The sequence below is a fragment of the Prosthecobacter sp. genome (assembly GCF_044236155.1).
Lineage (GTDB): Bacteria > Verrucomicrobiota > Verrucomicrobiia > Verrucomicrobiales > Verrucomicrobiaceae > Prosthecobacter.
Genome location: NZ_JBIIHA010000004.1, coordinates 1 through 115,343, shown reverse-complemented (window position 1 = coordinate 115,343; position 115,343 = coordinate 1). Strand labels below are relative to the sequence as shown.

Genomic DNA, 115,343 nt, shown 5'->3' with positions numbered 1-115,343 from the left:
GGCGCTCTACATCCTCGCGCTTCAGATGGACTCGGCCTGGGGCATGGCCATCGCCTTCGGCGCGGTCACCTTTTTCGCCGATCTCGGCCTGCCCGCGATGTGGACCTTCATGCAGGACATCAGCGGCAAATGCCAGGCGCAGCTCTTCGGCTGGGGCAACATGTGGGGCAACTTCGGTGCTGCGATCATGCCGATGCTCTTCAGCGCCGTTTTGAAGTCCTTCGACACGAACCACGACTTCCACGAGGGCGTGTGGCTCTGCGCGGGCGCGTTTGTGCTCGCCGGAGCGTTCGCGCTCTTTGTGAATGCAGAAAAACCCGTGATGCAGGAAGGCTCGTGAGCCTTGAACCACATCACGGGTTGAGAAACTGACTTTGCAGTGAAGCGGGGGCTTACCAGCCGCCGCCTTCGTCGCCGCCATCACGGCCGCCACGGTTGCCACGGTCAAAGCGCTTGCCGCCGCCGCCACCACCGCCGCCGTAGCCACCACGGCCACCGCCGCCGCCACCACCGTAGCCGCCGCCGCCACCACCGTAGCCGCCACGGCCACCGCCACCGCCGCCACCACCGTAGCCGCCACGACCACCACCGCCGCCGCCAAAACCACCCGGGCGTTCCTCACGCGGACGGGCTTCATTGATGGCGAGCTTGCGGCCCAGGAACTCCTGGCCGTTCTGTGCGTTGATCGCGGCATTCATGGCCTCGGGAGAGTCCATCGTCACGAAGGCAAAACCGCGCGGGCGGCCGCTCTCGCGGTCCATCGGCAGGAAGACTTCGGTGACGCCACCGTATTGAGAGAACAGCTCGCGGACATCTTGTTCCTGAGCGGCGAAGGGCAGATTGCCCACATACATCTTGGTATTCATATCGTTGTTGAGTGCGGCTGCCGTCTTCGCGCCAAAACTCATGAACACCAACGCTTGTATCACCTGATGAACGACTGAGCCTGACCCTTAACAGGTGACCTGATTGGCTCTATCGCCCGAAACGTGCCAAAGGCAAACGAATCTTTTTTACGAGTTAAGCCGGGCTTGCGCGGCCAAAACGCAACGGGGATGCCATGCGGTCATTTCTTCACCTTACCCTCCGCGTAGGTGAGAATGCGGCCTACTTTTTCCGCATCCTGGGCGGCCTTGGCCTCTTCAAAGGCTTCCTTGGCCTGAATCATCTCCCGCAGCAGCGGCAGGTTGATGATCTCCTGCCCCGCGACTTGCAGGGCCTCAAAACGCTGGCGCAGCGTCTCCACATCCGTGTTGCCCGGCTCGAACTTGGAGAAGTCCACCTTGTCTGCCTCGGCCTCCAGCTCCTTGAAGTGCGAATCCTCGATCAACTTGTCCAGCGCGGCATCCGCCTCGGCGAACTGGCCGCTTTTGATGAGCTGCTCGATCTCGCCACCGCGTGCCTTCATCGCCTCCGTGGGCGGAATGCCCAGCGCTTCGACAGCGGCCCTCAGCTTGCCCGCTTTTTCTTTCATCTTTGACTCCAGATCACCCCCGCGCGCCGCCGCCGCCATTTTCGGCGGGCCGAGCTTCTGCGCCTTTTGCAATTGCTCCGGTGTCAAAACATCGCGGATGCTGATGAGGGTGCGCAGTTGCAGTTGCTTCACCGCCGCCTCGGCCTCGATCAATTTAGCAAGCTGCGCGGACGCGGCGTCAGCCGTGGTGCCGGCATCACGCAGGAGATGGTTGAGCGCTTTTTGCTGCTCCTTGACCGCCTGTTCGAGCGGTTCGGCCTGTTTCCGGGTCTCGCCGAGCTGCGCGTTCAGCTTTGTCTGCTGCTCTTCGCTCAACGCGAGCTCATCTCGCACGGAAGCAATGAGGTCGGGATGCAGCAGGCCGCTTTTCAGCCAATCTTCGACATTCGCGGCCTTTGAGGCGGCCGCCGTGAACAGGAGCAGGGAGCAGACGATGTTTTTCATGAGGGTCAGCGGTTGATGTGGTCGGGAAGCAGGAAATCAGAGGGTGACTCGAAAGCCAGCAGCGGCGGCGTGACTTCAGCGAACAGTTCCGCAGGCGGCGCGTCGAACAGCGGCGGCAGTTCGCTCAGTTTCGGCTCCAGCCGCGGTGAATGAGCGAAAAAGACGGCGGCGAAGACGATGCAGGCGGTGGCGAGAGCCACGGGAATCCATCCGCGCAACACACGCTGACACTGTGCAGGTGCGCGCAACCATTCATCGCGCCATGCGGGAGCGTCCTCACGATCGCAGCGGCGTTGAAGCGCGAAGATCGCGCGAAGATCGTCATCAGGAGGCAGTTTCATGGGAGGATTCGGGTTGCAGCAGCGCGCGCAGGCGCGCCTTGCCGCGTTCGTAATGCTGGCGTGCGGAACCGATGCCCACGCGCATCACATCCGCCGCCTCGCTGATGGTGAGATCCTGGTAAAACACGAGATGCAGCACCTCTGCCTGCCGCGCGGGCAACTGCGCCAGACAGCGCCGCAATTCGGCGGCGCGTTCGTCCATCTCCAGCTTTCGCACAGGCGAGGGACGCGGATCGTGCGCGTCGCCCGTGAGCTGAGCCAGCAGCTTGCCCACGAGTGACTCGCGATAGCGCAGCCGGCGGAACTCCTCGTGTGCCGTGAAGCGGATCACGCCGAACCACCAGGTTTTGAAGCTGGAGGTGCCGTCGTGTTGCGCACGCCCCCGCGCGAGTTTGAGGTAGGCGTTTTGCAGCACGTCTTCCGCGCGGGCATGATCGCCGCAGCAGCAGTGCAGCGCCCACCCGAACGAGTCGGGATGCAAAGCTTCGAGCTGGCCGGCGATGGCGCTTTCCATTCATTTTCCGCTGGGTGACGCGGGTGACGCTCCTGTATGACACGAATGTGACGGGAAATCCATGTCACACCCGTGATACGAAGTTTTACTCGCCATCGGCTTGCTATTTGCGCTAGCCTTCGCTGAATTTTCTTCTTCAAGCGCCATGAGTTCATCTCCCTCCGGCTCCAAACCCACCACCGGCTGGCAGCCGCCCACGCTGGAGGAGATGCAGGCCATGCTGCCGCAGTATCAGTTCGAGTGCCTGCTCGGCCGCGGCGGCATGGGCGCGGTGTACAAGGCCCTGCAAGTCTCCCTGGACCGCCTGGTGGCCATCAAGGTCCTCCCCAGCGATCTGATCGACAACGAAGACGCGAATTTCCTTGAACGCTTCAAGAACGAGGCGCGCACCATGGCGCGGCTCAACCACCCGAGCATCGTCAACGTGTATGACTTCGGCGAGACGGAGAGCGGCCTGCTCTATTTCGTCATGGAGTTCATCAACGGCACCGATGTCTCCCAGATGATCGCCTCCCAGGGCAAACTGCCGGAGGACTACGCGCTCTCCATCACCGCGCACGTCTGCGACGCGCTGAACTACGCGCACAAAAACGGTGTCATCCATCGCGACATCAAACCGGCGAACATCCTCATCAACATGGACGGCGCGGTGAAAGTGGCCGACTTCGGCCTCGCCAAGCAGAGCGACGCGGGCCAGAGCGGCCTGACGAAGACAAACATGGCGATGGGCACGCCCGACTTCGTCGCGCCCGAGGCATTGATTCCCGGCGTTCCGCTGGATGGCCGCGCGGACTTGTATGCCATCGGCGTGATGCTTTACCAGATGCTCACCGGCGAAATCCCGCGCGGCATCTGGACGCTGCCGGGCCAGCGCATGGGCACCGATCCGCGCTTCGACGCCATCATCACCAAGGCGATGCAGACAGATCGCGACGTGCGCTACCAGACCGCCGCCGAACTTCGCCGTGATCTCGACACGATCCTGACTTTGCCCCGCTCCGCGCTCATCGCCCAGCAGCAGGCCGCCGCAGAAGCTGCCGCAAAAGCCACGCGGGCACAAAAGCAGCAGGAGGCGGCTCCGAACGAGCCCCAAGCGGCTGCTAAGAAGAAAATCACTTCCAGCCTCGGCCCCATTCTGGGCCTCGCCGCCAGCATCTTCCTCGTCGCGGGCCTGTATGTCATGTTCACGGGTGGAGAGAAAAAACCGCAAAGTGGCAGCGCGGCACCCACCTCGTCTCCAGCGGCTGGCCCTGCCACTCCCCAGGTCGCAAAAGACGCCCCCGCGCCGATTGAGCCCCCGGACATGCCTGCGGCACCCGCCCCCGTCACCACGAGCACTGGAGAAGTCAGTTCCCCGCCTGCACCACTTGAGGAAGGCTTCACGCCGCTCTTTAAATCGGAGAATGATTATTCTGGTTGGACGGGCCCGGATGGGACACCGCCGAATCCGACATGGTCATTTTTGGGCGGTGGCATCGCCTGCAACGTACCATCGTCGGGCCTGTGGTCCCCCGAGGAATATGGCGACTTCGAGCTGCGGCTGGAGTGGAAACCGGCCCCCAGGGGCAATGGTGCCATCGCCTACCACAGCGGACCCGTGGAATACCAGGACGCGCTGCGCATGCGCCTGTGCTCACCCGCCTTGAGGCCTGAACGCTGCGGGGAGCTCATGAACCTGGACCTGCCAATGGCGGCCGCGTCGGTGAAGATCGAGGAATGGAACACCGTGCGCCTCATCGTGCGTGGCAGCCTCCGCGAACATTGGGTCAATGACGTGAAGGTGTTGGAGTATGACGTGAGTTCCCCGTCCTTTCAGGAGCGCCTGCAAGCCGACTCCGCGCGCAATCCAAATGTCCGCCCTGGCAAGGCCGGTGCCAGCGGTCGCATCGTTCTGGTGAACAACATGGGCATGAGTTACTTCCGCAACCTGCGCATCCGAAAGCTGGAACCTGCACCGCCCGGTGCTCCGCCAGCACCGCCCCAGCCTGCCACCGTGGCCAGCAGCACACCCGCGATGCCCGCAGCCGTTCCTGCGACACCTTCGCCAGCGTCGCCCACTGTGGCTGCCATGGGGCCTGCGGCCGACTTCAAATCAGGAGCCGTCCACACCTACGGCGGCCACCGCTATCAATTCATCAACGAAGAACTCCTCTGGGAAGAAGCGAAAGCCAAAGCAGAATCCATGGGCGGGCATTTGGCCACCATCACCAGCAAGCAGGAACGGGATTGGCTGCATCAGTCACTATCACCGCTGAAGGGCACTTGCACCCATGTCTTCCTCGGCGGCTACCGAGCGCCGGAAGGTGGCCCGTGGTCGTGGATTACCGGGGAACCTTTCGACATGGCTCTATGGCCGGGAAATCCCCCGAAGACGACCACGGATAATCATCTGGCTTACTATGTGGGTCCCAGTGGTTGGGATGACGCTCCTCCCCGCCTGAAAGTTCCTTTTCTTGTTGAATGGGACTGGGCGGAGTTTCTTGCCGCCCATCCTCAGCTCGGCAAGCTCGAGACGGTCTTCCGCAGCCGCCATGACACCGACGCGCAGCAGCCTTTCCTCGCCGCGCTTGCCGCATTGAATCAAAGCTACGTTGCCAACGGCATCGCCCGCGCCCGGGCCGCCGCGCAGGCCAAAGGCAGCCTCTTTGAAGTGACCATGCTTGATGCGGAAAAGGCGCTCATCGAAAAAGGCGAGCCTGTTCCTGCCGAGGATGCGCCCGAAACCACTCCCGCCCTCAAGGCCCTCCGCGCCACCTATCGCGGTGCTTTTGCCAAAATCATCGCCGAGCGCAATGCGAAGGCCGCGCCGCTTTATGACCTCTACCTCAGAGCCATCGACGCCTACATCGCGGAGCTGACCAAGGCGGGCAAAACAGCCGACGCGGTCAATGTCCAGTCCTTGCGCGCCGAGATCGCCGCGCAGAAGCCTGCGGTAGCTGCCGCAGTGGCCGCCACAGCCGCCACGCCCAAAACCACGCTCACACCCGCTCCCAAGGCACCGCCCGGCGGCAGTTCCTGGCGTGTCGCGGCCGAGTATCTCGTGAACAACGGCGGCTACTTCATCGCTTTCAAAAACGGCATCACCACCCCGCCCGTATCGAAGCCCGCGGAAATCCCCACCGGCAAGTTCGACATCCTCGAACTCATCTTCGACCGCCTCAATTCTGTGCTCCCGCCCGCGCAGGATGCCGACTTTGCCGCCCTCAACGGCCTGCGTGACCTGCGCCGCGCCCATTTCCGCCCGATGCAAAACGGTTTGAGCGACGCGGCGTTCGCCTTCCTCGCCAACAACGACGAGCTGGCCTTCCTGAACTTTGAAGGCGTGAACGGGCTCACGGATCGTGTGCTTGTCCACATCGCCCCGCTCAAAAAGCTCGACTACCTCGCCATCCAGTATGCGGAGAACCTCACCGGCCGGGGTTTTGACAAGATCGCCGGTGCCGCCTCCATCACGAATCTCGAACTTCTCGGCAGCGGCATCACTGACGAGGGCTTGAAGGCCATCAGCAGCTTCAAAAAACTCCAGGCGCTCCGCATCAGCTCCCAAAAGCTGACCGCCGCTGGCTATGCCAGCTTTTCCAACCTCAAAACTCTCGTCACTTTGAATGTCTCCGGTTCCTCTTTCGACGACGAGTCCGCAGGAATCCTCGCGACGATGCCAAATCTGGCGAGCCTCGACTTTAGCACCACGAAGTTCAGCGACGCGGGCCTGATGAAACTCAAATCGCTCAAAAAGCTCTCCAGCCTCAACCTCGCCGGCACCGCCGTCACTGCCCAGGCCGCCGCCGAGTTTCAGAAAGTCATGCCGCAGTGCCGTGTGAGCCGCTGAAGTCGTTTCAGCCTGGAAAGATCTCCCGCACCGCTTTTTCACGAAACGCGAAGATTTTTGCAAGCTGCGGCTTCACCAGCATCGCATGCGCCAGATCACCCAGCGGTGCGAACGGAAGCACATACGTCGCCCGGTCCTTCATCTCGACGCGTCCATCGCCGAGGTCGTGAAACGCATGCTCATGATGCCACACGGCATAAGGTCCGACACGCTGCTCGTCGATGAACCGCACGCCTTCCTCCACCAGCGTGATTTCTGACAGCCACGTCATCGGCAGGCCAAACAATGGCCGCACGCGATACGCGATCATCATCCCCGCATAAATCCGCTCCGGCAGGTCCGGTGTCAGCACTTCAAAACCCATCTCAGGCGGCGTGATCTTTGCCAGATTGCGCGGGTTCGAGAAAAATGACCATGCCTCCGCCACGCTTGCCCGGATGATCTGCTTCGTCTGCAAGGTGTTAACCGCCATGCCTCAAATTACGCTCGGCGGAGACAAAAAGCGGCCCGGAATTGCTTCCGGGCCGCGTGAGGGTTTTGGGTTTTTGAATCGCGAGGCGGGTTGGGTCGCCTCGCGATCAAAGTGGCATTACATCATGCCGCCGTGGTCGTGGCTGTGACCGGCGTCTGCCTTCTCCTCTTTCGGGATGTCGGCGATGAGGCACTCGGTGGTCAGAAGCAGACCGGAGATGGAGGCGGCGTGCTGAAGCGCGCTGCGGGTCACCTTGGCAGGGTCAACGACGCCAGCCTTGATGAGGTCTTCATACTTGCCGGTGGCAACGTTGTAGCCTTCGTTGCCTTTGCCGCGCTTCACCTGCTCAACCACGAGGGCGCCTTCGACGCCAGCGTTGGCAGCAAGCTGACGAAGCGGGGCTTCGATCGCACGAGCGACGATGTCAGCACCGGTCTTCTCGTCACCGCTGAGCTTGAGGTCGCCGAGGGCGGCCTGAGCGCGAATGAGAGCGACACCGCCGCCAGGGACGATGCCTTCTTCGACGGCCGCACGGGTGGCGTGCAGGGCGTCTTCGACGCGGGCTTTCTTTTCCTTCATCTCCGTTTCGGTGGCAGCACCGACGTTGATGACGGCCACGCCGCCGGCGAGCTTGGCGAGACGCTCCTGGAGCTTCTCACGGTCGTAGTCGCTGGTGGTTTCGGCGATCTGGTTCTTGATCTGGGAAACGCGTCCGGCGATGGCGTCGGAAGAGCCTTCGCCCTCGACGATGACGGTGTTTTCCTTGCCGATGGTGATGCGCTTCGCACGGCCGAGGTCGGTGAGCTCGATGTTCTCGAGCTTGATGCCGAGGTCTTCGGTGATGCAGCGGCCGCCAGTAAGGATGGCGATGTCTTCGAGCATGGCCTTGCGGCGGTCGCCGAAGCCAGGAGCCTTCACGGCAACGATGTTGAGGGTGCCGCGCAGCTTGTTCACGACGAGCGTGGCAAGGGCTTCACCTTCGACGTCTTCCGCGATGATGAGGAGGGGCTTGCCGGAGCGAGCGACCTTCTCAAGCAGAGGCAGCATGTCCTTGAGGTTGCTGACCTTCTTCTCGTTGATGAGGATGTAGGCGTTCTCGAGGTTGCACTCCATCGTCTCCGGATTGGTGACGAAGTAAGGGGAGAGGTAGCCTTTGTCGAACTGCATGCCTTCGACGACTTCGAGAGTCGTTTCGATGCTCTTGGCTTCTTCGACGGTGATGGTGCCTTCCTTGCCGACCTTGTCCATGGCTTCGGCGATGATGTTGCCGATGCTGGCGTCCCAGTTGGCGGACACGGTCGCGACCTGGGCCACTTCCTTGCTGTCCTTCACGGGGGTGGAGATTTCCTTCAGCTTGGCAACGATGGCCTCAGTGGCCTTCAGGATGCCGCGTTGAAGCGAGGTTGGGTTCGCACCAGCGGTGACGTTGCGAAGGCCTTCGGAGTAGATGGCCTCGGCAAGCACGGTTGCGGTGGTGGTACCGTCGCCAGCGATGTCGGAGGTCTTGGAGGAGACTTCCTTGATGAGCTGGGCGCCCATGTTTTCATAGGGATCAGGAAGTTCGATTTCCTTGGCCACGGTGACACCGTCCTTGGTGATCGTGGGGGAGCCGAATTTCTTCTCGAGGATGACGTTGCGGCCGGCAGGGCCGAGCGTGGCCTTCACGGCCTTGGCGAGCTTGGTGACGCCGCGCAGGAGGGCCTGGCGGGCGGTTTCGTCGAAGTTGAGTTGTTTAGCCATAAGTGGATGTGTGTTGGGTCAGGGGGTTGAGTGGTGGGGATTAAGCAATGATGCCGAGGATGTCGGTTTCGTTGATGATGAGGACGTCGTCGCCGTTGAGCTTCACTTCGGTGCCGCCGTACTTGGAGATGAGGACCTTGTCACCCTTCTTCACGGTGAAGAGCTTGGTGACATCGTTGCCTTCGTCGTCCTTGCCGGTGCCGAGCGCGAGCACTTCAGCTTCCTGGGGTTTTTCCTTGGCGGTGTCGGGGAGGAAGATGCCGCCGGCGGTCTTTTCTTCGCTGGAGGAACGCTTCACGAGGACGCGACGGCCGAGCGGGGTGATGGAGGTAGCCATAGTTGGTCTGCTTTTTGCTTTTGAGGGTTGTGGTTTCTGGTTTGGTTTCGGGTTGTCTGCCCGGCCTGCTGTCACACAAGGTTGGGTGTGGCGGCTGGCCGGGCGGAAAGGGGTTCAATCAGGCTGATCGGGAGTTTTTGGAGTGCCGGCCGGGAGTTGGGCCGCAGGATTGGGGACGATGGATACACCGTTCGGCGCGCGCTCCATGCCGCCGAAGCTCAAATCCGGCGCGGCCTCGCCAATCTCGCCGACGAGGAAGGCCACGAGCTGCTGCGGGTCTTCGGAGAGCGCTGCCTGGAGCATGCGGCTGGTGCGGGCCTTGTCGTAGCCCTTGATGTCGAGATCGAGCTTCGCAGCGCCTTCGAGACCTTTGATCTGAGCAGCGAGATCGACGCTGCCGTTGATGCGCTGCTGCAAGGCCTTGTCCTGGGCGAGTTTGCCGAGCAGGTTGCGCAGCTTCGTGTTCACCTCGGACACGTTGAGGAGATCAGCGGCCGTTTTGCCGGGATACTTCTCGATGATGCTCTCGGCCTCGCGCTGGAGGTCACCGGCGCTCGGCACCGCAGGCGCAGTGCCACTGAGCGCGTTGGTAATCTCACTTTCGATGCGAGTGTCGGAAACAGCCGCTGCTTTTGCGGTGGCCGGCTTTTCGGCCGTTTTCGCGGGTTCTTCGGTTTTTTTGCCGCAGGAGGCGAGGGCCGTCGCCGCGACGATGAGTAGAAGGAGCGTCTTCATGCGGCGCGGGGGGCGATGGCGGCGTTTGAGATTTCTCGCAGGGCGGTGCGCACCGCCTGGTCGAAGGTTTGGAAGGATTCGAACTGCGGCTGCGCTCCGACCATGGTGAGATTGTCTCCCATGGTTTCCAGGCGGCCGATGACATACCACTGGTCGTTGCTCTGGTTTTCGATGAGCGACTTCAGGTACTGGATCTCCAGCCTCTTGTTCGTGATCTGGTCATTCGTGTCGGAGCTTTGATTGGTGAACTCCACCAATGGCTGGCGGCAAAGCAGGATGCCATAGGCACGATTCGCGGCCAGGGAGCAGGTGATGACATACTTCGCCTGCGCCTCGACGAGGATATGGGAAGGATCGGTGCCGCTGATGGCCAGCTCCGTATCAGATAATCGCGCGCTGACTCCCATGGGATCGCGTTTGATGCGGAAACCCTCGGCTTCCGTGAGCCCGGCGAAGCACTCCACAATCTGCGAGAGATAACGGCGGCGGCGGTCCAGCAGCAACTGGTCGTATCGATGCAGAAGGCTTTTCGCCTCCGCATCGAGAGCAGACAGTTCCTTGAGGGCTTCCAGACTCATCGCGATTAAGACAGCAACAGTAAAAATGTGGAGTGAACAGGGGAGCGCCGACGGCGTTATCGGCGCTCCTTGGGATAGGTTGGATTACTTGTCCTTGTCCACGACTTCGAAGTCGGCATCGACGACCTTGCCTTTGTCTTGGGACTTCGGCTCGGCGGCGGCGACATCGGGGCCTGCGCCACCCATGTCGGGCATGCCACCGGGAGCACCGGCGCCTGCGGCGGCAGCGGCTTGGTAGGCGGCGGCGAAGAGTTTTTCGATCTCCTCGGTCTTGGCCTTCATCGCGTCGGTGTCGTTGGCTTCGATGGAGCTCTTCAGGGAGGCGAGTTTTTCGGTGATGGGGGCGAGTTGCTCGGCGGGGACCTTGCCCTCCCACTCCTTCATCGTCTTCTCGATCTCGTAGCTGAGGCTGTCGGCCTTGTTCTTCACTTCGACGCCTTCCTTGCGCTTGCGGTCTTCCTCGGCGTGCTCCTCGGCATCGCGCTTGGCCTTCTCGATCTCCTCATTGCTGAGGCCGGAGCTGCCCTGGATGGAGATTTTCTGCTCTTTGCCGGTGGTCTTTTCCTTCGCGGAGACGTGGAGGATGCCATTCGCGTCGATGTCAAAGGTGACCTCGATCTGCGGCACGCCGCGCGGCATCGGCGGGATGCCGTCGAGCTTGAAGGTGCCGAGCGTTTTGTTGTCGCGGGACATCGGGCGCTCGCCCTGAAGGACGACGATTTCGACGCCAGGCTGCTGGTCGGCGTAGGTGGAGAAGATTTGGCTGTGCTTCTTCGGGATCGTCGTGTTGCGGGCGATCATCGGCGTGGCGACGCCGCCGGCGGTCTCGATGGCGAGCGTGAGCGGGGTCACATCGAGCAGGAGCACGTCCTTCACATCGCCCTTCAAAACGCCGCCCTGAATGGCTGCGCCGATGGCGACGACTTCGTCCGGATTCACGCCCTGATGCGGATCTTTGCCAGCGAGCTTCTTTGCGGTCTCGACGACCTTTGGCATGCGGGTCATGCCACCGACGAGCACGAGTTCGTCGATCTTGGAGGCATCAAGCTTGGCCGCAGCAAGGCAATCACGCACGGGCTTCATGGTGCGCTCAAACAGGCTGTCGCAGAGCTGCTCCATCTTGGCGCGGGTGAGCGTCTTCATGATGTGCTTCGGCCCGGTGGCGTCGGCGGTGATGAAGGGCAGGTTCAAATCGTAGCTCTGGCTGGAGCTGAGGGCGATCTTCGCCTTCTCAGCCTCTTCCTTGATGCGCTGGAGCGCGTCCGGCTGGCCGCTGAGGTCGATGCCGCTGTCACTTTTGAACTCGTTCACGATCCAAGTGATGAGCGTGTTGTCCCAGTCGTCGCCGCCGAGGTGAGTGTCGCCATCGGTAGCGAGCACTTCGAAGACGCCGTCGCCAATTTCGAGCACGCTGATGTCGAAGGTGCCGCCGCCAAGGTCATACACGGCGATCTTTTCGTCGCTCTTCGACTCAAGGCCGTAGGCCAACGAAGCCGCGGTGGGCTCATTGATGATGCGGCGCACATTCAGTCCCGCGATCTCGCCGGCGGCCTTGGTGGCATTGCGCTGGCTGTCGTTGAAGTAAGCCGGCACGGTGATGACGGCCTCGGTGATCGTTTCACCCAGCTTCGCCTCGGCATCGGCCTTCAGCTTCGAAAGGATCATCGCGCTGACTTCCTGCGGCGAGTAGGTTTTGGTCTCGCCGCCGACTTCAACCTGCACATGCGCGTCGCCATTGCTGGCGGGGACGATCTTGTAAGGCATGCGCTTGTCCGCCTCGGTAAGTTCCGCGAACTTGCGGCCCATGAGGCGCTTCACGGAGAAGACGGTGTTGCGCGGGTTCGTGACGGCCTGGCGCTTCGCGGCCTGACCCACGACGCGTTCGCCGCTCTTCGTGAAAGCGACGACGGAAGGCGTGGTGCGGGCGCCTTCGCTGTTTTCGAGGACCACGGCCTTGCCGCCTTCGAGGACGGCCATGCAGGAATTCGTGGTGCCGAGGTCAATGCCGAGGATTTTGCTCATGATATATCGGTTGGGGGAAAAGGTGGAACTGGAGGTTTTGGTGCCTTTTCCTTGGCTAGAGCCGTGCCAAGTGGCCTTCACGGCGCTGGAAGCCTTGATTTGCAAGGCATGCAGCATTTTGACTCAAAGTGCCACCCACTTGGAAACACCGCCTAAGTGCCAGAAAATGGCACAATTGGGCTGTCACTTGGCACTTTGGCGATCTCGGTGTACACGGGGCCTTGTGTCCTTTTCTCCGCTTGGCGGAAACGCCAGCGCTCAGATCACGCCAGCGCACTTCTTAATGACCGAATCAGCAGACGAAGCAGCCGGCGTTCTCTAGAGCAGATGTCGAAGATGACTCTCGAGGCCTTTGAGCTTCTCCAATCCCCCCTTTGTGAAAAGATTCACAATCTGTTTGCCGCTCCTTCCCACGGCGCGTAATTCTCGACGCCCCAATATACTCTGACACCTATGGTCGCCCCCGCAGACGCCACGCTCGCAGCCTACGACTCGAAGGTCGAGGGCAATGTCATTTTCACGAAGCTCGACGCCGCCATCAACTGGATGCGCAAGAACTCCATGTGGCCGATGCCGATGGGCCTCGCGTGCTGCGCCATCGAAATGATGGCCGCTGCGTGCAGCCGCTACGATTTGAGCCGCTTCGGCATGGAGGTCATGCGTTTTTCCCCCCGTCAGGCCGACGTGATGATCGTGGCCGGCACCGTGACCTACAAAATGGCTCTCGCCGTGAAGCGCATCTGGGATCAGATGCCGGAGCCAAAGTGGTGCATCGCCATGGGTGCCTGCGCCAGCAGTGGCGGCATGTATCGCAGCTACGCCGTGCTTCAGGGCGTGGATCAAATCATCCCGGTGGACGTTTACATCTCCGGCTGCCCTCCCCGCCCTGAGGCGCTCCTCGAAGGCCTCATGCGCCTCCAGCACAAGATCGAGACCGAGCATTCCTTTGTGGAGCAGAAGAAGGAGTTGATCGCCGAACTCACCGCCTGATTTTCCTGCCATGAACGCCGCCCAGATGGTTGAAGCCCTCAAACAGAAATTCGGCTCGGCCGTGCTCGAAACGAAGGAGTTCCGCGGCGAGCACACGCTTGTCGTCACGCTCGAAGGCGCCAAGCCGCTGCTGAAATACTGCCGCGACGAGCTGGCCTTCGATTACCTCGTTGATGTCTCCAGCCTCGATTACATGGGCAAAGAGCCACGTTTTGAGATGGTGTATGAGCTTTACGGCTACGGACACCACCAGCACCTCCGCGTGCGGGCCGCTGTGGCCGAGGATGTCGAAGTTCCCACCGTCAGCGACATCTGGCCGACCGCCAATTGGCACGAGCGCGAGGTTTACGACATGATGGGCATCAAATTCAGCGGTCACCCCGACCTGCGCCGCATCCTGATGTGGGAAGGCTATCCCTTCTTCCCCCTGCGGAAGGATTTCCCGCTCGAAGGCAAGCCCAGCGACATGCCCGATGTCGGCTTCACCAAAACCGCCCCGATGGCCGATGGTCCCTTCGTCACCAGCGCTGGCTGCGGCGATACCGTAACGCGTGAACCGCGCTCGCGTCGTCCGGTCGAATAAACGTCAAAACGCAGCATTTGGAAGACCGCGGAGGATTTGGCTAAAAATGACCTTCCCTGCGGTCTTCTTGTATCTGCGCTGCAAAACCACTGTTTTCACCCCCGTTCACCCGCACATCATTTTCTTATCATGACACGCACCCACCTCACCACCGCACTCGGTCTGGCGCTCGCCACGGCCGCTTTCTCCGCTGACACCACCGACTGGGCCAAATTCCGCGGCCCTTCTGGCAACGGCATCGTCCCCGCCCTCACAGGCGCGAAATGGAGCCTCAAGGAAGTCTGGAAATCGCCCACCAACCTCGGCTTCAGCAGCTTCGCCGTCGCAGGTGGCAAGGCTTACACGCTGGTCACAGGCGAAACAGATGGCAACACGGGAGAATTGCTCGTCTGCCTTGATGAGAAGACCGGCAAACAGCTTTGGAGCAAGCCCCTCTCTGTGATCGCCAAATACGACGGCGGCGGCGACGCCGGCACGCCTGACAACAAAGGCGGCGACGGCTCCCGCAGCACTCCGGTGATCGATGGCGGCAAAGTGTATGTCATTGACTCGATGCTCGGCGTGTTCTGCTTCGACGCGGCCACCGGCAAGGAGGTTTGGAAGCACGACGTGATGAAGGACAACGCCGGCGTGCAGATCAAATGGCACAACGCCGCGTCTCCTCTCATCGACGGAGACATCCTCATGCTCGCAGGCGGAGGCGCGGGCGAGGCGCTGCTCGGCCTCGACAAAAACACCGGCAATGTCGTGTGGAAGGGCGAGGACGACAAAATGACCCACGCAACGCCGGTCCTCGCGGACATCCTCGGTGTGCATCAGGCCATCTTCTTCACGCAGAAAGGCCTCGTCGGCGTGAAACCGCAGAGCGGCGAAGTGCTCTGGCGCGCCGACTTCCCCTACAAAGTCAGCACCGCCGCTTCTCCGGTCGTGTTTGGCGACATCGTTTATTGCTCCGCAGGCTACGGCGTGGGCGCCGGTGCGTTCAAGCTTGCCAAAAACGGCGGCAAGCTTGAAGCCACGCAGATCTGGCGTCGTGAAAATCAGTGCTTCAACCACTGGAGCACACCGGTCGTCAAAGACGGTTACCTTTACGGCATGTTCAGCTTCAAGGAATACGGCGCCGGTCCGCTGGCCTGCGTGGACATCCGCACCGGCGAGGACAAGTGGGCGGAAAAGGGCTTCGGTCCCGGCCAGGTCATTCTTGCCGGCGACAAAATCATCGCCACCAGCGACAAAGGCGAGATCGTCGTCGTCGAGGCCAATCCCGAGAAGTATAAGGAAGTCGCCCGCAAGGACGTGCTCGAAGGCAAGGTTTGGAGCTATCCGATCCTCGCCAACGGCAAAATCTTCGCCCGCAGCACCGTCGAGGGCGTCTGCCTCGACGTGAACTGATCGGACAATCAACCAGTGTTCTCGTAGGAAGCCCGGAGCATGCAGCTCCGGGCTTCTTTTTGCCGTGAGGGCCGCGCAGCCTTGACGCCTCTGATGCTCTGGCCGACTCTCGCCGCTCCCCCGGCATGAAGCAGCGGCTGCAACAATTGATCCAAGCCTGGCAAAAGGCGCGAGACCTCCCCTATGTGGGGCGCAGCTTGTTTGGCCTCGCCATTGTGTTTCTGGTGGTGGCGATTGCGATGGGCTGGCACCGCACTCACCCTGATGATGTGGCTGGCGAGGCCATCCTGCAGGCGCGCCAGGCCCAGATCACGCTGCCAAAGGCCGTGCTCGTGCTCTCCAGCATACTGCCCTACCTGAACCTATGGGTTTCCATCGGTGTGCCGCTGCTGCTCATCGTCATCTGGCGGCGCTGGGGGAATTTGACGCGCCTCATGGCGCCGGTCAGCATCGCTTCGGGCTCCATCGCCTTGTGGGCCATCGCGAGCGAACTGGTGGACTACATCGCGCACGCCAACATGACGGAGATGGGTGAGCCTCCCGCGCCGGTGGCGTTTGCATTCAAGCTGGTGTTCATCGCGCTGGCGGTCGGCTCCATGCCCTTCGCGCTGCAATACTACCGCAAGACATCCATCCTGGAACGCTACACGCTGCGCACCTTCCTTCATCCGCTGCTGTTTTGCTTCGTCTCCTTCTGTTCGCTCTGGATCATCATGGATCTGCTCGACAACCTGAAGGACTTCCAGCAGGCAAAGTCCAGCTTCGGGGATGTGCTGGGCTTTTATCTTGGCCTGCTGCCCTACATTTACGTCACGGTGATGCCTGTGGCGCTGCTGCTCGCGGTATTGTATGCGCTGACCCGCATGTCACGTGCCAACGAGCTGATATCCATGCTCGGAGTTGGCCAAAGCCTGGCGCAGGTGCTACGACCAGTTTTCCTCTGTACCGCCTACTCTTCGGTCTTGAGCCTCGCGGCGAATTACTACTGGGCTCCGCGTGCGGAAGGCAACCGCAAGGCCGTGGTTCGCGCCTTGGTGGAAAAAGGCGCGGATTCCATCATGGCCTCCGCCATCATGTTCCGCAACGAGCAGACGCGTCGCACCTGGTTCGCGGCCTCCTTCCCCTTCTCCCTGCGCAGCGGACGCGAGCGCATGCGCGGTGTGCAGGTGCGCGAGGAAAACGCCGACGGCACGCCCGCACGCACCATCATCGCCCCGGCCGCGGCGTGGACTCCAGCGGGCGGCTGGCGCTTCTTTGACGGACGCGAGATGATCTACCGAAACGGCAGCGTGAGCGAGATCCGCCCCTTCCCCGCCCGCAAAGACGGCCAGCATGTGCTTGAGGAGCCCGGCATCAATGAAACCCCGTGGAGCATCGTCAGCTATGCCTTGCGCGCTGACTTCATGAGCGTGCCGGAGATCATCTCCTACCTCCAGGCCTATCCCAAGGCGGCGGATGACAAGCTCGCCCCCTTCCGCACGCACTTCTGGCATCGCTTTGCCCTGCCATGGCAGGCGTTCGCGCTCGTGCTCGTGGCGGCGCCATTAGGCGTGGCCTACTCGCGCCGCGGCTCGGTCGGCGGCATCGCCGCCAGTGTCTTCATCTTTTTCATCTTCATGTTCGTGAACAATCTCTTCCTCAACCTCGGCAAAGGCGGCCACCTCCCCTCCTGGCTGACCGTCTGGATGCCCCACCTGCTCTTTGGTGCGCTGGGCTGGGTGCTCTTCCAGTATCGTTCGCAGAACCGTGATCTCCCCTCGTTCAAGTCTCTGCTCAAACAGGCGCGCCCCAGGGTCATGCGCCCGCGCAACCGAGCCGCCGGCACTCCCGCCACTTGAGGCTTGAAACCTGAATCCGCAGACTCATAGAAAGATTTCATGCAGCAAAACTGGTCCATCCGCAGCCGCGCCCATGAATGCGCCCTCACCGGCCGTCCCTTCGAGGACGGTGAGAGCTTCCACACCGCCATCTATTTTGATCCGCAGGAAAACGGCTACATCCGCCGCGATGTGTGCAACGAGGCATGGAAGCAGGAAATCGAGGAGCGCAAGCCCGTCGCCTCCTGGAAGACGATTTACCAAAAGGTGATCGTCGAGGCAAAACCTGAGATCGCGCCCAAGGAAAGCGCGCAGGATCTCCTGCAGCGCTTCATCGAGGAAGGCGATCCCATGACCGAAAACGCCCGCTACATCCTCGCGCTCATGCTCGAGCGTAAGCGTCAGATCGTGCAGACCGCCGAAAAGGAGGTCGATGGCGCGAAGATGCTCTTCTACGAAAACAAAAAGACCGGCGAAATCTTCATCGTGCGCGATCCCGAGCTCAAACTCGACGAAGTCGCGCAGATCCAGGAGGAAGTCGCCACCATCCTCGCCTTCGGCGGCCCAGCCGTGGAAGCCGCGAAAGCCGTCGGCGTCACCTTGACCGTCGAGGGCGTCGTACCGGCGGAAGAACCCAAACCGGAAGGCGAAACCGCCACGGAAGCCGCCGCCTGACACTCATCCATCAATCCACCACTCCAATCATCCGCCGCACCATGTCCCTCCAGCAAGACCGCGAAGAACTCCGCCAGATTTTGAAGTCCAAGTCCGTCAAGACCGGCAAATTCACCCTCGCCTCCGGCAAGGAGAGCGATCTCTATGTCGATTGCCGCGTCACCACGCTCGATTCACGCGGTGCGGTGCTCGTCGGTCGCGTGCTGCATGACCTCTTGCGCAAAGAAGAGGCCAAACGCGGCCTCAGCATCGGCTCGCTCGGCGGTTTGACCATGGGCGCGGACCCGATCACGCTCGCCGTGGCGATGAGTTCCAGCATGGCGGGCGATGCAAAGCCCGTGCAAGCCTTCGTCGTGCGCAAGGAGCCCAAAGGCCATGGACGCGGCAAACGCATCGAGGGCAACTTCATCACCGACCAGCCCGTCGTCGTCGTCGATGACGTCATCACCACTGGCGGCTCCACGTTGAAAGCCATCGAGGCCATCGAGCAGGAAGGCGGCAAGGTCGCCTTCGCCCTCATCCTCGTCGATCGCGACGAAGGTGGCCGCGAAGCCATTGAAAGCGCCGGCTACCCCGTCGTCGCCGCGTTCACGCGGGCAGATTTGGTGTGAATTCGACTGGCAGTCGCGTCGGGGCAAAAAAGCCTCGGTTACCCACCGAGGCTGCTTCATCGGCACGGCCTTGATGTCATCCGTCGTGGTGAAGAGCGGCTTGAATTCTGCCCAAGCGGTGAGCACAGAACAAACTACGAAAAGAAAGAAGCATGCGCGTATCATGGGCGCGCTGAAACGCGGATCACGGGCTGAATTGCACCGGTGTGCTCACCATCGCGCCGCGTTCATCCGTGACGTTAATGAACCAGGTATTCGCGTCAGCGGGCGGTTTCGGGGCGGTGATGTGGTAAGTGATGGACATGTTCGGCCCGCTCCCATTCCATCCGGTTTCAACAAATCTGGCCTCGATCGTCTGCCAGGCTCTCTTGGAGCGCAGGCCGATGTCACTCGTATAGATCAATTCGGCTTTTTTCAGCTTCCCATTCATCAATGAGGATACCACCTCGATCGCATCGCCATTGATCTTCGGTGCGCCGATCTCTGGCAGAGATCTTTGGATCATCACACGGTCTTTGGAACCGACGACGGGCTCCAGACGACCGCATTTCTCGTCAATGAACATGCCGATCTCCTGCGGTGCCCATCCGGGTGGATGGCCATGCGGCATCTTCACCTGGATGCGGAGGTGCTTTTCGCCGGGCACGACGTTGTAGCTCTTCATGTAGCTGTCGAGCACGTAATGGACGTCGTTCGTGCCGTTCACGAAGAAGATCGGAACACGGCAACGCGGCAGCAGGCTGCCGGGGTCGTATTCCTTCACCCACAAAGCGCGATGCTCAGGGTCGAGCTTGTCGATGCTGGGCTTCTGCACGGATTCGCCTTCGTGGAGGAAGCCGCAACCGTAAACCGGAACGGCGGCTTTGAAGCGATCATCGAGCGACGCAACGAGGCAGGTCGTGTAGCCACCCCAACTGATGCCCGTGACCGCGGTGTGCTCCGCATCGACTTCAGGAAAGCTGCGCAGCAGCGTGTGCGCGCGCATCACGCTTGCCGCGGCGTGGAACGGCCAGTCGTCACTGGTGTCAGGCGTGTTGATGCAGTCGAACTTTTCAGGATGACCATGCGGCGGACCTCCATTCGGCAGTCGCTTCCGCTCGCCACGATGACCGTTGCCGATGGCCATGCCGGTTTTCGGGTCGAATTCAGGATCGGGCGGACGCGAGCCGTTCAAATCCATCGCGATCGCCGCGTAGCCGCGTTTCGTCCACAAATGCACCCAGTCGGCGAAGGCGGTGCCACCTCCACCATGGATAAGCACCACGCCGGGGAACTTCTTGCCCGGTTTGGCATCGCCGACGGTGATTGGCGAGGCATAAAACGCGAACACTTCCGTGTCATGGCCTTGGTATTTCTCACCGGCATACGTCAGCGAGTGAATCGGCTGATCCTGCGTCACCCACTTCATCGCCGGCACGTTGTTTTTGAGAACCGCGAGATCCCACGGGCCGACTTTTTCGGCGAAGAGCATAGAGGGAAAGATGGCGAGCGATAAAATAGCAATGCGCATGACGAGGCAACAAACGCAATGCACCGCGTGCTTTGTCATTTCTTCTTTTTCTTTGGCTGCGCGGCACCGAGGGCCGGCCCGTTGTCCGGCGGCATGGACTGGTGCCAGGCGAGAAGCGCCTGCGTCATCCGGGTGACGAGTTCGGACTGCTGCGCGGCGAGATTGGTGCTTTCGCCACGATCCTTGTCCAAGTCGTAGAGCTGCGGTTTTGTGCCATCGTATTCGCAGAGCAGCTTCCAACGGCCATCTCGCATGGCGAGGTCGGGAAGCCGTTCCGGCAACGCTGGGGAGGCCGTTTTACGATCCGGCGGACGACGCCAGAAGATCGGCGCACGACGCGAGACCTCTTTTTGGCCAAGGAGAGCGGGCGCGATGTCTTCGCCGTCAAAGGCAATGTCTTTGGCTTCGATCTTCGCGATGGAGAGCAGCGATGGTGCGAGATCGAAGGCGGCGAAGATGGATTTCGTGTTCACGGAGCCTGCTTTGGCCTTGTCGATCAAGCCCGGTCCCCAAACGATGAGCGGCGAGCGGGTGCCGCCTTCGTAAAGCGTCGTCTTGCTGCCGCGAAACGGCCCTGCGCTGCCTGCGCCAGGTTCGGGGCCATTGTCGGAGCAGATGAGCAGAAGCGTGTTGTCGCGGAGTTCAGGGTTTGAGCGCAAGTAATCAAAGAGATGGCCGAACTGGCGGTCCATCTCTTCGAGGACGGAGAGATAGAGACCGCGTTTGCCTTGGGCCCATTTATCCGTCGGCGGCCACCATGGACCATGCACGTCATCGGGCCATAAATTGACGAAAAACGGTTTCTTTCCCGCCACCGCTTTGTCGATGAACGGAATCGCCGCGTCTATAAAGCCGCTGGTGATCTTTGAGCGCTGCATCCACGTCACCGGCTTGCCGAGACGCTCTGCATCGGCCCAGATTTTGCCAGGCTCGCTGTCGCCAGGCTTCATCGTCAGCGGCAGCAGCTTGGGCCCCATGCCTTCGAAGTTGGTGAGGGATTCGTCAAAACCATACGCGGTGATCGGTGGTGCGTCATCGACATCGCGCTGGCCGCCGAGATGCCATTTGCCGAAGTGGCCGGTGGCATAGCCGTTTTGTTGAAGCATGCGTGCCAATGTCGGCGCTTTCGGGTCGAGCCACTGCGCACAACCGCGACGCTCGTTGTCGGCGCGGTTGTTGAGATAGGAATGGATCCGCCAGCGTTGCGGATACTGCCCCGTCGTCAGCGCGCAGCGCGAGGGCGAGCAGATGGGCGAGTTCACATGAAACTGCTCGAAGCGGATCCCCTCCGCCGCGATGCGGTCGATATTTGGAGTCTTCGCGTCCTTGTTCCCGAAGCACGAAAAATCACCCCAGCCCATGTCGTCGATGAAGACCATGACGAAGTTCGGCCGCGCGACGCTGGAGAGCGAGGAGCCAAGGAGGAACAGGAGGCAGGCCAAGAATCGCATGGGAGATCAGTTGCCGGATTTTTTACCCTTCTTCAAGGGCGGGCTGTCCTTGTCTGTGGTGGGCCGAGAGGATGCGGGATCGCTGAGCAGGCGGGGCGTGTTGAAAACAGTGCGCCGGTCGTTTTGCGCGCACATCCAGGCCTCGAGCTGCCCGCGCATCTGCTTCACACGTCCGGCTTGAGCCGGGTCGGCTGCGAGATTGCGCTGCTCGGTGGGATCGGCATGCAAATCGTAAAGCTCGACCTCGGGACGTTCGTGATACCGCCTCACGATGGCCGCGGCCGCCGGATCCGTTTGCGCCTTCTCGAACCACGACCGCCAGTAGGCAAGGCCGCTGGTGATCTTTGGCGATTTGTCGATGTGCGTGCTGTGCGCGAACTCGGGATGCAGATTGAGGATGAGCTTCCAGTCCGCCGTACGCAGGCTGCGGATGGGATACACGTTCATCTCGCCATCGCCGCTGTGCGTGGTGTAGATGGAGTCGCGATGCGCGGCTGATCCACCGCGCAGCACGGGCAAAAACGAGCGTCCGTCGATGCCCGCCGGCACCTCGCCGCCGGCGGCTGCGATGAGCGTGGGCCAGAGATCGATCCACTGGATCATCGCATCGGTTCTGCCTCCTGGTTTGATCACGCCCGGCCACGCGGCGAGGAAGGGCACGCGTGTGCCGGTGTCGTAGAGGTTCCATTTGCCAAAGGGCCATTGGCCGCCGTGATCGCTGGTGTAGATGAGCAGTGTGTTCGCCGGGACGAGGTGTTTCTTCGCCAGATCCATCACCTGGCCGAGCTGCGTGTCTGCCAGCGTGATGTCCGTGTAGTAGCGAGCGCGGTAGTCACGCGTCTGCGGCGTGTCCACGAAGTTCGCGGGCAGCGTGACCTTGGCCGGATCGTAGCCTTCGAGATGGTCCCACGGCACATGCGGCTCGTGCGTGCCCACGCAAAGGCAAAGCGGCCTAGACTTGTCGCGTTCGAGGAGAAATTTCTCCACAAAAGCCGCGTCGTGACGCTCATCGACCACGTCGAAACCGTGCCGCGCCCCGTCTTTCCCGTGCGCCACCTTGCCGAAGGCCGCCGTAAGATAGCCAAGCTTCCTCATCACCTCCGGCAGCGAGGCCACGTCATCCCGCTTGAAGGTGTGATTCGCCTCCGCCCCGTTTCGCGCCGGCATGAGGCCCGTGAGCATCGCTGAACGGCTCGGCGCGCAGGCCGGTGATGCGACGAACGCATGCGTGAAGGTCATCCCGGCATCCGCAAGCCGCTGCAGGTTCGGTGTGCGAACCTCTTTTGAACCATAAGGTGTCGAATCGAGCTGACCGTGGTCATCGGAGAAAAAAACGACGATGTCCGGCTTCTCCACGGCAAAGAGCGTGGGGCAAAGAGCGAGGAGGATGAGCATAAGGTGTTTCATGATCAGTTCGCAGCTTTCTTTTTGCCTTTGCCCTTCGTCGCTTTGCCTTCGCCCGGATAAGGCACCACATGGGCGCGTTCGGCCCACTTTTGCCATTCGGCGACGAGTTCCTTCACCTTGTCTGGCTGAGCGGTGGCGAGGTCGTGTTGCTCGGTGCGGTCGGCTTTGAGATCGTAGAGCTCCCACGGGCCGTTTCGGCCGGTGCGCACGAGTTTCAGGTCGCCGTGACGCACGGCGGCGTTCCCTTCGTGCTCCCAGAAGAGAGACCGGGAGATGGGTGGACTTTCAGATGGGGAGACGAGGAGCGGTTTGAGTGAAGTGCCTTCCATCGGCGTGATGGCGTGGCCGTTGTGCTCTTTGGGATAGCTGGCGCCGCCGACATCGACGCAGGTCGCCATGATGTCGATGAGGTGGGCAGGCGTGTGAGCCAGTCTCCCTGTCTCATGGTCTGATGGTCTCCCTGTCTTCATCCCCGCCGGCCAGTGCGCGATGAGCGGCGTGGCGATGCCGCCTTCGTGGTTGTAGTGCTTGTATTTGCGGAAGGGGGCGTTTTCCAGAAAGGCCCAGCTTTCGCCGCAGAACCAGTTTGACGCGGCCTGGGTCGGATCGCCGTCGATGCGGCCTTTGGGGCCGGACTCGGCGTTGCCGCCGTTGTCGCTCATGAAGAGGATCAGTGTGTTTTCGAGCACGCCGCGGTCTTTGAGGCCGTTCACGAGGTCGCCGATGGCCTGGTCCATGCGATGCACCGTGGCGGCATACACGGCCATGAGATGGTCAAAGCGGCCCTGCTCCTCCGGTGTATGATCTTTCCACACTTGGATGGTGGGCGGGCGCGGTGCTTTTTCCCACGCAGCATCGATGAGGCCCATGTCACGCTGGCGCTGAATGCGGGCATCGCGCAGCGCTCCCCAACCTTCTTTGTATTTGCCGCGAAACTTGGCGATCGCGTCGGCCGGTGCTTGCAGCGGGAAGTGTGGCGCGTTGTGGCACAGGTGCAGGTAAAACGGCTTCTTCGCTGCGAGCGCTTCGTCGATGAACTTGAGTCCAAACGTTGTCCACAGATCGGTGGAATACCAGTCCTTCGGCAGACGCGGGTCGTCGTTGGCGATCGATTCGCCGTTGAGAAAGAGCTTGGCCTTCGCCTTGTCGCCTCCGGCGAAGTAAAAGCCGCCCGCCGCGGCATTCAGCGAGCGATCAAAGCCGCGATCCTTCGGATAGACGCCCGGCTCGTGCCCGACGTGCCATTTGCCAGTCATCGCCGTGAAGTAACCGGCGGGCTGCAGCACCTGAGCGATGGTCACGCACGAGTCGTTGAGCTTGCCGCGATAGCCGGGCACGCCGTTGTCCGTCGTCATGTGGCCCACCCCGGCCTGATGCGAATACAAGCCGGTGAGCAACGATGCACGCGTGGGGCAGCAGCGGCCGGTGTTGTAGAACTGCGTGAAGCGCACGCCGCCCTTCGCCAGCGCATCGAGGTTCGGCGTCGGAATCTCCGAGCCATAGCAGCCGAGATCGGCAAAGCCCATGTCATCGACGAGGATCACGACGATGTTCGGCTTGTCCGCGGCTTGAAGAAAACCACCGAGGACACAGAAGAGCACAGAAAGAAAGCATTTCATGGAGGGCTGCTAAACGCCGAACACCCGGCCATCTTCCGGTTGGATTTGGCAAGTCACACGACAAGGTGCGTGCATGATCCGATCTGCCCTCGCCGCTCTTTTTGCATTCATCGTCTCCACTGCTTTCGCCGAGGAGACGAAGTGGATTCCGCTCTTCAATGGCAAGGATTTGACCGGGTGGACGATCAAGATCGCGAAGAGGCCGCTGGGGGAGAACTTTGCGAATACGTTTCGGGTCGAGGACGGCATCCTGAAGGTGAGCTACGATGGCTACGAGAAGTTCGACCAGCAGTATGGCCACCTTTTCACCAACCTGGCCTACTCGCACTACATCCTGCGCATGGAGTATCGCTTCACAGGCACGATGATGGCCGACGCGCCGAAGTATGTGAACCTCAACAGCGGCGTGATGCTGCACTCCCAGCCGCCGCAGAGCATGCGCTTCGACCAAGGCTTCCCGTCGAGCCTGGAGATGCAGTTCCTCGCCGATGAGGGCAAAGGGCCGCGGCCGACGGGCAATCTGTGCACGCCGGGCACGCATGTGGAGATGGAGGGGCAGCTTTTCACCAAGCACATCGCCAAATCGAACTCGCCCACCTTTCCCGCGGAGGAATGGGTGCGGGCGGAAATGGAGGTGCGCGGCCATGACGTGATCATTCACCGCATCAACGGCGTCGAGGTCCTGCGCTACGAGCATCCGGTACTCGATCCCTCCTGCACCATCGCACCCGCGAGCGACATCACCGCCGCCGGTGGCGATGTGAAGCTTGGCTACGGCCACATCGCGCTGCAAGCCGAGGGCCAGCCGGTGTGGTTTCGCAAGATCGAGCTGATGTCGCTGGAGAAGTGACTCACGAATGTGCTCCCCGTATCCATTACGCTACTTCGGGGCGCGTAAATGCGGTCACTGAGGCGACTTCGAGCTGCCAAAGCCGCTCCAATAAAGCTGCTGACCCATTCTGGGCTGCTAACTCTCTTTCTCGGGCGCTGATGGGGATCATCCACAAGACCGAAACAGGATCACCGCGAAAATCCGGCAATGCCACAGGCGCGATGGCCGGATGTCGGCTGGAGAGGAGCGCAAAAGAAAATCTTCCGCCGGAGAGTTGCTCGAATACATCTGAGGGAAGCGTATGACCGTGTCCGAGCCAAGTATTCTGGCTCCATGGAAAGCCCGACTGGCCACTTATGTAGGCGGCTACGGATTTGATGGCTTCGTCACCGATGTTGTTGTCGAGGCAGGCACCCAGCTCAATCCGGCGACAAGCAGACGGCTCTTCTACTGAAAGCTCGACGGCAGGCTGTGCCCGCATCGAGACCGCAATCGTACTCAAAACGGCCAGTGAGCCGTGGTTGAACCAAGCGAGAGCCTTTGGCGGCCACTTTCCACCATCGATGGCAAAGTAGCGACTTTGCTGACCAAACGCTTGTTGAAGGCTTTGCAGCAACGAATCACGATACGAGGTCCATAAGGATTCGTCGTCCCAAGACCGCCAGTAGTCATCTGCTATCGCATAGCGTTCATGGCTGACATTTGAGGCTGACAATTCCCACGCCAAAGGCCCCTCCCCGATGCAGTCACGCGCAAAACCATCGAATTCCTTTGAGCCGCTCCAACTCGGGATTACTGCTAGGAGTTCGGATCGCTCGTATAGCGCAGCCGCATCTCCTTCTTCGGCCCAAACGATTCTCACACTGCTCGCATCGAGTGGCGATGAACCATTGGGATGATTGCAGTAGGGCTTTGGCATCATCGGTGGCGCACCCTCTCTCATTCCATCCACATCGAGCGAATCGGGTGCTGTCTGAAGATTGCGCACCCAGCATGTCCGGATGCGTTTTACGTCGTCGATTTCTGTCATCAGGTAAAAACAAGCCACGCGTTCATCCTGCTCCACAACGGCCACGCCATTATCGTTGGGAGATGGCGATTCAAGGAGGGCAACGGGTTCTGACATGCGAGGTGTAAGGTTGGCTTTGGCTGTGATTGGCGTCCTTGTAGCTCACGGATTTTTCGCTGGCATCTTCTTCTTCGCCTCACCTTCACGGCGGTGCTCCTCGCCCCAGTCGTTGCGGACATCGCCGATCCATTCATCGACGAAGGTCGTGGCGGCCCAGTCTTCCCACTGGCGGATGAGGTGCTGGCTCATGGCGGGGAATTTCGTGATGATGTCGTGCTGCTCGGTGCGGTCCTCGTCGATGTTGTAGAGCTCCCACGGGCCTTTGAATTTCTTCACGAGCTTCCACGGCCCGGTGCGCACGGCGCAGTTGCCCTCGTGCATCCAGAAGATCGGCTTAACGCGATGCAGCGGCTGGCCGTGGATGGCAGGAAGCAGGGAAAGACCTTCGGCGGGCAAAATCTTGTGCCCTTTGAACTCCGCTGGATAGACCGCACCGGTCACGTCACAGGCCGTCGCCATGATGTCGATGAGATGGGCGGGCTGGTGCTCCAGCTTGCCATTTCGCTCCGCAGGAATGCCTGCGGGCCAATGCGCGATGAGTGGCGAGCTGATGCCGCCTTCGTGCGTGAAGTGCTTATACCGACGGAAGGGTGTGTTGTTCAGCGTGGCCCAGGTCATGCCGAGGAAAACATTGCTGTCCGGGCCGCCGAGCACCTCGCCCTGCGTGATGCCGCGCGGGCCGCCCTCGGCATTGCCGCCGTTGTCGCTCATGAAAAGGATGAGCGTGTTCTCATACAGTCCACGCTCCTTCAGCCCAGCGATCATGCGGCCGACGCTTTGATCCACGCAGTCGAGCATGGCCGCGTAGATGGCCATGAGGTGATCGTAGCGGTCCTTGTCCTCCTCGCTGAGTGAATCCCACGCGGGCACATCCGCCGGACGCGGGCTGAGCGGCCATTTCGCATCGACGATGCCGAGCTCGATCTGTTTTTTATGCCGGGCCTCGCGCAGCTTGTCCCAGCCGATCTTGTATTTCCCGCGATACTTCGCGATCACGTCCTGCGGGGCCTTCAGCGGGAAATGCGGCGCACCATGGGCGAAGTATTGGAAGAAGGGCTTCCCGCTCGCTTTGGCATCATCGAGGAATTTCAGCGCCCAGTCCGTGAACATGAAGGTGGAATACCACTCGCCTTCACCGACCTCCGGCGAATCGGCCGCGACCTTGCGTCCATCGAGGTAAACCCATTTGCAGGCGTCTTTGCTGCGTTCTTTGGGGAAATAGAGCTCGCCGAACTGCGTCGTCGCCGTGCGCTGAAAGCCGCGTTCCCATGGCGGCGTGCCGTTTTGCTGCCCGAGATGCCATTTGCCGACAATGGATGTGTGATAGCCCGCCGCGCCCAGCACCTCCGCCATCGTCACACAGCGGTCATCGAGCTTTGCGTGCGTGCCTTTCGACTCCGGCAGCTTCAACCCATCGAGATAGCCCATGCCGGCCTGGTGCGGATATAAACCGGTCATCAGCGCGGCGCGTGTCGTGCTGCACCGCGCCGTGTTGTAAAACTGCGTGAAGCGCACACCGCCCGCCGCAAGCGCATCGAGATTCGGTGTCGGGATCTCGCTGCCGTAGCAGCCGAGATCGCTGAATCCCATGTCATCCACGAGGATGACGAGGATGTTAGGACGCTGCTGTGCAGCGAATGTCGAATGGAGAATGACGAATGAGGAAAGGGCGAGCCACAGGTGCTTCATGGGTATGAAACGCGTGCACATGGTGCAGATTGCAGCGGTGATCCGCGTTCGCCTATTCAAAAGCCACGCTGTTCGTCGGCAACGAAACCGCCGCAGCGGGCGACTCCATGCACCGACTGCGGCGGTCGAATGACAATTGAGAGATGGACCGCTCTCAGTTTGCCTTATTGGGACGCCCCAAAACATCATCCTTCGTCGTCAACGCGATGGCCACGACCTGGTCGATGAGTTCCTGCTTCACTTTGAAGTCCTTCAGCGTGCTCACGAGATTCTCCGCGATGGCATTGAAGTGCTCCTCGGTGAGGCCCATGCCCTCGTGCGCCTTGCGCATGTCTTTGCCAGTCCAAGGCAGAGGGCCGCCAAAGGCAGCGCTGAGGAAATCCTTCTGTTTCCGGCGCTGCTTGTCCATGCTCACGTCGGCAAAGAAATCCTTCACCCGCTTGTCGGCGAGCACCTTGACGTAAAACGCGTCCACCACGGCATCAATGGCCACCTTGCCGCCGAGTTTCTGATACAGGCTGTCCTCACGGGCCTTCAGCCACTTCGTTTTGCAGGCTTCTTTGGCAAAAGACCACTTCAAACCCTCATATTCGGCAGTGATCGCTGGATCAACCGGCTTCCCGCTGATCGGGCAGACAGAATTCGTGGCGGATTCGGAGGCAACAGCGGCCGGATCAGCGGCGAGTGCTGCATTTACGAGCAGGGTCATCACGGCGGTGATGGTGGCGAGGGAGGTGAGGATTAGTTTCATGGTTGGGCCTCCTTATAAGTTGCACCACGGGTGCATCAATGCGCCGATCCTGCGCGGCGATGCGCGGTGCTTGTGCTGCCAATTCGGGCACACAACCCCGCAGGAAGAGCGGCATGACAGAAACCGGCAAAGTTGCACAGTTCGCGCATGTTTGAACCCAAGCTCGACTTCGAAGGCCGCGCCGAGATCGAGAAACTCGTGAACACCTTTTACGACCGCGTGCGCAGCAACGAGGTGCTCGATCACATCTTCGAAAAGGTGGCGCAGACGAACTGTAGCAGTCACCTGCTGAAGATGTATGCCGTCTGGGAAACCGTGCTCTTCCGCACCGCCGACATGGCGCACCTCATCTGCAGCAAAGTCAACGCCGTCACCGACCCGCGATTCGATCCCCCGAACCTCACGCCGGAACAACTGGAGAGATGTTCACGTTACAAGGCCGCCTCATGAGCTTCCCGGCCTGCAAACACAAGAAGCATAAGGCCCAGGGGCCGCGCGGCCATGGGCTGTGCTGGCTCGCCTCGGAGCCGTATCGCGTCTTCTTTTTCAGCGGTGCACTGTGGAGCGTGATCGGCGTGTCGTTGTGGCCGCTGTTTTATGCGCAGATGATTGGCTTCTATCCGAACTTCGTCCACGCGCGGATCATGATAGAGGCTTTCGGCGGCGCCTTCGTCGTCGGCTTCCTCGGCACCGCCGGCCCGCGCATGGCTACGGCGCCGAAACTGACTCCGCTGGAGCTGATCTGGCTCCTCGCGCTGCATCTGGCCTGTGGTGTAAGTCATCTCACCCTGCGTCTCGCCTGGGGTGACGGCTTCTTCATCGCCCTGCTCGGCTCGCTGCTGCTTTGCCTCGTGGTTCGGGTGCTGAAGTTCCGAAAAGAAGCCCCGCCGCCGCAAATGCTGCTGGCGCTCACCGGACTCGGCTGCGGCATCGCCGGCGCCGCGCTGATGCACACCGAGATGACTGCGGAAAAGTTCCGCCTCGCCGGACTGCTGCTTTACCAAGGGCTGCTGCTGCCACCCGTGCTCGGCATCGGCTCCTTTGTCTTCCCACGCATGCTCGGCGGTGATTTTGGCGATCCCAAAACAGCGGCGCAAAGCCGCACGAAGCTGCTGTGTGCCATCGCGGCGGCGATTTTGGTCGTGAGCAGCTTTTTTCTCGAAGCGCATGGCTTTGTAGCGGTCGGCTATGCTTTGCGAGCACTCGTCGCCGCGGGTTATCTGCTCATCGAAGTGCGCTGGAGGCCGCAGCAGGCCGGATCACTCACCACCGGGTTGTTTTGGGCGCTGGCGATTGGCTGGCTCGGTCTTGTGCTGGCACCGTTTCACTACCTCCAGCACGTCAGCATCGAGCACCTGCTCTACATCGGAGGATTTGGCATGCTGATGCTCATCGTCGGCTCTCGCGTTCTCTTTGGTCACAGCGGCGACCTGGACGGCTTCTTCGTGAAATCCAAGTGGGTGCGCTTTTTGATCTTCCTCGGCATACTGGCGGCCACGACACGCGCCACGCCCGCATGGGTGCCCTCGACCACCGTCTCGCACCACATCTACGCCGCATGGACTTGGGTTCTGCTTAGCCTGTTGTGGCTGCTATGGCATCGTAAGCGCTTCGTGAAGCGGGACGAGGAGGAGTAGCCAAAATCAGCACAGCCTTCGACAGTCAGCGCCGGGACATTGGAGGCGAAATGCGGTTGAGTAGCGCCATGAGCGCGTCTCTCACAAACTCCCAATGGTCGAATGTGCCTTCGATGAGCTATGATGGCTTTGAATCGAGGCCGTTTCTGGTTTTCTGGGAGATCACGCGGGCCTGCGCGCTAGCGTGCAAGCATTGCCGCGCGGAGGCGCAGTCGCACCGGCATCCGCAGGAGCTGAACCGTGAGGAATCAAGCCGTCTGATCCAGCAGCTCGCCGAATTAAATCCGCCGATGCTCATCCTCACCGGCGGGGATCCGCTGATGCGGCGCGATTGCCTGGACCTCGTGCGCGAGGCGACGGCGGCAGGATTGCATGTGGGGCTGAGTCCATCCGCAACGTCGCGCTTGATGCACACCGGCTTTCACGACATCAAGGCTGCGGGCGTGGAGCGCATCTCGCTGAGCCTGGATGGTGCGTCGAGGGAGACGCACGATGCTTTTCGCGGCGTGTCGGGCACGTTTGACCGCACCATCGCGGCGGTGCATCTCGCCCACGCGGCAGATTTAAGCGTGCAGATCAACACGACACTCACGCGCGGCAATCTGCGCGAGTACGAGGCCTTCAAAAAGCTCATGTTCGAGCTGAAACCAGCGATGTGGAGCATCTTCCTCCTCGTGCCGACAGGTCGTGCGGGCGCGGATGACCTTCCCGATCCGCTCGACATCGAGCACATCTTCCAGGACCTGGCCGACCTCGTCGGCAAGGCGCCGTTTGCGATCAAGACGACCGAGGGGCATCATTTCCGGCGCATCCTTCTGCAAAAACACGGCGCAGCCGGCGGCAAGATGCGTCCAGGCATGCGCTCACCGCTCGGCATCCGCGATGGCCGCGGCGTGATGTTCATCTCGCACACCGGCGTGGTCTCGCCGAGCGGCTTCCTGCCCTTCGACTGCGGCAACGTTAGAGACGAGCATCCGGCGTGCATCTACCGCCATCATCCGCTGTTCGTCTCGCTGCGGGACAGCAACGCGCTCGGCGGCAAGTGCGGCCGCTGCGAGTTCAGAAATGTGTGCGGCGGCTCACGCGCCCGCGCCCATGGCATCACGGGCGATCCCTTCGCGGAAGATCCGGCGTGCGTGTATCAGCCAAAAACGATCACGGCTTCTGGTAGGGAGTCCGTTTGACCTCCTCGACGACGGGCACTTGCTTGTTCATCGAATCGAAGGCGGCTTGGAGGCGTTTGACTTGGTCGGGTTGCTGTGACGCGACATCGACTTGCTCGCCGGGATCGGCCTGGAGGTCGAAGAGGAGGCCTTTGGCAGCTTCGATGCCGGTTTTGAGTCCTGGGTGTGCGTCGAGGTTGTATTGCTCGAAGGGCGCGAGAATCGTCACGCCATCCGGCGCACGCGGATCGAGCCATTTGCCATCCGCGCCGGGCTTGAGGGCCATTTCACGGGCTGGAGCGAGATGCAGCTTCCAGCGAGCATCGCGGATGGTGACGAGCTTGGGGCCTTGATGACCGAAAACGAACTCGTGGGGTGATTTGGCATCGCCAACTAGCAGCGGCATCAAATCGCGCCCGTCGAGCACGCGGTCATCAGGCATCTTCGCGCCGGTGGCGGCGAGCACGGTGGCAAAAAGATCCATCATGACGGTGAGCTCGTGGCTCACGCGGCCTGCCGGTATCTTGCCGGGCCAGCGGGCGATCATCGGCACGCGGTAGCCACCTTCCCAACTGGTGCCTTTCATCCCACGCAGACCACCACAGCTTCCGCCGAACCACGCGCCGTTGTCGCTGCTGAAGAGGACGAGCGTGTTTTCATCGACGCCGTTCTGCTTCAACGCATCGAGCACCGCACCCACGCTGTTGTCGAGATCGAGCAAGGCATCGCCGTAAAGTCCCGCGCCGCTCTTTTTATAATTCTTCTCAGACGCGGCGAGCGGCTTGTGCGGCATCGCCTCGGCGAAGTAGAGGAAGAAGGGCTTCTTGGCGTTTCGTTGGATGAAGTCGGTGGCGCGTTTTGCATAGCGGGTGGTCAGCGTGGCCTGCACGACGGGATATTCGGCCACTTCGGTGCCTTCGAGGATTTGCACGGGCCGCATGTCGTTGGAGTAAGGGATGCCATGATACTCGTCGAAACCGCGTTCGGTGGGCAACGAGCCGGGTTTATGACCGAGATGCCATTTGCCGACCATGCCAGTGGCGTAGCCTGCGCTTTTGAGCACTTGGGCGAGTGTCACTTCGTCTTTCGGCAGCGAGAGCGCATCCGCAACGGGACCACCATCCGGCGCGGGATTTTGCGTCATGCCGCAGCGGAAAGGATAGCGCCCGGTCATGAGCGAAGCACGCGTCGGCGCACAAAACGGCGCAGGCGTGTTGAACTGCGTCATCCGCACGCCTTCCGCCGCCATTTGATCAATGCGCGGCGTTTTGAACTTCGGATGCCCATAGCAGCCGAGATCACCGTAGCCGAGATCATCGGCAAGGATGACGACGACGTTCGGCTGATTCGCGGCAAAGAGCGAATGGCACAGGAGGAAGAGAAGCCACTTTTTCATGACGGTGTGCCGCGAGAACGAAGCCTCGCCTTGCATCGTTCAGCGAAGTCGCAGGCCATGCTGCTGCCAGAACGCCCCCAGCGCCGCGTGCGAGCCGTGAAACACGTTCCGCTCCACCGGCCTGTCCAGATCCCCAAAGTAGAGCGAGTTCCGATAGCGGCCGTGATTGTACACCTTGGGCTGCGAGCCCCCGCGCTGCCAATCGACTCCGCCATACTGCCACAGCGTCCAGTTAGACCACACGTCGTATTGCTTGAGCAGGCCGTGCGGATTTCCCGGCGCGGGATACACCGGTCCCGCGCCGCTGTCGTGCGCATACAAGGCGAGCCAGTAAGGCATGCGGCGCAGTTTCGCCTTCGAGGCCGCGTCCGCGCCGCTGAGCGTCTGCTTGAGCTGCGTGCTGTTTTCGAGATAGGCCACAGGGATGACACCGGTGCGTGATTCAACACGCTCCATGAAGCGCAGGATCGATGACAGCGGCAGATTGCCGTCGAAATCCCCGCAAAGCAGCAGCGCGGGCGCATTCCAGGACCGGCCGCGTGCCAGCGACATCGCGCGGTTCACGAACTGGTCCGCCTGCGCCACCGCATCCACATGCCGCTGCACGCGGTAGTAGATCCCCGGTAGCATGCCCGCACGATCCGCCGAGGCGAGAAAGGCCGCGCATTTCTCATCGAGATTGCCGCCCTTCCCTGCCCTCGCAATCAGCCCGCTCGCCCCGTTCGCCCGCAACGCGCTCACATCATGCTCCGAATAGCTCCGCCCGACCCGCTGCCGCTCCTTTGGATCATACGCCGACACATTGATGATCTGCGGCATGCCAAAACCCGTCGGCGGCAGGCTCCCCGGCGTGCTCCCAGGCTGGCTGCTGCAGGACGCGAGAAGGAGAAGAAGAGGGAAAAGGTGTTTCATTCTGCGGAAGGTCTAACCGAAACCCTCGCCAGCGCCAAGCGCCTTACTTCACCTTCCTTTTCTTCTTATTTTTATCCGTCTTCCGCTCTGGATCACCATTCCAACGCTGGTCTTCCCAGCGTGGCGGCTGCATGCTGGCATTCCATTTGTCGAAGAGGGCCACGAGTTCGGCCTTCTTCGTTGGATTCTCGGCGCCGAGGTCCTTTTGTTCGCCGGGATCGTTGGAGAGATTCACGAGCATCGGCTCCATGTCTTTGGAAGCCTTCACGAGCTTCCAATCACCCTGCCGCACGGCGTGCTGCACGCCGAAGCGGAAGTAAAGCTCACGCGGCGCGAGTTTGTCGGCTTCGCCTCTCAACAGCGGGAGCAAGTTCACGCCATCGAGCTCGACTGACGAGGATTGCTCGCAGGCAGCCAGCGCCGTCGGCAACACATCAAGCTGGATGACGGGATCATTCACCACGCGATTACCGGGGATCGTTCCCTTCCACTGCGCCATCCACGTCACGCGGATACCGCCCTCCCACACGAACCACTTTCGGCCGCGCAGCCCCAACTGCTCGGCTTCTGGCGAGGCACCGCCGTTGTCACTGATGACAAAGAGAAGCGTGTTTTCCTCCAGCTTGAGGTCGCGAAGCTTCGTCATCACCGTGCCGATGGCTTCATCCGCCTCGCCGATGAGCGCGGCGTAGCCTTGCTGCCGTTTGTCGAGGTGCTTGAACTTCTCCAGCCAGTGCGGCGAGGCCACGACGGGCGAATGCACGGCATTGAACGACAGATAAAGGAAGAACGGCTTGTCCTTGTTCGCGTCGATGAAGCCGCAAGCCTCCTTCGCATACACCGGCGAGGTCACCGGAGCGCCTTCCAGGTCCTTCGCCAGCTCGCTGCCGCGATAAAACGACGGCCCCTTGCCCTCGCCGAGGTTTCCGACCGTGCCCATCGCGAAATCAAAACCACGCGCCGGTGGCATGAATTCGGGCCCGGTATCGCCCAGATGCCATTTGCCCACGATGCCCGTCGTGTAGCCCGCGGGCTTCAAATGCTGCGCCATCGTCTTTTCGCTCAACAGCAGCTCGCGACCTTCCCGCGTTGGATTCGCATCGTGTCCCGTTCTCGCCTGATAACGCCCCGTCATCAGCCCCACGCGGCCCGGCGAGCACACGCAGCCGCTCGAGTAGCCATTCGTGAAGCGCACCCCATCCGCCGCGATGCGATCCATGTTCGGCGTCGGCGCCAGATTACCACCGTAAGCCCCCGGCTGCGCCCAGCCCATGTCATCGAGGTAGAAGAGAACAATGTTCGGCTTCGCGAAAGCGGAGAGCAGAGGGCAAAGAGCGAAGAGCAGGGCAAGGAAACGCATGGCGGCGCGGTGAACGACCGCTCTGACGTGATCTGACCGCATCTTTCCCGATTTTGAAGCTGCCGCAGCCTTTTCAGCACATCAGGACGGTCAAAAACCGGGCTGCCACTTTTCTAGCATTGCATTTTTTCGCCGGTCAGCCCATCATCCGCGAAATTCGACCCGAATCCCATCCTCCACATGAAACTCGCCCGCACCCTGCTCCTCCTCCCGGCTCTTGCCGCGCTGTCCCTCGTTTCCTGCACCCAGTCGGGTTCCATCGGCGGCGGGCACACCTACTCCACCCTGAACACGCCGCAGAAATACGATCCCATGAGCTTCGGCGGTCACGGCGGCGGGTATGGCAACGGTTATGCCATCTGGCCCATGCCGACGGACAATTACGCGGACTACGGCTGGTTTGATGATCCCTACAACTGGGGAACCGGCGGCTACACACCAAGCCGTCCAGCGGTCAGAAGCTACGCCCCGGTCGCGGCTTCCGAGCCGCGCCAGTATACCAAGTAATCACAGTGACGAATTCTTGAGCGCCACCGGCGGCCTGATTCGGATGAATCTGACGCCTGTGGCGTTCTTTTTTGAACCCGACATGCTTCCGCATGAATCTGAATCTCACAGGCCAGTCTGTCGCTGTGTTTGGGGCCGCCCGAGGCATCGGACGCGCCATCGCAGAAGGGTTCGTCGCCGAAGGATGCACGGTGCGCGGCTTTGACCGCGAAAAGAGCGCGGATTTCATCACGACGGGTGATGTGACGAGTCACGAGGCGGTCAAAACCTTCGCGGCCGGTTTTGAGGCGGTGGATCACATGATTTTCTGCGTGGGCATCGGATCCGGGAAATTCGGCTTCCCCTTTTGGAACCTGGAGCCCTCCGACTGGGCGCGGGTGCTGGAGGTGAACCTCATCGGCGCGGTGAACGCGGCCCACGCCTTCGCGCCACGGCTGATCGAGCGCGGCGGCGGCTCGATGCTGTTCCTCGTTTCCGTCGCCGGACAAATCGGCTCTCAGACCGACCCGCCCTACAGCGCCTCGAAGGCCGCGCTGATTAACTTCACGCAATGCGCAGCGAAAGACCTCGGCCCGCACAACATCCGCGTGAATGCTCTAGCGCCCGGCATGGTGAAGACGGAGCTGAACCAGTCGATCTGGGCTGCCGGACAGAAGCTTTTGCCTGAATCTCAACGCCAGAGCTTCGACGACTGGGCAAAGGAGAAGATCAAAAAGGTCTCGCACCTTGGCCGCTGGCAGATGCCGGCAGAATATGCCGCGATGGCTTGTTTCCTCGCCTCAGATCACGCCAAGAACATCACCGGCCAGACAATCAACATCGACGGCGGCCAGGTGATGCATTCTTGAGAGAGGAGAGCGGGCACTCCTGCCCGCTGGTTTCCAATCAGCGGAGAAGAGTCTCCGCGCTCCCTTTTATGAGATCACTCATACAGCCGGAACAAGCCGCTGTGATCGAGATCGCCGAGGTTTTTCTCGTGAACGAACTTCTCCCACTGGGCGAGCGAGTTCTTGAGCGTAGGTGAGTCGAGGCCGACGGAATCGGCGAGCTGGCACATGAGGCGGACGTCCTTGAGCTGAAGGGTGGCGCGGCCGCCGGGTTTGAAGTCGCGGCGCACCATGCGGTCGCCATGCAGATCGAGAATGCGGCTTTCGGCGAAGCCGCCGAGCAAGGCCTTGCGCACGAGCGCGGGATCGACGCCGGAGAGCTCGGCCAGGCGCAGCGCCTGCGCGACGGCGTCGATGGTTTGCGCGACGATGAGCTGGTTCGCGAGCTTCGTGACCTGTCCGCTGCCACTGGGGCCGAGAAGGGTGATGTTTTTGCCGCAGGCCTGAAAAATCGGGAGCGCGCGCTGGAAATTCGCCTCGCTGCCGCCGGCCATGATGGTGAGTGTGGCGGCCTCGGCGCCGACCTGGCCGCCGGAGACAGGCGCATCGACCCAGTTCACGCGTTCGGCCCATTTTTTCGTCTCAGGGACGCCCGTGGTGCCGAAGTCGATGATGAGCGCGTCTTGGTGCAGACCTTCGATCAATCCGCCGGGGCCAAAGACGACCTGCTCGACCACATCGGTCATGGTGAGATTGATGCAGATGACGCCGGGGCCGACTTCACGCGCGAGATCCGGCAAACTGGCGGCGCGCCGCATGCCGAGCTTCACGGCGGCCTCGGCGGGCGCATCACTGCGGTTCCAGACGACGACATCGGCACCCGCCTCGTGCAAATGACGCGCGTTGGCCCGGCCCATGTTGCCGAGGCCGACGAATCCGATCTTGTGTCCTGCGAGTGGCTTGCTCATGTCGGCGAACTCACATCAGGCCATGCCTGATGGCAAATCTCTTCCCAACTCACGCATGAAAATCATCATCACCGGCGGCGGCGGCTTTCTTGGCTCACAGCTCGCGCAGAAGCTCCTCGAACGCGGCACCTGGAACGGCCAGGCGATCACGGAAATGGTGCAGCTGGACGCGTTTTTTCGCGGTGAGCCGACGGATGCACGCGTGAAGCAGGTCAAAGGCGACATCGGCGACCGTGCGACGGTGTTTGCGGCCACAGGCAGCAAGTTCGATGTGATCTTCCACCTGGCCTCGATGGTGAGCGGCGAGTGCGAGGAACGCTTCGATGATGCGATGCGTGTGAATCTCGACGGCGGGCGCAACGTGTTTGAAGCCGCTCGTGCGGCGGAAGGCCGGCCGCGTGTCATCTTTGCCAGCAGCGTGGCCTGCTACGGCGGGATCGACATGTCGCAGATGATGTCCGACTTCACGAAGCAGCTCCCGCAGACGACCTACGGCATGACAAAGGCCATGTGCGAGATGATGGTGAACGATCACACGCGCAAAGGCCACTTCGACGGACGCAGTGTGCGCCTTCCGACGGTGATCGTGCGTCCCGGGAAGCCGAACGCGGCTGCTTCGAGCTGGGCCAGCGGCATGTTTCGCGAACCACTCAACGGTGAAGCGTGCAACCTGCCGATCCGCCGCGATCAACCACATCCGATGACGGGTTATCGCACCGTCATTGAGTCGTTCATCGCCCTGAGCGAGGTTTCGGAGGACAAACTCGGCAAGGATCGCGCCTATGTGCTGCCCGCGCATCGCGTGACACCGCAGATCGCGGAGAAAGTCATCGCGGAAGTTGCTGCTGAGCGCGGGATCACGCTGGGGCCGATCGTGGATGCGTTTGACGCGCGCATTCAGGGCATCGTGGACAACTGGCCGCAGCAGGTGGACGGCTCGCGCGCGGTGGCGATCGGCATTCCACGGCCGCCGGAGCTGAAGGTGATCGTGGAGCAGTATGTGGAGGATTTTCTCTGAAGAATGTAAGCACCCAGCATGCCGCTTGCCGCCCGCGTTGAATGCGTTAGCCTCGGCGCATGGCTACTCTGCGTCCGCCTCCCCTGCCCGGCCCCATCCGCGTCAGCATCAATGCCCGGAAGATCCTGATCGGATTTGCCATTCTCTTCGCCTTGGTCGGCATCTTCTCCGGCATCTATCAGGTGCCGGCGAACTCCGTGGCCGTGGTGCAGCGCTTTGGCGGCTATCTACGCACCGCGCCCCCCGGACTGCACTTCAAGCTGCCCTGGGGCATCGACAGCGCTACCATCGTAGAGGTGCAGCGGCAGCAAAAGCTGGAGTTCGGCACGGCCACGCGGGGGGCGACGAACTTTTACCAGTACACCGACTACGATGAGCAGCAGAAGGAGAAAAACATGGTGACCGGCGACTTGAACGCGGTGCTGGTCGAATGGGAGGTGCAGTACCATGTGGAGGATCCCGTGGCCTACACCTTCAACTTCCGCGAGCCGCTGGCCACGCTGCGTGATCTGGCCGAGGCGGTGATGCGCGAGGTTGTGGGCGACCGCACGGTCGATGAGGTGCTGACCATCGGCCGCCAGGAAATGGAGCAAAAGGCGCTGGAGCGCCTGCGCGGGCTGGTGGACGGCCTGAAGATGGGCCTGCGCATCGATTTGATCCAGCTCGGCAATGTGAACCCGCCCGCGATGGTGAAGGCCAGCTTCAACGAAGTGAACAGCGCGCAGCAGGAGAAGGAGTCCGCCATCAACCAGGCCAGCGGGGAATACAACCGCGTGGTCCCGCGTGCGAGAGGCGAGGCCGTGCAGAAGATCAGCGCCGCCGAAGGCTACGCCGCGAAGCGCATCAACGAGGCCGAGGGCGACGCGACGCGCTTCAACGCCCTGCTGACCGAGTACAAGAAAGCGCCGGAGGTGACGAAGAAGCGCATGTACCTCGAGACGATGGGCGAGATCCTGCCCACCGTGCCAGGCAAGATCATCCTGGATGAAAAGGCCTCCTCCTTCCTGCCATTGCTGAATTTGCGCCAGCCCGCGCCCCAGAAACCCCAGCCACCCGCCGCCTCCCGATGAAATCCACCCTCGCGCTCATCGCCGGCCTCGTGCTGGTCATCGTCCTCGGTTCCGGCTTGTACACCGTCAGCGAAACCGAGCAGGTCATCGTCACTCAGTTTGGCATGCCGGTGGGAGAGCCGGTCACGAAGGCCGGGCTGCACTGGAAGACGCCCTTCATCCAGATGGTGAACCGCATCGAGAAACGCGTACTGGAGTGGGATGGTGAACCCACGCCCATGACCACACGGAACAAGGTCTTTGTGATGGTGGATGTCTTCGCGCGCTGGGAGATCACTGATCCGCTCATGTTTTTCCGGCAGCTCACGGACGAGACGCGCGCCCTCTCCCGCCTCAACGGCATCATCGGCAGCGAGACGCGGATCGTGATCGCCCGGCATGACTTCATCGAGGCCGTGCGCAGCACGAAGGACCGCAAGGTGGCACGTGACGGCCCGGCGCCGGAGGCAAACGCGGTCATCTCGACGGCGGAGGCGCGCATCGGCGTGCTGCCCGCCATCAGCAAGGGCCGTGGAGAGCTGGAGGCGGAGATTTTCGCCAACGCGGCGCCCAAGGTGAAGGATCTCGGCATCAAGATCCTCGATGTGCGCCTGAAGCGCATTGATTACGACCCGTCCGTCAGCCAGTCCATTTACCAGCGCATGATCAGCGAGCGCCAGCAGATCGCGGAGCGCTATCGGTCCGAAGGCGCCGGGGAGGCGGCGAAGATCAATGGCGAGCGCGAACGCGACCTGGCCACCATCGAGTCCGAGGCCTACCGCAAGGTGCAGGAACTCGAGGGCACCGCCGATGCCAAGGCCACGGAGATCTACGCGAAGGCCTACAACCAGACGCCGGAGGCCATGGAGTTGTTCGAGTTCAAGCAGACGATGGAAGCTTACAAGAAGCTCATCACCGGTGACACGACGATGATCTTCACGACCGACAGCGAGCTGTTTCGTTATTTGAAATCCAGCAACCCGCAGCCCAAAGCCGCCAGTGGTGCCAGCCTGGAGATCACCCCTTTGAACAAACTGCCCACGCTGCTGGAAGTGGGCCGATAGCCGGGGCCGCGACCACGAGGTGAGCAGGCACTCCTGCCTGCCCCCTTTTCGAGCATCAGCGGCCTCTTGGTCTGGTTACGGCCAGGAATGCCCGCATCACCAGCCCTGACGCACTGCAGGCACCTTGCCGCAGGGACACACAGGAGTGCCTGTCGCACGAAAGAAAGGCACCTCCGACGATCAACGACGGCGGCGGCGGAGCATGAGGCCCAGAAGGCCAAACATGAGGAACAGGGCACGGGAAGGCTCGGGAACGACGACAATGATGCCGTTGGTGGCGAACAGCGACCTGTCGAAGTCAAGGCCGGAACCCAATGAAGGCAGCAGAAGGTCGGACGCGGAGTCAAAAGCACCGAACCCTCCTGCGCCGTCGGCATCCAGGTTGACCGACCCCCAATCGATCATGTCAAAGACATCTCCAAATGCGAAGGAGTAGCCCAACGTGTTGTCCAGCGTGATGCGACCGCCGGCGTTGAGGTTGAGCGCACCGGTGAGTGTCAGCTTGTCATGAGTGCCTGATTCCAATTCATAGTCAGATGCTTTGCTAGCAAGGTACGCTGTCAAAGTGCCCCCGGCCTGGGCAGCCTGGATGCCGGCTGCGTCGTTGATGCTGCTGGCCGATGTCGCCGCCAGTTGCAGTGTCAGACGGCTGGCAGGAGTGCCGGCACCAGTCAAGGTCACGTCACCACCGACCGTCAGGGTGCCAATCGCGGCTCCCGCGCTGTCTCCAGGGTTGATCTGGCCGGCGGTGACCACCACCGATCCATTCACCGTGCCACTGCCGGCGAGTACCGCCGAGCTGCCATTGAGCGTCACTGTGCTGGAGGCATGGGTCGAACCAGCGCCAGACACACCCACCTGCAGGGTGCCCGCATTCACTGTTGTGGCGCCCGTGCTGGTGTTGACCGCGTTCAAGATCAGCGCACCCGTTCCTTCCTTGGTGATCGCACCGCTTCCTGTGATGGCACTGTTGACGGTCAGGGTGGTAGAGGCGCTGGTTTCAAAGGTGCCGCCTCCTGTGCCGACCGTGATGCCGCGGTTGGCATCGTCGATGGCAAAGGTGGCAGTGGTCAGCAACGTTCCACCGGCGAGGGTGAGCTGGTCAGCGGTGCTGGAACCCGGATTGGCTCCCAGATTGTTTTCATCAGAGATAGAGAGCTTGCCGCCAGTGATAGTGGTCTTGCCAGTGTAGGCATTCGTACCGGTAAGAACCTGTGTTCCAGCACCGCTCTTCGTGAGCGCCAATGTACCGGTGCTGGTGCTGCCCGTGTTGCGAATCACCCCGTTATAAGTTTGAGATCCCGAGGTAACATCGAGAATGATGCTGCTGCTACTGGAGCCGACACCGGTGTCCGTGTCGTTATGCTCAACAACACCATCGCCTGAGAGCCCTCCGATCGTTTCGCTGTAGCCATTGAGGCGAAACACGCCACGCTCATTGGTCACGGTGCCGTTTAACGTGACAACACTCGTGTCGGCAATCTGGTTGCTGGCCTGAAGCTTGAGCACATCACTGCCAGAGGCGTCGCCGATGGTGATGTAGCCAGCGATGGCATTCACACCAGCTGTTTTGGCGAGATCAAGCTGTCCGGCGTTGATCACGGTGGTTCCGGTGTAGGTGTTTGCCGCCGTTCCACCGAGCGTTAGAGTCCCCGCGCCTATTTTGGTGAGACCGCCGGAGTTTTGAGTCAAGTTGAATGCAAGCGTTCCGAGCGTTGCCGCACTGCTAGCACCACCACCAGCCGCCGTGACAGTCAGGACATCGGTGTTAAGATATCCACTGCCGGGGCTCAGGATTGTGATGGAGCCGATCTTGAATGTCCCGTTACCGGTCCCGTCATCCTCCATGTTGGCGATGGCCACAGCTCCTGAACCACTTCCTCCAGTGATTTTGATGATGGGCGGTCCTATGTAGCCACTGCCACCGTCAGTGACTGCGATGCTCTGCACACCCACACCCGAAGGTGCTTGCAGGGAAGACGCAATTGTGATGGCAAAGCCATTCGAGTCGATCGTAGCACCTCCGGAATGAACAAATGCACCTGTGCGGGCAACGTCATGTCCCGTTGTATTGATATTGACGAAGGTTGCATTTGCCTGCAGCGCACGAAGGGTTCCTCCATTAAAGTTGACCACCGATATATTGCCGCCAGTGGGTGTCTGTGTTGGTGAGCTGCTGACTGTATTAGTAGCAAGGATGCCTCCAGAGAGCGTCAAAATACCCGTGTTATTGCTGGTTGAGTTATTGCCGCGGTTGATTTGGGTAGTCGTGTTTACTGTCAATTGACCGCCACGCACATTGATCAGCGAATACCCGCCGCTGCTGTGGTTGGCGGCAAAGTTTGTGTTGGATGTCATGGTACCAGAAACGATATCGAGCATTGCATTAGAATTAGGTCCGTGCGCCAAGACGTTCCACGTGTTCACAGTGGCCGTGCCACCGGACAGCCTGAACACACCCGTACCGCCAGTCTGGCCGTTCGCCCCATAGGTGATTCGTGCGGTGGTGAGGGTGCCGCCGCTATGGCTGTAAAAGCCATAACCCGTGCTGGTTTGTCCGAGAACCAATCCCCGGTTGGTGCCATCGGCAGCCGATGTTGTGACAGATCCTGCAGACTGATAGACCGCTCCTGCCCCGGTGGCATTCCCGCCAGTGAATAGGTCGGTCGTGGTAAACGCACCACCCGTGCTAATTTCGAGTCGAGCACGAGCTGATGCGGCATTGCCCAAAGTCGTGGTACCAGCTCCTGTGTTTGTCGTTCCCTGAATACTTAAATAACCCGCCGTAACTGTGGTTGTGCCTGTGTAAGAGTTGGAGCCAGTAAGAGTAAGCCTGCCTGTGCCCACCTTGGTAAGTCCCAAGGTTCCGGTAGAGCCATTGGCGAGAGTTCCACTGAACGTCGTGCTGGTGTTGTCGCCCCCGGTGGTCAGAGTTGCATTGGTCGCGGTATTGTTATCAACCGTGCCAGCACCCGCGAGCGAACCGATGGTGTTGTTGAAGCCATTGAGCCGCAGCGTGCCGCCGGCATTGATGGTGTGGGCAGATGCGGCACTAAAAGAGGTGGCGGCACCCGCCTGGAGGAGGCCGCTGCCGGCAGTGGCACTACCAACGATGGTCGCGCCGTTGTAAGTCGCCAGATTGGTGCCGGAGAGAGTCACAATCCCGGAATTCGTGCCAAGGATCGTCAACCCTGCGGTGCCACCGACGCCGCCACTGACCGTTAGAGAAGCCCCGCCCGTGCCATCGACCGCCCAGGTCTGGCTGGCTCCAAGAACCACCGGAGCGCTAATGGTGATCACTCCAGCATTGGCGGCCACATCGATGCCGATGGCGTTACCGATCGTCAGGCTGCCGAAGGTGCCTGATCCGATCGAAACCGCGGTCACACCTGAAGGATTGCTGGTGAACTGCAGGTTCTTGATGGTCACATTGCCATCCAGCGTGGTGCTGATGGAAGGTCCGGTGGCCTCGGTGGCACTGAAGACCACGGTGGTCTGGCTGCCAGGAGTCACCCCGCTGTCCGCACCTCCGGTTAAAGCATTGGTCCAATTGGTATTGGCTGCGTTATAAGTGGTCCAGCTATTGTCCACATCACCGCGCCAGTAGAGGCTGTCACTGAAGGAACTGACATTAACTTTGACGAGGTTCGCCGTGGCATTGAGTGTGTAAACATAGCCGCCGATGACATTGTCGAGCGCATAGGTGACCGCTCCTCCTGTGCCGGTGAGGAGGCGGCCGATCGTGGCTGTGTCGATGATCAAGTCGTAGTCCTTTTCGGTCAAGAGTGTGCCCAAAGAGACCAAATCGATGTAGATCGTGTCACCAGGTGATGTACTGTTGATGGTCAGCGGGGTTGTGGCATCCAAGGAAATGGCGGCAGCAGAGCTGAGGTTCATGCCAAAGCCAAGTTTCGAGGCCGTGGCAAGACTCGAGCCAGCAGTCAGCGTAAGACTGCCCGTGGTTGGCAACAACAGCGTGGTGGCGCTTGAGTCCGTGTTGTAAAGCGCCGCTCCGGCCGCCACGGTGATGTTATCCACACCACCAGCGCCAAAACCTGCCGCCAGGAGGCCGCCACTCACCGTCACGGACCCCGTTCCTGAATTCAGACTGGTGGTGCCAGAGACAATGATCGAGCCAATGCCGGTTTTGGTCAGGTTTCCAGTGCTCGAGAGGCCGCCGGAGACCGTCAGGATGCCTGCGGCACCCGTGGCATTCAGTGTGGCCCCGCTGCTGCCTACGGTGATCACACGATTCGCGCCAATATCCAGAGAACCTGCCCCTGTGTAGCTCAGGGTGCCACCGTTGATGCTGATCGAGTTTGTCGCCTGGGTGGCATCGCCCAGATTCGCGCTGGTGGAGAAGGCCAGAGTACCGCCGTTGATGGTTGTGGCACCAGTGTAGGTGTTCGTTTGGCTCAGGGTGGCAAGGCCGGAGTAACCTGAATTCAAAGTAAGCGACGTGGCCGCCGTGCTGGCGAAAGCTCCTGTCTGGGCAAAATCACCGTTGCCGGTGAGAGTGATCGAATTGCTGCCGCCCGTGACGGCCCCGAGGGTAAGCAAAGTGGTGGTGCCAACGGCTGCCGGATCGTTGATGTTGAACGTAGCATTACCATTGAGCGTGGTGGCACCAAAGGTAAGGCCGGCAGTGCCTGCGTTGATGTTTGATCCTGCGTTGATGGTCAAGGTGGGATTGGAGCTTGCCACGGTCAGAGCAGCGCCAGACATGGTGTGTATGACACCGGCTCCCGCAATGACGCGGTCAAGCGTGATGGTGCCGCTGGCATCCAGGAAGGTCGCGTTGTTTAACGCGCGCGCGGTATCGTCCTCGATGCTCAGATTGCCGCCATTGAAACGAAGCTGAACGCGGTTAGTTGTGTCTCCCAAAACATTGGCCGAGTTTCCACGCAAACTGAGTGTTCCTGCATCCAGCCGAGCGGTACCGTCCAGAGCAGTGCTAGCCACCGTGAGCTGGACGGTGCCTGCGCCAGCCTTCACAAAGATGCCCGCAGTCCCGGCCGTGACCGCACTGCCGATGACCAGTGTGCCGCTGTCCACTTGTAGCGTGCCGGTGTTAGTGCCAAAGGCAAAGACCTTGCCAGTGTTGGCAGTAAAGCCGGTGGTCACTTGGAGCGTGCCATTGCCCGTGAAGGTGACATCATTGGTGTTGGTGCCAAGCCCGCTCTCAGCATCAATCTTCAGAACACCGCCCGCGATATTGATCGCTGTGTTTGACCCAAAGGTGTTCACACCTGCGAGATAAAGTGTTCCAGCGCCATTCTTCGTGAAGGTGAAGTTTCCGGCACCGTCGTCGATGACGCCGCCGACTGTCAGGGTGCCGCCACTGACCGTGACCGCACGATTGGCGCTAAGGTTCACCGCCCCGCTGCCCAGATTGAGATCATTGGTGCCGGTGAAGGTGAAGTCGCCGTTCCAAGCCTGGGCATTGTTTGCCAGTGTGACGGCAGAACCACCGGTTACATCAATCGTCCCTCCAGCGATGGTGAATAAACCAGAGCCGATGGCCGCCGCCTGGGTGATGTTGAGAGTACCCGCGCTCAAGGTCGTGCCGCCGGAGTGCGTGTTCGCCGCAGAAAGAGTCAGGACTCCGGTCCCGGTCTTGGTCAGTGACGTTCCACTGATCACGCCGGTCACATCAAGCGAATTCGCCCCTGTGACATCCAATACCCCGCCCCCTGTTCCCAAGGTGATCGAACGATTGACACCCAAAGTTAAAGATGCCGCCGTGCTCTGCAAGCTTCCACCACTCGCAAGGATCAGCGTGTTGGTGGCCGAATTGTCCCCGATGTTGTTACCCGAACTAATACTCAAAGTTCCACCATTGATGGTAGTAGAACCCGAATAGGTGTTGGTATTTGTAAAGGTGGTGACACCGTTTCCAGACTTTGTGACCGTCCCCGTGCCACTGATCAGACCGGAGTATGTGATCGCGTCACCTCGGTTGAAGACCACCGAGCCGTTGACCTGAATGTCCCCTACCACAATCCCAAGAACACCTCCCAAGCCGATGGTGAGCGTGGCACCACTATCAATCGTCGTGGTGCTTGTGTAGGTGTTGCCGCCTGTAAATGTGACGTTTCCAACAGCAATATTAACACCACCAGCGCCCGCGAGAGGTGCGGAGACAATCAGAGCGTCACTGCGGGAGAAACGCAGTGTGCCATCGACCGTCACCGTTCCGGTGCCCAAAGCTCCCGTTGTGCCGCCATTGCCGACCTGGAGGGTGGTGCCGGCGCCGATCGTCGTCGCCCCGTTGTAGCTGTTCGCACCCGTCAGGATCGTCGTGCCATTGCCTCCCGTGGTCGTCAAGGCACCCGTCCCCGTGATGTTCCCGCTCAAGATCGTGTTCCCAGCCGCAGGCAGATTCACCACCAGCGTTCCTGCGTTGGCGATGTTGCTAGACACCGTGCCGCCCAACGTCCCGTTCCCAATCTGCAGCGTCGCCCCGCTGCTGATGCTCGTCCCCGCCAGCGTGTTGTTCACCGTCCCGGTGAACTCCAGCGTCCCCGCCACGATGCTCAGGCTTCCCGTGCCGCCCACCGTCCCGCCATACGCCACCGTGCCCGTGCGGTTGAAGCGCAAAGTCCCGTTGACCGTCGCGTTGCCCACGATGCTGCCGCCCGCTCCGCCGGCTCCCACCTGCAGCGTGCTGCCCGCTCCCACGCTCGTCCCGCCCGTGTAGTTGTTCGTTCCTGTCAAAATCAGCGTCCCCGCTCCCGTCTGGCTCAAGCCCAAGGTGCCCGCGATGCCGTCCTGCAGCACCCCGGCAAAGGTGTTGCTCCCGCTCGCCAAGGCCACCGTCAGCGTCGCATTGCCAGCCGTGCCGTTTTCCACCACCGCGTCAGTCCCGGCGGACACCAGCCCCGTCACCGTCGCGTTGTTGCCGTTGAGCTGCAGTTTGGTCCCCGCTGGCGTGCCAGCACCGAAGGTCAGCAGGTTGCCAGTCCCCAGCGCTCCCGCGTTCCCCAACTGGATGATCCCGTTGTTGATGACCACCCCGCCAGTGAAGCTGTTGGCGTTGTTGATGATCAACGTCCCGGTGTTGTTCTTGGTGAGCCCCGTGGTGCCAGTGATCCCGTTGCTGCCTTCCAACGTGTAGGTCTTGCCCACCCCGTTGCTGTTGTTGAACACCACGCTCGCGGGATCCACGTTGCCGCTGGAGATGGTCACCGTGTAGGAACCGGTGGCGCTGTCATCAAAGAGAACCTGGTCGCCTGATTGGTAATACGTGGGTGTACCACCGGCAATTAGTTGCCAGTTCAACAACGTGGCGTTGCCTGGATCCCAGACGGAACTGTTGGAGGAAGTGGTCATGTCAAATCCTGTCCATTTCGGCGCGTCGCCCGTCATGGTCAGCTCGATCTGGGTCAGTGCGGTGTTGTTGAACAAGGACAAGACTTGCCGGCTGTTGAAGCCAGTGGTCGTGCCAATGACAAAAGCAAGGCGCTGAGATTCGGTAAGGGCAGTGCCGGTGTAATCGATCAGCTTGTAGGTGCCGGTGGCGACGGCGGTAGCATTGGAAATATTAATGGTGATCGTGCTCGGGTCCGTGATGACATTCAAGGTGGTCAGGTCGAGGATGCCAGGCGTGCCGGTGGCGATGTTGGAGAGGTTGATGATGCTGGTGTCCGTGGCGACGGCTCCCAGATTGAGGGTGCCGATCGTCAAGGTTCCCGCGCCCAGGTGGCCGGGTTCGATGATGCCGCCATTGTTGACAGTAACCGCTCCTGGAATGCTGCCGCTGCCACCGAGGGTCGCGCCGCCAGCCACAGTGACGGCACTTGCCGCATCGAGGGAGCCATTGACAAATAGCTTGCCCGCATTCACCGCCGTGGCCCCGGTGTAGGTGTTGGCCGCGCTTAGAATGAGGCTGCCGCCACCATCCTTGGTCAATGCGCCCGTCCCATTGCCGATGATGCTGGAAACATTCGTGCTTCCCGAGCCTCCGAATGTGAGATCTTGAGCGCCAGTGATGCCGCCTGAAAGAGTCAGGGTGCCCGCATCCGAGTTGATGCGTGTGGCGCTGCCCAGCGTGATTGCTCCCGTGTAATTGTTGGAGCCAGAGGTGTTACGCAACGCACCCGCACTGGAAATCCCCGAGCCATTCAATATCAGGGTTTCGGCCACGGTGGTGATGCCGCCTGAAATCTGCAAGGCAGCTCCAGAGGCAACCGTCGTTCCACTTGCCGTGCCACCCAGTGCGCTAGCGTGGCTGATGGCCAGCACACCGGCAGAAACCGTAGTGGCTCCGGCATAACTGTTGGCAGTGTTCAAGTTCAACGTGCCGGAGGTTGTTTTATCCAGAGCAGCCCCGCCGTTCAGTTCGTTCAGATTGCTCAGGGTTCCCGACTGCGCCTCAAAGCTCACAGCCAAAGTCCCGGAGCCAATGCTATTCCCGCCCATGTTTAAAACACCTCCATTGAGCCTCAGAGTTCCAGTGTGGGTTCCACCCGTGGCGGCAGTGCCTCTCACAATATCTCCAGCCACTGTCAAAGAGCCAGCCGTGATATTGATCAGACCGGAAATGTTATTAATGGTGCTGGCTCCGGTGTTGTGGAAAAGGCGGATGGCCCCTCCCAAGGCCGGGTTGTTGGCGATCGAAACAGAGGCGCCGTTGATATTGACAACCGCGTTCACGGTTTTGGCGGTAGCGGTGTTGCCTGCAACACTGTTCGCGAGTTCCAAGCCCCCGTTTCCAATGACAACCGTGCCACCATTCCAGTTGAGTGTGGAAGACAGAGTAACAGAAGCCTGGGTGCCGCCTGCAGCTGGAAGAAGGCCAACACGAACTGTCGTGGCATCAAATGTTCCTTGGTCAAAAGTGAATGTGTTGGTCTGCGCACCGTTCCGGAATTGATTACCCAAGGTAAAAGTCGACAAGAGCAAATCTGCGCTATGTCCGGCGAAGTCAATGGTGTTAGTTGAAGCGGCTCCGGTGGTAGCGGATCCGGTGCCAATGTTCATGGCCGCCCTTCCATCTCCGGCAGCGTTCCTGATAGTGATGCTCCCAGTGCTGTTGCCGCCAAAAGACACAGTCGCAGAATCTCTGCCTCCAGTCCCAAAGTTAAATGTGTTGGCATTGATGGCGTTTGTCCCGGCACCAAGAGTCAACACTTGGAGGCCCCCGGCGCCACTGACACCCACGCCGAATGTGCCTGCTGTGACGGTGTTCGCTGTATTGCTGAAAACAACGGTAGAAGCATGCGATGTGTCATTATCCCCAGTCAGCATGACCGCAAAGGTGCCGGTTAGGCTGGCAGTAAACGCACTCAGGCCCGACATGTCCAACGTGGCCCGGCTAGAGTTGTTAGTGCCGGTGGTATTGTTCCCCACAATGAAATTGGTGCCATTGACCTCAAGTTCTCCTCCGCCCGTCATATTTACGGTGGTGACAGCATTGTCAGTGTTGCTGTCGATGCTCAAGGTTCCATTCACTGTGAGTTTCTTTCCCGAGGCAATGGTGATTGTGTTGGTGTTCGCAGTTGTCGCATTGGGATTGATGGTCATGCCGAGGATGCTCTGGCTCGTCGAACCAAGATCAAGGTTTCCTCCAGCGGCTGTACCGTTCCCGATCACCATCATCGAACTGGCCGACAGCGCGTTGGCCACGTCTGCCTTCAATGTGCCACCACCCGTGATTCGCGTGGTGCCAGTCATGCTGTTGGTGCCCTTCAAAGTGAGAATGGCCGCTCCATTTTGCGTGAAGATGCCACTACCGCTAAGATTGCTGTTAAAGTCCTGATTGCTGGCCTGCTGCATCACCAAGGTGCCGGCCGCGGCGATGCTGGTGGCACCGCTGTAACTGGCTCCACCCGTTAAAGTGAGCGAATTCGAAGTCACCGTGAGCGCGGTTACGCCAGCACCCCCAAAATTGTCCTGGATCGTTCCAGCAAATGTAGAGGCACCGGATGCGGCGAATTCGAGCGTTGAAGTGCCGCTGCCTCCATTGCCGATCAACTGGCTGGCCGCTGTGGCCCCGGCACCGACGGCAAGTGCTGTGACTGTTTGGTTGAATCCGTTTAGATCCAGCACACCAACAGTTCCAGTGCCTCCCAAGGTGATGCCACCGGCTCCAAATGCATTGTTGGCTCCCAATTTGGCCGTGCCATTGGTGACCGTGGTGCCTAGCGAGTAGTTGTTGAGGCTGCCATCCAAGGTGAGCGTGCCACCACCGTTGATTGCCAGGCCAAGGCTTCGGGCTGGACCATTGCGCAACTGGCCGCTGTAGGTGCTGTTTCCCGCCAGACTGACCGTGAGGGTCGCGTTCGTGGTGGCGCTGTTATTGGTAATCACCTGCGAGGCCGCTGTTCCGGCTGTTGAGATGCCGCCCACCGTGGCATTGATGCCGTTCAGGTCCAGTGTGCCGACCGTGCCCGTATCACCCAGCACGAGACTTGTGGAGGCTGAGAGCGCGGTCGCCACGCTCAGTCTTAGGGTGCCGTTTTTGACCGAAGTGCTGCCGTTGTAGGTGTTCGTGCCGCCAAAGGTCAGTGTGCCGCCATTGATGACTTCGACTCCGCCGCTCCCGCTGACGTTGTTGGTGGATGAGTAACTGCCCGTCCTGGCAAATCGCAACGTGCCGTTGTTGGTGATGGCTGCCGTTCCCACAGTGCCCGTTGTGCCGCCATTACCGACCTGGAGGGTGGTGCCAGTGCCGATCGTCGTCGCCCCGTTGTAGCTGTTCGCACCCGTCAGGATCGTCGTGCCATTGCCTCCCGTGGTCGTCAAGGCACCCGTCCCCGTGATGTTCCCGCTCAAGATCGTGTTCCCAGCCGCAGGCAGATTCACCACCAGCGTTCCTGCGTTGGCGATGTTGCTAGACACCGTGCCGCCCAACGTCCCGTTCCCAATCTGCAGCGTCGCCCCGCTGCTGATGCTCGTCCCCGCCAGCGTGTTGTTCACCGTCCCGGTGAACTCCAGCGTCCCCGCCACGATGCTCAGGCTTCCCGTGCCGCCCACCGTCCCGCCATACGCCACCGTGCCCGTGCGGTTGAAGCGCAAAGTCCCGTTGACCGTCGCGTTGCCCACGATGCTGCCGCCCGCTCCGCCGGCTCCCACCTGCAGCGTGCTGCCCGCTCCCACGCTCGTCCCGCCCGTGTAGTTGTTCGTTCCTGTCAAAATCAGCGTCCCCGCTCCCGTCTGGCTCAAGCCCAAGGTGCCCGCGATGCCGTCCTGCAGCACCCCGGCAAAGGTGTTGCTCCCGCTCGCCAAGGCCACCGTCAGCGTCGCATTGCCAGCCGTGCCGTTTTCCACCACCGCGTCAGTCCCGGCGGACACCAGCCCCGTCACCGTCGCGTTGTTGCCGTTGAGCTGCAGTTTGGTCCCCGCTGGCGTGCCAGCACCGAAGGTCAGCAGGTTGCCAGTCCCCAGCGCTCCCGCGTTCCCCAACTGGATGATCCCGTTGTTGATGACCACCCCGCCAGTGAAGCTGTTGGCGTTGTTGATGATCAACGTCCCGGTGTTGTTCTTGGTGAGCCCCGTGGTGCCAGTGATCCCGTTGCTGCCTTCCAACGTGTAGGTCTTGCCCACCCCGTTGCTGTTGTTGAACTCGACACTCACGGGGTCCACATTGCCATTGGAGATGGTCACCACATAGGATCCCGTGGCGTCATCATCGAAGAGCACCTGGTCGCCTGAACGGAAATCGGTGGGTGTGTTGTCGGAAATGAGCTTCCAGTTCAGCAAGGTGGCGTTGCTCGGATGCCAGACGGAGCTGTTCAAACCAGTGGTTGTATCAAACCCGGTCCATTTCGGCGAATCGCCCGAAATCGTCAGAGCCACGAGGGAATTTGCCACGTCATCGACCAGGACAGCACTCTGCCGCCCGCCCAAGCCCCCGATCGTGCCTTTGGTGAAGGCCCCGAATCCAGCTCCAGTGCCGCCGATGCTGCCGGTGTAGTCGATGAGGGTGTAGGTGGCATTGTTCACCGAACCGCTGTTGGCGATGTTGATGGTGATCGTGTTGGCACCCGAGTTGATGGTCAGAGCTCCGGCGTTGAGGATGGAAGCACTGCCACCGAAAACATTGGCCAGGTTGATGGTGGCTGTGTCGGTCGCTCCTGAACCGAAAGTAACGCCACCCGCCAAGTTGAGTGAGCCGCTTTGCAGATAACCAGCCTCAATGATGCCGGTGCTAGCCACGGTGGTGGCTCCATTCACCGTGCCGGAGCCGCCCAAGGTGGCAAGCCCCGCCACGCTCACTGCACTGCCGGCATTCAGCGATCCATTCACAAACAGCTTGCCGCCACTCACTGCGGTCGCCCCTGTGTAGCCGTTGGTGGCAGAAAGCACCAGCGATCCGCTGCCAGTCTTGGTCAAAGCGTTGCCAGCCACAGCGGCATTGACCGTGAGGGTCTTGCTGGCGGCCACGTTGATCTGACCGCCTCCGGTGCCCAGCGTCACTCCCCGATTCGCTGCTGTGGCGAAGGTTTCGGTGACTGCCAGAATGGCCCCGTTGCTGAGGGTCAGTTGATCTGCCACCGGACTTCCTGGCACAGCGCCCAGATGACCGTCGGCGGAAATACTGAGCGTGCCTGCGGTGACCAATGTCTTGCCCGTGTAGTTGTTCGTGGCATTGCTAAGCGCAAGGGCTCCCGCTCCGCTTTTCGTCACATCTCCAGAACCGCTGATAATGCCGCTGATGGTCAGGTCACTAACCGCGCTGACGTTGTCCTGCACATTGATAGTGCGCGCCACGCTGCCCACATCAAGACTGCCGCTGATCACGGCCCCTGCACCACCACCGGCAGATTCATACAAGATACCGCCTGAGCCAGCCGTGGCGTTGTTGAGAACCAGCTGGAAATTCACCGTCACATCACGCAGGATCAGCGCGTCGGTCAAGGCGGCGACATTCAATCCATCTGTTACTCCCGCCCCATCCAAGGTAGCGCTCAACACGTTGCTGATCGTCCCCTGACGGAAGGCTAGCTGGCTGGCGTTGATGGTACCGCTGGTCAGGTCAAGCACCGCGCCAGATCCATTAACTTCGATCATCGCCGCGCTCCTGGTCGTGGTATTGGCTGATTTTACAATGTTTCCACCCACCGAAAAGGTGCCGCCAGTCAGCGTCAGCGTTCCCCGCGCTGTGCCATCAGTGCCAGCATTGTCCTGCCAGAGACCCATGGAAACATCCCCTGTGGTGGTAAATGTCCCTCCAGCCATGCTCAGTGCACCTGAGGCCATGGTGCCGGCCACGATCGTCCCGCTAGCATTGATCATTTGACCCAGGATGATTGAACCCGCCGTCACATTATTGTTCGCACTAGAGCCGAGGGTCAGGATCCCGGTGGAGCCTCCGATCAGGCTGTCATTGCCCAGACCTTTGAGGCCAATGACCAAAGAACTGAGATCGGCAGCGAATGAACCGTTGGTCAGATCCATGGTGCCAAGTGAGTTGTTCGAGTTTCCCAGGTTGTTATAGGCAATGCGCAGTTCCGTGGTGCCGCTTGGGCTCAAGAGGGTCAACGCACTCGAAGGTGCTAGAAATGAAACCGTACTTTGCACGCTGCCACGACGGCCGCCCACGGTCATCAAAGGAGTCACAATGGTGTTAGTTGCACCGAGGTTAAGCACGCCAGCTTGTCCAGCCGTGCCGCCCGCAGTGTCTCCCAGCAACACTTGGGTGCCGGCATAAATAAAGTTATTTGCCGCCAGCGTCACCGTGCCCGTGGCCACTCCGGCTCCAGAGCCATTTGTCACCACACCCACGCGGAAGTTGTCCACACTCGCGTTGAAATTTGTGGATCCCCCGAGATTCAATACCCCGACAGTTGCAACCCCATTGTTGGCCGTGCGCACCCCAACATCGAGGTTATCTCCCGCGGCATTCGCGCCCACATTCAAAGTGCCGGCAGCGGTGGCATAAATCAGGGTGGCACGACCGGTGCCCGTCGCATCCGCCGCTGTCGCAGGGGTGCCGACTACCAAGCCCCCCCCAATAGTGTGCGTGGCACCCGTGAGCGTCAGTGTAGAAGTGTCTGTAGTATTACCCGTTCCCTGCACCACCAGAGATCCACCCACGTTCAAGGTGTCCGTGGTGATGTCCACATTGCCCAAAATTTGCAGACCCGCATCAGCCGTGCCGACGATCTTGCCGTTGTAAGTGTAAGTGCGGAGCGTGGTATTGGAAGAACGCCCGTCAATGGTTGCAGTCGCGCCGCCAATCTCGATGCCACGGTTGGCACTCAAGATGGCATCCGCCGTGCCATCGAACTTCAGCGTGCCGCCATAGATCTTCAGATGACCAGGCGTCGCCGTTCCAGGAGCAGCACCCAGTTGGGCATCACTGACAATCTGAAGGGTTCCCGCATTGATCGAGGTCATGCCGGTGTAGGTGTTTGCACCGGTGAGATTGACCTGACCCGTGCCTGTCTTGGTCAGAGTGATGGCACCGGCTCCATTGTTGGCGATCACGGAACTGATGGCAAAGGTGTTGCTTGTTCCTTGATTGGCATGGAGGTAAAGGTTACCAGCCGTACCTGCTCCGGCACCTGCGCTCAGTGTCCCGTTTTGAATGATCGCATTGAAAGCGCCCGAAGCCAGAATACCCCCGGACTCGACGCGAAGGGTGTTGCCGGCCCCGATGTCCACCGTGGTGGCACCCCCTTGGGCGAGGTTGAGAGAGTTGATGGTCGAGAGCCCGCTACTGGCCGTCAGGGCGGCATTCGCCGTGATCTTGACGTTTTGAGTCGGGTTTGCCCCGGTGGATAGGCTGGTGGTGTAGGTGCTCAAACCAACCACTGAGAACTGGCTCGTTCCCAAGTCCGCGCTTCTAGTGGCCCATTCATTACCAACAGTGGCGAAGCCTCCGAAAATGTTGTCATCCAGCGTCGGGTAGGTCGTGAAGGTGATGCGGTTCCGCAAATCGGCACCCAATCCCGTGCCTGCAAAGTTCACTGTCGCACCAACCGTCGGAGCAGCCAACGAGGCAAAGGTCAGTGTGGAAGTAAAGCCAGAGGCTGCCTGACCGCCCGTAATCGTGTTAGCCCCCGCTTGCAGCGTCAGCGCTCCCACCGTTTCAGATCGGCTCGCTCCGGTGCCGCCGCTGGCCATGGTAAAGCTGCCACCTTGCATTTTGACGGCCAGTGCGTCGGGAATTCGATTTGCCGAGTTAGAGGTGCCAAACGCGACCGACAGGGTGCCGCCGCTGGCGATGATCAAGTCGGTGATCGCGGTAAAAGTGCCTCCAGTGTTTGTATCCAAGGACAAGGTTCCCCCGTTCACTTGCAATGAACCAGTCATGGTGTTGGCAGCATGCAGGGTGAGCGTGTTGCCACCGCCCTTAATGAGCGACAACGTCCCCGCTCCCGTACCGTTCTGCAGAATGCCACGAAAGTTGGTATCGGCATTCGAGAAGACCCGCAGGGTCGCATTGGTCGCACTCACGTTTTCGATCAGGTTGCCGGTGAGCGCGTACGTGGTGCCGGATACCGTCGAGGCAAGATTGCGGATGACAGTGCTGTTGCCGTTGAGCCGGAGCACGCCGCCCGTCTGGATCTGCACCGTGTTGATGGCGTCGTTGTTCAGCGCACCGGCGTTGCTGACACGGACGATGGCTCCGTTGTTGATCTTCAGCGTTCCGGTAAAGAAGTTGTCCCCTCCCAGGTCAATGATATTACTAGCACTGCCAGAACCGCTGAAGGTCATGTTGCCGGAGCCGGTCATGCGGGCGTTAAGACTGGCGGTGACACCTGTCGCGTTCGCGAGGGTGACAATGCCTTCGGCGGTCCCAAAGTTGAGGCTGCCGGCACCGCTGGTGGTGGCAGCGCCGGTCACGAGGAGCGCCCCGCTGGTGACGTTGATCTGCGTGTTGGCCCCCGTCAGCGTCGTGGTGCCTGCGGTGAGGCGGAGGGCATTGACCGTGGCATCCGCCGTCAGGGTCTCCCCGCCTGTCGTGGAGGCATTATTCGTCGAAGACTGCCCCGCGGTCGTGCTCACATACTCAAGATCGGTCAGTGGGCGGATGCCATCCGTTCCATTGTGGGTAACAAAGCTGCTTCCAACTCCCGTGGCAGACGTGTCGCCGATGGCCCAAGGCAGAATGCTGATGTTGGTCGCCCCTGCAGCACCGCCACCGCCGATTTGAGTGAAGGTCGGGATCGAGGCGATGATTCGGGTCGAGTCTGCTCCTGCCCCTCCGAGATTGGTGCCACGGAAGAGGAACACACCGCTTGTTGCGGCGTTCGCAGAACGCAGAATGTCTGTGACGCTCAATTGCAATTGCTGCGAGCTCGCAGGCGTCAATGAAACGGTGTTGAAGCCAGAATCCGTCGAGAGACTGAGGATGGTCTCTGTAAATCCACCCGAGCCTGATGCAGGACCATTGATGGCCAGAACACCCCCGCCACGGAGTGCCACCACGGCAGAATCCGAAAGTCGGTCCAAGCTGCCGCTGACGACATCTATCGCCGCTCCGAGCGTCAGCGTGTCTCCAGCGCCATTGAAGTCACCAATGTTGATCGTTGTGCTCCCCGAAAGCTTGCCGTTGGCTCCTGATACGGTCAGGTTTCCAGTGTTGACTGTGGTCGTGCCCGTGTAAGTGCTGTTATTGGTCAATATGACCGTGTTTGCCCCGCTCTTACTGAAAGTAAGCACTGCCGCGCCGTTGGCCAACACCCCGTCGAACTGGCGGTTGGTGGCGTTGTTGACTGTCAATGTGGCCGCCGCACCGGCGCTGACCGTTCCCGTTCCCAAGATGGCAGCGATCGTGTCGTTGGCCTGAATGTCATAAGTGCCGCCTGTATTGATGGTCATGACAAGATTGTCACTCAGCACATTGGTGCCGCTTCTGGCGCGCAGGGTGCCACCGTTGTTGATCGTGCCGATGGTGAAATCATTGGTGTTCGTGGTGAAGTCCAAAACTCCCGCGTTCACCACCACGGTGCCTGTAAAGTTCGGGTCAGCCCCGCCAATCGTAACGGTCCCCGTGCCATTCTTGGTAATCGTAGTGCTGACTGACGCGGTCAGACCTGAAATTGTCATGTTGCCCGAGCCACCGAGCGTCAAAGTGTTTGTCGCACTGTAGCCGGTGATCGCGCCCGAGATCGTCAGCAGGCTGGCGCTGTCGTTGGTCCATGTCTGGGCCGCAGTCAGTGATATGGGTGCGGAGATCGTGTGCGCTGCCGATCCAGACTGAATGGTGATGCCGCCGGACCCCAGTGCCAGGGAACCCGAAGTCCCCGCCGCAAGTGTGATCGACGTGGTGGCGTTTGAACTGTAAGTGAGGGATCTCACACTCTGCGCCCCGTCGAGAGTGGCGATTTGATTAGCAACAGTCGTGGCATTAAAAATCACGTCATCTACCGCCCCTGGCACCGCAGCAGGATCAGACCCTCCGCCAACGATCGTGGACCAGTTGGCCACCGTGCTCCATGAGGTCGATGCCGAGCCATCCCAATACAACGTCGCCGCCTGCAATGGCTGGCCGATCTGCCAAAGTAGCAAAAGCAGGGTCATCAAGAGGGCATGGAACCTCTTTTGGGCACGTAAATGCTTCATCATAAATTTTTTGGTTGGCTTTTGGGGGGGGAGGCGAGATTAACAAAACTCAAGTCCTCTGAGACAAGACTTTGTTCGTTTTGAGAGAAAAAACGCGTTCCCTCAACTTTCCGGCGTCATTTTCTTTCGGCGCACACGCAAAGTCGCTCGAAGGGTGACAAACCAAGCTGAGACCTGACAAGGGCATCCTCCAAATCAGATTCAGGCTCCCACAAGGAACCATGGCCCTGCGCAAACAGGTCTAGCGGCGCCGACGGCGGAGCATGAGGCCGAAGAGGCCGAGCATGAGGAAGAGTGCACGGGAAGGCTCAGGGACCACCACCAAGATGCCGTGGCTGTTGAACACACTGGTGTCCCAGGCAAGTCCGCCTGACAGCGCCTCAAGCAGAAGGTTGTCGGCGATATTGAAGCCTCCGGCTCCTGACATCGCGGAAAGACTTGTGCCGTCCTTGATTCCCAGCGTGCTCCAGTCGAGCAGGTTGAAAATGCTGCCGTAGGTGAGTCCGGTGACACTGTTCAGGGAAACCGCGATCCGCTTGTCAGCGGTGCCAGAACTACCCAGGACAATCGTGCCTGCAGCGGAAATGAAGTCGTGTCCTACTCCCGTCGGGGCGCTGTTCCAGGTCGTGTCAGCAATGCCATTGGTGAGTGTGTCCAAGTAGGCCGCTGCGGTTCCGCCATTCGCGTGGAACCAGGTGGCAAAGCTACCATCAATGGAGTCCGCCGTGGTCACACCCAACTGGATCTGCGCATCGTTGGCAGCGCTGATGGATGTTGTCGCGGCGGTGAAGATCAGTTTTTTGTTGCTGGTACCGGTGTTCCCCTCACCAGGAGCCAAAACGGTGCCGCTGCCGAGGATCGTGCTACCAGCGATGCTGCCTGAGCCGGAGAGCTTGGTTGCTGTGCCGCTGGTGTAGGTGACGTTGACATTGCCGGTGCCGGTGCCGGACCCAGCGGTGTTGTTGACTTCGAGGGTGCCTGCCGAGACCGTCGTGCCCCCTGTATAGGTGTTGGCGGCATTCAGGATGGTCGAGCCGGTGCCCGATTGAGCGAATGAACCGCCGCCGGTGATTGCGGCACTGCTGAAGTCCGTCCCCTGGGTCACCGTATTGCTGCGGTTGACCGCGAAGGTGGCTCCAGAGCCCACGCTGACGGCGCTGGCAGCGTTCAGGGAGCCCGTGGTACCGCCGGTGCCGAGCTGTAGAGTGCCAGCATTGACCGTCGTCGCCCCGTCGTAAGTGTTGGCACCCGTGAGTGCAAGGATGCCGACCCCACCTGTCTTGGTCAACGTGCCACCCGTGCTGCTAAGCGCAGTCGCATAGGTCACGTTCTGGCCATTGGTGTCGATGCTGACCGCCTGACTGCCAGCGGTGCTAAAGCGGGCGGAATAGTCAGTCGTGTCATTGGCGGTGTGTTGCAGGGTGCCACCGCCGAAGCTGACCGTGCCGGTGGTGCCCAGGGAGTTGCCGCCACTGCTGTTCACCCGGAGGATGCCGCCGTTGACAGCGGTTCCGCCGGTGTAGGCGTTGGTGCCTTGCATGATGAGCGTACCGCCCGTGGTCTTTGTGAGAGTGGCACCAGGACTGGCACCCCCGCCATTGAGCTGGGCGAGGTTTTGCAAGGTGCCGGACTGGGCGTTGAAGGTGATGGTGCCGACATTTGCGGTGCCGACGGTTCCTACGCCGCCGATGTTGCCGTTGGTCATGTCGAGCGTGCCGCCATTCAGCGTCACTGTGTTGTTCTCCGTGCCGAGGGTGGCGTTGGTGTATCGGATGTCCCCGCCGACGGTGAGGGTGCCAGTGCCGGTGATGTTGATGTCAGCCGTGGCCGTATTGCCTGCTCTCAAAGTCGCCTGGCCCATCGTCAGGTTGTTGGTGACGCTGACCGAGCCCGCGCTGATGTTCAGCGTGGAGGTGGCGGTATTTGAGGTGACCGTCGTGGCAACCGATGCATTCGATCCCATCGTCAGGGTGCCAATCGTCGTCGTGCCACCAGTGACGTTGACCGTGGCGGTGGCATCGCTGTTTCCGGAGGTGAGGGCGGTCGTGTTGGTAATCGCGAGCGTGCCCATGGTCATCGTGGTGATGGTGTTGGTGCCACTGCCACTGATATTGAGTGTCGAGGTGGCGTCACCCGTTCCAGTCGCCGTGTTGAAGTTCACGTTGTTTGTGCTCATCGTCACGGTGCCGATGGTGAAAGTGCCTCCCAAGCTGGCAGTTCCGATCACGCTACCCGTCGTACTCGTGGTGCCCGTGCGAGCGGCGATGTTGAGGGTGGTGGCATCGAGGGTTCCCGTGTCAAAGGAGAAAACACCCGTGCCATTCGCTGCCACGGCTGCGCTGCGACCACCCACGGCGAGGGTGCCGAGGAGCAGGTCGGCGGAATGACCGTTAAAGTCCACGGTGCCGAAAAGGCTGGTTGCGGTGTTCGCGCCTCCGTTCTGAACATTCATCGCCGCGCGGCCGACGCCGTCGAGAGCGCGGATCTTGATGGTTCCGGTTCCGGCATTGAAGTCGAGCGTTCCTGTCGCGCGGCCGCCCGAACCACCGATTGTGATGGTGTTAGCGTTGAACTCGTTGGTGCCACTGCCAAGTTGGATGGCCTGTGTGACATTGGCTGCGGAACTGTCAGAGGTAATCGTCGTGGCAATGATCGTGCTGTTCTCGGCGAGGATGAGCGTGGATCCCGCTCCCCCCGTTCCGACCGTTCCGTTACCGCCGTTCTCACCGACCCGGAAGGTGCCGATACCAAGGTTGGCATAGAAAGTCTTCAACCCGCTCATATCGAGGGTGCCAGCATTGCTGACATTGTTGGTGTTGCCGGCGCCGAGACTGAAACCTTGGTCGGTGGGTGCGCCAACGTCTCCGATTTTAAAGGTGCCGTTAGCTCCCGTGATAGCCAGTTTAGTGGTTGTCACCCCGGCGGAGTTGTAGCCGATCGTGACTGCGCCATCCACCCGCAACGTTTCCGTGTTACCGATGGTGATGGTGTTGGCGGTTGCATTGCTGGTCTGCACCACCATGGCTCCGCCGAACTGGGCGCTGGCAGCGCTCAAATCCAAGGAATAGGCAGCCGTGCTGCCTGCGGCGGCTCCCAAGGTGAGGGTGTTCGTGCCAGCGGTGAGATTTTGGTCGGCGGTGTAGATAAGACCGCCCTGGTCAAGGACGGTGGCACCGCCGTAGGTGTTGAGGCCGCCGAGGGAGAGCGTTCCGGCACCCAACTTCGTCAGACCGAACGTGCTCGCTCCGTCGTCGATCACTCCATTGACCGTCAGCGTGTTGGCGGTGGTGGTGATCTGGGTGGTGGCACCGAGGGTGACAGCTCCGGTGCCCATGTTCATGCTATGGGTGCCGGTGAAGGTGTAGCCGCTGTTCCATGCCTGGGCTACATTGGAACCGAGGGTCATGTTGCTGCCGGAGGTGTTGTTCAGGGTGCCTCCGTTGATGGTGAAGGTGCCGGAGCCGAGGGCGTTGGCGTGCCCGAGGTTGAGATTGGTGCCGGAGGCCATGGTGACACCGCCTGCCGCGCCGGAGTTGTTGCCGTTGAGGTTCAGGGTGCCCGCCGTGACGCTGGTCAAGCCGCCATAGGTGTTGTTGCCTGACAAGGTGAGCGTTCCCGCACCTGCCTTGGTGAGGCCAAAGGTGGAGGCCCCATCGCCAATGGCACCACCGACGGTGAGAGTCTGCGCGGAGACGGTGGCGATGACGTTGTCACCCATAGTGACAGCCCCAGTGCCTAGGTTCAGTTGGTTTGTGCCGGTGAAGGTGAAGTTCCCGTCCCAGTTCTGCACGTTGTTGCCCGCGTTGGCGATGGCACTGGCTCCGGTATTAATCGTGGTGCCGGCCCCGATGGTGAAGGTGCCCGTGCCGAGGGCATTGTTGTTGGCGATCACGAGGGAACCCGTGGCTAGGTTGAGGCCGCCCGCGCCGCTGTTGCTGCCGCTCAGGGTAAGGACACCTGCGCCGGTTTTGGTTACACTGCCCGTGAAGGTAACGCCGCCCGATACGGTAAGGGAGGAGGGAGAGGTGCCGTCCACTTCCCAAGTCTGGTTGGACTGGGCCACGATCGGTGCGGAGATGGTGACATCACCCCCCGAAGCGGCCACAGAGATACCGTTGTTGGAGCTGGCAGGATTGATGGTAAGGATGCCGCTGGCACCTCCGGAGGCGATGGTCACAGCGGTGGTCACCGGTGTGGTCGGAGCGCTGATAAAGCGCAGACTGTCCGCTGTCACCCCGACGTTGTTGAGGCTGGTCGCAACCAACCCCGCCGGTGCATTTGCGTTGGTCGCACTGAAAACGAGCGTATCGGCGGCGACAGGGAGCGCGCCCAAATCGGTTGCCCCGGAGGCATTGGAGGCCCAGTTGGTGTTGCCCGGTCCGTTGTTGGTGTTCCAGTTGCCGTCCTGGTCGCCGGTCCAATAGACGAGGTTCAGGTTGCTGGTGGTGAGACGGAGCGTCTGGTTGGAGTTGATGGTGCTGAAGTTGTAGTTCAGGCCGGAAGGGGCGAGTCCGAGGATGTAGTCCGTGGCAGTTAGCGTGCCGCCAGTGACGTTGATGAGGTCGTAGGTGCCCACCGCGAGGCCGCCGAGGTTGTTGAAGTTCAGTGAGACGGTGGGTGTGACGGCGGCGGTGCCGGTCAGGTTCAGGATGTCATTGACCCCGGGCGCATTGAGGTCAAAGCCAAGGGAGCTGCCGTTGGCGAGGGTGAGGCCGGAGATGGCCATGGTGGTGGTGGCTCCATCGTAAAGGTTCAAAGTGGCTCCGTTGGCCACGTTGATGGCTCCCAAGCCCGTCGCAGTGAAGCCGGCGTTCAGGACGCCAGCGCTGACGGTGACATTGCCGCCGTTGAGGTTGGTGGAGCCCGTGACGGAGACGGTTCCGAGGCCTGTCTTGGTCAAGTTGGCCGCCGTGGAGGTGGTGATGCCGCCGAGCAGATTGAGGGTGCCACCGGCATCCGCCGCGTTCAGGGTGCCGCCGCTGCTACCGATCGTCATGACTTGATTCGCGGCCAGATTGATGCTCGTGGAGCCGGTGTAGTTGAGGGTGGCGCCGTTCAACGTAATGGTGTTGGTGGCGGAGGCATTGCCCAGATTGCCCACGCCAGAGAAGGCCAGGGTGCCGCCCGTGATGCTGGTGACGCCGCTGTAGGTGTTTGCTCCGGAAAGAATCACCGTGCCTGCGGTGGTTTTGTTCAGGCCCACACTGCCAGCAAGGATGGCACTGGCGGTGCCGCTTTGCAGGTCGTAGTTGGCAGTGGAGGTCAGGACGCCCGTGGTGCCGGTGATGGCACCGCTTTGGAGGGAGACGGTGGCGACCGTGTCGTTGAAGGTGGCGACGTTCAACGTGCCGCCGGCGATGGTGACGTTACCCGTGTCAGCGAGGGCATCATTGATCCCAAGGGCGAGGGTGCCCGCATTGATGGTGGTGCCGCCCGTGTAGGAATTGACCGCAGAGAGGGTGAGGGTGCCCGCGCCCACTTTGGTAAGACCGCCGCTGGTGTTGGCCACCAGGGTTCCCACTGCGACGCTGGCACCCGTGCCACCGCCACCGGTCAAGGTCACGGTGGGGGCCACCGTGTATTGGCCGGGGCTCGTGATAACGATGCCGGTGACGGCACCGCCGCTGATCAAAGCATAGCCGGAGGCGGGGGAGCCGCCAGCAGCTAGGGTGCCGCCAGTGAACTGGACAGCCGGCGCGCCGATGTAACCACTGCCGCCGGTGACACTTAGGCTGGTCTGAGCGACACCGTCGCCGGTTGCAGCCGTGAGGGACTGACCGATGCCGACGGCAAAACCATTGGTGTCCACCGTGAGACCACCCGTGAAGTCTTGGGAGGCGTCTCCGGTCGCGGCAGTGTTGTCAATGGCACCGAAGAGGCTCCTGACCACGGTCTGGCCGGTGACGTTGCCGGGGAGCGCGGCGGAGAGAGTGTTCGCGGCCTTGAGGGTGCCGCCCGCAAAGGCGAGGTAAACGTTCTGGTTGGTGCTGGTGCCCACGCTCTGGCTCATGTTGGCTCCGATGGTGAGGGTGCCTTGAGCGAGGTTGACGAGAGCGGTGTTGTTGTTGCCCCCGTTGCCGTTGCCGAAGCGCAGGGTCGCATTGCCCCCGACGCCGTGGGTGAAGGAACCTCCGGCGACATTGAGGACGCCGTATTGTCCGGCTCCGGTAAGAAAGAGACCGGTGAGATTGGTGGCGTCAGTGCGGTCAATGGTGCCGCCGGGGCCGACCGTCCATTGGCCGAGGGCGTTGGCTCCGCCGTTGCTGGAGATCATGGTCCAATCGCTGTTCTGCATGTTGAAGGTACCTGTGCCGCCGACATAGACCACGCCGGTGCCAGAGTTCGCGGCTACGAAGCGGCCAAGAACGCTGGTAGTGCCTCCGGTAATGTTCAGGTAGCCGTAACCGGTGGCATTGTTGGAGAGGTAGTTGATGTTGTCAGACGCTCCGGTGCGGGTGTAGGAGGCGGTGCCACCGGTCTGGTTGTAAATGGCTACCGCACTGGCGGCATTGGCCCCGGCAAAGGTGAAGTAGTTGCTGATGCTTCCGCCGGTACCTAGATTGAAGATGCCGGTGCCGGTGTTGCCGATGTTGAGCTGGGAGCCAGCGCCGGCCGTTCCATTGCCTGTGAGGCTGCCGGTGAGAGTCAAGGTGCCGCCGCCGGTGACGCTGGTGTTGCCGGTGTAGGTGTTCGTTCCGTCCAGAATCGTCGTGCCGGAACCGATGTGGCTCACCGCGCCAGTGCCGGTAATGTTCCCGAGGTTGGTGCTCTGGGTGAGGGTGTTGCTGCGGTTGATCGTCAGGGTGCCGTTGTTGCTAATACCGACGTTTCCGATGGCCCCCGTGGTGCCGCCTGTGCCGAGTTGCAGGGTGCCAGCGCTGATGGTGGTGGCTCCTGTATAGGCGTTGTTCGCTCCCAAGACGAGAGTGCCCGCGCCTGCCTTGGTGAGGCCAGTGGCGGTGCCGTCGGAGACAACGCCATTGAGTGTCAGCGTATTGGCCGTGACGGTGATCTGGCGGGCTCCTGCCGTGCTGCCGAGGGAGAAGGCACCGGTTCCAAGATCAAGGGACTGCGTGCCCACGAAGGTGAAGTCGCCGTTCGCGATGACCGCGTTGTTATTGGCATTGACGAGGCTGGCGACTGAGCTGTTCAGGGACGTGCCGCCAGCGATGGTGAGGGTGCTGGCCGTCGCGCCCAAGGCCGTGGTGCTGCCGAGAGTCAGCCTGCCCGCGGTCAGGGTGACACCATTGGTGTAACTGCTGTTGGCACCAGAGAGCGTGAGGAAGGAGGTGGCGCTGTTTTGTTCCACTCCCGTGATTGTTGCGCCGAGGTCGGCGCTGATGGTCGTCGCGCCCGCGCCCGCACCAAGATTGGTGATGGTGCCGCCATTGTTGACTGCGGTCGTGGACAGTGTCGTGCCACCCGCCGCGGTGTTCCTGATGGCCAGATCAAATGCACCGGTAATACCTCCCGTCAACGTCACCAGACCTGCCGCGGTGGAGCCGATGGTGCTGTCCGCCAAGAGGGTGATGGGTCCGGCGAAACTGCCTCCGGTGCCGTGACTGGTGAAAATGACATTGCCGGTGCCGCCCACGCCATCGCCGCTGATGCTGAGTGGCTCGGCGGAGGTGCTGGCGCTGTTGTTGATGTCGAAACCCGCCCCCGAGGCAATGGTGGTTCCGGCGAGGGTGTCGCCGAGCCCGACCCCGGCAGCGGACATGGCACCCAGCCTGAGCACCCCCGCATTGACGAGGATCTGTCCGGTGAAGACGGCATTCGAAGCCGCTGCATTGCCGAGGACCAGCACGCCGCCTCCGGTCTTGGTCAGTGTGCCACTGCCCTGAAGCTGCGTGTTGGCGATGGCGGTTCCGGCACCCGTGCCATCATCCAAGGTGAAGAGTCTGCCTGCGGTGACCTCAAAGGTGCCTCCGCCCGTCCCAATGTTGAAGACGTTACCCGCAGCCAAGTTGGTGCCCGTGTTGACGTTGACATTGAAGTCCGCGACATCCACCACAAAGGTGCCACCATTGGACAGCAGGATCTGCTTGTAATTCGTGCCCGTTCCCCGGCCCAAGGGGCTAACGGTGGTATTGGTGCCGTCTGTGTAAATGAGTTTACTTGTGGCACCATCGATTGCGATGTCGCCAGTGAAGGTATTGCCCGCATTGGCCAAATTGACCGTGCCGCCACTGATGGTCAGCGCCGTCGTTCCCGTGGGCACCGTGCCGCTGATAAGCCCGCTGATGGTCTTGGTTCCGGCACCGGCTAGGGTGAGGGCGTTGGTGCCCATGTTCAGGGTACCACTCGCCGTCAGGGTGGAGAGGGCATCGGCCACGGACCAAGTCTGGGCGGCTCCGAGGATGACAGGTGCGCTGATGCCGATGGAGGCGGGGGCACCAGCTTGCACATTGATACCATTGGCGGAGGACGCCGGTGCGAGTGTCAGGGTGCCCGCTGCGCCGGGGGCGATGGTGATCGCCGTGATGGCTCCACTGTTGGTCTGATTGTTAAAGACGAGGCTATCAATCGAGAACGGTGTCTCCAGGGTGGTTGCGGTGGTGGGGGAATCGACCGTCAAGGCCTGCGAACTGAAAGTGACTACGCTGCCCGCCCCGGGGATGCCGCCTGCGTTCACCGCGCCCGCCAAGTCAGTGGACCAGTTGCTCAGGCCGCTCATTGGAGCTGTCAGCGTGTTCCACCTGCCATCTCCCTGACTGTCCTGCCAGAAGAGACTGGTCAGCGCAGACGCAATGAGGTCCACCGAGGTGGCAGACGTGGCCGAGGAGTAGGCAAAACCGCTGGGAAGCGTTCCGAATGTGTAAGTCGCACCATTCAGCCCGCCGGAAGCTTGGAGGAGGTTGTAGGTGCCGGCGGTCATGCCGACATTGGTGATGTTAAACTGCACCGTGCCCGCCGTGGTCGCGGCCCCCGTGGTGAGGAAACTGTCGTAAAGCGTGCCTGCGATGGGGCCGAGTTCCAAGTTCAGGGTCGTGGTTCCAGACCCAGCACCCAAGTTGATGGCACCGCTTCCAAGATTGAAACGTTGACCTGCCGTGTTCACCAGATTCAGCGTGGCACCGCCGTCCACAGTGAGCGCGTTGGGCGTTGGTGCCGTGGTGGCACCGCCGGTGATGTTCAGGGTGCCAGCGTTCACTGTGATGCCGCCAGTGAAGGCGATGTTGGCCCCACTCAACGTCATGTTGGAGGTGGCGCTCTTTTGGATGATGCTGGTGACGTTGCTGCCGATGTTAGCACTGATGGTCGTGGTGCCGGTGGCGAGACCGGAATTGGTGATGGAACCGGTCATGTTCACGGCCCCTGTGGCGAGGGCGATCGTGCCGGTGGTGGCATTGTTGCTGATGATGAGATTACCCGTGCCAATGATGCCGCCGGTGACCTGGGCAGCGCCCGTGGTGCCCAGCTTGCTGAGGATCAAATCCTTGTTCAGGGTGATTCCGCCACTCAGTACCGGGGCGCCCGTGGTGGCACCGAGGATGATGGTGGCCGCGCCCGTGCTGCCTGAGGCTACCACAATGGGATTGGCATAGGTGAAGCTGTTGAAGAAAGTGATGGCGGCATCCACGCTGCCCGAGGTGTCCCCGAGGGTGATCACGTTGGAACTGGCACCGAAGGTGTTGGAGTTGTTGCCGCCCACGACACTACCAGCCCGGATGTTCAGCCCGCCCGTGAAGGTGGAGGCCACCGCGCCCAAGGTGAGGGTGCCAACGCCAGTCTTGTTGACAGCGATGTTGTTTTCATTGGCTCCCGCTCCGCCGATGAAGCCGGCGTAGGTCGTGTCGACGTTTTGATTTACGGTGAGGGTGGAAAGGCTGGCGTTGCCACCAACGATGGAGTTCCCCGCCGCGCCAGTCAGGGAGGTCACGGTCTGATTGGCCGCGGTGGTGCCGCCCAACTGGAATGAAGACGTGCCGCTGAGGGTCAGACCGGCGGTAGAGGATATCTGGTTGGTGCCGCCGTCGAGGATCAGGCGGCCGCCGGTCACGGAAGTGGCCCCGGTGAAGGTGTTCGCGCCCTGCAGCGTGAGGTTGTTGGTGCCGATCTTGGTCAGGCCGCCAGTGCCGCTGTTGCCCACCGCATTGGCAAAGGTGATGTCAAATCCGGTGGTGTCGAACACAGCCCCGCCAGTCCCAAAAGTCACGGTCTTGGTGGAAGGATCAAAGGCAGCGCCAAATTTCAGGGTGCCGCCGTGGAAGTTGAAGGCACCGGTGCCGAGTTTGTTCAAAGCGTCCGCCTGCACCACGCCTTGGTTGAAGAAGAGGTCCGTGAAAGCATGGCTGGTGGAGTTTAGAATAAGGGTTCCTGCCCCCGATTTGGCCAAAGGCACGGCCGTGGTCAACGGCGTGGTCAGCGTGAGCGATCCAGCGGAGTTGGTGACGTAGGTGTAGTAGGTGGCGGCCGTGGTGGTGAGCCCGGTGATGGTGCCGATGCTGTGTGCCCCGGCTCCAGCAGCTAGAATGGCACCGGAACCGATGTCCATGCTGCTGGCTGAACCCGTGAGGGCAATGGCGGAACCTGAATCCAAGGCCAGAGCGTTGATGGCGGCTGGTGTCGTAATGGCATTGCTTGCTGTGTATCGAAGGTTGTTTGTTCCCGTCGCCGGTGCCGCCTGATCCACGAGATACTCCGTGGTTAGATTCAAGGGGCGCACGCCATTGGTGCCGTCCCCGAGCGAGACGAAGCTGTTCCCCACGTTGGTGGCATCTGGAGCACCCGCAGTGGCCTCGCCGATGAGATTCGGCACGATGGCGATGTTGGTCTGCCCCGCAGTGCCTGTGCCTCCGATGGCCGTGGGAGCCGCAGTGAAGATGATGCGGCTTTCGTTGGCAGCAGTCAGGGTGCCCAAGCTGCGGCCCACGACCAGCGAGGTGGCGCGGTTGTTCGCGGCGAGCGACGCAATGGTCATCGTCGTGGTGTGATTACCCGTGTTCGTTCCATCCACCCAGATGGAGTTGTGACCCGCTCCAAGCGTGAGCGCACCCAGGGTCTCACTGCGGCCCGCATTACTTGTGTTGTTTATCCGGAGACCTCCGCCTGCGGCGAAGATCGTATTATTTAGGGTCACGGTGGCCAAATCTCTGATGCGGTCCCCGGCGTTGTTGTCCGCATAGCTTAGGCGGAGCGTTCCCGCTCCATTCAAGACCAGCGAGGTGAGGCCAGTGAGGTTCCCGAGGTTTCCGCTGAGGGTGATCGTCCCCTGATCGATCCGCAGTGCCCCCGTGAATGCGGCGGAGGTATTGTCCAGCGTCAGGGCGGAGGCACCCGACTTGACCAAGGTCGTGGTCCCGTCGCCAACGAGCCTGCCGGTGTAGGTGAGGTCTGCGCCCTGGTTGATGGTGAGGGTGGAACTGGCACCAAGACTGACGGTGCTGGTGGCGCTCGACGTGCCGCCGCCACTGAGGGAACCGATTGTCTCCGTCTGGCTGGCCAGGAGGCTCAGGGTGTTCGTGCTGCCCAACGTCAGCGTGACGGCGGCCGTGTCACCGAGGGCACGGCCTCCGGTGAGTTCCAAGGTGCCCGCTTGAAGCGAGACGGCCCCAGTGGCGTTGTTGTTCCCGCTGAGTCGCAGGGTGCCGTTGCCCGTCTTGGTGATCAAAGAGGCACCCGTGATGGTGGAGCTGACGTCCAGGCGCTGGGTGGCGCTATCGGTGGTGAAGACCAGTTCACTGCCGCTGCTGGACTCCAGGCGCCCCCCGCTGATGGTGGAGACGCCTCCAGTGACATTGCTGGTCTGAAGGACACCACCGCTGACGATGCGGAGCAGGCCGCCGGGGGTGATGGCCACGGTGGAGGGACCATTATCGTTGAAACGGAGGCTATTAATGCTGGTTTCGTAATCAAGGGTGCCAGAGAAGCCGGCCGTGTCATCACTGATGTTTTGGCCGCTTAGCCAAGAGCCAACTGCGTTCTGTAGCGTGGTCGTAGCGGCACCGATATTCCCATCGAGGGCATTTGGGACATTGCGGGCGAAGAAGGTGCCGGAGCCCGTGTTGACGGTGGCCCAGGCGCCGAGGATGGCGTCGGACCCGCTACCGATTGTGTTGAGGGCGTCCGTGAGGATGCCGTTGGTCCCGGTCTGCGCGCCGGAGGGGAGATTGAAACGCACGGTTCCTGCGCCCGCGGCCCGCGTGAGGGTGCCGAGGTTGAGGGCCAAGGACTGACCAGCGCCTGGATTCATGGTGATCGATGCGGCACCACCCCCGGCAAAGGTTGTATTGCCGGTGATGGTTTCACTTGTAGAGCCAGAGCCATTCCCATTCAACACGAGGCTGCCTCCCAAGAGTGAAAGCCCCCCCGTTCCAAGTTTGGCGTTGTTTTGTGTGGTGTAGTCCAGATACACCACGCCGCTATTGACCGTCGTCGTGCCGGTGTAGGTGTTGTTGCCAGAAAGCCGAAGATTACCCAGGCCAAGCTTGGTGAAGCCGAACGCGCCAGATGACGCTATTGGGGCATCGATGCTCAGTTCCGCTGCGGTCGTGGGCACCGAACTGCTATCGTTGACGGTGATGTTTCGGGTGGCGCTAAGGGAGATGCCACCAGCGCCGGTGGCGGAAATGGAAGCCGGCAGGATCGTGGTGATGTTGCCAGCGCCGACGGCGTTGTAGGTGATGTTTCCTCCAAGGGTCAAGGTGCCCGTACCGAGGACCACACTGGCTTGGCCGCTGACGGTCGTGCTGGTGCCATAAAAGGTGATGCCACCCAAGGTCGCGTTGTTGCCATTCAGATCGATCTGCGCTGGCGCAGAACCGTTGGCGATCGTCCAGGCACCGGTGCTCGGCAGGCCGTTCGCATTCAGCCTGAGCACTCCGCCATTGACACTAGAGTTGCCAGTCCAGGCGGTTGGGCCTGCCAATTGAATGGTCATCACTCCCGTGCCCCCCTTGTTGAAAACGTTTGCCCCCGCTCCCGAGATCGTCCCCGAGAAAGTGGTGGAGGTGTTGTCCCCGCCCACCGTGAGCGTTCTGGCAGTGCCACCACTGAGCAAGATGCCTGAGCCAGCGAGGGATCCCACTGTTTCGTTACCCGCCGCCATATTGAAGGTGCCACTGCCACCGATAATCAAGGGCGCTGTGTCTGGGAGGCGGTCCGCCGCGCCAATGATCAGCGTTCCCGCATTGATGATGGTTGATCCGGAGTGAGTCGCCGCGCCATTCACACTCAAGGAACCAGCCCCGCCTTTGACCAGACTGCCAGCACCAGTGATGGTCCCACTCAGTGTGAGCGTCTCGGTCGATGTGGTCACGTCGATGTTCGCGTTACCACCTTGGAGGGCGAAGTTACGCGAGCCGGCACCTGAATTTAAAATCGTACCAGTCACGCCCGTGTAGCTCAACGTCGCGCCATCACGAAGGGTGACGGTATTTACCGCCGCATTGTTGCCCAAGCTTCCGGCAGCACCGGCCGTGACACTGCTGAAGGACAAGGTGCCGCCCGTGATATTGATGGCTCCTGTCATCGTGTTTGCTCCAGTTCCTAAAGTGAGAACACCATCGCCTGCTTTGGTCAAAGCCCCCGCACCCGAAAGCGGTGCATTGATGGTGAGGCCGCCGCTATTGTACTGGTGAATGATCAAATCCGTGGCATGGGTCAGCGCACCCGTCCCGTTGATCTGGTAGGCATCTGTTCCAGTCACCAGCAAGCCATTGGTGGTCAGGTTAAACGTGCTGAGATCCAGGGACTGGGCGGCCCCCGTCGAAGTGATCTTCAGCGTGTTAATCGTGCTGGCAGCGGTGTTTTGGGTCTGAGAACCACTCAATGTGTAGTTCCCTGCGGCCAAACCGGTTCCGTCGGCGGGCAGCGCCCCTGTGTAGGCCGGAGTCGCACCCACACCGCTACCCAGGCCGCTCATGGTAAAGGGAGAGACGCCGCCCGTGTGACTCAGCCAGTTGATATTTCCTGCGCCATCGCTGAAAACAGCCCTACCACCTCCGTAGATGTTGTTCGTCAGTGCCGTGGTGGTGGCCCTCACGGACGTATTGGCCGGAGCCTGCACCAAAAGAGTGCCAGCGGTGAAGGTGAGTGTGCCGAGCGTCAAAGTCGTGCTGGTGCCCCCATTCGGCGTCATCAAAATAGAACCCCCAGTGGTGTTCAGTGTAAAGTTGCCCAGGGTTTGGCTAACCGTGGCCCCGCTGCGGCCTTTCATCTCAAAATTACCACCCACGATTTGCAATGGGGTGGCGGCAAGGAAGCCAGTTGTCAGCGAACTGCTTGAAGTGTCCAGAACGATGGCCCCGCCGTTCACAATGGTGTTGCCGGTGTAGGTGGAAGCATTTGTACCCGTCGGCTGAAGAGTCAGTGTGCCAGCTCCGATCTTGGTGATGGCGACACGCGAGGCCGTTGCTGGATTGATGCGACCGCTGAACACCGTGCTGGTATCATCGCGACCGATGGTGACGATACGATTGTTTGCTGAGCTGTTTGTAAAATCACCGGCACCAGCCAACGAACCCATCGTCAGCGCCTGCTGCACATTCAGCACAGCCCCAGCCCCTACCGTCACGGCTGACCTTACAGGCAGCGCCGTAGCACCATTCAGGATGAGGGTTCCCCCATTAACCGTCGTTGTTCCAGCATAGGTATTCGCACCGCTTAAGGTCGTAATCCCTGCGTCGTTTTTCACCAAATTCCCAGCCGTGGAAATCACCCCGGAGACAACGGTCGAACCCGCCGCGACCACCCCTGTGCCATTGAAAGTTATGCCCGAAGTCAGCGACCGCAACGCCCCCGAGATCGTCAAGGTGCCGCTAGTCGAGCTGTTGGTGATCGCCAGCGTGTCGTTGAACTGGAGTCCGGTGGAAATGGTATCCAGCCCGTTACCTGTCTTGGTGATCGCCGCGTTACCGCTAATCACATCCAGAGTCAGATAACCACCCGTGCCCGCCGCCAGCGTGAAGGCATTCGTGGTCGTCGTGTCCCCGATGTTTAGCGTCCCAGCCGTCACAAGACCATCCAGCGTGACCGTGCGTGGTGCGGTAAGGGCGTTGTTCAGATTCAGAATATCCCCCGCGACGCTGATGGCATTCGGCGAGATGCCTCCAGACCAGTTTCCACCCACGCTCGTGTTTCCTGTGACGTCGGTCCAAAGAAACGTCGCTGCCTGCAGCGGCTGGCCGATCTGCCAGAATAGCATTAGCACAGTCATCGCGAGGCCGATGTTCTGCCTTCTGGAGCGTAGTTGCTTCATCATAAATTTTTTGAGCTGGTCGGGGGAGCTTGCAAAATACCAAAGTTGAGTCGTCCAGGACAAGACTTTGTTCATTTTGCGAAAAGATAATTCGTCACTAGTCCCACGAATGAAAAAGTTTAAAATCAACGCCCAACCACAGTCATTCATCCACTTAGGCATAAGCCAACAGGACACAGGCGTTGATCAAACCCATTTCTATTCCGACTTCTGTTCAACCTAGGCCGGAGGTTCCCAGAGATGGGGAGCCTACTGTCCAAGCTCACTTCAAAAAATGGGAAAGAAGGTCTGGTGGGGAGGTTTCAATCTGTGGGGACGTGGGCCGTAAGATGGCTGCGCTAGTCCCGTTTCACGTGTCCCATGCGCCGACTTACCGTCCTCCTCCTTTCGTCATTAGTCATTGCTCCACTGCGCTCACTCCTGCGGCGCAGCGCACGCTTCGTGGCGCTGGCTGTCTCGCTTTGCCCGGCTCTGGTTTTGTTGTTTTCGGCCACCTTGCCCTCCGAAGCTTCAGCGAAGGATGGGCAGCCGAATTTCATCCTCATCAACATCGACGACCTCGGGTACGCCGACATCGGCCCGTTTGGGGGCAAAGTGGCCACACCGCAGCTCGACCGCATGGCGAAGGAGGGCATGAAGCTCACAAGCCACTATGCTGCGCCAGTCTGCTCCCCTTCCCGCGCTGCCATGATGAGCGGCTGCTACCCGAAACGCGTACTGCCGATCCCCGGCGTGCTGTTTCCTGCGGCCGCGGTCGGTTTGAATCCCAAAACGACCACCGTGGCTGAGGTGCTGAGGGGTGCGGGCTACGCCACCGCCTGCGTGGGGAAGTGGCATCTCGGCGATCAGCCGGAGTTTCTGCCCACCGCCCAGGGTTTCGACCACTACTTCGGCATTCCTTACTCGAACGACATGGGGCCGGCCTCCGAGGGCTCGAAGAGCAATCCCGACAAGCCGTTGCCGAAGGACAACAACAAGGGCAAGGAAACCAAAAACGGCAAAGGCGGCGATTCCGAGCCTGAAACCGGCCTCAAAGGCAACGCGCAGCCACCGTTGCCGCTCGTGGATGACCACAATGTCGTCGAGCGCGTCAAAGTCGCCGAGCATCACACCTTCACGCGCCGCTACACGGAGCGGGCTGTGAAATTCATCCGCGAGAACCAGAAGAAGCCCTTCTTCCTCTACCTGCCGCACAATGCCGTGCACTTCCCGCATTACCCGCACCCGGATTACATGGGCAAATCAGGCATCAGCCTGCAAAAGGACTGGGTCATGGAGGTGGACTGGTCCGTCGGCCAGGTGCTCGACACGCTGCGCGAGTTGAAGCTCGACTCGAACACGCTCGTCATCTTCACCAGCGACAACGGCGGACCCACCAACCAGGGCGCGGACAACACCCCGCTGCGCGGCAGCAAGGGCAGCACGCTCGAGGGCGGCATGCGCGTCTGCACGCTCGCTTGGTGGCCCGGCAAGGTCGCCGCCGGCTCGCAGACGAAGGCCATCACCGCGCACATGGACCTGCTGCCCACCTTTGGCTCGCTGGCGCGCTGCAAGGCCATCGGCGAACTAAAGCTCGATGGAAAAGACATCTCGCCCGTGCTGCTCGGGGAAAACGGCGCGGCAGGCCATGAGGTGTTTCACTACTACCGTGGTTTCAACCTCGAGGCCGTGCGCAGCGGCCCGTGGAAGTATCAATTCGCCACGAAACAGCTCTTCAACCTCGACACCGACATCGGCGAGACCACCAACGTGGCCAAAGAGCACGCCGACATCGTCGCGCAGCTCGAAAAGCACGCCGAAAGCATGAAAGCCGACCTCGGCGACAAAACCAAGGACGCTCCCGGCGTGCGCGAACTCGGCCGCGTGGCGAATCCGCAGCCTCTCATCGGACATGACGGCACCGTGCGCGCCGGCTTCAACAAGATCGCCAAGAAGCTGCCATGAAACACCCCGTTCTTCTCCTCATCGCCACCACAGCCTTCGCCGCCGACGCCCCGCTCCTGCAAGACGACTTCTCCGCGCCGAAGATCCAGCAACGCCGCGCCATGCGCGGAGAGTGGAAATTCGCCGACAAGACCGCCACGTGCACGCAGGACGACGAGCTCTACAAGAAGAACAAAGACCACGGCCCGATCCTCTTTTACGACCTCGCCTACACCGACGCAGCGATCCGTTTCTCCGTGAAACCGGACACCAGCACGAAAACCGTCGTCTTCACCGCCAACGGAGAGAAGGGACATGTGTTCCGCATCGTCTTCAGCGCGGCCGGTGCCGCTGTGCGCGCGTTTCCGACCGACAGCAAAGACCACAAGTCCATCGCCCTCGCCAACGAGGCCGCCTTGAAGCTCAAGCCCGGCGAATGGACCCATGTGAGCGTCGAACTGCGCGGCTCCAAAGCCACCATCAAAGTCGGCGACTTCATCAAGACCTACGAACACTCCTCCATCAACGCGGCGAAGACCAATCTCAGCATCGGCTTTTCCTACGGCACCCTGAGCGTGAAGGATCTCGTGGTGGAGAAGTGCGATTGACGTGAGCCGTGGAGCGCCCGCGGCGCGGTTCTTTCACAGGTGTCAGGACAAGGCAAAGCCGCTTCCATTTACACCACCAAATCATGGATCACATGCCCGTGAACATCCGTGAGCCGTCGGTCGATGCCGTTGTGGCGAACGGTGAGCTTTTCGTGGTCGATGCCGAGGAGGTGCATCATCGTCGCGTGGATGTCGTAGCAGGTCGTGGGATTGGCGCGGTCAAGCGGCTTGTAGCCCCACTGGTCGCTTTCACCGGCGGTGACGCCGCCTTTGATGCCGCCACCGCAGAGCCAGTTCGTAAAAACATACGGATTGTGGTCGCGACCCTTGCCACCCTGCGTGCTCGGCATGCGTCCAAACTCGGTGGTCCACAAAATGATCGTCTCGTCGAGCAGGCCGCGCTGCTTCAGATCCAGAATGAGCGCTGAAACCGCCTTCGCCATGCCCCAGGCCAGCGGACCGTGGTCACGCTCCACATCTTCGTGCGAGTCCCAATTGCGACGCGGGAACCCGTTGTCGTTACCACTCCAGATTTGCACAAAGCGCACGCCGCGTTCGAGTAAGCGACGCGCCGCCAGGCACTTGCGGCCCATGTAATCGGCCTCTTCCTCGGCATTGATCTCCGTGGGCCACACTTTGCGATGCTCCTGAATGCCATACATCGTTTTCATCGCGTCGGACTCCTTCGAGATGTCGAGAGCCTCCGGCGCGGCGAGTTGCATCTTCGCGGCCAGTTCGTAGCTCTGGATGCGGCTTTCGAGTCGCGAATCCTCCTCACGCAGCGCGGCGTGTTTGCGATTGAGTTGCTCCAGAAGATCAAAACCGCCTCGATCCGATCTCGCGCTGATGTAGCGGCCGTTTTTGTGCGGAAACAAATCCGCGATGGGTGTCTCCGCGCCGGGATAAATGATCGTTCCGGCATGCTGCGAGGGCAAAAAAGCGCTGTCCCAGTTCTTCGGGCCGTTGGAAGCAAAGCCGCGATGATCCGGCAGCACGACAAAAGTGGGCAAATTGTCGCTGATCGAACCGAGCGCATAGCTCACCCAGCAGCCCATGCCGGGAAAGCCGGGCAAGTTGAAGCCCGTGGCTTGAAGCAGCGTGCCTTGCGAATGCACGCCCGTTTTGCCGACCATGTTATGCACGAAGGCCATGTCATCCGCACACGCACCGAGCGGCACCACGGCATCGCTGAGCATCTTGCCGCTCTGTCCGTATGGTTTGAAGTCCCACACGGGCTTCTTCCACGGCCCGAGCCCGTTTTGAAAAGCCTCCACCGTCTCGCCGAAGTTCGACTCCTCGCCGTGATGCTTGATGAGTGCTGGTTTGAAATCAAAGAGGTCGATGTGACTCGCTGCGCCGCCCATGAAGAGCTGCACCACACGTTTCGCCTTTGGCGCGATGACCTGCGAGCGATGCGCGGTTTCTCCCGCCTGCAATGAAGCAAAAGCGAGCGAGCCAAAACCTTGTCCGGCGGTCTGTAAAAGCTGGCGGCGGGTGAGCATGTTGATCATACGTGGACCGTGGAGCCTTACTTCACAATCATCCACGGCAGCCAATAGGCCTGCGCCATCACCAGCAGGCCCATGAGGAGAGCGAGCGCTACGCTGTGCCAAAAGACAGAGCGCAGCACCGTGCCCGCATCGGGGCTGTCTTCGCGCCCACCCGTCGCTACGGCGGCGACGACGATGCTTTGCGCGTCGATCATCTTGCCCATGACGCCACCGGAGCTGTTGGATGCCGCCATGTGAACTGGCGAGAGGTTTAGTTGGTTCGCCGTGACTTGCTGAAGATTGCCAAAAAGCACGTTCGACGCTGTGTCGCTGCCCGTGAGCGCCACGCCGAGCCAGCCGATGATGGGTGAGAAGAAGGGGAATAGCACGCCAGTGGAAGCCATCATCAGGCCCATCGTGGTATCCGTGCCGCTGTAGCGTGTGACGTAACCCATCGCGAGCATCAGAGATATGGTGAGCAAGGAGACGCGCAGCTTCCAGATCGTGCGTCCATAAATGCCGAGCAGCTCACGTGGCGACACGCCAAGGCACAGGCCAGCGAGCATTCCCGCGAGCATCGCTGACGTGCCCGCCGAGCTCAGCAGGTTCAGTTTGAAGACCGCCTTCTCCATCTCCACGTGCGGCACTACAGGTGGTACCTTCTCCACGGCAAGGTGCAGCATCGGCACCGCGATCTCGCGATTGAAGAGCGCATTCAGTGCCGACTTCACCTGCGGAGTGCCCCAGACAAAAACAAAAAGTGTCAGGAAGATCCATGGTAGCCAGGCTTTCCAAGCTCCCGCCGTGGTGGTGGTATCGTCGATCGTTTCATCTGCGGCATCACTGGGCTTCCACACTTTCATGAAGAGCACGAGCGCAGCCATCGCCACCACTGCGCTGGCGATATCGACAAGCCACGGGCCGTGGAAATTGCTCATCAAAAACTGCATCACCGCAAAGCTCGACCCCGTGACGAAACAGGCTGGCCAAATCGCCACCATGCCACGCCAGCCCACCTGCGCTGCCACCAGCCAAAACGGCACGAGCAAAGAAAAGATCGGCAACTGCCTGCCCACCATCGCACTCAGCTTCATCAGGTCGAGCCCCGTGATCTCCGCCATTGTCGTCAGCGGGATGCCCAGCGATCCAAACGCCACCGGAGCCGTGTTTCCAATCAACGCCAGCTTGGCTGCTTCGAGCGGTTTGAAACCCAGCCCAATCATCAAAGCCCCCGTGATTGCCACGGGTGCACCAAAGCCTGCGGCACCTTCGATGAAGGCCCCAAAGCAAAACGCGATCATCAGCGCCTGGATGCGTCGATCACCAGACACACCCGCGATCTGTTTCTGCATTATCTCAAACTGCCGTGTCTCCACGCTCAGGTTGTAAACGAACATCGCGTTCAGCACGATCCAGCCGATGGGAAACAGGCCAAACACGGCCCCATTCAGTGCCGCCATGCCTGCAAGCTGTGCTGGCATGTGATAGACAAACACCGCGATCACCGCCGCCGCCACCAGCCCTGCCAGTGCCGCGAAATGCGCCCGCACATGCCAGAACGCCAGCAACCCCAGCAGCAGCACCACAGGCAACGCCGCCACGAGCGACGAGAAGATCAGATTGCCGAGAGGATCATAGTTTTGAGACCAAGTCATGGCTCTAAAGCGTCCACATGGTCGCAAACTTGCAATCACTGATCCTGCTTCAATCTACAAAGCTGAATTCGTTGAGGTTTAAAATCACGCGGCAGGCGTTTTCGAGGCCTTCCCGTTTCGCGTAGGCTTCGAGGGCGGTGATTTCCTCCTCCGTTGGTTCGCGTGCGAGTGCGAGTTGGAAGGCGCGTCTCACGCTGCCGGCATGCGCGGCGAAGTGTTTCGCCATGGTGACGGTGAGGCCGTTGTTCATCATGGCGAGGGCTTGAAGCGGGCTGAGGGATTCGTTGCGCTTGTCCACCCGCATGGAGGGATCAGCGCAGTCGAGCACGGTCATGAAGGGCTGCTGCTGGCTGCGCACGATGAAGCGGTAGATGCTGCGGCGGTGGCTTTTCGGATCCTCGGGATCGTGCAGATGGTATTCGTAGTGCGGCGAGTGCTGCGGCTTGTCGATAATGAAGTCCTGAAAGCTCGGCCCGCCTATCGTGAGGTCGAGTTTGCCGCTGACGGCGAGGATGGAGTCGCGGATTGCCTCGGCGTCGAGCTTGCGGCGGGTTTGGTGGGCGTAGAACGAGTTTTCGAACTCGTTGCCTGAACGAGTTGGAAAACTCGTTCTACGATACGTCTCACTCATCACGATGAGCTTGTGCAGCTTCTTCAAGCTGCCGCCCATGTCATCGCGGAAGGTCACCGCCAGCCAATCCAGCAGCTCGGGATGGCTCGGCTTCGCGCCCATGCGGCCAAAGTCGTTGGCGGTTTCGACGAGGCCGCGGCCAAAGTGATGCTGCCACACGCGATTCACGATGCTGCGCCAGGTGAGCGCGTTATTCTTGTCCGTGATCCATTTCGCCAAAGCGGCCCGGCGGGCGGCTTCGTGATCGCCGCTGACTTGGAAAGGCAGATCAAACAATCGGCCAAGCGTGCTGACAGCACCTGGGCTCACCTCTTGAGCGGGTTGCTTCACATCGCCACGTTTCAGCACTTGGATCGTTCGTGGAATACCGTGCGTGCCTTTGAAAGCACCGCTGCCGTAGTGGACGGCTCCGGCATACACTTTCTGCGGTGCGGGCAATTGCGGTAGGGCATCGCGTTTCTTGCGAGCTTCACGCAGTTTCGTTTTCGTGGCCTCATCGGCCTGAGCGAGCATGAGGGCATCGCGTTCGCGGATGAGCTTTAGTTTGTCCTCTTCGCTGCGGCTTTCGGGGGCGATGCCGTCAGTGAGATTCGCTTTTCGCCAGCGCGGCGCGGCCTCGATGCTGTCGAGGGAGGTCACGGGGCGGCCTGCGGCCAGATTGGGGCCGGTTTTGCTGTCATAGACCTCCATCTCGGCGAGAGCGAAGATGTAGTCGTTTCGGCGCGGTGCGAGTTTCACCGCAGTGACACGCACAAAGCGGCCCGTGACGCCGTCATCGCCTGCGGTGCCGCTTTCGAAAGGCTTCAGACCCGGATTGGCGAAATCATTCATGAAGGTGGCGTCGTGCTTCCGCCACACGAGCGTGACGCCGGTCTGGAAGGTGGGATCATCGCTGACCTCGATTTTGAAGCGCACCGGGAAGCCGAAGCCGCCGCCGATCTTGCCAAAGTCGTCGTAACAGGGCTTCAGCACGATGCGCTCGACCTGCACGCTCTTGCCGAGATCGACCTGCACCCACTTCACGGCATCCTGCGTTGGCGAAATGGCGCTGTGATAGCCGAAATCAGGTTTCGCATTCGGATTCGCGCTTTTCTCCGCCGCACCGTCGATGCGCTTGCTGAGGTAGGTATAGGCTTCACCGGCTTTTTTCTTCAAAGGCTCCTCCAATGCCGTGATGGTATCCGTGATCTGCTTCTTCTGCTTTTGAAGCGCGGCGAACTTCTGCATCGACGCGTCATCCGGGTAGTAATCGACCTCCGTGCGGTCGATGCCGGCGAAGACGGCGTGCAGCGAATAGTAGTCCTCCTGCGAGATGGGATCGAATTTGTGATAGTGGCACTGCGCACACTGCACGGTGAGGCTGCACACGGTGCCGATGGCGTTTTGCACCATGTCATCGCGATCGAGATGCCGGGCGATCTTGCCATCGAGCTTCGTCTCCGGCACCTCCGCATGGCCGATGTAGTCCCACGGCCCTGCGGCGATGAACCCAAGTGCCGTGATGCCATCCACCGTGCCGGGATAGAGCGCATCTCCAGCGATCTGCTCCTCAATGAAACGGGCGTAAGGTTTGTCGTTGTTCAGCGCCCGGATGACGTAGTCGCGGTAAGGCCAGGCGTTCATGCGCGGCTTGTCTTTGTCGTAGCCGTGCGTTTCGCCGTAATGCACGGCATCCAGCCAGTGCCGCGCCCAGCGCTCGCCGTAGCGGGGCGAGGCGAGAAGATGATCGACGAGCTTTTCGTAGCGTTCGTCCGACAGGTCGGACCAGTCTGACAAGTCCGACGGTGTGGGCGGCAGGCCGGTGAGATCAAAGTAGAGCCGGCGGATCAGCGTGCGTGAATTCGCGCGGGGAGCGGGTGTGAGGCCTTTTTCTTGGAGCTTCGCTCGAATGAAGTCATCCACAGCTCCGCCTTGAGGTTTGGAGAGTGGCTTGAAGGCCCACCAGTCCGTTTTGTCCTCCAATTTCGCCACATCCACGCCATCAGGCCAGTTCGCGCCTTCATCGATCCAGCGTTTCAGCGTTTCGATCTCCGCACTGCTCAGCTTCGACTTCGGCGGCATGGGCGTGTCTTTTTCCAAACCGCTGACGAAGCGGAAAAGCTGGCTTTCCGCGCTCTTTCGCGGCGTGACGTGCTTCAATGCCACCGCCTTGATGTCGAGTCGGTAGTCGTTCTTCTGTTTTTCAGCGCCGTGGCACTCGTAGCAGTGCTTTTCAAAGATCGGCCGCACTTCGCGCACGAAATCCACCGCGAGGGCGGGGACCGTGCAGAAGGGAATGAGTGCCAGAAAACGCATGCAGCTACCTACGTCACGACAAGCTCACTTCGCAAACTTCACGTCCACTTTGGGCAGCAGGGCCTTCACTTTGGCCTGAGTTTCATCAGGGTAGCCTTTGCCGTAGCGGACGAGCGTGAGGGTTTTGAGGTGGGCAAAGGCTTGGAAGTGCGAGAGTCGGGTGTCGGGCAGTTCGAGATTCGAGAGGGAGAGTTCCTTGATCTGAGTGACGCCAGCCACGGCGGTGAGATCGGCGTCGGTGAAGGCTTTGGCATCCAGCGAGAGTTTGCGAAGGGTGGGAATGGCTTTGACGGTGGCGATGGCTTCTGCGGCCGGACTGCACACGCCATACTCAAGTGCCACGTATTCCATCGGCAGCTCGCGCAGGTGCTTCATGAGGCCTGCGGTGGCCTTGGCGCAGCTAATTTCGATGCCGGTGAGGCGCTTGAGCTTCTTGAAGTGCTCCGCACCGGCGTCGGTGAGCTGCTTCGAGTGCCAAAGCTTGATGAACTCGAGATTGGGGAACTTTTCACACACATAGCCGAGACCTTCGTCATCCAGGCCGTTGCTGTGGAAGTTGATGCGCTTCAGCTTCGTCCAGCCATCGAACTTCGCGAAGAAGTGACCGGGATACCCCGCGCCTCGTGGTGTGAACGACTCCAGGTTCTTCAAACCCGCCAGCTTTTCCCATCCCGCGTCGGTGGCTTTGCCAAAATAGGCCAGTTCGAGGTTGGTGAGATCAGGACACTCGGTGAGTTGCTGGAGCTGAGCCAGGCTGGCATCGCCCAGTCTGCCAAAGCCGCTCACACTCAGGCTCTTCAACTTCTTGAGCTTGAGAAGCGGAGCTACCCAAGCGTCCTCGATGCCCGACGCCTCCAGCTTGACCGACTCCAGCGACGCAATGTGTCCGAGGTGCTCGATGAATGCGGCGTTGTAGGGATCGGCGTTCTCCGTGCGGTGATCGTGAGCCTTGCCTCCCAAAATGTTGGTGCTGACCTGGGTGAGCGTGTCAAAGATCGCAATGTCGCCGCCAGCTACCTTCTTCAAGGCATCGGGCGTGGTGTTGACCTTCGTGAAGGCGCCCGGTGCGCTCTCGATCGTGCGGATGACGGCTACGACATGCGGATGCTGCTGTGCGGCGGTGACAATGGCGGCGGCGTGGTCGCTGAGTGCTTGCTTCAATGCCGAATCGCTGGTGGCCGTGATGACGGCATCGAGATCGGCGCGCGAGGTGATCCGGGAAAGACCGGGCGCGGCAGCATGCAACATGCTGAGCGAAGCGAGGAGGAGGGCGATGGGGAATCTCATGTTTTCGTTCCTGGTTCTTAGTTCTTGGCTCTTCCCGGCTAACGAAAAACCAGGAACCTAGAACGCTCTGGTTCAATACTTCGGAAAAATGGCGGGCGTTGGGAAGCGTTCGTCCATGTTGGCGCCGTCTTGGAGGTATTCCTCGCGGGGGACTTGGACTTGCGGCCAGCTGCTGGGGCGGATGCGGACGACGCGGGTGGGGCGGATGCCTTCGATGATGAGATCGGTCTCGAATCGAATTTGAATGCCGCTGCTGCCGAGCGGGGCTTCGCCGGGCGTCTTGGTTACTTCGAGAAGCGTGCCGCGGGAGCACATGTGCGCAGGGCCGTAGGCGCCGTGGGTGTGTTTGAGTGTGTTTTCGACGGCGTTCATCATGGTGGAGGTGCCTTTGGTGAAATCGGCGTAGAGCGATGGGTCCATGCCTCCGAACAAAGTGGCGGTCACGGTGGCGCGGCCGAACTTGCCATACTCGACCGCGTCGATCCACGCGGGCATCCAGCGACTGCGGATGAAGGCTTTGTGGGTCTCGGTTTGATTCTTCGCAGCGCGTTGCATGGCGGTGTCGTCGAGCCAAATGTCGGAAACATGGAAGCGGGTGAAGATGCCATCCGGTGTGGGCCTCCAGGTGATGCCGAGGAGCACCGACTGGCCGTTGAGTGCTTTTTTGCCGTGTTTGGGCCAAGCGCCTTCGGTGACGAGGTCTTCGATGCTGAGGCTTTCGCGGCCACGCCACACGCGGGTGGCGGCATCGAAGGTCAGCTTTTCCTCGGTGGCCTTGCCGTCGCCTCCTTTTTTCGGTTCGCGTGTCGCGATGAGGAGGCCTGCGTTGTCTTTGATCTCGATCTCTTTGAGCTTCCAGTTCAAACCCTCACGCTGGCAGTGGCTGGGCTCGTCCTCGAGCAGCAGGACGTGGTTTTCTGGCGGGAAGATGCCTGCGCCGCGATTGTGGTTCGCGTCCTTTTTACCGCTGTCGAGTGCCAACACCGGCACGGCGGAGGTCTTGGGGTCTGGCGGGAGAAACGCATGCACATGCATCACAGTGCCGAGCGGGATGTCACGCAGGTCCGCCGGTGCGCCGTGATACCGCACGATGCCATACGGCAGCATGGCGAAAGGATGCGGATCATTGCGAAAAAACATGCCCGATCCCTGCACGCGGATGCTGCCGCGACGGTTCGCATGATCCACGAAAACGAGTTCACCACGGTAGGTGTGCGCTTTGTCCAAAGGTGGAAACTTGCCAGCTTCGGGGCGGAAGGGGGCGGTTTCTTGTTCTTGGTTCTTCGTGCTTGGTTCGTTATTGGCGGCGTTGACGTTAATGACGACCGCACACGCAAGAGCAAGGCATGCTGAAGGAACAAAGAACCAGGAACGAGGAACAAAGAACGGCTTCATAAGTGTGTCAGTATTTCGGAAAAATGTCGGGAGTCGGGAAGCGCTCTTCGATGCTGCCCTGGTTGATGTATTCCTCGCGTGGCAGGTGCACGTCCGGCCAGCTCGCGGGGCGCACGCGGACGATGCGCGTGGGGCGCATGCCTTCGGTGATGAGGTCGGTCTCGAAACGAATCTGGATGCCGCTGCTGCCGAGCGGAGCTTTTCCGGATGTTTGGATGACCTCGTGGATGGTGCCGCGTGCAGCCATCTGCGTGGGGCCGGCACTGCCGCCTTCGATATGCTTGAGCGTGTTTTCGACGCTGTTCATCACAGCGGGCACGCCCTTGCGAAACTCCTCGTAGAGCGAGGCATCCATGCCGCCGAACAAGGTCGCCGTCACGGTGGCGCGACCGAACTTGCCATACTCGACCGCATCGACCCATCCGGGCAACCAGCGGCTGCGCATGAAGGCCTTGTGCGTTTCTGTCTGGCGCAGTGCCGCGTGTTGCATCGCTGCGTCATCAAGCCAGATGTCCGAGACATGAAAACGGGTGAACACACCTCCGAGCGTGGGCTTCCAGGTGAAGCCGAGCATGACGGATTGCCCGTCGAGAGCCTTTTTGCCATCCGCAGGCCATGCGCCGTCGTCGATCAGGTGTTGAACGAGAAGGCACTCGCGACCGCGCCATACGCGCGTGGCGGCATCGAAGGTGAAAGTCTCGTCTTCGGCCTTGTTGTTGATGCCTTGCTTGGCTTCACAGCTGGCGATGAGCATGCCCTCGCAGTTTTTGACCTCCACCTCCTTCAGCTTCCAGGTCAAACCCTCGCGCTGGCAGCGGCTCGGCTCGTCTTCGAGGAGCAGGACGTGGTTCTCTGCGGGGAAGATGCCCGCACCGCGATTGTGGTTCGCGTCCTTGTCCTTGTTGTTCACCGGCAGCACGGGCACGGCGGAGGTCTTCGGGTCCGGCGGGAGAAAAGCATGCACATGCAGCACCGTGCCGAGTGGGATGTCCCGCAGGTCCGCCGGTGCTCCGTGATACCTCACGACACCATACGGCAGCATCGCGAACGGATGCGGATCATTCCGACGAAACATGCCCGATCCCGCCACGCGAATGCTGCCACGCCGATTCGCATGATCGACGAAGACGAGCTCACCGCGATACGAGTGCGCTTTTTCGAGAGGCGGGAACTTGCCGGGTTCGGGGCGAAAGGGCTCGTCGGCGGCACGCGCAGCGGTGATGAGTATCGTGATTCCCATGCACAGCGCCATGAACCATCGGTTCGATGGAATGGTGGAGTGATGGAGTGGTGGTTGTGACATGTTCGACCCTGGTGGTGGAGAGATGGAGAGCGCGAGTGGTGCAATGGCGAGATGAAGCAATGCTCGGGTGCATCCCTCCAAAAATCCATCACTCCACTGCTCCAGGTCAGATCGCGATCACCTTGTTGCTATCGCCAAACTTGTCCGTCTCCACGCCCATGCGCTGGGCCATGAGGAGGAGGAGATTGCTCATGTGGGCGTCGGAGTTCACCGGGCGGCTGCAGACTTGATAGTGGGCCGTGGTGAGGGCACCGTCCTGGCCGAGCGAGTAGCCTGCGAAGCCTTTGGCCTGCTTGTTGAAGTCGAGATGGCTGCCATGCTTCAAGCCGAGGCTTGAGCCGCCGGCGAGCACGAGCGGTAGATTCGCATTGCCGTGGCTGTGGCCGTAGCACATGCCGCTGCCAAAGAGCGACATCGTGGTGTCGAGAAGCGGCTTGCCGCCCAGGTCTTTCGTCTCCGAAAGGCGCGTGAGGAAGTAGCTGAACTGCTCGATCGCGAAGGCATCGTAGTTCGTGAGCTTTTCCATGTAACCGGCATCGCCGCCGTGATGGCTGAGCTGGTGGCGCGATTCGGTGATGCCGATCTCGGGAATGGAAAAAGCATCGCCCTCGCCGCCGAGGCTGAAGGTAGCCACGCGGGTCACATCCGTCTGAAACGCGAGCACCATGAGGTCATACACCGTGCGGAAGTAATCGCCGGCCATCGTTTGCGCGACATCACGGTTCGTGCGCTTGCGGTCGGCATCGGAAATGACCGGCAGCGGCGTGTCGAGCCACGCATCCGCACGGCGCGTGCGGATCTCCGCCTCGCGCACGGAGGTGAGGTATTGCTCCATGCGCCCTTTGTCCTCCGCGCCCATCTTCTTCTCCAAACTGCGCACCTCGGCGAGGTTCGCGTCCAACACACTGCCCTTGCGACGCAAAGCACGTCGCTGGGCCATTTTGCCGCCTTTCGGTTCTTCAAAGAGGGAGGCGAAAATCTCGCTGCAACGACGCAGCGCCGGCAATTGCACGCCATCGGCCGTCCAGGCCAGCGAACCCTGCGTGAGCGCGACCTCCATCGACGGGTAGCGCGTGTGCGGAGCGGTGATCTCCGCCATCTTCTGGTCCACGGAGATCGTGTTGCGATCCGAAGGACCGAGCTTGCCACCCGTGAGCCACACGGAGATGCAATTGTGATGATGTGACAGGCTGCCCGGGTGATGCAGACCACTGATCGGCGTGATCACATTGCGATGCTTCTCCAACGGCTTCAGCGAGCGGGAGAACTCATAGCCTTTGCCCTCCTTCAAAATCTGGTAGTTCAGCGAGTGCACCCCGTTCGCGAGGTAGATGAAAGCACTGCGCTTCGGCGTCGCAGTCGCACTCTCAGCCGCGCGGAGTGGAACCATGCATTCGAGCATTGGAAGGGAGATGAAGCTACCGAGCGCTTTCAGCGAGTGGCGGCGATTGAGGAGCCAGGATTGAGTTTGGATGTTCATGGAGAGGAGGCGGTGGAGTGATGGAGTATTGGAGAACTGGAGTGGCGGAGTATTGGAGTGATGGGGGCTGCGGTCGGTGTCATTTTTCCAACACTCTATTACTCCACCACCCCATCCATCAGGACGCTGAGGTCGTGGGTGATGGCGGGGTCGGTGCCGTATTCACTGGGAGCTTCGCGAACGATCAGGGTTTCGGTCCAGTCGTTGGCGTTGCGCTTGTGTTCGAGGGATTCGACGAGTTTGAGGAGGCGGTTTTCGAGTCGGAAAATCAACGTGTCGAGCTGTTCAAAGGTGGAGGGATCGATCTGGCCGTTTCGTGAGTAGGCGATGAAACCTGAAAGCGTTTCCCCGAGTGACCCCAACGCGATATTCAGGTGCTGGAGATACTCTCGGATGGTGCGGCGGCAGTAACCCTCGGCGATGTTGCGGTGGACCGAGTCACTGGAGGCCATGGATTGTGATGCGAGCTTCTTCAGCTCAAAAGGCCAGCCCCGCACAGCACTCCAGGTAAGCCCATACAACTCGACAGCATCCTGCCACACCAGCAATTGCTGGTATCCGCGGTTCTTGTTTCGTCGTTCAGTGCTCATTCGTCATCATTCCATTACTCCAACACTCCAACACTCCCGTCACCGCTTCCTCAACAGCTCCGACATCGCCACCGCACGCACGATGTCTTTGATGCGGTAACCGCTCTTCTTCGCCTCGGTCGCGATGGCCTGGAGATCATCCTGATCATCAAACGCGACCGGGCGGCGGAGGGCGTAGGTGCAGAGGTGGTCGATGAAGGCGCGGGCGAGTTTGTCGCGGTCTTCGAGGAGGCGTTGTTTGAACTCGTTGACGTCCTTGAAGGCGCGTCCGTCGGGCATGGCGCCGCTGGAGTTGATCACGGGGTCCTCTCCGACACCGGCGGGGATTTTTTCGCGGGTGCGCCACTGGCCGATGGCGTCGTAGTTGTCCCAGGCGAGGCCTAGCGGGTCGATCTTTGCGTGGCAGGCGGCGCAGTTGACGTCTTCGCGGTGGGCTTCGATCTTTTGGCGCAGCGTGGCCTTGGGGCTTTGCGGCGTCGGAGGCTCGATGGCGGGGACGTTGGCGGGTGGTGGAGGCGGTGGCTTGCCGAGCACGACCTCGCTCAGCCACACACCGCGATGCACCGGACGATGGCGCGTGCCATCGGAGGTAAGGCCGAGCACGGCGCCCATGGTGAGCAGGCCGCCGCGATGATGCTCCGGCTTGAGCGAGACGCGTTGAAAGCCGCCCTTGGCCGGTTCCGGCAGGCCGTAAAAGCCGCACAGGCGTGCGTTCGCCACGGTCCAGTCGGACTCGATGAAGCCGTCGATGGACGTGTTGTTCGTGAACATCTCGCGGAAGAACTCCACCGGTTCGTTGCGCATGCTTTCCTCCAGCCACGCGTCGTAGGTCGGATAGAGCTTCTTGTCCGGCGGAAACATGCCCACGCGGTTCAGTTGCAGCCACTGACGCGCGAAATCGTCGATGAAGCGGCTCGTTTTGCCATCGGCGAGCATGCGGTCGATCTCCTTCTTCAAAGCATCGCCCTTCAGCGTGCCGGATTTCGCCGCGGTGAAGAGCGCGTCATCGGGCATCGAGCTCCACAGGAAATACGAGAGCCGCGTGGCGAGCTCGGAGTCGGTGAGTTGCTCGCGGGCCACCGGATCGCCCTCGACGATGTAGATGAAGTGCCGCGAGGTCAGCACGCCCTGCAAAGCCACGCGATAGGCATCGACGAGCTTTTCGCCCGCGTCGCGCTCATCGCGATACGACTTCAAATACTGCTCCAGCTCCTCCAGCTTCACTGGGCGACGCCACGCACGCTCGGCGAACTTCTGCAAATGCGCCGCCACCACCTCCGGTGTGGCATCATCAGGCGGCACCACGTCCTTGCGCCGTGCTTTCTCCGCGTCGGAGACCAGCGGGCCTTCCCACTCGATCCAGTCGAGCAGCACGGTGGAGAAGATGCCATTGCCCTTTTCGTCGAACATCTGCGGCGCGTTCGGGTTTAAGAGCATCGTCTCGCTGCTGTGCGTGAAAATGTAGCCACCGCGGCTGCCCAGCGCATTGCGAAAGGCCGCGCCCTGCCGGCGATCCACCACATCCGTGGCCACCACGCAAAAGTCGAGCTGCGCGGGCATTTCGAGGAAGACCTCAAACTCATACACCTGCGGCTTGTCCTCCGGCGCGGTGATGTCGAACTCGATCATGCCATCCACCGTCTCCTCGCCCGTCTTCTTGCCGATGCTCAGATGCGCCGTCTGACCGTCCGGCGGGCGGATGCCGCTGGCCTGGATGCGCAGCTTGTAGAGCCCGCTGTGCTCCGGCCCCGTCTTGCCAAACCAGTTGGGCGAAAGCGCATTCTGAGTCGTGCCAGGGAACATCAGGTAACGCAGCGGCCGCTTGATGCCGAAGCGGTCCAGCGCCGCCTGCTGCTCCTTGCCGCCGCCGTAGCGCAGATCCGCCGCGGTCTTGCGCACCTTGCGTGCCTCGCTCGTCGCGGTGGGAAACGCACGATCCAGCACCAGCTCCGCCGCGCGGTAGTAGCGGTCCACATGCGAGGGCGAGAGCGACAGCTCCGAGCCGATGCGCTCAAAGCCATGCCACAGGTTGTCCTCGTTCAGCTCGCCCGGCTTCGTGGGATCGTAGCGCACGCCCAGCAGGTCATAGACCGTGTTTTGATACTCCTTCCGGCTCAGCCGGTAATGCGCCACCGCCGGCCGCTGCGCCATGCGGGCCGCGCGACCCTGCTTCATCAGCGCATCGAGATTCGTCACAAAGGCCGCGATCTCCGCCTGCGTCGGCTTCTTCTCCTTGTCCTTCTTCGGCGGCATCTCGCCCGAGTTTACGTTTTCGATCACCTCCGCCCAATGATGCGTGTCCGCGCCGAGTTGGAAGTCACGCGAGAGCTCATCGATGCGCAGATCCCCCTTCTCCTTCTCCGGCCCATGACAGCGGATGCAGTGGGTTTTCAAAAACGCCTCAAACGGCTCCTCCGCCACGGCGGTGGAGGCAGTGAGCAGGCTGGCAAAGGCAAACAAAGTCCGGGAGCGAAAACAGGAAGGCATGGTGACGGCGATACCAACGCCACGCCGCAGGCTTCCTTTGCGCTGAGTCACCCCCGAAAACTCGGGGGGGAGGCACCGCATGTCGCACGCGATGAGGAAGCCGTTGCTTGCCAAAGAAATGGTGGCTGGCTAGGCTGGGGCGGGTTCGTCCACATAGAAGTAAGTGTGGATTACCAACGTTCGCCAAAGAAACAGAGTCCATCGCCCGCCCATGAAAATCCCCGTCTTTGTGTCGAGTCCAACGAAGCTCAATCCCAAACAGATGGCCGTTCGAAAGGCTATATTTGCTGTATTGGACACCTTTGGACTTGAGCCGAGAGCGCTGGGTCAATCAGATTACCCCACTCATCTCCCGCTTAGAGAAGTGCTGGTTATCGGGAGGCGATGTGTAGGTGCCATGATACTCGGATTTGAGCAGCACTTCGCTCCGAAAGTGGAGATTCGGAGAGGTCTCGAGAAGTGCGATGGCGGTGGTGAGTGCGAGAACTTGGGCTATCCCACACCATGGAATCATCTTGAGGCTGGTATTCTATACGCTCTCGGCCTGCCCCTTTTGGTCTTCCGTGAGCCGAACATTGCAGGTGGGATTTTCGACCACGGTGTATCAGACGCTTTTGTCCATCCTATGCCTGATTTGGATGCTGCCGGCGCTCTTCCTCAGCCTGTGATTGACGTGTTTCTGAAGTGGCAGGCAGATGTCCGTCAGGTTTACTATGGGGAGTCATGAAATGGACATTTAGCAACGATTGACGACACACCAGAACGGGTCGACGGCGCTGGAGCTCTTGGTCACCATCGCTGCCATTTAGGCCTTCTCACCCCATCCCAACGATCGCCTCAAACCGCTCGTTCCACTCGATGCCGAGGCCGGGGGTGTCGGGGAGGTGGTAATCGGGGCCTTGGCGGCGGAGGGGCGTGCGGAGGAAGGTGTTCGCGGTGTCGAGCACGTGCGGATTGAACTCGCACAACGCACAATTCTCCGTGGCGGCGGCGAAATGCAGGGCGGCGGCGATTTGTGGGCCCATGGCGATGCTGAGGTGCGGGATGACCTGCCCGGAAAACGCCTGCGCGATGCGCCGGGAGCCGGTGATGCCGCTGCGACCGAGATCAGGCTGCAAAATCTGCGCGATGCCGAGGAAGGGCTGCAACTCATGCAGCGTGCGGTAGCTCTCGCCGAGCGCGAGGGGCGTGCGGATGGCAGCGGCGAGCCGGGCGTGCGCCTCGATCTCCTCGGGATACAGCGGGCACTCCAGCCAGCGGGCGTTGCGGGCATCGAGCTCGCGGGCCATGGCGGTGGCCTGCTCCGGCGGCAGATGCCAGAGGGCATCGACGGCAAACTGCATGCCCTTTGGCAAGGCATCCGCGATCGCAAGTAGCGCGCTCCATTCGCTCTCGAAGTAGATTTTCACGAGCGAGAGGCCTTCATCGGCATATCGCGCGGCAAACGCGGCCCGCTCGGCCACCGACGCGCCGGAGGTGCCGCTGAGGTAGGCGGGGATGCGCGGCTTTGGCGAATCGGAAAGCAGCGCGCACACCGGTTTGCCGGCCATTTTGCCCGCGAGATCCCACAGCGCAATGTCCACGCCGCTCATGGCATCGAGCATGAAGCCGCCGGTCTGGCCGCGCACGCGCATGGTGGCATACATGCGCTCCCAAAGCTCCTCGATGCGCTCCGGCCGGCCATCGAAGTCCTCGCCCTCCAACGCCGCGCTCAACAGATGCGTGACGATGCTGCACGCCACCTCGGGCGCGAGCGGCGCCTGCGCCTCGCCCCAGCCGACGAGGCCGTTTTCCAGCTCGATGCGCACGAGCGCGGTTTCGAAGTTCACCGAGTAGAGCACCGGATAAGCCGTGGACCATCGATACCCCCCACTGCCCGCCAGCGACGTCGGCGACCCTGCCGTGCCTCGCGAACTGGCGAGATCACGCGGCAAGCGGACAGGGATGGCATGGAGAGAGCGGATGCGCATGGCGAGGTGGTGGAGTGGTGGAGTGCGGCGGGCAATGCCCCAATACTCCATCACTCCACTACTCCATTCCCCCGCGCTCCACCACCACGACCGGTTTCCGCACGAATCGCCAGGTGATGAGGTAGGAGACGGGGTGCAGGAGGCCCATGATGATGAAGATGGTGCCGTAGCCGAAGGCTTGCACGACGTGGCCGGTCATCCAGGTGAAGAGCGTGCCGCCGAGGCCGGTGCCAAAGGCCAGCAGGCCGGACACGGAGCCGATGAGCGGCTTCGGGAAGAGATCGTTCGTGAGTGTGTTCTGGTTCGTCTTCCACGCCATGTGCGCAAAGGTCACGAGGCAGATGAGCGTGATCGTCATCGTCCGCGAGGGCGCATGATGGATCGCGAGCGACACGGGCATGATGAGCGCACACGGCAGCATCACGCGAAGTCGCGAAGACAGCACGCCGGTGCCTTTGGCGATGAAACGTCCGCTCAACCAACCTCCAAAGAGCGCACCGAGGTCCGCCGCCAGATAGGGAATCCAGGCCAGCATGCCCATTTCCAGCATCGTGAAGCCACGCTGCTCCACGAGATACTTCGGCAGCCAGAAGAGATAAAACCACCACACGGGATCAGAAAGGAAACGCGAGGCCATCAGCCCCCACATCTCCGAATGACGCGCGAGTTGCCGCCACGAAGCGCGATTCGCTGGAGCAGTCGTCACCGCCTCCGCGAGCACGAGAGCGCGTTCTTCCTCGGTGATGCACGGATGCTTGTCCGGTGGATGATAAAGCAGCAGCCACAGCGCGGCCCACACGAGCCCCAGGCCCCCCGTGACGACAAAGGCCGGCTGCCAGCCGTGGTGCGCATAGATCCACGTGATCAGCGGCGGCGTGAGGATCGCGCCGATGGCCGCACCACCCTGGATGATGCCATGCACGAGCGCCCGCTCCTTCGCCGGATACCACTCGCTCACCACGCGGAAGGCCGCCATGAAGTTGCCGGACTCGCCCAGGCCGAGCAAAAAGCGCAACACGCCCAGCGACCACACACCGACGACGAGCGCGTGCGACATGTTCGCCAGCGACCACCACACGACGAACACAAACAGCGCCACTCGCGCCCCCCAGCGATCGACGAGGAAGCCCGAGCCGACATACATCACCGTGTAAGCGGCGAGAAACGCGGTGAGGATGTTCGAGTATTCCACCTCGGTGATGCCGAGCTCCTTCGTCAGCACCGGCGCCAGCACCGACAAAGTCTGCCGGTCCACGTAGTTGATCACCGTGGAGAAAAACAGCAGCGCGGCGATCCACCAGCGGAGATGCGGGATGCGGGTGGGCATTGGCGGAGCAGGCGTGGAGTGTTGGAGAACTGGAGTGATGGGGCGCGGGCCTCACTTCATGGCTTCGCGAAGGTCTGCGAGCATCGTTTCCACATCGCGCAGCGTGAAGGCATCCATCTCCGGCAAGGCGGCGCGGACATGCGCGGTATTGCCGAGACCGCGACAGGCCAGCACGTGCTTCGTCAGCCGCATGCGATAAAGCGCTTGTGAGACCAGCAGCGGCAGGCTCAAGCCATAAAGCCGCCGCGCCTCGGCGCGATTGCCTTCCGCAAACGCACGCGACAGCGCCACATGCAGGTCCGTGAGCTCCACCGCCGGCATTGCGCCGCACGCTCCGCGTTCCAGCTCATCAATGATGTAGCGAGCACCACCACCGCCGAAGACGCCCTTCACATGCGGGATGCCAGCCGCACGAATCGCGGTGATCGCCGGCCCGGACGGCAGCGTCTCCTCTTTGACATACGTGATGGCCGGGATGGCCTTCGCGATCTCGATGATGGCCTCCGCGCTCAAACCGGCTCCGGTGGGCACCGGCGCATTTTGCAGGATGATCTCCGCGCCGGGCAAACCGGCCGCGATGTCGGCAAAAAAGCGCTGCTGGGCCGCCAGATCGGTTCCGAGACCCTGCGGTGCCATGATCATCAAATGCCGGATGCCATGCCGCATCGCGATCTGGCCCGCCGCGATCACATCCGCGGCATTCGCCGCGCTCGCTCCGCCCACCAGCGGCACCCGACCGCCCACTTCCTCCGCCGTCAGCGCCAGCAAGGTCTCGCGCTCCGCGAGCGAGAGATGGCTGTATTCACTCGCCACCCCCGGAAACACCACCCCATGCGCACCCGACTCCAGCGCAAAGCGAATCACCCGCCGCTGCGCCTCGAGATCGAGCTCGTTCGTGGTCGTGAACAACGTGGGAATGACAGGAAAGATACCGGAGAGCATGTCGGACAAAGAGAGGATGAAGGGTGGGATGGTGACCATGCATTCTCGCCAGCCCCACGAGCCGCGCAAGATCGCCCTGGCTTCACACTAGCCCCCCCGAAAACTCGGTGGCGCAACAAGCCGAATAGTCACTTGGGCACAGCGGCCATGCTCCGACTCATCATGCCCGGGCATCACGTCGGAGCGCATGCCGCCTTGATCTCCTCAAGCTCGGCCCAGCGGGTGAATTTGGCATCGAGCTCGGCTTTTCTGCCTTCGACCTTCGCAAGATAGTCGTTTGTGCCGGCGCCGAGTTTCACGAAAAACTCAGGATTGATCAGCTCCGCTTCCATCGTGGCTATTTCAGATTCAAGCGAAGCAATCTGGCCTTCCAGCTCGGAAAGCTCGCGCAATTCGCGGTTGGTCATCTTGCGCGGTTTCGTTGTGGAAGCTGGCTTTTCCTTTTTCACAGGCACGCTGATGACAGCGGCTTCCGCCGCAGCCTGTTGGGCGCGTTTTTCCTGGTAGTAGCTGTAGTTCCCGGCGCATTCGTGAATGCGGCCATGGCCTTCAAAGGCGATGATCCTATCGCAAACGCGGTCGAGGAAGTAACGGTCGTGGCTGACGACGAGCACGCAGCCTTTGAAGGCGAGGATGGCCTCCTCCAGCACGCGCATGGTGGCGAGGTCGAGGTCATTCGTCGGCTCGTCGAGGATGAGGAAGTTGCCGCCGCGGCGCAGGATCTTCGCAAGAAGCACGCGGCTTTGCTCGCCGCCGCTGAGCTCCTTCACACGCATGGTGACCCGTTCGTCAGTGAAGAGGAAGCGGCGCAGGTAGGTGCGCACATGCAGCTTCTCATCGCCGAACTGGACGAAGTCGGACATGGGGCCGGCGACTTCTTCCATGACGCTCTTTTCAGGATCGAGCAGCAGACGCTGCTGATCGACGTAGTTGAAGATCGTGCGCTTCCCGATGGCGACGCTGCCTTCGTTCGGCTGCTGCTCGCCCATCAGGATGCGCAGCAGCGTGGTTTTGCCGAGACCGTTGCGGCCGATGATGCCGGTGCAGGTGCCGGGCTCGAAGCTGAGGTCGAGGTGGCTGAAGAGCCAGCGATCACCGACATGCGCGCCGATGTTTTTGGCCTCGATGATCGTGTTCGCCAGCGGCGGGGCGGGCGGGATGATCAAATCCATCACCAAATCCTCCTCCGGCGCGTCGAGCGCTGCCACGCGGTCGAATTCATCCAGCCGCGTGCGTGATTTACGGCGCTGCGCCTTCACTCCAGCGCGCACAAACTCCAGCTCATGCCGCAAGTAGGCCTGACGACGGCGTTCGGTGTTCGCCTCGACGGATTCGCGCAGCGCCTTGCTTTCGAGATACGCGCTGTAATTGCCCGGATGGCTGTAGATGCGCGCATCGTCGATCTCGATGATGCGCGTGGCGATGCGATTGAGGAAATAGCGGTCGTGTGTGACGAACAGCACCGCGCCGGTGAAATCGCGCAGGAACTTCTCCAGCCATTCGATGGATTCCGCGTCGAGATGGTTCGTCGGTTCGTCCAGCAGCAGCAGATCCGGCTGGGCCACCAACGTGCGTGCGAGCGCGACACGGCGCTTCTCGCCGCCGGAGAGTCCGTTGACGATGCGGTCCGCCGCGGGCAGGCCGAGTTCATTCATGACGGTGGTGATGCGTGTCTCCACACCCCAGCCGTCATGCAGTTGGATCTGATGCAGGAGCTCCGCCTCTTGCTCCGGCTTGTAGTCGCCGGATTCATAGCGCGCGACCATGTCAAGCAGCGCCTGAGCGCCGGAACGCACATTTTCGAGCACCGTTGCGTTTTCATCGAGCGTGAACTCCTGTGCCAGGTAGCCCGTGATCATGCCGTTTCGGCGTGAAACCGTGCCGCTGTCCGGATTCTCCACACCCGCGATGATGCGCATGAGACTTGTCTTGCCGCTGCCGTTTCTGCCGACGAGACCGAGCTTTTCGCCCTCATGCACGCTCATCGTCGCGTCATTGAAGACCTGCTGCAGGCCGAATTGAAGGCGCAGGTCCTTGGCGGAGATGACGGCTGGGGTGATGGGTGACATGGAATTTGGAGTGGCGACGACTCGTCGCCTAAAGCGGGAAGCTTCTCCTTTGGCGACGATTCGCCGCCACTCCACAAGAATCAACGCAGCGCCTCTGCCGCCATCACAGGGTCGTCCGTGGTGATGCCATCGACGCCGAGTTTGGCAAAGCGCTGCACGTCCGCCGGTTTGTTCACCGTCCAGACGTAGACGCCGAAACCCGCGTCACGTATCTGTTTCACCATCGCCTCATCCCATGGAAAATCAGTCGCCCCGAGGTCGAGGCCGTCGAGCTTGTCCGCTTTCGTGTCGGCGATGAGTTTTGTTAAGTCCGTGGGCTTCTTGTCCTTCGTTTTGCCGGAGGCGAGGCGGTAAACTTTGATCCACGGCATCGCCTTTTTCGATTCCGCCGCCGCGTCGCGTTTGAAGGCGATGATCGCGAGCTGGGCCGCGCGATCCTTCATCGGCTCCAGGATGCGCTTCAGCTCCGGCACGATCTCCGCGCCGCATTTGACCTCGATGAAGAAACGCTGCTTTCCCTTCGGCAAGGTCGCCAGCGCCTGCTCCAGCGTCGGAATCTTCTCACCCGCCCACTCCTGGCCTTTCCATGAGCCGGCGTCGAGCGCGGTGAGCTCGACCTGCTTTGAAGCCGCCACATCGAGCGTCACGCCGGCGGTGCGTTTCGTGTCCTTGTCGTGAATCACGGCCGTTTTCCCGTCGGCAGTGAGATAGACGTCGAGCTCGCACGCGTCACTTCCGCTCTTCCATGCCAGCTCGAAGGCGGCGAGCGTGTTCTCGGGCGCGCGCGCGGAGAAGCCGCGATGGGCGATGATTTCGACGGCGTGAACGGACATGGCGGTCAGCAGGAAAAGGGCGGCGAGCTTCATGGAGGGAAAGCAAACGGGCGGCGCGCCCGTAACCCTTCGCTCCGGATGAAATTTAGCGCCCTTCTCGCCCTTGGCATCGTCATTGTTCACGGTTTGACCGCCTGCTCAAAATCGAGCAGCAAGGAACATCACGTCATCTTGATCAGCCTCGACGGTTTCCCGGCATGGATGTGGAATGATCCATCTCTGCAAGTGCCGAACCTGCGGAAGCTGGCCGCCGACGGTGCAAGCACGAAGGCCATGACGGTCAGCAATCCGTCGATCACCTGGATCAACCACACCACGCTCGTCACCGGTGTGGAGCCGCGCAAGCATGGCGTGCTCTTCAACGGCCTGCTCGTGCGACAGGAAGGCAACAAACCCGCGAAGATCGAGCCCTGGGTGGACAAATCGAAGCTGGTGCATGTGCCGACGCTGTATGACATCGCGCATCAGAGCGGCCTGACCACGGCGGAGTCCGACTGGGTGGCCGTGACACGACCCGGCACCATCACCTGGAGCTTCGCGGAGCTGCCGGAGGCCGAAAGCCCCGTCGTGAAGGAGATGATCGCCGCCGGCACTGTCACACCGGAGCACATCGAGTGGATGCAAATGGGACCGAAGCGCAAGAGCGTGACCTTTCTCGACAACATGTGGACCAAAGCCGCGATCCACATCTTCCAGACGCACAAGCCGAACCTGCTGCTCTATCACACGCTCAACACCGATGCGACGCATCACACCTACGGGCCGGGTTCGATGGCCAGTCACACGGCGCTGGCCTACGCGGACAAGCTCGTCGGCGATCTAGTGAAGGCCGTCGATGAAAGCGGCCTTCGCGATCGAACCACGTTCGTTATCGCCACGGATCACGGCTTCAAAAAGGTGTCGAAGTATGTGTATCCAAACGTCGTGCTAAAAAAAGCCGGCCTCGCGACCGCGCTCGGCTCCACGATCACCACCTGTGATGCGTATTGCATGACGCAGGGCGGCATGGCCTTCGTCTATGTGAACGATCCCGCCCGCAAGGCCGAGCTGCTGCCGAAGCTGAAGGCCATGTTCGAGCAGACCGAGGGCGTGGGCCGCGTCATCGAAGGCAAAGACGGCCACACACTCGGAATGCCGACGCCGGAGGAAAATCAGGGCATGGGCGATCTCGTGCTCTACGCCAAGGATGGCCACGCCTTCAACAACGCAGCCGCCGGCGACGCCGTGACCGCGCCCACGACGAACTACGGAGGCACGCACGGCTTCTTCAACGGCGACCCCGAACTCGACGGCATCTTCATCGCCAGCGGACGCGGCATTAAAAAAGGCGTCGTGCTCGATCGCATGGCCAATCTCGACGTCGCGCCCACGATCGCGAAGCTGATGGGCCTGAAGCTGCCGCAGCAGGACGGCCGTGTGCTGGAGGAAATCCTCCTCGACAAATAAAACTCGGCTGGCTCAATGCGGCTGCTCATTCCGACCCAACCATCCCATGAAACTCCACGCCGCTCTCCTCGCTCTCGTCTCGACTCTTTCCTTCTCCGCCGAACACCCTGACACCACGGGCTGGAAGGACCTTTTCGTCGCGGATCTCTCCAATGCGGTCGATGCCGCCGGGTGGGTGTTCGAGGGCAAGGAACTCGTGGCAAAGAACCACGACACGCTCTGGACGAAGGAGTCGTACGGCGACTTCATCTTGGATCTTGAGTTCAAGGTGGCCCCGGAATCGAACAGCGGCGTCTTCCTCCGTTCCGGAGACATCAAGAACGTGCTCGCCGCGCTCGAAATCCAGGTCCACGACAGCGCGGATGGCAGCAAATACGGCATGGTCGCCGCGATCTATGATGCGATGCCGCCCAGCAAGAGCGCGGCGAAGCCTGTCGGCGAATGGAACCGCTACACCATCACCTGCAAAGGCCCGCAAGTGACTGTGGTCTTCAACGGCGAGACAGTGATCGACGCGAACCTGGACAACTGGCCCGAGGTCGGTAAAAACCCGGACGGCACGCCGAACAAGTTCAAGAAAGCGCTCAAAGACTTTGCTCGCAGCGGCCCCATCGGCCTGCAAGGATTGCACGGCAAGGCGCAGGCTCCGGTGTGGTATCGGAATCTGAAGATCAAGGTGCTGGAATAAGCTCAAAACGCCGTCCGCGTCGGTTTGGAGCCGTTTTTCGATATCAGCTCGATCCAGTCGATTTCGACCGCCTGCTCCTGCATGGGCAAATAGAGGCGCACAATGCCGAGCGGGCCTTCCGCAGGCAGTTCGACGCGGATTTCTTCCCAATCGCCGCCTTTCAGCGTGAAGTCGCTCCGCTGCGGTTTGCTGCCGACACCGCCCGGTAGCCAGTCGAAGTGGCTGCGGCCAGCTTGGGCCTTGATGCGGAACTTCGCCGTCGTGGGGCCACTGTGTTTGCTCGCAGAGAAGCCGAGAAAGCATTCGGAACCGATGCTCGTGAGCCGCAAAATGCCCTCTTTGACCGCCGCTTGGCAATCGCGGGCCTTCCAACCTTGCAGCGCCGGGATGGCATCATCTTTACCTTTCGCAGGCGCTTTCGCTTTGCCCTTCGGCTGCTGTTTGCCTTCGAGTTCAGGACGATACTTCGACGGATCAAACGCCGGATTCGGCACGGGCACGACGGCCTTCGTGTCGGTGAGGAAGCCTTCGATCAAAGCATCGAGTTCTGCCACCAACTCGGGTTTCTGCGCCGCGAGGTTGTTCTTTTCGCTGAGATCCTCACGCAGGTTGAAGAGCAGATGTCGATGCGCACCTTTCTCGCCGCCGTGGAAGATGCGGATGAGCTTCCAGTCATCGCGATGCACGGAAACACTCGGCGGGAGCCAATCCGGCACGCCCGGATTGTGCGGGAAGTATTGGAACACCGCTTTGCCAGCCAGCGCATCGCCTTTGAGTGCGGGGACGATGCTGGAGCCATCGAAAGTAGCCGTCTCGCTCCGCGAGACGAGCTGAGCGCTCCCGCTGGAAGGAGAGATTTTCGATGAACCGGACGCTTTCTCTGCTGATGCAGCACCTTGCTCATCTCGCGGAGCGAGATGGCTACTATGCAAGCCCTCCATCAACGTCGGATAAAAATCCTCGCTCTGCACCAGCGCATCACTCCGGCTCCCCGGTGTCGCGATTCCCGGCCAAACCACCACGCACGGAACGCGCGTGCCGCCTTCAAACATCGTCGCTTTGCCGCCGCGCAGCGGGCGATTGCTGGTGGGCGTGGTGCCATCGACTTCGTTGTACATGTTCCCACCGTTGTCGGCAGTGAAGACGATGATCGTGTTGTCCGCCAGCTTCAGCCGGTCGAGACCGTCGAGCAGCGTGCCGATGGCGTCGTCCATGCTCTGGATCATCGCCGCGTAGGTCGGGCTGCGCTGTGCGTCCTTTGGATCGACGCGACCGCGATGCTTCTCGATGTTCGCCTTCTTTGCATCAAAGGGCGCATGCACGCTGAACATCCAGTAGTTCATGTAGAAGGGCTTGTCCTTGGTCTGCTCCATCCACGCCACCGCCTCCGCCGCCATGCGGTCCTCGATGTGCTCGCCGGGCGACTTCTCTTTGAAGTTCGCAAACTTCCACGGCGCGACAAAACTGCCCGCAGGCCCCGGCCCCGGATGATGCGGCAGATCGACATCGAACCCCTGCTGCAGCGGCGAATACGGCTCCGGCCCGAGGTGCCACTTCCCAAAATGCGCCGTGGCATAGCCCGCGTCCTTCAGCGTCTCCGCCAGCGTGCGATACTCCGTCTTCAACCGCGTCACAGGATCCGGCATGATCGCCTTTTGGTCCGGCGGAGCCTTCTTGCCCGTCGTCGCCTGCAAAACGACCCTCGGCTCGTGGCAATTCGGCACCGTGATCCCCGTGCGAGCCGGACTCTGCCCCGTGAGCAACGCCGACCGCGTTGGCGAGCACAACGGACTCGCCGAATACGCCCGCGTGAACGTCATCCCCCGCTTCGCCAGCCGCTCGACATTCGGCGTCTGGTAATACGTCGTCGTCCCATAAAGCGACGTGTCACTCCAGCCGAGGTCATCCGCGAGAATGACGATGACGTTCGGCTGCGAAGCAAAAGCAGAGAGCGAAGAGCCAAGGGCGAAGAGAAGGAGGAGAGAGCGAAGCATCGCGACCTGAAACGTCGTCCGCAGCCCGACATTCCGGCAAAGAGTGTGTCGGATTTGGAGATGGCGGACATCCATTAAGCCGGTTTGAAACCGCTGATGAGACGCTGATATGACGCTAATGGCTCAGGATCAGTATCAGCGTCTGATTAGCGTCATGTTAGCGGTTAAGTAATTGGCCCGTTTCACCCAGAGGCCGAGTGATAATTGAAATGAACGCGGTTTGTCTCTGCAAACGGTGTAATGCGCACTAAGGAACGCACATCTTTAGTCCCGATGATGGCAATTTTTGTTCCGTTAAGCAGGCAGGTCCATGAATGACCAGAGCCACTGATTGATGGCAGGTAGCTGTTTGAGATGGCTTGGGCGAAAACGGAAGGGTCTAAGAATGAGTATGTCGAGGCAGACTTTTCGTGTGGGGCATCACAATCATCTCCCGCACAAACGGAGTCGCGAGTCATGACCACCGTGATGATTTGACGTTCTTTGAGGACATCGAATGCGGCTTTCATAAGGCGATTCTGCTTACTGCTTCTTCGCCCGCACCTCAATCTCCCGAATCTCCGTGGCGCCGGGCAGGTGGACGCGGAGGTGGATGATGCGGGCGGTGGCGGGGATGGGGAGGGTGTGAGTTTGCCAGTCGGCGGTGGATTGGAGCTCGACGGGGACGCGGTTGGCGGGGAGGAAGTCTTTGTCGCCATCGGCACGCCACGCGATGGCGGCGGGGCCTTGGGCGGTGGTTTTGAGGGTGAGATGCAGCGCGGCGGGAGATCGCGCCTTGAGCTGGCTGTTCGTGATGAAGCAGCCTTTGGCCGCTTTATCAGGCGTGAGGACGAGGAGGCCGTCTTTTTCGATCAAGCTGCCGCCGCGGGCGATCCAGCCGCGCGTCTTCACGGTGTCGGGCTCGGCTTTGGCGGCGGGTTTCGGCACGGGCTTGCCTTCGAGATAAAAATCGAAGTAGTCGTTCCAAGTCGCAGCCATGGGACCAAGGGCCATGCCGGGTGGCGTGAGGCCGTCGGCCCAAGTTTTGAGCTTCGCGCGTAGTCGTGTGGCGATCTCGGGGTGCTTCGCGGCGAGGTTGTGCTTCTCCTCGCGGTCGGTGGCAAGGTCGTAGAGGTATTCGCGATCTCCACCGCGCAGGAGTTTCCAGTTTCCTTCGCGAATGGCGCTCTGGGCCATCCAGCGCCAGTAGAGGGCTTCGTGCGGCGGCGCTTTGTTTTCGCCGGTGAGATGCGGGAGAAGATTCACGCCGTCGAGGTCAGTTGGAGTCGAGGCTTTAGCCGACCTTTCAGAGTCGCCTGAAGGCTGGACTCCAACAGCCGTGGCGGCCACATCGAGCGCACTCACGGGATGCTCATAAACCTGCCCGCCGGGGATGGTGCCGGGCCAGGCGATGAGGAAGGGCGTGGACATGCCGCCTTCGGCCAGCATGCCTTTTTCGCCATTCAGCGGTGTGTTCAGGCTGCCGTCCCAGCCGCCTGCGTCGCCCTGGAGCGGCGAATCCACCTTGTGGATCTTCAGCGGAGCGCCGTTGTCGCCGATGAAGAAGATGAGCGTCTTCTCGGTGAGGCCGTGCTTCTTCAAGGTGCTCGTGATGAGGCCCACGCCATCGTCGATGGCGGACAGCATGGCCAGCGCGGCGCGACGTCGCTCCGGCATCTCGCCGGGAAAGCGGTCCATGTAGCGCTTCGTTGCATCCAGCGGCGTGTGCGGGCCGCGATAGGCCACGTAAAGGAAGAACGGCTGATCTTTGTAGCGCTCGATGATCGCTGCGGCGGCCTTGGAGCAGCCATCAAGGTGATACTCAGTCGGCGGCAGATCGCCCATCGGGCGGTCTTGGCCATCGAGCGTGATGTTGGCGGAAAATGGACGCTGGGCGTTTTGCGAAAACACATGCTTGAAGCCATGCTTCGTGATCGCGTCCGTGGGTCCAAGGTGCCACTTCCCGAACTGCGCCGTGGCGTAACCCGCGTTCTGCAGTCGCGTGGCGATGGTGGTCTGCTTGTTGAAGCCGTCGAGCGCGGAGCCGTTGTTATCGAGATCGAAGCGGCCCTGGAAGCGCCCGGTCATCAATCCGCCACGCGAGGGCACGCACTGCGGAGCGGTGCTGTAACCATGCGTCGCCACCACGCCGCTGCGGGCCAGCGCGTCGAGGTTTGGCGTCTTGATGTCCTTCACCACGCCGTGAATGCCGAGATCGGCATGGCCGTGATCGTCGGTGTAGATGAGGATGATGTTGGGCTTCGCCGCGAAGAGCGAAGGGCAGAGGGCGAAGAGGAAAGCTGCAAACAGAAGGCGCATGGTTGAGCGTGAAACGCAGGACTCTATCCCGACATCTCAGCAAATGCTGTGTCGAATTCGGCAGCGCCAATCGTGCTCACAGCGACTCCATCTTCACCACTAGCGAGTCGTAACCCAGCTTGCGGTCGAACTTGGCCTCGTGCTCGACGCGCTCCTCAGCCTTCAAGATGGTGATGCGCTTCACGCGATCGCAGCAGAGTTTTAACAAGGTGCGCAGGATGAGACGCGCATGTGGAGCACCAAGGCAAAGATGCGTGCCAAAGCCGAAACTAAGGTGCGGGTTCGGTTTGCGGTCGAGACGCACCTCGTCCGGCGCGGGAAAGGCCGCTTCATCAAAGTTGGCAGACGCCCAGGCGAGCGAGATGCGCTCGCCCGCCTTGACGGTCACGCCATTCACCTCCGTGTCCTTCGGACAGACGCGGCCGATATGCGTGAGCGGCATGAACACGCGGAAGAACTCCTCGCTGGCGAGCGTGATGCGCTTCGGATCAGCGCGGAGAAACTCAAGCGCCTCTGGATGATCGGCGAAATAACCGAGAGCGCAGGAGATCGTGTGGATGATCGTGTCACGTCCACCAGCGAAGGCGAGATTCGCGAAGCCCATGCACTCTTCGCGTGTGAGCCTGCGGCCGCGATACTCGGCTTTCACCAGCGCGCTGAAGAAATCCGCGCCGGGATTGGCCTCCGCCTGATCAAATCGCTGTGTGAGGTAGTCTTCCAGCACGGTACCTTTCTTGAACTCGCCGCCGGTCACTTTGAAAACGTGAATGCCCCAACCGATCCAGATGTCGGCCTCCGATTCGTCGGTGTTGAGCAGGTAAGTGAGCGCACGCGACTGCACCGGGAGCGCGAACTCGTTGACGATCTCGATGCTCTCGCGGCTCAAAGCCTGCGTGAGCATGCCATCGAGCAGCGCCTCGACCTTCCCCATCATCTCCGGCTCCTTCGCCCGCTGGAAGAAAGGCTCGGCGATGGCGCGATAATCCGAGTGCTCGGGCGGATTCGTCTCGATGGGTAGCTGCCGCATGGAGCGCACGTCCTCCTCGGATGGAATCGGCACGCGGAAAGGCACGTCCGAACTGAAGGTCTGCCAGTCCTTCGCCGCCTTCCGCACATCCTCGTGACGCAGGATCATGGTGATGTTTTCGCCGTGAAACGGGCACTGCATCACGCCTGTGCTGGCGCGAGCTTCTTTAAAGGGATCGGAGAAGGCGGACATAAGAGAAGAATGACGAAAGCAGAATGGCGAATGACGAAGGGATCGGCAATGCGCTTGATTTGCTCTTTGCTGCTTTACGCGTGGTTGGGCGCTTATTTCTTCTTCGCCTTGGCCGCCGCGGTAGCCTTCGGGTAGCGCACGACCTGAATGTCATTCTTTTGTGGCGCTCCGGGCGTGCTGCGACCGGCGCGGATGAGTTTTTCAAAGGCAGCCTGCATCGCTTTGACGCGGTCGGGATGCAGTGGGGCCACGTTCATCGACTCGGCGAGGTCTTCGTCGAGGTTGTAAAGCTCGGGCTCGGCATGGGCGACGTATTTCCACGGTCCATCGCGGAAGCTAGGCGTGCCGCCGCAGGCGGTGTTTACCGCATTCGTGCGGATCGGACGATCCTCGCCTTTGAGCAGCGGCATCATGCTGAAGCTGTCCTCGCCAGCGGTGTCCGGGAGTTTCACTTCGAGGATCTCCGCCAGCGTGGCCATCGTGTCGGCTTGAAGCACGAGTTGCTTGCACACGCTGCCTGCTTTCACCACGCCGGGCCACTTCACGACAAACGGCACACGATGCCCCCCTTCGTAAACGGAGGTCTTGTAGTCACGCAGCGGGCCGCTGGGATAATGGCCCTGCTTTTCCATGTCCTTCACGCCGATGTAGGCCGCGCAGCCGTTGTCGGAGGTGAAGAGCACGAAGGTCTCGTTTTCGACGCCACCGGCCTTCAAGGCATCGAGCACGCGACCGAGCACGTGATCCGTTTCCATCACCAAATCGGCAAAATCATTGTTCAGCCCGCTTTTGCCCTTCCACTCGGCATTCACCGCCAGCGGCGTGTGTGGCGAGGTGAGCGGCAGGTACAGCAAAAAAGGCTTCTTGGCCTCCGACTGCGTCTGGATGAACTTCTCCGCCCGCGTCGCCAACGCAGGCAAAATGCCCTCCAACTGCCAATCGGCCAGCGCAGGGCCTTGCAGGCTGGCTTGATTCTTCACCAGTTTCGACGCGGGCAGCAATTCGCTCGGGATGCCGACCGTGCGATCGCCATCGATGAAGCAATACGGCGGCCAGTTCGGCACATCGGTGCCGAAATACTCGTCAAAGCCGCGTTCGGTAGGCCCGCCTGGGATGCGTTGCGAGAAAACAGCCTTCCATGTCTCGCGATGTGCATCAGTGATCGTCGTCGAGACCTGACCACCGCCGCCCGCTTTCCCGCCGAAGCCACCAAAGTGCGCCTTTTGCTCCGGAGTGATCGGCCAGTCGCGTCCGAGATGCCATTTACCGATGCAGGCCGTCGCATAGCCCTGCTCCTTCGCCATCGACGCGATGGTCAGGCGATCCTTTGCAATCAGGGGCTTACCCCACGAACCGACGATGCCGGACTGCAACGTTGTGCGCCAATGGTAGCGCCCCGTGAGCAGCGTGTAGCGCGATGGCGAGCAGCAGCCCGAGCTCGAATGCCCGTCCGTGAAGCGCATGCCCTCCGCCGCGAGCCGGTTCATGTTCGGCGTCGGAATTTTGCCACGTTCCGGGTTGTTCGCCTGCATGTCGCCATAGCCCAAATCATCCGCGAGGATGATGACAAAGTTCGGCTTCGCCGCGAAGAGCGAAGTCGAGAGGAAAAAGAGAAGCAGCAGAGGTTTCATCACTGCGGATGAACGAACGTCATCCACCCAAACTCACAAACCACTCGCGGGAACGATCATCGCCTCGTCCTTCGTCTCGGAGTGCCATGTTTTGAAGGCAGCCAGCAAGCGGTCGAGATGCGGCTTCGCAGCGGGATCATCAGCCAGGTTATGCAGCTCACCGGGATCGTTTTGAAGGTCGTAGAGCTCGATGAGGGGCGGATTTCCGCCGAGGGCATGCGGGTCCATGGTTTGGAGCATGCGGAAGGCCTCGGGGAACTCGGCTTTGCGGAGGACGAGCTCGCCATAGATGCGGTTGATCCACGGTTTCATGTCACGGAGATCGGCGTTGATGACTTTGGGCTCTTCGAGGCGGCTGCGGAGGATGAGTTGATGCGTGGCGTCGAGCACGGCGCGCTCTTCCATACCGCGCTTTTGATTCAGCGAGCGGCCGGAGACTTCGGCGAAGATGAACTCATGCCCTTTGGCCTCCTTTTGACCTTCGATGAGCGGTTTGAGGCTCTTCCCGTGCAAAGGCGCTTCGTAGCCGATGCCGAGCACGTCGAGCAGCGTGGGCAGCAAATCGATCTCGCTGACCAAGGCGTCGCTAATGAGCGGTTTCGCGCCTGGAAGCCGGATGACGAGCGGAACATGCAATCCGAAGTGGTAAGGCGTCATTTTGCCATGCGGATAGGCCGGCCCGTGATCGCCCATGAAAACAATGATCGTGTTCGATTCCGCGCCGGAGTCGCGCAACGCGTCGAGGGCATCACCGACGGCTTGATCGGCCTTTTGCACGCCGTCGAGGTATTCCGCCCAATCGCGACGAATGACTGGCGTGTCCGGCAGATGCGGTGGCAGCACCACTTTGGCCGGATCGATGCTGATGGGCTGCTTTTCGCTGTTCACGAACGGGCGATGCGTCGAGGTGATGGTGTTGTGCATCAAGAACCACGGTTTGCCCGCCGCGCGCTTGATTGTGCCGTTCAGCGCGTGTTTGGCGGGCACTTTCGGAAAGAAGTCATGATATGGAAAGCGCTCGTTCGGCGAGACATGCAGCTTTCCGCTCACCGCGGCGTGGTAGCCGTTTTGCACAAGCACCTCGACGAGCGTCGGCGCCGTGCTGCGGATGCGTGTGTGCAGGTAAGGCGGTGATTTTTTCTCCGCGTCGGTGAGTTTCTCGGCGCGCTTGAGGTAGTTGTTCGTGTTGTTCACGAGTCCGTTCACATGGCTGTGCAAACCCGTCATGATGCAGGCCTTCGACGCCGAGCAGACCGGATACGCGACATACGCCCGCCGAAACAACGCCCCGCTCGCCGCCAGCGAGTCCATGTTCGGCGTCTGGATGTCCGTGCGGCCCAACGCGCTCATGTGCGCACCCTGGTCCTCCGTGAGGATGAAGAGGATGTTCGGCTGTGCCGCGAAGAGATGGGCGCATGAGGCGAGGAGCCAGAGGAACGCGGTAAGTAGCGCTTTCATGGTGCGGAGACAGCTTTCAAATGCGTCGCGAGCCGCTCCCGCATTCGATTCATGCGCTCGGCTTGGGCGGGTTGTTTGGGGAGGTTGTAGAGCTCATCGGCATCGGTGCGCAGGTCGTAGAGGAGTTCTTCGCCGCCTTCCCAGGCGATGTAGCGGAAGGCGTCGGTGCGCAGGCTGTGGCCGCGTTGTTTGGTGTGCGGGGCGATCATGGTGCTGATGGCCACCTGCTTTCCTTTGGCAGTGGGATCGTCGAGCATGGGCTTGAGGCTGCGGCCTTGCACATGCTTCGGCTTGGGCAATCCGGCGAGATCGCAGAGCGTGGGGTAGATGTCCACCTGCTCGGCGAGGCCGCTGCGGCTGCCGGGCTTCACACCGGGTGCGGCGATGATGAGCGGCACATGGTTCGCGCCTTCAAAGAGTGTTTGTTTGGCCCACAGGCCGTGTTCGCCGAGTTGGTAGCCGTGATCGCCCGTGAGCACGACGATGGTGTTTTCGTCGAGATGCAGTTCATCGAGCTTTTCGAGCACGCGGGCGATTTGCGAGTCCACAAAGCTGGTGGAGGCCAAGTAGGCTTGCAGCGCATCGCGGGCCTCATCGCGAGTCGGTGCGGCGTAGCGGAAGACGTTGTTGTTGGGTCGCAGCGAGGCTTTGGGCAGTTGCGCGAGGTCTTCACCGCCTTCGCGATAAAACGGCGGCAGCGTAAGCTGGGGCTTGTCGATGGCCTCAAAGAACGCTTTCGGAGCCACAAACGGCGTGTGGGGCCGGATGAAGCCCACGGCGAGGAAAAACGGCTTCGCTTTGAACTGTTCCAGTGTGGCGATGGCATCATCGGCGATCGCGAAATCTGTGAAATCCGCCGCTGGCCGCGATGAGGCCGCGTAAGTGCGGTTGTAGCCATCGCCCTTGGCCTTCGTGCGCGGTTTGTCATCGGGATCGTTCGCCGTTTTGGCCTCGGTGAGGATTTCGTTGTCCCGGTGCAGCGCGGAGCCGAGTTCGACATCGAGCTTCGTCTTCGGATCAGGCACATGGAAGACCTTGCCAACGCGTCCGGTGGCATAGCCGTTGTTTTTGAAGTGCTGCGGCAGCGTCACCACGTCTGGCAGCGCTTTCCGCATGCTGGTCGTGAGATCCATCACGCCCGTCTTCTCTGGATAGCAACCCGTGAGAAACGAGCAGCGCGACGGATTGCAGAGCGCGAACTGAGTGTAAGCCCGATCAAACCGCACCCCACGCGCCGCCAACGCATCCATTCCCGGCGTGCGCACGTGCGCATTGCCATAGCAGCCCAGCGTTGTCGTGAGGTCATCGACGATGATGAAGAGGACGTTTGGCTGTGCTTCAAGTGATGAAACCAGGACTGCGAATGAGACAAGAAATCCGAAGTAGCAATACATGTCAGTAGGCTAACGTGGCCTTGCCTATTTCATTGCAATGACTTGGTTGGTAGTGTTCTGCCATCAAAATAGTTCGTGCAGGGAAGGTAGCATTTTCAGTGGCACCACTTCGATCTTCTCATCCAGCGAGTATCGTCGGTCGCCGGGGTAGATCACATACACCTTCGTCAAGCCAAGGTCTTGAATCGACTCCATCATGGAACGACTCCGGCCTGGAGTTGGGCCAGCTTTGAACTCAAAGCCGACCATGCCGTTGGGGGTATCGACCACCATGTCCATTTCTGTGCCGCTTTGTACCGAATAGCAGAAGCAACGGGTCTCATCGAGTTCGAAGAGTCGGATGATTTGCTCCATGCAAAAGCCCTCCCAGGATGCTCCGAGTGCTGGGTGACTCATCACACTCGTGAAGTCCTTCAATCCGAGAAGCGCGTGTAGCAGTCCCGTGTCTCGGTAGTAGTAGCGTGGAGCTTTACGCAGCCGCTTGGAAACGTTCGCATTATAGGGCGGCATCTCACGGATGATGAATGCGGCTTTGAGCAACTCCATGTGGCGATGCACGGTCTTGCTGGTGATGCCGAGCGTGGCAGCTACTGATGTATGATTCCATGCTTGCCCATGGTGGTGCGCAATCACGAGGAGGAGGCGTCGCAGCTGATCGCTGGTCAGCTTGGTTTCCGCCAATTCTCTCAAGTCACGCTCGGCGAGTGCGCGAAGATAGTCCATGCGCCAGCGATAGGACAATTGTGCGTCAGGTTGGAGGTAGGCTCTTGGGAAGCCACCAACGGTCCACAAGCGTTCCCATCCCAAATCAATCTCGTCTTCCGGTAACTCACCGATGTGAAAGCCCGCCATGTCGATGAACGTGATGCGGCCGGCCAGTGACTCGGATGACTCTTTGAGAAGTGAAGGTGAAGCACTGCCAAGGATCAAAAACTTGGCTTTTTGCTCAGGACGATCTGCGAGCACTCGGAGCGACATAAACAGATGCGGACGCCGTTGAATCTCGTCGATCACCACCACGCCGGACAGGCGATCAAGCACAGACTGTGCTCCGCCTTCCAGTCGCACCAATGAGACGTCATCTTCGAGGTCAAAGTAGTTCTCTTGTGGCACACGGAGTGTGCGTGCAATCCACGTCTTGCCGGACTGGCGAGGTCCGAGAAGTGCGGTCACCGGCGATGTGGTCATCGCAGCGTAAACATGCTCTTGGAGCCTCTTTCGCGGGACAAATGGGTTCATGTGCTTGCTAAGTTGGAATTAAACTCCAGATTTGCAAGGTTAAATGCCAACATTGCACGTCAGCCCAACACCCCGTGAGTTACCGTTCCATGCAGATGGATTCGGCTGGCAGAGCTTTGAGCGATTCTGCGCGGCTTGGTTAGTGTCCGGGACCACGTTGCCAAATCTGACACTCGACGGCGAAGGGCCGAGTCGCCTACGGATCATCGATGCGCATCGGGTTGGCAGCGCGGGAGAGAAGCAGTTTGGCATCGACATTCTCGCGACGATGGAGAATCGCGCGACCTGGGTGGTGCAATGCAAGCGGATGAAAACATTCAGCAAGTCGGATGCGGAACGCGCCATCAAGAAGGCCGAAGCCGAGTTCGGGAAACATCATCCTGCACACTACCTGCTTTGGGTCACAGGTGACGTCAAAGCCGACGCCACACTGTTCGTGCATGAGAAGCATCCAAACTGGTCTCTGTGGAGCGGTGAGCGGCTCTCGACAGAGTTTCTACTGCGCACGCCACGCAGCCAGTGTTACCGCATTCTGACGCAATGTTTCAGTCCAGGCTGGGCCAAAGCGATCTTTCCTATCCCCGACCACCTGCTTTCAACACGTGAGGAGTTCTTCTCCCGCTGGGAGGGAGACAATCGAAGCTTCCACCACCATGCGGCGTTGGTTGGGAGAGATAAGGTTCTTGATGCTCTCGTGGGCTTTACCAGCGGAGGCAAAGGCAGGAAAGCGCTCATCCTTTCCGCTCAAGGGGGCGTGGGCAAGAGTCGGCTGTTGGCAGCAGTCGCTGATCAGGTGGAAAGCACGGTGCTAGGTCGGTTGGTCCGCTTCATCAATCCAGACGCTTCTGCTGATGCCGAGCCTCCGCGTGATGAGGAGATGACTAATATGACCGTCATCCATGATGATGCTCACCGGATGGACATGCCTGGAATCGTGCTGGCGATGCTCACAAGTAAAGAGGCAAACGGCTCGCGTTTGATTCTCTCCACACGGCCTGGTGCGGAAGACAGCCTGCAACAAAGGCTCATGGAAGCTGGCTATCAGGCTGAGGACATCAATCGCCAAACACTGCCCAAGCTCACGAAGCAATCCATGGTCGAGCTTGCAGGCTCAATCCTCGGCCGTGGGAACGACCAAACAGCTCGCGCACTTGCCGACATCTCCGATGGCTGCGCCCTCATCACTCTGGTGGGGGCCGAGCTGCTCAAGCGCGGTGAGCTTACACACCTTGATCTGGAACGCAGCGACACCTTCCGAGCGGAAGTCTTCACCCGATTTGAAGGCCAGGAGTTAGAACGAGTTCGCTGCCAGCTAGCCACGCCGAAGTTGGAGAAACTTCTGCGCTCGATTGCCCTCCTGTCACCATGGGATGCTCGTGAACCTTCGGTCGTTCAACAGATGGCTGACTTCATCGGTGTGCCACCAAATGACATCAATGCAGCCTGTGATGCACTCATGACATGCGGCCTACTGGTGACGACCCACAAAGGCCTGCGCATCACGCCAGACTTGTTCTCCGATCACCTCGTCTATGTCGCATGTTACGACGAAAAAGGCCGCTCGACTGCCTTCATCGACACTTTCCTGAATCACTTCGCAGATGCGCACTCAGCCCAAGTTCTTCACAATCTAGCTGAGGCTGAATGGAGAGCAGGAAAGAAACACGACGGAAACTCGGACCGCATCGTCACGCCAATCTGGGATCGATTCTTGAATGAGTTTGAACAGACCACTTTTTGGGACCGCTCACAGATGATGGAGAAATGGTCTGCTTTTGCGATCTACCAGCCGGACCGGTCGCTGGACCTCGCCAGTTGGGCCATGGACATGACGACTGCGCCTGCAAAAGTGGGCTACGCAAGCATGAGCACTCACGATCAAGTCCTGCGTCGTGTGCCAGGTATTCTGAAACCCTTGGCCATTTGGAGTAACGAGCATCGCCAACGTGCCCTCCAACTTCTGTGGCAGCTTCATCGTGACTTCACGATTGACGACTTTTCGAATCGCGGACGCTTCGCTGATTTCGCCGAGATTGCCTCCTTCAGACACAACTATCCAGACGCTCCCACCGGAGTCCTCGACTGGCTTGATAAACTTCTGACTAGCAATGATGCCGAACGTGTCGCCGACAAGCCTTGCCTGTTGCTCGACACGACCCTGCGGCCCTATTTCGCACAGATCATCGAGCAAAACTATTGGCGGGACAGGCGCACATTGGTCTTCGGAAAGGTGGCCGTATCCGTAGCGATCACCAAGGCGATCCGCCATCGCGCACTGTCGTTTATTACCGAGGTGGTTATTCCCCGTGGGACGGTAGCGGCAATGAATGTGTTACCTGTTCTAGCTGAGGCATTTCGGCAGACCTCCGCTTTCCACGACCTGCCTCCAGCGGCAGACCGAGCATGGCGACCTGAACGGATGATGGCCTTTGAAGCCATTTGTCGGCTCGCCAAGCGCTATGACCATCCTTTGATTCACTATGCCATTAGGCACCAAGTCCGCTGGCCTATCGTGTATGGGAAAGATGAAAGCTATCGAACTGCCTGTGAGCAGCTCGTGCAGTCACTACCGGATACTTTCGAGCTTCGTCTGGCAAGGCTGACGCTTTCGTGGAGTCATGACGATTCACTCAATCGATATGAATCAGATCGTCAAAGTGGATGGCATGAAATTGAGAAAGAGCACTGGCGCTCACTGCTCCAAGATGTGGCAGCGACCCTCCTGAGTAGAATCAACTCACCAAACAGCCTGCATGACTTTCTTGTGCAGTGGAATGCTCAATGCAGCGAGCATGGACTGCAAGCAAAGCTCGGAGAACTACTGGCTGAACTGGCTCGCCAGAAACAATCCCTGATGATGGGTGTTTTAGACATCATCTTGGCAGCCCCATCCTCCCCCTTGGCTGGTTACGTTGGCAACCTCATTCAAAAGGACGCGGGCGCTTTGATCGAAGATATCGAATCCAGGGTGAAGCAAGGACTCGCTTCATCGTCTGCCCCCATCACCCGCAGCTTTCTGACGACCATTCAGTTTTCCGACTGGCTCATGACGCCCGCCGTCATTGATGCGTTGATGGCCACAGCAGCGCAGGCTCTTGGACCTTTGCTCCACGCCTTCTTCCAGTTGATTGATTTTCCGAAGAAGCACTTCTGGAGTGACCGGCTCGCGCTCACTTTGGTGAAAAGGGTCCTCAGTGACGAAGACACTCTTAGTCTGGCTGGAGCCATGATTGGACGAAACCGATATGCCGAAGCGCCGGTGTGTGATGAAGCCATCGACATGCTGCTCGAACGATTGATCCAGATTCCCCTGCTGCCCAGCTCCTATGAGGAAAAAGGCGTTCTCCACGCATTGGCAAAACGACATCCAAGGCAGATGTTCGAGTTCTTTTTGCGGCGAATCGAGCGTGAAGAGGAGCTGGAAGCGCGCGGGCAAGGTGGATTTGCAGCAGTGCCGTTCTATGACTCCGTGCCATTGGTAGGTCTGGAGAAGGAGCCCGACTTCGAAAGTCTGGCACGTGACCTCATCGCTAAGATGCTCAGTCGCCCCAAAGAACAACGCCACCCCTGGCGGCAGCTCTTCAAGATGGCAGTCTCCCGCACGAGTCCACTGATGGAGCCGTTAATCCTCGAAGGTCTCGCGAAGGTCGAAACCTCCGACGATTTGATGGATCTGTGTTCACTCACCGCCTTTGAGGGATCAGTCATCGCGTTTCGATATCCCCGTTTGATTGATGCCCTGCTCAAAAAGGCACGCAGCATGGGAATCGAAGTATTCGAGAAAGCCAAATGGGAGCTAATCCACGCCGCAAGGCCTCAGTCTCGTGGTTACACCGGTGGCGTTTTGAACGAAGAGTATCGCTATGCGTTGGAGGAAGCTGAAAGGGCAGCTCAGACTTGCAAAGACGACCTCCTACTCGCCCCATTCTACCAGAAAATCGTCGAGATCGAGAAAGCCGATGCTGATCGCGAACGCCGCTGGGTCGAGGCAGAAATGAGCGATGATTGGTAGTACGGGCCTAGGGCGTGTTTTAAAATTGTACAGATAGAGCAACTGGTGTAGCGAGAAGAATGGAATTACATCCAAGCTATCAGTTGGCGGTGCCCAAGCTGGCCCGTGTTATAAGAG

Annotated in this window: 68 protein-coding genes (1 of these 68 running past the window's edge); 23 read left to right on the top strand and 45 right to left on the bottom strand. The window is 60.6% G+C overall.

Annotation, left to right across the window (positions count from 1 at the left end; translation table 11 throughout):
• A protein-coding gene (locus ACILSE_RS05365) for an MFS transporter (RefSeq protein WP_395716334.1) crosses the window boundary here: on the top strand, positions 1-340 show its end. The gene continues 959 nt to the left of window position 1, outside the view; the window shows 340 of its 1,299 coding nt (coding positions 960-1,299); its start codon lies beyond the left edge, outside the window; it ends in the stop codon at positions 338-340.
• Between the two features lie 52 nt (positions 341-392).
• On the opposite strand, the gene ACILSE_RS05360 is transcribed toward ACILSE_RS05365, so the two are convergent.
• The 4 genes from ACILSE_RS05360 to ACILSE_RS05345 all read right to left on the bottom strand — a co-directional run bounded on the left by ACILSE_RS05360 (position 393) and on the right by ACILSE_RS05345 (position 2,773).
• Positions 393-866 carry an RNA recognition motif domain-containing protein gene (locus ACILSE_RS05360; RefSeq protein ID WP_395716333.1) on the bottom strand — a complete coding sequence of 158 codons (474 nt, stop codon included), beginning with the start codon at positions 864-866 and terminating at the stop codon, positions 393-395.
• 200 nt (positions 867-1,066) lie between these two features.
• Positions 1,067-1,918, bottom strand: coding sequence for a Spy/CpxP family protein refolding chaperone (locus ACILSE_RS05355; protein ID WP_395716332.1), 852 nt, complete (start codon positions 1,916-1,918; stop codon positions 1,067-1,069).
• A gap of 5 nt (positions 1,919-1,923) precedes the next feature.
• The gene (locus ACILSE_RS05350) at positions 1,924-2,259 is read right to left on the bottom strand and encodes a hypothetical protein (RefSeq protein ID WP_395716331.1); all 336 of its coding nucleotides are present in this window, start codon (positions 2,257-2,259) and stop codon (positions 1,924-1,926) included.
• A complete protein-coding gene (locus tag ACILSE_RS05345; RefSeq protein WP_395716330.1) occupies positions 2,243-2,773 on the bottom strand; it encodes an RNA polymerase sigma factor in 531 nt (176 codons plus the stop codon). Before ACILSE_RS05345 ends, ACILSE_RS05350 begins: the two co-directional genes overlap by 17 nt.
• Before the next feature lie 145 nt (positions 2,774-2,918).
• Here ACILSE_RS05345 and ACILSE_RS05340 point away from each other — a divergent pair, with 145 nt between their 5' ends.
• Positions 2,919-6,602, top strand: a complete 3,684-nt coding sequence (locus ACILSE_RS05340; RefSeq protein WP_395716329.1) for a protein kinase domain-containing protein — start codon at positions 2,919-2,921, stop codon at positions 6,600-6,602.
• 7 nt (positions 6,603-6,609) lie between these two features.
• On the opposite strand, the gene ACILSE_RS05335 is transcribed toward ACILSE_RS05340, so the two are convergent.
• The 6 genes from ACILSE_RS05335 to dnaK all read right to left on the bottom strand — a co-directional run bounded on the left by ACILSE_RS05335 (position 6,610) and on the right by dnaK (position 12,486).
• On the bottom strand, positions 6,610-7,074 hold the full coding sequence (locus ACILSE_RS05335; RefSeq protein WP_395716328.1) for a hypothetical protein: 465 nt from the start codon (positions 7,072-7,074) through the stop codon (positions 6,610-6,612).
• A 117-nt stretch (positions 7,075-7,191) separates the two neighbouring features.
• Positions 7,192-8,814, bottom strand: coding sequence for a chaperonin GroEL (gene groL, locus ACILSE_RS05330; RefSeq protein ID WP_395716327.1), 1,623 nt, complete (start codon positions 8,812-8,814; stop codon positions 7,192-7,194).
• 40 nt (positions 8,815-8,854) lie between these two features.
• A complete protein-coding gene (locus tag ACILSE_RS05325; protein ID WP_395716326.1) occupies positions 8,855-9,151 on the bottom strand; it encodes a co-chaperone GroES in 297 nt (98 codons plus the stop codon).
• 114 nt (positions 9,152-9,265) lie between these two features.
• Positions 9,266-9,886, bottom strand: a complete 621-nt coding sequence (locus ACILSE_RS05320; RefSeq protein ID WP_395716325.1) for a hypothetical protein — start codon at positions 9,884-9,886, stop codon at positions 9,266-9,268.
• A complete protein-coding gene (locus ACILSE_RS05315) occupies positions 9,883-10,464 on the bottom strand; it encodes a hypothetical protein (RefSeq protein ID WP_395716324.1) in 582 nt (193 codons plus the stop codon). The genes ACILSE_RS05320 and ACILSE_RS05315 overlap by 4 nt, the downstream gene beginning before the upstream one ends.
• Before the next feature lie 84 nt (positions 10,465-10,548).
• Positions 10,549-12,486, bottom strand: a complete 1,938-nt coding sequence (gene dnaK, locus ACILSE_RS05310) for a molecular chaperone DnaK (RefSeq protein WP_395716323.1) — start codon at positions 12,484-12,486, stop codon at positions 10,549-10,551.
• A 453-nt stretch (positions 12,487-12,939) separates the two neighbouring features.
• Here dnaK and nuoB point away from each other — a divergent pair, with 453 nt between their 5' ends.
• From nuoB to pyrE, 6 genes are all read left to right on the top strand, one after another.
• Positions 12,940-13,476, top strand: a complete 537-nt coding sequence (gene nuoB, locus ACILSE_RS05305) for an NADH-quinone oxidoreductase subunit NuoB (RefSeq protein WP_395716322.1) — start codon at positions 12,940-12,942, stop codon at positions 13,474-13,476.
• Between the two features lie 10 nt (positions 13,477-13,486).
• Complete coding sequence (locus tag ACILSE_RS05300; protein WP_395716321.1) at positions 13,487-14,059, top strand: NADH-quinone oxidoreductase subunit C; 573 nt, start codon at positions 13,487-13,489, stop codon at positions 14,057-14,059.
• 129 nt (positions 14,060-14,188) lie between these two features.
• Positions 14,189-15,451: a PQQ-binding-like beta-propeller repeat protein gene (locus ACILSE_RS05295; protein WP_395716320.1), complete on the top strand. Its 1,263-nt coding sequence runs from the start codon at positions 14,189-14,191 to the stop codon at positions 15,449-15,451.
• Between the two features lie 125 nt (positions 15,452-15,576).
• Positions 15,577-17,289, top strand: a complete 1,713-nt coding sequence (locus tag ACILSE_RS05290; RefSeq protein WP_395716319.1) for an LptF/LptG family permease — start codon at positions 15,577-15,579, stop codon at positions 17,287-17,289.
• A gap of 39 nt (positions 17,290-17,328) precedes the next feature.
• Positions 17,329-17,943: a hypothetical protein gene (locus tag ACILSE_RS05285; protein ID WP_395716318.1), complete on the top strand. Its 615-nt coding sequence runs from the start codon at positions 17,329-17,331 to the stop codon at positions 17,941-17,943.
• A gap of 41 nt (positions 17,944-17,984) precedes the next feature.
• Complete coding sequence (gene pyrE / locus ACILSE_RS05280; RefSeq protein WP_395716317.1) at positions 17,985-18,554, top strand: orotate phosphoribosyltransferase; 570 nt, start codon at positions 17,985-17,987, stop codon at positions 18,552-18,554.
• A gap of 184 nt (positions 18,555-18,738) precedes the next feature.
• Here the strand turns inward: pyrE and ACILSE_RS05275 are convergent, their stop codons facing one another.
• From ACILSE_RS05275 to ACILSE_RS05260, 4 genes are all read right to left on the bottom strand, one after another.
• Positions 18,739-20,025: an alpha/beta hydrolase family protein gene (locus ACILSE_RS05275; RefSeq protein WP_395716316.1), complete on the bottom strand. Its 1,287-nt coding sequence runs from the start codon at positions 20,023-20,025 to the stop codon at positions 18,739-18,741.
• A gap of 74 nt (positions 20,026-20,099) precedes the next feature.
• Positions 20,100-21,515, bottom strand: coding sequence for a sulfatase (locus tag ACILSE_RS05270; RefSeq protein ID WP_395716315.1), 1,416 nt, complete (start codon positions 21,513-21,515; stop codon positions 20,100-20,102).
• Between the two features lie 6 nt (positions 21,516-21,521).
• A complete protein-coding gene (locus tag ACILSE_RS05265; RefSeq protein WP_395716314.1) occupies positions 21,522-22,922 on the bottom strand; it encodes a sulfatase in 1,401 nt (466 codons plus the stop codon).
• A 2-nt stretch (positions 22,923-22,924) separates the two neighbouring features.
• Positions 22,925-24,541: an arylsulfatase gene (locus ACILSE_RS05260; protein WP_395716313.1), complete on the bottom strand. Its 1,617-nt coding sequence runs from the start codon at positions 24,539-24,541 to the stop codon at positions 22,925-22,927.
• Positions 24,542-24,614: 73 nt separating this feature from the next.
• Here ACILSE_RS05260 and ACILSE_RS05255 point away from each other — a divergent pair, with 73 nt between their 5' ends.
• Positions 24,615-25,391 carry a DUF1080 domain-containing protein gene (locus tag ACILSE_RS05255; RefSeq protein ID WP_395716312.1) on the top strand — a complete coding sequence of 259 codons (777 nt, stop codon included), beginning with the start codon at positions 24,615-24,617 and terminating at the stop codon, positions 25,389-25,391.
• Between the two features lie 25 nt (positions 25,392-25,416).
• Here ACILSE_RS05255 and ACILSE_RS05250 read toward each other — a convergent pair whose 3' ends face one another.
• From ACILSE_RS05250 to ACILSE_RS05240, 3 genes are all read right to left on the bottom strand, one after another.
• A complete protein-coding gene (locus ACILSE_RS05250; RefSeq protein ID WP_395716311.1) occupies positions 25,417-26,499 on the bottom strand; it encodes a suppressor of fused domain protein in 1,083 nt (360 codons plus the stop codon).
• 45 nt (positions 26,500-26,544) lie between these two features.
• Positions 26,545-28,191 (bottom strand): arylsulfatase, encoded by a 1,647-nt coding sequence (locus tag ACILSE_RS05245; RefSeq protein WP_395716310.1) that lies wholly within the window; start codon positions 28,189-28,191, stop codon positions 26,545-26,547.
• A gap of 154 nt (positions 28,192-28,345) precedes the next feature.
• Positions 28,346-28,942, bottom strand: coding sequence for a hypothetical protein (locus tag ACILSE_RS05240; protein WP_395716309.1), 597 nt, complete (start codon positions 28,940-28,942; stop codon positions 28,346-28,348).
• Between the two features lie 147 nt (positions 28,943-29,089).
• On the opposite strand from ACILSE_RS05240, the gene ACILSE_RS05235 reads away from it, so the two are divergent.
• The 3 genes from ACILSE_RS05235 (at position 29,090) to ACILSE_RS05225 (ending at position 31,763) form a co-directional block, all read left to right on the top strand.
• Positions 29,090-29,392 (top strand): hypothetical protein, encoded by a 303-nt coding sequence (locus tag ACILSE_RS05235; RefSeq protein ID WP_395716308.1) that lies wholly within the window; start codon positions 29,090-29,092, stop codon positions 29,390-29,392.
• The gene (locus tag ACILSE_RS05230) at positions 29,389-30,579 is read left to right on the top strand and encodes an NnrS family protein (RefSeq protein ID WP_395716307.1); all 1,191 of its coding nucleotides are present in this window, start codon (positions 29,389-29,391) and stop codon (positions 30,577-30,579) included. The genes ACILSE_RS05235 and ACILSE_RS05230 overlap by 4 nt, the downstream gene beginning before the upstream one ends.
• A gap of 68 nt (positions 30,580-30,647) precedes the next feature.
• A complete protein-coding gene (locus ACILSE_RS05225) occupies positions 30,648-31,763 on the top strand; it encodes a TIGR04053 family radical SAM/SPASM domain-containing protein (RefSeq protein WP_395716306.1) in 1,116 nt (371 codons plus the stop codon).
• On the opposite strand, the gene ACILSE_RS05220 is transcribed toward ACILSE_RS05225, so the two are convergent.
• From ACILSE_RS05220 to ACILSE_RS05210, 3 genes are read right to left on the bottom strand one after another with little or no spacing between them, the layout of a single operon-like run.
• The gene (locus ACILSE_RS05220) at positions 31,735-33,138 is read right to left on the bottom strand and encodes a sulfatase (protein ID WP_395716305.1); all 1,404 of its coding nucleotides are present in this window, start codon (positions 33,136-33,138) and stop codon (positions 31,735-31,737) included. The genes ACILSE_RS05225 and ACILSE_RS05220 overlap by 29 nt on opposite strands.
• A 39-nt stretch (positions 33,139-33,177) precedes the next feature.
• Positions 33,178-34,050 carry a GH25 family lysozyme gene (locus ACILSE_RS05215; protein ID WP_395716304.1) on the bottom strand — a complete coding sequence of 291 codons (873 nt, stop codon included), beginning with the start codon at positions 34,048-34,050 and terminating at the stop codon, positions 33,178-33,180.
• A 43-nt stretch (positions 34,051-34,093) separates the two neighbouring features.
• Positions 34,094-35,410, bottom strand: coding sequence for a sulfatase-like hydrolase/transferase (locus ACILSE_RS05210; RefSeq protein WP_395716303.1), 1,317 nt, complete (start codon positions 35,408-35,410; stop codon positions 34,094-34,096).
• 180 nt (positions 35,411-35,590) lie between these two features.
• Between ACILSE_RS05210 and ACILSE_RS05205 the strand changes: the two genes are divergently transcribed.
• Both ACILSE_RS05205 and ACILSE_RS05200 read left to right on the top strand, forming a co-directional pair.
• Positions 35,591-35,917: a hypothetical protein gene (locus ACILSE_RS05205; RefSeq protein WP_395716302.1), complete on the top strand. Its 327-nt coding sequence runs from the start codon at positions 35,591-35,593 to the stop codon at positions 35,915-35,917.
• Positions 35,918-36,009: 92 nt separating this feature from the next.
• On the top strand, positions 36,010-36,765 hold the full coding sequence (locus ACILSE_RS05200; RefSeq protein WP_395716301.1) for an SDR family NAD(P)-dependent oxidoreductase: 756 nt from the start codon (positions 36,010-36,012) through the stop codon (positions 36,763-36,765).
• Positions 36,766-36,839: 74 nt separating this feature from the next.
• On the opposite strand, the gene ACILSE_RS05195 is transcribed toward ACILSE_RS05200, so the two are convergent.
• Complete coding sequence (locus ACILSE_RS05195) at positions 36,840-37,712, bottom strand: NAD(P)-dependent oxidoreductase (RefSeq protein ID WP_395716300.1); 873 nt, start codon at positions 37,710-37,712, stop codon at positions 36,840-36,842.
• A gap of 55 nt (positions 37,713-37,767) precedes the next feature.
• Here ACILSE_RS05195 and ACILSE_RS05190 point away from each other — a divergent pair, with 55 nt between their 5' ends.
• From ACILSE_RS05190 to hflC, 3 genes are read left to right on the top strand one after another with little or no spacing between them, the layout of a single operon-like run.
• Positions 37,768-38,730, top strand: a complete 963-nt coding sequence (locus ACILSE_RS05190; RefSeq protein ID WP_395716299.1) for an NAD-dependent epimerase/dehydratase family protein — start codon at positions 37,768-37,770, stop codon at positions 38,728-38,730.
• A gap of 59 nt (positions 38,731-38,789) precedes the next feature.
• Positions 38,790-39,800, top strand: a complete 1,011-nt coding sequence (gene hflK / locus ACILSE_RS05185) for an FtsH protease activity modulator HflK (protein WP_395716298.1) — start codon at positions 38,790-38,792, stop codon at positions 39,798-39,800.
• Positions 39,797-40,843: a protease modulator HflC gene (hflC, locus tag ACILSE_RS05180; RefSeq protein WP_395716297.1), complete on the top strand. Its 1,047-nt coding sequence runs from the start codon at positions 39,797-39,799 to the stop codon at positions 40,841-40,843. Before hflK ends, hflC begins: the two co-directional genes overlap by 4 nt.
• 180 nt (positions 40,844-41,023) lie before the next feature.
• Here the strand turns inward: hflC and ACILSE_RS05175 are convergent, their stop codons facing one another.
• Together ACILSE_RS05175 and ACILSE_RS05170 are read right to left on the bottom strand one after the other, a co-directional pair.
• Positions 41,024-58,318 carry a beta strand repeat-containing protein gene (locus tag ACILSE_RS05175; RefSeq protein WP_395716296.1) on the bottom strand — a complete coding sequence of 5,765 codons (17,295 nt, stop codon included), beginning with the start codon at positions 58,316-58,318 and terminating at the stop codon, positions 41,024-41,026.
• A gap of 283 nt (positions 58,319-58,601) precedes the next feature.
• Positions 58,602-73,637, bottom strand: a complete 15,036-nt coding sequence (locus ACILSE_RS05170; RefSeq protein ID WP_395716295.1) for an autotransporter-associated beta strand repeat-containing protein — start codon at positions 73,635-73,637, stop codon at positions 58,602-58,604.
• A gap of 285 nt (positions 73,638-73,922) precedes the next feature.
• Here ACILSE_RS05170 and ACILSE_RS05165 point away from each other — a divergent pair, with 285 nt between their 5' ends.
• Together ACILSE_RS05165 and ACILSE_RS05160 are read left to right on the top strand one after the other, a co-directional pair.
• Positions 73,923-75,506, top strand: coding sequence for a sulfatase (locus ACILSE_RS05165; RefSeq protein WP_395716294.1), 1,584 nt, complete (start codon positions 73,923-73,925; stop codon positions 75,504-75,506).
• Positions 75,503-76,093 carry a hypothetical protein gene (locus ACILSE_RS05160; RefSeq protein WP_395716293.1) on the top strand — a complete coding sequence of 197 codons (591 nt, stop codon included), beginning with the start codon at positions 75,503-75,505 and terminating at the stop codon, positions 76,091-76,093. The genes ACILSE_RS05165 and ACILSE_RS05160 overlap by 4 nt, the downstream gene beginning before the upstream one ends.
• 68 nt (positions 76,094-76,161) lie before the next feature.
• Here ACILSE_RS05160 and ACILSE_RS05155 read toward each other — a convergent pair whose 3' ends face one another.
• From ACILSE_RS05155 to ACILSE_RS05115, 9 genes are all read right to left on the bottom strand, one after another.
• Entirely contained in the window at positions 76,162-77,595 is a 1,434-nt protein-coding gene (locus tag ACILSE_RS05155) for a DUF1501 domain-containing protein (protein WP_395716292.1), read from the bottom strand.
• Between the two features lie 26 nt (positions 77,596-77,621).
• Positions 77,622-79,238 (bottom strand): L-lactate permease, encoded by a 1,617-nt coding sequence (locus ACILSE_RS05150; protein WP_395716291.1) that lies wholly within the window; start codon positions 79,236-79,238, stop codon positions 77,622-77,624.
• A gap of 49 nt (positions 79,239-79,287) precedes the next feature.
• Positions 79,288-82,164 (bottom strand): DUF1553 domain-containing protein, encoded by a 2,877-nt coding sequence (locus tag ACILSE_RS05145; RefSeq protein ID WP_395716290.1) that lies wholly within the window; start codon positions 82,162-82,164, stop codon positions 79,288-79,290.
• A gap of 24 nt (positions 82,165-82,188) precedes the next feature.
• Positions 82,189-83,451, bottom strand: coding sequence for a G protein-coupled receptor LGR4 (locus tag ACILSE_RS05140; protein ID WP_395716289.1), 1,263 nt, complete (start codon positions 83,449-83,451; stop codon positions 82,189-82,191).
• Positions 83,452-83,523: 72 nt separating this feature from the next.
• Positions 83,524-84,678, bottom strand: a complete 1,155-nt coding sequence (locus tag ACILSE_RS05135; protein ID WP_395716288.1) for a hypothetical protein — start codon at positions 84,676-84,678, stop codon at positions 83,524-83,526.
• 175 nt (positions 84,679-84,853) lie between these two features.
• Entirely contained in the window at positions 84,854-86,149 is a 1,296-nt protein-coding gene (locus tag ACILSE_RS05130; RefSeq protein ID WP_395716287.1) for a hypothetical protein, read from the bottom strand.
• A gap of 106 nt (positions 86,150-86,255) precedes the next feature.
• Positions 86,256-87,629, bottom strand: a complete 1,374-nt coding sequence (locus tag ACILSE_RS05125; RefSeq protein WP_395716286.1) for a DUF1552 domain-containing protein — start codon at positions 87,627-87,629, stop codon at positions 86,256-86,258.
• 98 nt (positions 87,630-87,727) lie between these two features.
• On the bottom strand, positions 87,728-88,219 hold the full coding sequence (locus ACILSE_RS05120) for a four helix bundle protein (RefSeq protein ID WP_395716285.1): 492 nt from the start codon (positions 88,217-88,219) through the stop codon (positions 87,728-87,730).
• Between the two features lie 39 nt (positions 88,220-88,258).
• Positions 88,259-90,706, bottom strand: a complete 2,448-nt coding sequence (locus ACILSE_RS05115; protein WP_395716284.1) for a DUF1592 domain-containing protein — start codon at positions 90,704-90,706, stop codon at positions 88,259-88,261.
• 211 nt (positions 90,707-90,917) lie between these two features.
• Here ACILSE_RS05115 and ACILSE_RS05110 point away from each other — a divergent pair, with 211 nt between their 5' ends.
• The gene (locus tag ACILSE_RS05110; RefSeq protein WP_395716283.1) at positions 90,918-91,433 is read left to right on the top strand and encodes a hypothetical protein; all 516 of its coding nucleotides are present in this window, start codon (positions 90,918-90,920) and stop codon (positions 91,431-91,433) included.
• A gap of 88 nt (positions 91,434-91,521) precedes the next feature.
• Here ACILSE_RS05110 and ACILSE_RS05105 read toward each other — a convergent pair whose 3' ends face one another.
• From ACILSE_RS05105 to ACILSE_RS05085, 5 genes are all read right to left on the bottom strand, one after another.
• Positions 91,522-92,676 carry a mandelate racemase/muconate lactonizing enzyme family protein gene (locus ACILSE_RS05105; protein ID WP_395716282.1) on the bottom strand — a complete coding sequence of 385 codons (1,155 nt, stop codon included), beginning with the start codon at positions 92,674-92,676 and terminating at the stop codon, positions 91,522-91,524.
• 58 nt (positions 92,677-92,734) lie between these two features.
• Entirely contained in the window at positions 92,735-94,003 is a 1,269-nt protein-coding gene (locus tag ACILSE_RS05100) for an MFS transporter (RefSeq protein WP_395716281.1), read from the bottom strand.
• 51 nt (positions 94,004-94,054) lie between these two features.
• The gene (locus ACILSE_RS05095; protein ID WP_395716280.1) at positions 94,055-94,984 is read right to left on the bottom strand and encodes a dihydrodipicolinate synthase family protein; all 930 of its coding nucleotides are present in this window, start codon (positions 94,982-94,984) and stop codon (positions 94,055-94,057) included.
• Between the two features lie 134 nt (positions 94,985-95,118).
• Entirely contained in the window at positions 95,119-97,014 is a 1,896-nt protein-coding gene (locus ACILSE_RS05090) for an ABC-F family ATP-binding cassette domain-containing protein (RefSeq protein WP_395716279.1), read from the bottom strand.
• An 80-nt stretch (positions 97,015-97,094) separates the two neighbouring features.
• Positions 97,095-97,880: a glycerophosphodiester phosphodiesterase gene (locus tag ACILSE_RS05085; protein ID WP_395716278.1), complete on the bottom strand. Its 786-nt coding sequence runs from the start codon at positions 97,878-97,880 to the stop codon at positions 97,095-97,097.
• Between the two features lie 45 nt (positions 97,881-97,925).
• Between ACILSE_RS05085 and ACILSE_RS05080 the strand changes: the two genes are divergently transcribed.
• Together ACILSE_RS05080 and ACILSE_RS05075 are read left to right on the top strand one after the other, a co-directional pair.
• The gene (locus ACILSE_RS05080) at positions 97,926-99,293 is read left to right on the top strand and encodes an alkaline phosphatase family protein (RefSeq protein WP_395716277.1); all 1,368 of its coding nucleotides are present in this window, start codon (positions 97,926-97,928) and stop codon (positions 99,291-99,293) included.
• Between the two features lie 46 nt (positions 99,294-99,339).
• Positions 99,340-99,981, top strand: a complete 642-nt coding sequence (locus tag ACILSE_RS05075; protein WP_395716276.1) for a DUF1080 domain-containing protein — start codon at positions 99,340-99,342, stop codon at positions 99,979-99,981.
• 2 nt (positions 99,982-99,983) lie between these two features.
• Here ACILSE_RS05075 and ACILSE_RS05070 read toward each other — a convergent pair whose 3' ends face one another.
• From ACILSE_RS05070 to ACILSE_RS05035, 8 genes are all read right to left on the bottom strand, one after another.
• Complete coding sequence (locus ACILSE_RS05070) at positions 99,984-101,975, bottom strand: sulfatase (protein WP_395716275.1); 1,992 nt, start codon at positions 101,973-101,975, stop codon at positions 99,984-99,986.
• 182 nt (positions 101,976-102,157) lie between these two features.
• Entirely contained in the window at positions 102,158-102,484 is a 327-nt protein-coding gene (locus ACILSE_RS05065; protein WP_395716274.1) for a hypothetical protein, read from the bottom strand.
• Between the two features lie 13 nt (positions 102,485-102,497).
• Positions 102,498-104,273 (bottom strand): sulfatase, encoded by a 1,776-nt coding sequence (locus ACILSE_RS05060; RefSeq protein WP_395716273.1) that lies wholly within the window; start codon positions 104,271-104,273, stop codon positions 102,498-102,500.
• Between the two features lie 76 nt (positions 104,274-104,349).
• A complete protein-coding gene (locus ACILSE_RS05055; protein ID WP_395716272.1) occupies positions 104,350-105,492 on the bottom strand; it encodes a cytochrome P450 in 1,143 nt (380 codons plus the stop codon).
• Positions 105,493-105,584: 92 nt separating this feature from the next.
• Complete coding sequence (locus ACILSE_RS05050) at positions 105,585-107,123, bottom strand: arylsulfatase (RefSeq protein WP_395716271.1); 1,539 nt, start codon at positions 107,121-107,123, stop codon at positions 105,585-105,587.
• Positions 107,124-107,156: 33 nt separating this feature from the next.
• On the bottom strand, positions 107,157-108,581 hold the full coding sequence (locus tag ACILSE_RS05045) for a sulfatase (protein WP_395716270.1): 1,425 nt from the start codon (positions 108,579-108,581) through the stop codon (positions 107,157-107,159).
• On the bottom strand, positions 108,578-109,975 hold the full coding sequence (locus ACILSE_RS05040; protein WP_395716269.1) for a sulfatase: 1,398 nt from the start codon (positions 109,973-109,975) through the stop codon (positions 108,578-108,580). The genes ACILSE_RS05045 and ACILSE_RS05040 overlap by 4 nt, the downstream gene beginning before the upstream one ends.
• Positions 109,976-110,038: 63 nt before the next feature.
• Positions 110,039-111,214: an ATP-binding protein gene (locus tag ACILSE_RS05035; RefSeq protein ID WP_395716268.1), complete on the bottom strand. Its 1,176-nt coding sequence runs from the start codon at positions 111,212-111,214 to the stop codon at positions 110,039-110,041.
• 43 nt (positions 111,215-111,257) lie between these two features.
• Between ACILSE_RS05035 and ACILSE_RS05030 the strand changes: the two genes are divergently transcribed.
• On the top strand, positions 111,258-115,226 hold the full coding sequence (locus tag ACILSE_RS05030; RefSeq protein WP_395716267.1) for a restriction endonuclease: 3,969 nt from the start codon (positions 111,258-111,260) through the stop codon (positions 115,224-115,226).
• Positions 115,227-115,343 lie beyond the last annotated feature (117 nt).

Excerpts from the sequence above, each read along its gene's own strand:
- ACILSE_RS05060 (WP_395716273.1), bottom strand. The coding sequence starts at position 104,273 with ATGCGCCTTCTGTTTGCAGCTTTCCTCTTCGCCCTCTGCCCTTCGCTC.
- ACILSE_RS05090 (WP_395716279.1), bottom strand. The coding sequence starts at position 97,014 with ATGTCACCCATCACCCCAGCCGTCATCTCCGCCAAGGACCTGCGCCTT.
- ACILSE_RS05195 (WP_395716300.1), bottom strand. The coding sequence starts at position 37,712 with ATGAGCAAGCCACTCGCAGGACACAAGATCGGATTCGTCGGCCTCGGC.
- ACILSE_RS05260 (WP_395716313.1), bottom strand. The coding sequence starts at position 24,541 with ATGAAATGCTTTCTTTCTGTGCTCTTCTGTGTCCTCGGTGGTTTTCTT.
- groL (WP_395716327.1), bottom strand. The coding sequence starts at position 8,814 with ATGGCTAAACAACTCAACTTCGACGAAACCGCCCGCCAGGCCCTCCTG.
- ACILSE_RS05050 (WP_395716271.1), bottom strand. The coding sequence starts at position 107,123 with ATGAAACCTCTGCTGCTTCTCTTTTTCCTCTCGACTTCGCTCTTCGCG.
- dnaK (WP_395716323.1), bottom strand. The coding sequence starts at position 12,486 with ATGAGCAAAATCCTCGGCATTGACCTCGGCACCACGAATTCCTGCATG.
- ACILSE_RS05035 (WP_395716268.1), bottom strand. The coding sequence starts at position 111,214 with ATGAACCCATTTGTCCCGCGAAAGAGGCTCCAAGAGCATGTTTACGCT.
- ACILSE_RS05255 (WP_395716312.1), top strand. The coding sequence starts at position 24,615 with ATGATCCGATCTGCCCTCGCCGCTCTTTTTGCATTCATCGTCTCCACT.
- ACILSE_RS05130 (WP_395716287.1), bottom strand. The coding sequence starts at position 86,149 with ATGTCACAACCACCACTCCATCACTCCACCATTCCATCGAACCGATGG.
- ACILSE_RS05105 (WP_395716282.1), bottom strand. The coding sequence starts at position 92,676 with ATGCGCATCCGCTCTCTCCATGCCATCCCTGTCCGCTTGCCGCGTGAT.
- nuoB (WP_395716322.1), top strand. The coding sequence starts at position 12,940 with ATGGTCGCCCCCGCAGACGCCACGCTCGCAGCCTACGACTCGAAGGTC.
- hflK (WP_395716298.1), top strand. The coding sequence starts at position 38,790 with ATGGCTACTCTGCGTCCGCCTCCCCTGCCCGGCCCCATCCGCGTCAGC.
- ACILSE_RS05340 (WP_395716329.1), top strand. The coding sequence starts at position 2,919 with ATGAGTTCATCTCCCTCCGGCTCCAAACCCACCACCGGCTGGCAGCCG.
- ACILSE_RS05300 (WP_395716321.1), top strand. The coding sequence starts at position 13,487 with ATGAACGCCGCCCAGATGGTTGAAGCCCTCAAACAGAAATTCGGCTCG.
- ACILSE_RS05345 (WP_395716330.1), bottom strand. The coding sequence starts at position 2,773 with ATGGAAAGCGCCATCGCCGGCCAGCTCGAAGCTTTGCATCCCGACTCG.
- ACILSE_RS05270 (WP_395716315.1), bottom strand. The coding sequence starts at position 21,515 with ATGCGATTCTTGGCCTGCCTCCTGTTCCTCCTTGGCTCCTCGCTCTCC.
- ACILSE_RS05115 (WP_395716284.1), bottom strand. The coding sequence starts at position 90,706 with ATGCCTTCCTGTTTTCGCTCCCGGACTTTGTTTGCCTTTGCCAGCCTG.
- ACILSE_RS05145 (WP_395716290.1), bottom strand. The coding sequence starts at position 82,164 with ATGCGTTTTCTGGCACTCATTCCCTTCTGCACGGTCCCCGCCCTCGCG.
- ACILSE_RS05335 (WP_395716328.1), bottom strand. The coding sequence starts at position 7,074 with ATGGCGGTTAACACCTTGCAGACGAAGCAGATCATCCGGGCAAGCGTG.
- ACILSE_RS05235 (WP_395716308.1), top strand. The coding sequence starts at position 29,090 with ATGTTTGAACCCAAGCTCGACTTCGAAGGCCGCGCCGAGATCGAGAAA.
- ACILSE_RS05150 (WP_395716291.1), bottom strand. The coding sequence starts at position 79,238 with ATGACTTGGTCTCAAAACTATGATCCTCTCGGCAATCTGATCTTCTCG.
- ACILSE_RS05155 (WP_395716292.1), bottom strand. The coding sequence starts at position 77,595 with ATGCTCACCCGCCGCCAGCTTTTACAGACCGCCGGACAAGGTTTTGGC.
- ACILSE_RS05215 (WP_395716304.1), bottom strand. The coding sequence starts at position 34,050 with ATGAAACACCTTTTCCCTCTTCTTCTCCTTCTCGCGTCCTGCAGCAGC.
- ACILSE_RS05290 (WP_395716319.1), top strand. The coding sequence starts at position 15,577 with ATGAAGCAGCGGCTGCAACAATTGATCCAAGCCTGGCAAAAGGCGCGA.
- ACILSE_RS05275 (WP_395716316.1), bottom strand. The coding sequence starts at position 20,025 with ATGCTCTTCGCCGAAAAAGTCGGCCCGTGGGATCTCGCGGTTCTCAAA.
- ACILSE_RS05030 (WP_395716267.1), top strand. The coding sequence starts at position 111,258 with ATGCCAACATTGCACGTCAGCCCAACACCCCGTGAGTTACCGTTCCAT.
- ACILSE_RS05175 (WP_395716296.1), bottom strand. The coding sequence starts at position 58,318 with ATGACCCTGCTTTTGCTACTTTGGCAGATCGGCCAGCCATTGCAGGCG.
- ACILSE_RS05210 (WP_395716303.1), bottom strand. The coding sequence starts at position 35,410 with ATGCGTTTCCTTGCCCTGCTCTTCGCTCTTTGCCCTCTGCTCTCCGCT.
- ACILSE_RS05140 (WP_395716289.1), bottom strand. The coding sequence starts at position 83,451 with ATGAGATTCCCCATCGCCCTCCTCCTCGCTTCGCTCAGCATGTTGCAT.
- ACILSE_RS05285 (WP_395716318.1), top strand. The coding sequence starts at position 17,329 with ATGCAGCAAAACTGGTCCATCCGCAGCCGCGCCCATGAATGCGCCCTC.
- ACILSE_RS05360 (WP_395716333.1), bottom strand. The coding sequence starts at position 866 with ATGAATACCAAGATGTATGTGGGCAATCTGCCCTTCGCCGCTCAGGAA.
- ACILSE_RS05165 (WP_395716294.1), top strand. The coding sequence starts at position 73,923 with ATGCGCCGACTTACCGTCCTCCTCCTTTCGTCATTAGTCATTGCTCCA.
- ACILSE_RS05040 (WP_395716269.1), bottom strand. The coding sequence starts at position 109,975 with ATGTATTGCTACTTCGGATTTCTTGTCTCATTCGCAGTCCTGGTTTCA.
- ACILSE_RS05055 (WP_395716272.1), bottom strand. The coding sequence starts at position 105,492 with ATGTCCGCCTTCTCCGATCCCTTTAAAGAAGCTCGCGCCAGCACAGGC.
- pyrE (WP_395716317.1), top strand. The coding sequence starts at position 17,985 with ATGTCCCTCCAGCAAGACCGCGAAGAACTCCGCCAGATTTTGAAGTCC.
- ACILSE_RS05225 (WP_395716306.1), top strand. The coding sequence starts at position 30,648 with ATGAGCGCGTCTCTCACAAACTCCCAATGGTCGAATGTGCCTTCGATG.
- ACILSE_RS05295 (WP_395716320.1), top strand. The coding sequence starts at position 14,189 with ATGACACGCACCCACCTCACCACCGCACTCGGTCTGGCGCTCGCCACG.
- ACILSE_RS05325 (WP_395716326.1), bottom strand. The coding sequence starts at position 9,151 with ATGGCTACCTCCATCACCCCGCTCGGCCGTCGCGTCCTCGTGAAGCGT.
- ACILSE_RS05170 (WP_395716295.1), bottom strand. The coding sequence starts at position 73,637 with ATGAACAAAGTCTTGTCCTGGACGACTCAACTTTGGTATTTTGCAAGC.
- ACILSE_RS05320 (WP_395716325.1), bottom strand. The coding sequence starts at position 9,886 with ATGAAGACGCTCCTTCTACTCATCGTCGCGGCGACGGCCCTCGCCTCC.
- ACILSE_RS05085 (WP_395716278.1), bottom strand. The coding sequence starts at position 97,880 with ATGAAGCTCGCCGCCCTTTTCCTGCTGACCGCCATGTCCGTTCACGCC.
- ACILSE_RS05220 (WP_395716305.1), bottom strand. The coding sequence starts at position 33,138 with ATGAAAAAGTGGCTTCTCTTCCTCCTGTGCCATTCGCTCTTTGCCGCG.
- ACILSE_RS05245 (WP_395716310.1), bottom strand. The coding sequence starts at position 28,191 with ATGAAGCACCTGTGGCTCGCCCTTTCCTCATTCGTCATTCTCCATTCG.
- ACILSE_RS05205 (WP_395716302.1), top strand. The coding sequence starts at position 35,591 with ATGAAACTCGCCCGCACCCTGCTCCTCCTCCCGGCTCTTGCCGCGCTG.
- ACILSE_RS05075 (WP_395716276.1), top strand. The coding sequence starts at position 99,340 with ATGAAACTCCACGCCGCTCTCCTCGCTCTCGTCTCGACTCTTTCCTTC.
- hflC (WP_395716297.1), top strand. The coding sequence starts at position 39,797 with ATGAAATCCACCCTCGCGCTCATCGCCGGCCTCGTGCTGGTCATCGTC.
- ACILSE_RS05125 (WP_395716286.1), bottom strand. The coding sequence starts at position 87,629 with ATGAACATCCAAACTCAATCCTGGCTCCTCAATCGCCGCCACTCGCTG.
- ACILSE_RS05355 (WP_395716332.1), bottom strand. The coding sequence starts at position 1,918 with ATGAAAAACATCGTCTGCTCCCTGCTCCTGTTCACGGCGGCCGCCTCA.
- ACILSE_RS05110 (WP_395716283.1), top strand. The coding sequence starts at position 90,918 with ATGAAAATCCCCGTCTTTGTGTCGAGTCCAACGAAGCTCAATCCCAAA.
- ACILSE_RS05080 (WP_395716277.1), top strand. The coding sequence starts at position 97,926 with ATGAAATTTAGCGCCCTTCTCGCCCTTGGCATCGTCATTGTTCACGGT.
- ACILSE_RS05120 (WP_395716285.1), bottom strand. The coding sequence starts at position 88,219 with ATGAGCACTGAACGACGAAACAAGAACCGCGGATACCAGCAATTGCTG.
- ACILSE_RS05100 (WP_395716281.1), bottom strand. The coding sequence starts at position 94,003 with ATGCCCACCCGCATCCCGCATCTCCGCTGGTGGATCGCCGCGCTGCTG.
- ACILSE_RS05070 (WP_395716275.1), bottom strand. The coding sequence starts at position 101,975 with ATGCTTCGCTCTCTCCTCCTTCTCTTCGCCCTTGGCTCTTCGCTCTCT.
- ACILSE_RS05200 (WP_395716301.1), top strand. The coding sequence starts at position 36,010 with ATGAATCTGAATCTCACAGGCCAGTCTGTCGCTGTGTTTGGGGCCGCC.
- ACILSE_RS05190 (WP_395716299.1), top strand. The coding sequence starts at position 37,768 with ATGAAAATCATCATCACCGGCGGCGGCGGCTTTCTTGGCTCACAGCTC.
- ACILSE_RS05045 (WP_395716270.1), bottom strand. The coding sequence starts at position 108,581 with ATGAAAGCGCTACTTACCGCGTTCCTCTGGCTCCTCGCCTCATGCGCC.
- ACILSE_RS05350 (WP_395716331.1), bottom strand. The coding sequence starts at position 2,259 with ATGAAACTGCCTCCTGATGACGATCTTCGCGCGATCTTCGCGCTTCAA.
- ACILSE_RS05095 (WP_395716280.1), bottom strand. The coding sequence starts at position 94,984 with ATGGTCACCATCCCACCCTTCATCCTCTCTTTGTCCGACATGCTCTCC.
- ACILSE_RS05240 (WP_395716309.1), bottom strand. The coding sequence starts at position 28,942 with ATGAAACTAATCCTCACCTCCCTCGCCACCATCACCGCCGTGATGACC.
- ACILSE_RS05230 (WP_395716307.1), top strand. The coding sequence starts at position 29,389 with ATGAGCTTCCCGGCCTGCAAACACAAGAAGCATAAGGCCCAGGGGCCG.
- ACILSE_RS05315 (WP_395716324.1), bottom strand. The coding sequence starts at position 10,464 with ATGAGTCTGGAAGCCCTCAAGGAACTGTCTGCTCTCGATGCGGAGGCG.
- ACILSE_RS05160 (WP_395716293.1), top strand. The coding sequence starts at position 75,503 with ATGAAACACCCCGTTCTTCTCCTCATCGCCACCACAGCCTTCGCCGCC.
- ACILSE_RS05250 (WP_395716311.1), bottom strand. The coding sequence starts at position 26,499 with ATGTCAGAACCCGTTGCCCTCCTTGAATCGCCATCTCCCAACGATAAT.
- ACILSE_RS05065 (WP_395716274.1), bottom strand. The coding sequence starts at position 102,484 with ATGAAAGCCGCATTCGATGTCCTCAAAGAACGTCAAATCATCACGGTG.
- ACILSE_RS05265 (WP_395716314.1), bottom strand. The coding sequence starts at position 22,922 with ATGAAACACCTTATGCTCATCCTCCTCGCTCTTTGCCCCACGCTCTTT.